General features: G+C 61.9%; 115 protein-coding genes, 2 tRNA genes and 2 pseudogenes (1 of these 119 only partly in view). 60 read left to right on the forward strand and 59 right to left on the reverse strand.

The genetic code is table 11. The features are described from left to right. Positions 1-257: hypothetical protein (locus C5L13_RS29165; protein ID WP_205836875.1), on the forward strand; the 257-nt coding region annotated here is incomplete at its 5' end. A 243-nt stretch (positions 258-500) separates the two neighbouring features. Then, positions 501-2,444 carry a M23 family metallopeptidase gene (locus C5L13_RS22370; protein WP_105385489.1) on the forward strand — a complete coding sequence of 648 codons (1,944 nt, stop codon included), beginning with the start codon at positions 501-503 and terminating at the stop codon, positions 2,442-2,444. Between the two features lie 6 nt (positions 2,445-2,450). Here the strand turns inward: C5L13_RS22370 and C5L13_RS29385 are convergent, their stop codons facing one another. From C5L13_RS29385 to C5L13_RS22390, 5 genes are all read right to left on the reverse strand, one after another. Further along, the gene (locus C5L13_RS29385) at positions 2,451-2,846 is read right to left on the reverse strand and encodes a hypothetical protein (protein WP_245571435.1); all 396 of its coding nucleotides are present in this window, start codon (positions 2,844-2,846) and stop codon (positions 2,451-2,453) included. Further along, entirely contained in the window at positions 2,843-3,340 is a 498-nt protein-coding gene (locus C5L13_RS29390; RefSeq protein WP_245571436.1) for an LD-carboxypeptidase, read from the reverse strand. The genes C5L13_RS29385 and C5L13_RS29390 overlap by 4 nt, the downstream gene beginning before the upstream one ends. Positions 3,341-3,399: 59 nt before the next feature. After that, the gene (clpB, locus tag C5L13_RS22380) at positions 3,400-6,000 is read right to left on the reverse strand and encodes an ATP-dependent chaperone ClpB (RefSeq protein ID WP_105385490.1); all 2,601 of its coding nucleotides are present in this window, start codon (positions 5,998-6,000) and stop codon (positions 3,400-3,402) included. Positions 6,001-6,500: 500 nt separating this feature from the next. After that, positions 6,501-6,974, reverse strand: a complete 474-nt coding sequence (locus tag C5L13_RS22385) for a methyltransferase family protein (RefSeq protein ID WP_105385491.1) — start codon at positions 6,972-6,974, stop codon at positions 6,501-6,503. 21 nt (positions 6,975-6,995) lie between these two features. Further along, positions 6,996-7,889, reverse strand: a complete 894-nt coding sequence (locus C5L13_RS22390; RefSeq protein WP_105385492.1) for an NAD(P)/FAD-dependent oxidoreductase — start codon at positions 7,887-7,889, stop codon at positions 6,996-6,998. 173 nt (positions 7,890-8,062) lie between these two features. Between C5L13_RS22390 and C5L13_RS22400 the strand changes: the two genes are divergently transcribed. Beyond that, entirely contained in the window at positions 8,063-8,737 is a 675-nt protein-coding gene (locus tag C5L13_RS22400; protein WP_407070462.1) for a TetR/AcrR family transcriptional regulator C-terminal domain-containing protein, read from the forward strand. Between the two features lie 246 nt (positions 8,738-8,983). Next, entirely contained in the window at positions 8,984-9,610 is a 627-nt protein-coding gene (locus C5L13_RS22405) for a class I SAM-dependent methyltransferase (RefSeq protein WP_105385493.1), read from the forward strand. Positions 9,611-9,836: 226 nt separating this feature from the next. On the opposite strand, the gene C5L13_RS22410 is transcribed toward C5L13_RS22405, so the two are convergent. Next, positions 9,837-10,205: a DsrE family protein gene (locus tag C5L13_RS22410; protein ID WP_105385494.1), complete on the reverse strand. Its 369-nt coding sequence runs from the start codon at positions 10,203-10,205 to the stop codon at positions 9,837-9,839. Between the two features lie 69 nt (positions 10,206-10,274). Between C5L13_RS22410 and C5L13_RS22415 the strand changes: the two genes are divergently transcribed. Continuing rightward, positions 10,275-11,273 (forward strand): AraC family transcriptional regulator, encoded by a 999-nt coding sequence (locus C5L13_RS22415; RefSeq protein ID WP_105385495.1) that lies wholly within the window; start codon positions 10,275-10,277, stop codon positions 11,271-11,273. Positions 11,274-11,444: 171 nt separating this feature from the next. On the opposite strand, the gene C5L13_RS22420 is transcribed toward C5L13_RS22415, so the two are convergent. The 7 genes from C5L13_RS22420 to C5L13_RS22450 form a co-directional block, all read right to left on the reverse strand. Continuing rightward, positions 11,445-12,254 carry a DUF4167 domain-containing protein gene (locus C5L13_RS22420; protein ID WP_105385496.1) on the reverse strand — a complete coding sequence of 270 codons (810 nt, stop codon included), beginning with the start codon at positions 12,252-12,254 and terminating at the stop codon, positions 11,445-11,447. A 303-nt stretch (positions 12,255-12,557) separates the two neighbouring features. Beyond that, a complete protein-coding gene (gene prmC, locus C5L13_RS22425; RefSeq protein ID WP_105385497.1) occupies positions 12,558-13,421 on the reverse strand; it encodes a peptide chain release factor N(5)-glutamine methyltransferase in 864 nt (287 codons plus the stop codon). After that, positions 13,418-14,500, reverse strand: coding sequence for a peptide chain release factor 1 (gene prfA, locus C5L13_RS22430; RefSeq protein ID WP_105385498.1), 1,083 nt, complete (start codon positions 14,498-14,500; stop codon positions 13,418-13,420). Before prfA ends, prmC begins: the two co-directional genes overlap by 4 nt. Positions 14,501-14,531: 31 nt before the next feature. Continuing rightward, on the reverse strand, positions 14,532-16,799 hold the full coding sequence (gene ptsP / locus C5L13_RS22435; protein WP_105385663.1) for a phosphoenolpyruvate--protein phosphotransferase: 2,268 nt from the start codon (positions 16,797-16,799) through the stop codon (positions 14,532-14,534). 79 nt (positions 16,800-16,878) lie between these two features. Then, the gene (locus tag C5L13_RS22440; protein WP_105385499.1) at positions 16,879-18,153 is read right to left on the reverse strand and encodes an aspartate kinase; all 1,275 of its coding nucleotides are present in this window, start codon (positions 18,151-18,153) and stop codon (positions 16,879-16,881) included. Positions 18,154-18,389: 236 nt separating this feature from the next. After that, positions 18,390-19,247: an SH3 domain-containing protein gene (locus C5L13_RS22445; RefSeq protein ID WP_407070463.1), complete on the reverse strand. Its 858-nt coding sequence runs from the start codon at positions 19,245-19,247 to the stop codon at positions 18,390-18,392. A gap of 138 nt (positions 19,248-19,385) precedes the next feature. Beyond that, positions 19,386-20,441 (reverse strand): LacI family DNA-binding transcriptional regulator, encoded by a 1,056-nt coding sequence (locus C5L13_RS22450; RefSeq protein ID WP_105385501.1) that lies wholly within the window; start codon positions 20,439-20,441, stop codon positions 19,386-19,388. A 146-nt stretch (positions 20,442-20,587) separates the two neighbouring features. On the opposite strand from C5L13_RS22450, the gene bglB reads away from it, so the two are divergent. The 8 genes from bglB to C5L13_RS22490 all read left to right on the forward strand — a co-directional run bounded on the left by bglB (position 20,588) and on the right by C5L13_RS22490 (position 30,153). Next, a complete protein-coding gene (bglB, locus tag C5L13_RS22455) occupies positions 20,588-21,688 on the forward strand; it encodes a beta-galactosidase BglB (protein WP_105385502.1) in 1,101 nt (366 codons plus the stop codon). Then, positions 21,685-22,521 (forward strand): 5-dehydro-4-deoxy-D-glucuronate isomerase, encoded by an 837-nt coding sequence (kduI, locus tag C5L13_RS22460; protein WP_105385503.1) that lies wholly within the window; start codon positions 21,685-21,687, stop codon positions 22,519-22,521. The genes bglB and kduI overlap by 4 nt, the downstream gene beginning before the upstream one ends. 13 nt (positions 22,522-22,534) lie before the next feature. Then, complete coding sequence (locus tag C5L13_RS22465; RefSeq protein WP_105385504.1) at positions 22,535-25,018, forward strand: hypothetical protein; 2,484 nt, start codon at positions 22,535-22,537, stop codon at positions 25,016-25,018. Between the two features lie 50 nt (positions 25,019-25,068). After that, a complete protein-coding gene (locus tag C5L13_RS22470; RefSeq protein ID WP_105385664.1) occupies positions 25,069-26,337 on the forward strand; it encodes an ABC transporter substrate-binding protein in 1,269 nt (422 codons plus the stop codon). 295 nt (positions 26,338-26,632) lie between these two features. Beyond that, entirely contained in the window at positions 26,633-27,649 is a 1,017-nt protein-coding gene (locus C5L13_RS22475; RefSeq protein WP_105385505.1) for a carbohydrate ABC transporter permease, read from the forward strand. Next, positions 27,649-28,701 carry a carbohydrate ABC transporter permease gene (locus C5L13_RS22480; protein ID WP_105385506.1) on the forward strand — a complete coding sequence of 351 codons (1,053 nt, stop codon included), beginning with the start codon at positions 27,649-27,651 and terminating at the stop codon, positions 28,699-28,701. The genes C5L13_RS22475 and C5L13_RS22480 overlap by 1 nt, the downstream gene beginning before the upstream one ends. A 13-nt stretch (positions 28,702-28,714) precedes the next feature. Beyond that, the gene (locus C5L13_RS22485) at positions 28,715-29,797 is read left to right on the forward strand and encodes an ABC transporter ATP-binding protein (protein ID WP_105385507.1); all 1,083 of its coding nucleotides are present in this window, start codon (positions 28,715-28,717) and stop codon (positions 29,795-29,797) included. Between the two features lie 110 nt (positions 29,798-29,907). Further along, positions 29,908-30,153 carry a DUF6719 family protein gene (locus C5L13_RS22490; RefSeq protein WP_245571437.1) on the forward strand — a complete coding sequence of 82 codons (246 nt, stop codon included), beginning with the start codon at positions 29,908-29,910 and terminating at the stop codon, positions 30,151-30,153. Between the two features lie 67 nt (positions 30,154-30,220). Here C5L13_RS22490 and C5L13_RS22495 read toward each other — a convergent pair whose 3' ends face one another. Next, positions 30,221-31,114: an alpha/beta hydrolase family protein gene (locus tag C5L13_RS22495; protein ID WP_105385508.1), complete on the reverse strand. Its 894-nt coding sequence runs from the start codon at positions 31,112-31,114 to the stop codon at positions 30,221-30,223. 531 nt (positions 31,115-31,645) lie between these two features. Here C5L13_RS22495 and C5L13_RS22500 point away from each other — a divergent pair. The 4 genes from C5L13_RS22500 to C5L13_RS22515 all read left to right on the forward strand — a co-directional run bounded on the left by C5L13_RS22500 (position 31,646) and on the right by C5L13_RS22515 (position 33,455). Continuing rightward, on the forward strand, positions 31,646-31,963 hold the full coding sequence (locus tag C5L13_RS22500) for a hypothetical protein (RefSeq protein ID WP_158693508.1): 318 nt from the start codon (positions 31,646-31,648) through the stop codon (positions 31,961-31,963). A gap of 120 nt (positions 31,964-32,083) precedes the next feature. Then, entirely contained in the window at positions 32,084-32,830 is a 747-nt protein-coding gene (gene ubiG / locus C5L13_RS22505; protein ID WP_105385510.1) for a bifunctional 2-polyprenyl-6-hydroxyphenol methylase/3-demethylubiquinol 3-O-methyltransferase UbiG, read from the forward strand. A 59-nt stretch (positions 32,831-32,889) separates the two neighbouring features. Beyond that, entirely contained in the window at positions 32,890-33,159 is a 270-nt protein-coding gene (locus C5L13_RS22510; protein WP_105385511.1) for a ribbon-helix-helix domain-containing protein, read from the forward strand. Then, positions 33,159-33,455 carry a type II toxin-antitoxin system RelE/ParE family toxin gene (locus tag C5L13_RS22515; protein ID WP_105385512.1) on the forward strand — a complete coding sequence of 99 codons (297 nt, stop codon included), beginning with the start codon at positions 33,159-33,161 and terminating at the stop codon, positions 33,453-33,455. The genes C5L13_RS22510 and C5L13_RS22515 overlap by 1 nt, the downstream gene beginning before the upstream one ends. A gap of 24 nt (positions 33,456-33,479) precedes the next feature. On the opposite strand, the gene C5L13_RS22520 is transcribed toward C5L13_RS22515, so the two are convergent. From C5L13_RS22520 to C5L13_RS22540, 5 genes are all read right to left on the reverse strand, one after another. Next, positions 33,480-33,677, reverse strand: a complete 198-nt coding sequence (locus C5L13_RS22520) for a hypothetical protein (protein WP_158693509.1) — start codon at positions 33,675-33,677, stop codon at positions 33,480-33,482. A 61-nt stretch (positions 33,678-33,738) separates the two neighbouring features. Beyond that, on the reverse strand, positions 33,739-34,167 hold the full coding sequence (locus C5L13_RS22525) for a DUF1178 family protein (protein ID WP_105385514.1): 429 nt from the start codon (positions 34,165-34,167) through the stop codon (positions 33,739-33,741). Further along, positions 34,164-35,018, reverse strand: a complete 855-nt coding sequence (locus C5L13_RS22530) for a carbon-nitrogen hydrolase family protein (RefSeq protein ID WP_105385515.1) — start codon at positions 35,016-35,018, stop codon at positions 34,164-34,166. Before C5L13_RS22530 ends, C5L13_RS22525 begins: the two co-directional genes overlap by 4 nt. 10 nt (positions 35,019-35,028) lie before the next feature. Then, positions 35,029-35,286, reverse strand: coding sequence for a glutaredoxin 3 (gene grxC / locus C5L13_RS22535; RefSeq protein ID WP_105385516.1), 258 nt, complete (start codon positions 35,284-35,286; stop codon positions 35,029-35,031). A gap of 70 nt (positions 35,287-35,356) precedes the next feature. Further along, complete coding sequence (locus tag C5L13_RS22540; protein ID WP_105385517.1) at positions 35,357-36,133, reverse strand: ComF family protein; 777 nt, start codon at positions 36,131-36,133, stop codon at positions 35,357-35,359. Between the two features lie 59 nt (positions 36,134-36,192). Here C5L13_RS22540 and C5L13_RS22545 point away from each other — a divergent pair, with 59 nt between their 5' ends. Next, positions 36,193-37,065, forward strand: a complete 873-nt coding sequence (locus tag C5L13_RS22545) for a methyltransferase domain-containing protein (protein ID WP_105385518.1) — start codon at positions 36,193-36,195, stop codon at positions 37,063-37,065. Between the two features lie 5 nt (positions 37,066-37,070). Here the strand turns inward: C5L13_RS22545 and C5L13_RS22550 are convergent, their stop codons facing one another. The 6 genes and pseudogenes from C5L13_RS22550 to C5L13_RS22575 all read right to left on the reverse strand — a co-directional run bounded on the left by C5L13_RS22550 (position 37,071) and on the right by C5L13_RS22575 (position 41,117). Next, positions 37,071-37,244: a Flp family type IVb pilin gene (locus tag C5L13_RS22550; protein ID WP_105385519.1), complete on the reverse strand. Its 174-nt coding sequence runs from the start codon at positions 37,242-37,244 to the stop codon at positions 37,071-37,073. 60 nt (positions 37,245-37,304) lie between these two features. Next, entirely contained in the window at positions 37,305-37,622 is a 318-nt protein-coding gene (locus C5L13_RS22555) for a hypothetical protein (RefSeq protein WP_105385520.1), read from the reverse strand. A 107-nt stretch (positions 37,623-37,729) separates the two neighbouring features. Next, positions 37,730-38,143: an 8-oxo-dGTP diphosphatase MutT gene (gene mutT, locus C5L13_RS22560; protein ID WP_105385521.1), complete on the reverse strand. Its 414-nt coding sequence runs from the start codon at positions 38,141-38,143 to the stop codon at positions 37,730-37,732. Further along, positions 38,140-38,959: pseudogene (locus C5L13_RS22565) on the reverse strand (GNAT family N-acetyltransferase). The gene mutT and the pseudogene C5L13_RS22565 overlap by 4 nt, the downstream one beginning before the upstream one ends. Further along, complete coding sequence (gene argJ / locus C5L13_RS22570; RefSeq protein ID WP_105385523.1) at positions 38,928-40,169, reverse strand: bifunctional glutamate N-acetyltransferase/amino-acid acetyltransferase ArgJ; 1,242 nt, start codon at positions 40,167-40,169, stop codon at positions 38,928-38,930. Before argJ ends, C5L13_RS22565 begins: the two are co-directional and overlap by 32 nt. A 66-nt stretch (positions 40,170-40,235) precedes the next feature. Then, positions 40,236-41,117 (reverse strand): peptidylprolyl isomerase, encoded by an 882-nt coding sequence (locus C5L13_RS22575; protein WP_105385524.1) that lies wholly within the window; start codon positions 41,115-41,117, stop codon positions 40,236-40,238. A 247-nt stretch (positions 41,118-41,364) separates the two neighbouring features. Between C5L13_RS22575 and secA the strand changes: the two genes are divergently transcribed. Next, positions 41,365-44,076, forward strand: a complete 2,712-nt coding sequence (gene secA, locus C5L13_RS22580) for a preprotein translocase subunit SecA (RefSeq protein WP_105385525.1) — start codon at positions 41,365-41,367, stop codon at positions 44,074-44,076. Positions 44,077-44,096: 20 nt separating this feature from the next. Here secA and C5L13_RS22585 read toward each other — a convergent pair whose 3' ends face one another. Continuing rightward, entirely contained in the window at positions 44,097-45,014 is a 918-nt protein-coding gene (locus tag C5L13_RS22585) for a LysR family transcriptional regulator (RefSeq protein WP_105385526.1), read from the reverse strand. A 148-nt stretch (positions 45,015-45,162) separates the two neighbouring features. Here C5L13_RS22585 and C5L13_RS22590 point away from each other — a divergent pair, with 148 nt between their 5' ends. The 3 genes from C5L13_RS22590 (at position 45,163) to C5L13_RS22600 (ending at position 49,414) form a co-directional block, all read left to right on the forward strand. After that, a complete protein-coding gene (locus tag C5L13_RS22590; protein ID WP_105385666.1) occupies positions 45,163-46,608 on the forward strand; it encodes an MFS transporter in 1,446 nt (481 codons plus the stop codon). Between the two features lie 113 nt (positions 46,609-46,721). Further along, positions 46,722-48,134 (forward strand): lipopolysaccharide biosynthesis protein, encoded by a 1,413-nt coding sequence (locus tag C5L13_RS22595; RefSeq protein ID WP_105385527.1) that lies wholly within the window; start codon positions 46,722-46,724, stop codon positions 48,132-48,134. 2 nt (positions 48,135-48,136) lie between these two features. Beyond that, positions 48,137-49,414 carry a GNAT family N-acetyltransferase gene (locus C5L13_RS22600; RefSeq protein WP_105385528.1) on the forward strand — a complete coding sequence of 426 codons (1,278 nt, stop codon included), beginning with the start codon at positions 48,137-48,139 and terminating at the stop codon, positions 49,412-49,414. On the opposite strand, the gene C5L13_RS22605 is transcribed toward C5L13_RS22600, so the two are convergent. After that, positions 49,415-51,049, reverse strand: a complete 1,635-nt coding sequence (locus tag C5L13_RS22605) for an AMP-binding protein (protein WP_105385529.1) — start codon at positions 51,047-51,049, stop codon at positions 49,415-49,417. Between the two features lie 212 nt (positions 51,050-51,261). On the opposite strand from C5L13_RS22605, the gene C5L13_RS22610 reads away from it, so the two are divergent. Next, positions 51,262-51,346: transfer RNA gene (locus C5L13_RS22610), tRNA-Leu, on the forward strand. 163 nt (positions 51,347-51,509) lie between these two features. Beyond that, entirely contained in the window at positions 51,510-52,025 is a 516-nt protein-coding gene (locus tag C5L13_RS22615) for a disulfide bond formation protein B (RefSeq protein WP_105385530.1), read from the forward strand. A 20-nt stretch (positions 52,026-52,045) separates the two neighbouring features. On the opposite strand, the gene C5L13_RS22620 is transcribed toward C5L13_RS22615, so the two are convergent. Next, the gene (locus C5L13_RS22620; RefSeq protein WP_105385531.1) at positions 52,046-52,603 is read right to left on the reverse strand and encodes an HNH endonuclease; all 558 of its coding nucleotides are present in this window, start codon (positions 52,601-52,603) and stop codon (positions 52,046-52,048) included. Between the two features lie 101 nt (positions 52,604-52,704). Further along, positions 52,705-53,346 (reverse strand): DNA-3-methyladenine glycosylase family protein, encoded by a 642-nt coding sequence (locus C5L13_RS22625; protein WP_105385532.1) that lies wholly within the window; start codon positions 53,344-53,346, stop codon positions 52,705-52,707. Positions 53,347-53,378: 32 nt separating this feature from the next. Here C5L13_RS22625 and gluQRS point away from each other — a divergent pair, with 32 nt between their 5' ends. Beyond that, the gene (gene gluQRS / locus C5L13_RS22630) at positions 53,379-54,275 is read left to right on the forward strand and encodes a tRNA glutamyl-Q(34) synthetase GluQRS (RefSeq protein ID WP_105385533.1); all 897 of its coding nucleotides are present in this window, start codon (positions 53,379-53,381) and stop codon (positions 54,273-54,275) included. Here gluQRS and C5L13_RS22635 read toward each other — a convergent pair. Continuing rightward, positions 54,204-55,181 carry a YihY/virulence factor BrkB family protein gene (locus C5L13_RS22635; RefSeq protein ID WP_105385534.1) on the reverse strand — a complete coding sequence of 326 codons (978 nt, stop codon included), beginning with the start codon at positions 55,179-55,181 and terminating at the stop codon, positions 54,204-54,206. The two genes, gluQRS and C5L13_RS22635, sit on opposite strands and share 72 nt — an antisense overlap. A 69-nt stretch (positions 55,182-55,250) precedes the next feature. Here C5L13_RS22635 and C5L13_RS22640 point away from each other — a divergent pair, with 69 nt between their 5' ends. The 7 genes from C5L13_RS22640 (at position 55,251) to C5L13_RS22670 (ending at position 60,611) form a co-directional block, all read left to right on the forward strand. Continuing rightward, positions 55,251-56,084, forward strand: coding sequence for an SDR family oxidoreductase (locus C5L13_RS22640; protein WP_105385535.1), 834 nt, complete (start codon positions 55,251-55,253; stop codon positions 56,082-56,084). 17 nt (positions 56,085-56,101) lie between these two features. Further along, positions 56,102-56,305, forward strand: coding sequence for a twin transmembrane helix small protein (locus tag C5L13_RS22645; protein ID WP_105385536.1), 204 nt, complete (start codon positions 56,102-56,104; stop codon positions 56,303-56,305). Positions 56,306-56,327: 22 nt separating this feature from the next. Continuing rightward, complete coding sequence (locus C5L13_RS22650) at positions 56,328-56,900, forward strand: cob(I)yrinic acid a,c-diamide adenosyltransferase (protein WP_105385537.1); 573 nt, start codon at positions 56,328-56,330, stop codon at positions 56,898-56,900. Between the two features lie 27 nt (positions 56,901-56,927). Continuing rightward, a complete protein-coding gene (locus C5L13_RS22655) occupies positions 56,928-57,692 on the forward strand; it encodes a rhomboid family intramembrane serine protease (protein WP_105385538.1) in 765 nt (254 codons plus the stop codon). A 176-nt stretch (positions 57,693-57,868) separates the two neighbouring features. Then, entirely contained in the window at positions 57,869-58,615 is a 747-nt protein-coding gene (locus C5L13_RS22660) for an electron transfer flavoprotein subunit beta/FixA family protein (protein WP_105385667.1), read from the forward strand. Between the two features lie 24 nt (positions 58,616-58,639). Next, entirely contained in the window at positions 58,640-59,581 is a 942-nt protein-coding gene (locus C5L13_RS22665) for an electron transfer flavoprotein subunit alpha/FixB family protein (protein ID WP_105385539.1), read from the forward strand. 148 nt (positions 59,582-59,729) lie between these two features. Beyond that, positions 59,730-60,611, forward strand: a complete 882-nt coding sequence (locus C5L13_RS22670) for a 3-hydroxybutyryl-CoA dehydrogenase (protein ID WP_105385540.1) — start codon at positions 59,730-59,732, stop codon at positions 60,609-60,611. A 9-nt stretch (positions 60,612-60,620) separates the two neighbouring features. Here the strand turns inward: C5L13_RS22670 and C5L13_RS22675 are convergent, their stop codons facing one another. From C5L13_RS22675 to tlpA, 3 genes are all read right to left on the reverse strand, one after another. Further along, a complete protein-coding gene (locus C5L13_RS22675) occupies positions 60,621-61,019 on the reverse strand; it encodes a type II toxin-antitoxin system VapC family toxin (protein WP_105385541.1) in 399 nt (132 codons plus the stop codon). After that, a complete protein-coding gene (locus C5L13_RS22680; protein ID WP_105385542.1) occupies positions 61,019-61,261 on the reverse strand; it encodes a type II toxin-antitoxin system VapB family antitoxin in 243 nt (80 codons plus the stop codon). Before C5L13_RS22680 ends, C5L13_RS22675 begins: the two co-directional genes overlap by 1 nt. 79 nt (positions 61,262-61,340) lie before the next feature. Then, positions 61,341-62,009 carry a thiol:disulfide interchange protein TlpA gene (gene tlpA / locus C5L13_RS22685; protein ID WP_105385543.1) on the reverse strand — a complete coding sequence of 223 codons (669 nt, stop codon included), beginning with the start codon at positions 62,007-62,009 and terminating at the stop codon, positions 61,341-61,343. A 24-nt stretch (positions 62,010-62,033) separates the two neighbouring features. Between tlpA and argH the strand changes: the two genes are divergently transcribed. The 4 genes from argH (at position 62,034) to C5L13_RS22705 (ending at position 67,858) form a co-directional block, all read left to right on the forward strand. Next, positions 62,034-63,437: an argininosuccinate lyase gene (gene argH, locus C5L13_RS22690; RefSeq protein WP_105385544.1), complete on the forward strand. Its 1,404-nt coding sequence runs from the start codon at positions 62,034-62,036 to the stop codon at positions 63,435-63,437. A gap of 86 nt (positions 63,438-63,523) precedes the next feature. Beyond that, positions 63,524-63,730: an LPS translocon maturation chaperone LptM gene (gene lptM / locus C5L13_RS22695; protein ID WP_105385545.1), complete on the forward strand. Its 207-nt coding sequence runs from the start codon at positions 63,524-63,526 to the stop codon at positions 63,728-63,730. A gap of 12 nt (positions 63,731-63,742) precedes the next feature. Then, complete coding sequence (gene lysA, locus C5L13_RS22700) at positions 63,743-65,011, forward strand: diaminopimelate decarboxylase (protein WP_105385546.1); 1,269 nt, start codon at positions 63,743-63,745, stop codon at positions 65,009-65,011. A 135-nt stretch (positions 65,012-65,146) separates the two neighbouring features. Continuing rightward, a complete protein-coding gene (locus C5L13_RS22705; RefSeq protein ID WP_105385547.1) occupies positions 65,147-67,858 on the forward strand; it encodes a TIGR02302 family protein in 2,712 nt (903 codons plus the stop codon). Between the two features lie 4 nt (positions 67,859-67,862). On the opposite strand, the gene C5L13_RS22710 is transcribed toward C5L13_RS22705, so the two are convergent. The 3 genes from C5L13_RS22710 to C5L13_RS22720 form a co-directional block, all read right to left on the reverse strand. Further along, positions 67,863-68,240, reverse strand: a complete 378-nt coding sequence (locus tag C5L13_RS22710) for a response regulator (protein ID WP_105385548.1) — start codon at positions 68,238-68,240, stop codon at positions 67,863-67,865. Positions 68,241-68,356: 116 nt separating this feature from the next. Then, entirely contained in the window at positions 68,357-68,899 is a 543-nt protein-coding gene (hpt, locus tag C5L13_RS22715) for a hypoxanthine phosphoribosyltransferase (protein WP_105385549.1), read from the reverse strand. A gap of 62 nt (positions 68,900-68,961) precedes the next feature. After that, positions 68,962-69,618, reverse strand: coding sequence for a hypothetical protein (locus C5L13_RS22720; protein WP_205836876.1), 657 nt, complete (start codon positions 69,616-69,618; stop codon positions 68,962-68,964). A 207-nt stretch (positions 69,619-69,825) separates the two neighbouring features. Here C5L13_RS22720 and ftsE point away from each other — a divergent pair, with 207 nt between their 5' ends. The 4 genes from ftsE (at position 69,826) to C5L13_RS22740 (ending at position 73,215) form a co-directional block, all read left to right on the forward strand. Next, a complete protein-coding gene (gene ftsE / locus C5L13_RS22725; RefSeq protein WP_105385550.1) occupies positions 69,826-70,485 on the forward strand; it encodes a cell division ATP-binding protein FtsE in 660 nt (219 codons plus the stop codon). 100 nt (positions 70,486-70,585) lie between these two features. Then, a complete protein-coding gene (locus C5L13_RS22730; protein WP_170117311.1) occupies positions 70,586-71,536 on the forward strand; it encodes a cell division protein FtsX in 951 nt (316 codons plus the stop codon). A gap of 79 nt (positions 71,537-71,615) precedes the next feature. After that, positions 71,616-72,332, forward strand: a complete 717-nt coding sequence (locus tag C5L13_RS22735; protein WP_170117312.1) for a YdcF family protein — start codon at positions 71,616-71,618, stop codon at positions 72,330-72,332. Between the two features lie 91 nt (positions 72,333-72,423). After that, positions 72,424-73,215, forward strand: coding sequence for a lysophospholipid acyltransferase family protein (locus C5L13_RS22740; RefSeq protein ID WP_105385553.1), 792 nt, complete (start codon positions 72,424-72,426; stop codon positions 73,213-73,215). On the opposite strand, the gene C5L13_RS22745 is transcribed toward C5L13_RS22740, so the two are convergent. Further along, positions 73,200-73,748: a gamma-glutamylcyclotransferase gene (locus C5L13_RS22745; protein ID WP_170117308.1), complete on the reverse strand. Its 549-nt coding sequence runs from the start codon at positions 73,746-73,748 to the stop codon at positions 73,200-73,202. The genes C5L13_RS22740 and C5L13_RS22745 overlap by 16 nt on opposite strands. A 54-nt stretch (positions 73,749-73,802) precedes the next feature. Here C5L13_RS22745 and C5L13_RS22750 point away from each other — a divergent pair, with 54 nt between their 5' ends. Continuing rightward, positions 73,803-74,807, forward strand: coding sequence for a DUF2125 domain-containing protein (locus C5L13_RS22750; protein ID WP_105385555.1), 1,005 nt, complete (start codon positions 73,803-73,805; stop codon positions 74,805-74,807). Positions 74,808-74,812: 5 nt separating this feature from the next. Here the strand turns inward: C5L13_RS22750 and C5L13_RS22755 are convergent, their stop codons facing one another. After that, complete coding sequence (locus C5L13_RS22755) at positions 74,813-75,742, reverse strand: prephenate/arogenate dehydrogenase family protein (RefSeq protein ID WP_105385556.1); 930 nt, start codon at positions 75,740-75,742, stop codon at positions 74,813-74,815. Further along, positions 75,739-76,848, reverse strand: coding sequence for a histidinol-phosphate transaminase (gene hisC, locus C5L13_RS22760; RefSeq protein WP_105385557.1), 1,110 nt, complete (start codon positions 76,846-76,848; stop codon positions 75,739-75,741). The genes C5L13_RS22755 and hisC overlap by 4 nt, the downstream gene beginning before the upstream one ends. A 177-nt stretch (positions 76,849-77,025) precedes the next feature. Between hisC and C5L13_RS22765 the strand changes: the two genes are divergently transcribed. Further along, a complete protein-coding gene (locus C5L13_RS22765) occupies positions 77,026-77,454 on the forward strand; it encodes a nuclear transport factor 2 family protein (RefSeq protein ID WP_158693510.1) in 429 nt (142 codons plus the stop codon). A gap of 16 nt (positions 77,455-77,470) precedes the next feature. On the opposite strand, the gene C5L13_RS22770 is transcribed toward C5L13_RS22765, so the two are convergent. After that, entirely contained in the window at positions 77,471-78,211 is a 741-nt protein-coding gene (locus C5L13_RS22770; protein WP_105385559.1) for a class I SAM-dependent methyltransferase, read from the reverse strand. A gap of 82 nt (positions 78,212-78,293) precedes the next feature. Between C5L13_RS22770 and gloB the strand changes: the two genes are divergently transcribed. Together gloB and C5L13_RS22780 are read left to right on the forward strand one after the other, a co-directional pair. Beyond that, entirely contained in the window at positions 78,294-79,064 is a 771-nt protein-coding gene (gloB, locus tag C5L13_RS22775; RefSeq protein ID WP_105385560.1) for a hydroxyacylglutathione hydrolase, read from the forward strand. After that, positions 79,065-79,481, forward strand: a complete 417-nt coding sequence (locus tag C5L13_RS22780; protein ID WP_105385561.1) for a cupin domain-containing protein — start codon at positions 79,065-79,067, stop codon at positions 79,479-79,481. Between the two features lie 7 nt (positions 79,482-79,488). Here C5L13_RS22780 and C5L13_RS22785 read toward each other — a convergent pair whose 3' ends face one another. The 3 genes from C5L13_RS22785 to C5L13_RS22795 are packed head-to-tail and all read right to left on the reverse strand — an operon-like array spanning position 79,489 to position 81,873. Further along, positions 79,489-80,142, reverse strand: coding sequence for a lysoplasmalogenase family protein (locus tag C5L13_RS22785; RefSeq protein WP_105385562.1), 654 nt, complete (start codon positions 80,140-80,142; stop codon positions 79,489-79,491). 35 nt (positions 80,143-80,177) lie between these two features. Then, entirely contained in the window at positions 80,178-81,068 is an 891-nt protein-coding gene (gene yddG / locus C5L13_RS22790; RefSeq protein WP_105385669.1) for an aromatic amino acid exporter YddG, read from the reverse strand. A gap of 31 nt (positions 81,069-81,099) precedes the next feature. Further along, a complete protein-coding gene (locus C5L13_RS22795; protein WP_105385563.1) occupies positions 81,100-81,873 on the reverse strand; it encodes a DUF3108 domain-containing protein in 774 nt (257 codons plus the stop codon). Between the two features lie 249 nt (positions 81,874-82,122). Here C5L13_RS22795 and rpmB point away from each other — a divergent pair, with 249 nt between their 5' ends. Beyond that, entirely contained in the window at positions 82,123-82,413 is a 291-nt protein-coding gene (gene rpmB / locus C5L13_RS22800) for a 50S ribosomal protein L28 (RefSeq protein ID WP_105385564.1), read from the forward strand. Between the two features lie 114 nt (positions 82,414-82,527). After that, entirely contained in the window at positions 82,528-83,166 is a 639-nt protein-coding gene (locus C5L13_RS22805) for a VUT family protein (RefSeq protein WP_105385565.1), read from the forward strand. Between the two features lie 6 nt (positions 83,167-83,172). Here C5L13_RS22805 and C5L13_RS22810 read toward each other — a convergent pair whose 3' ends face one another. The 5 genes from C5L13_RS22810 to C5L13_RS22830 form a co-directional block, all read right to left on the reverse strand. After that, entirely contained in the window at positions 83,173-83,721 is a 549-nt protein-coding gene (locus tag C5L13_RS22810) for an ATP-binding protein (protein ID WP_105385566.1), read from the reverse strand. Positions 83,722-83,794: 73 nt separating this feature from the next. Next, positions 83,795-84,784 (reverse strand): esterase-like activity of phytase family protein, encoded by a 990-nt coding sequence (locus tag C5L13_RS22815; protein ID WP_105385567.1) that lies wholly within the window; start codon positions 84,782-84,784, stop codon positions 83,795-83,797. Positions 84,785-84,792: 8 nt separating this feature from the next. Then, on the reverse strand, positions 84,793-86,691 hold the full coding sequence (cobT, locus tag C5L13_RS22820; RefSeq protein ID WP_105385568.1) for a cobaltochelatase subunit CobT: 1,899 nt from the start codon (positions 86,689-86,691) through the stop codon (positions 84,793-84,795). Between the two features lie 15 nt (positions 86,692-86,706). Beyond that, positions 86,707-87,699 (reverse strand): cobaltochelatase subunit CobS, encoded by a 993-nt coding sequence (gene cobS / locus C5L13_RS22825; RefSeq protein WP_105385569.1) that lies wholly within the window; start codon positions 87,697-87,699, stop codon positions 86,707-86,709. Positions 87,700-87,760: 61 nt separating this feature from the next. Further along, complete coding sequence (locus C5L13_RS22830) at positions 87,761-88,390, reverse strand: J domain-containing protein (RefSeq protein ID WP_105385570.1); 630 nt, start codon at positions 88,388-88,390, stop codon at positions 87,761-87,763. Between the two features lie 103 nt (positions 88,391-88,493). Here C5L13_RS22830 and C5L13_RS22835 point away from each other — a divergent pair, with 103 nt between their 5' ends. Next, the gene (locus tag C5L13_RS22835) at positions 88,494-88,775 is read left to right on the forward strand and encodes a BolA family protein (RefSeq protein WP_105385571.1); all 282 of its coding nucleotides are present in this window, start codon (positions 88,494-88,496) and stop codon (positions 88,773-88,775) included. Positions 88,776-88,834: 59 nt separating this feature from the next. Here C5L13_RS22835 and C5L13_RS22840 read toward each other — a convergent pair. From C5L13_RS22840 to C5L13_RS22850, 3 genes and pseudogenes are all read right to left on the reverse strand, one after another. Then, positions 88,835-89,701, reverse strand: a pseudogene (locus C5L13_RS22840) (HlyC/CorC family transporter); the annotation flags it as partial. 17 nt (positions 89,702-89,718) lie between these two features. Then, entirely contained in the window at positions 89,719-90,861 is a 1,143-nt protein-coding gene (gene aroB / locus C5L13_RS22845; RefSeq protein WP_205836877.1) for a 3-dehydroquinate synthase, read from the reverse strand. Continuing rightward, positions 90,858-91,457 (reverse strand): shikimate kinase, encoded by a 600-nt coding sequence (locus tag C5L13_RS22850; protein ID WP_105385671.1) that lies wholly within the window; start codon positions 91,455-91,457, stop codon positions 90,858-90,860. Before C5L13_RS22850 ends, aroB begins: the two co-directional genes overlap by 4 nt. A 144-nt stretch (positions 91,458-91,601) precedes the next feature. Here C5L13_RS22850 and C5L13_RS22855 point away from each other — a divergent pair, with 144 nt between their 5' ends. From C5L13_RS22855 to C5L13_RS22875, 5 genes are all read left to right on the forward strand, one after another. Further along, positions 91,602-91,760 carry a hypothetical protein gene (locus tag C5L13_RS22855; RefSeq protein ID WP_105385573.1) on the forward strand — a complete coding sequence of 53 codons (159 nt, stop codon included), beginning with the start codon at positions 91,602-91,604 and terminating at the stop codon, positions 91,758-91,760. Positions 91,761-91,772: 12 nt separating this feature from the next. After that, complete coding sequence (gene xerD / locus C5L13_RS22860; protein ID WP_105385574.1) at positions 91,773-92,717, forward strand: site-specific tyrosine recombinase XerD; 945 nt, start codon at positions 91,773-91,775, stop codon at positions 92,715-92,717. 62 nt (positions 92,718-92,779) lie between these two features. Further along, positions 92,780-93,733, forward strand: coding sequence for an acetyl-CoA carboxylase carboxyltransferase subunit alpha (locus tag C5L13_RS22865; protein ID WP_105385575.1), 954 nt, complete (start codon positions 92,780-92,782; stop codon positions 93,731-93,733). A gap of 180 nt (positions 93,734-93,913) precedes the next feature. Then, positions 93,914-95,197 (forward strand): L,D-transpeptidase family protein, encoded by a 1,284-nt coding sequence (locus C5L13_RS22870; RefSeq protein WP_105385672.1) that lies wholly within the window; start codon positions 93,914-93,916, stop codon positions 95,195-95,197. Continuing rightward, on the forward strand, positions 95,194-95,427 hold the full coding sequence (locus C5L13_RS22875; protein WP_105385576.1) for a sulfurtransferase TusA family protein: 234 nt from the start codon (positions 95,194-95,196) through the stop codon (positions 95,425-95,427). The genes C5L13_RS22870 and C5L13_RS22875 overlap by 4 nt, the downstream gene beginning before the upstream one ends. 4 nt (positions 95,428-95,431) lie before the next feature. Here C5L13_RS22875 and C5L13_RS22880 read toward each other — a convergent pair whose 3' ends face one another. Together C5L13_RS22880 and C5L13_RS22885 are read right to left on the reverse strand one after the other, a co-directional pair. After that, positions 95,432-96,580, reverse strand: a complete 1,149-nt coding sequence (locus C5L13_RS22880) for a CobW family GTP-binding protein (protein WP_105385577.1) — start codon at positions 96,578-96,580, stop codon at positions 95,432-95,434. 15 nt (positions 96,581-96,595) lie between these two features. After that, positions 96,596-97,699 (reverse strand): D-alanyl-D-alanine carboxypeptidase family protein, encoded by a 1,104-nt coding sequence (locus C5L13_RS22885; protein WP_105385578.1) that lies wholly within the window; start codon positions 97,697-97,699, stop codon positions 96,596-96,598. A 151-nt stretch (positions 97,700-97,850) separates the two neighbouring features. Here C5L13_RS22885 and C5L13_RS22890 point away from each other — a divergent pair, with 151 nt between their 5' ends. The 3 genes from C5L13_RS22890 (at position 97,851) to C5L13_RS22900 (ending at position 100,111) form a co-directional block, all read left to right on the forward strand. Next, positions 97,851-99,014, forward strand: a complete 1,164-nt coding sequence (locus tag C5L13_RS22890) for a M20 aminoacylase family protein (protein ID WP_105385579.1) — start codon at positions 97,851-97,853, stop codon at positions 99,012-99,014. 54 nt (positions 99,015-99,068) lie between these two features. Then, positions 99,069-99,145 (forward strand) — tRNA-Arg (locus C5L13_RS22895). 180 nt (positions 99,146-99,325) lie between these two features. After that, positions 99,326-100,111 carry a cell wall hydrolase gene (locus C5L13_RS22900; RefSeq protein ID WP_105385673.1) on the forward strand — a complete coding sequence of 262 codons (786 nt, stop codon included), beginning with the start codon at positions 99,326-99,328 and terminating at the stop codon, positions 100,109-100,111. A 25-nt stretch (positions 100,112-100,136) separates the two neighbouring features. Here the strand turns inward: C5L13_RS22900 and C5L13_RS22905 are convergent, their stop codons facing one another. After that, positions 100,137-100,673, reverse strand: coding sequence for a DUF2937 family protein (locus C5L13_RS22905; RefSeq protein WP_105385580.1), 537 nt, complete (start codon positions 100,671-100,673; stop codon positions 100,137-100,139). A 178-nt stretch (positions 100,674-100,851) separates the two neighbouring features. Between C5L13_RS22905 and C5L13_RS22910 the strand changes: the two genes are divergently transcribed. Further along, positions 100,852-101,382 (forward strand): hypothetical protein, encoded by a 531-nt coding sequence (locus C5L13_RS22910; protein WP_158693511.1) that lies wholly within the window; start codon positions 100,852-100,854, stop codon positions 101,380-101,382. Between the two features lie 6 nt (positions 101,383-101,388). Here C5L13_RS22910 and C5L13_RS22915 read toward each other — a convergent pair whose 3' ends face one another. Further along, complete coding sequence (locus C5L13_RS22915) at positions 101,389-102,606, reverse strand: FAD-dependent oxidoreductase (protein ID WP_105385582.1); 1,218 nt, start codon at positions 102,604-102,606, stop codon at positions 101,389-101,391. Positions 102,607-102,740: 134 nt separating this feature from the next. Here C5L13_RS22915 and dxr point away from each other — a divergent pair, with 134 nt between their 5' ends. Beyond that, positions 102,741-103,928 (forward strand): 1-deoxy-D-xylulose-5-phosphate reductoisomerase, encoded by a 1,188-nt coding sequence (gene dxr, locus C5L13_RS22920; protein WP_105385583.1) that lies wholly within the window; start codon positions 102,741-102,743, stop codon positions 103,926-103,928. Between the two features lie 34 nt (positions 103,929-103,962). Here the strand turns inward: dxr and hemA are convergent, their stop codons facing one another. From hemA to C5L13_RS22940, 4 genes are all read right to left on the reverse strand, one after another. After that, on the reverse strand, positions 103,963-105,177 hold the full coding sequence (hemA, locus tag C5L13_RS22925) for a 5-aminolevulinate synthase (protein WP_105385584.1): 1,215 nt from the start codon (positions 105,175-105,177) through the stop codon (positions 103,963-103,965). Between the two features lie 222 nt (positions 105,178-105,399). Beyond that, on the reverse strand, positions 105,400-106,197 hold the full coding sequence (locus C5L13_RS22930) for an FAD binding domain-containing protein (protein ID WP_105385585.1): 798 nt from the start codon (positions 106,195-106,197) through the stop codon (positions 105,400-105,402). A 14-nt stretch (positions 106,198-106,211) separates the two neighbouring features. Further along, positions 106,212-108,557 carry a xanthine dehydrogenase family protein molybdopterin-binding subunit gene (locus C5L13_RS22935; protein ID WP_105385586.1) on the reverse strand — a complete coding sequence of 782 codons (2,346 nt, stop codon included), beginning with the start codon at positions 108,555-108,557 and terminating at the stop codon, positions 106,212-106,214. A 118-nt stretch (positions 108,558-108,675) separates the two neighbouring features. Further along, positions 108,676-109,164 (reverse strand): (2Fe-2S)-binding protein, encoded by a 489-nt coding sequence (locus tag C5L13_RS22940; RefSeq protein WP_105385587.1) that lies wholly within the window; start codon positions 109,162-109,164, stop codon positions 108,676-108,678. Positions 109,165-109,453: 289 nt separating this feature from the next. Here C5L13_RS22940 and C5L13_RS22945 point away from each other — a divergent pair, with 289 nt between their 5' ends. From C5L13_RS22945 to C5L13_RS22955, 3 genes are all read left to right on the forward strand, one after another. Further along, the gene (locus tag C5L13_RS22945) at positions 109,454-109,714 is read left to right on the forward strand and encodes a glycine zipper domain-containing protein (RefSeq protein WP_105385588.1); all 261 of its coding nucleotides are present in this window, start codon (positions 109,454-109,456) and stop codon (positions 109,712-109,714) included. A gap of 182 nt (positions 109,715-109,896) precedes the next feature. Next, a complete protein-coding gene (locus C5L13_RS22950; protein WP_105385589.1) occupies positions 109,897-111,819 on the forward strand; it encodes an autotransporter assembly complex protein TamA in 1,923 nt (640 codons plus the stop codon). Positions 111,820-111,848: 29 nt separating this feature from the next. Then, positions 111,849-112,101 carry the start of a translocation/assembly module TamB domain-containing protein gene (locus C5L13_RS22955; protein WP_105385590.1) on the forward strand. The gene runs 4,238 nt beyond the window's last position, so the window shows 253 of its 4,491 coding nt (coding positions 1-253); it begins with the start codon at positions 111,849-111,851; its stop codon lies off the right edge, out of view.

Here is a 112,101-nt window from a genome sequence, read left to right on the forward strand (position 1 = left end):
ATCCCCCAGAGCCAAACCGTAACCCGGCCCACAATCAGCATTCGCCAATTCTAAAGGATAGCACCAGAACAAAGGACTTCGTCGCCAGCAGCGCCGCCGCCCTCGTCAGTGAGGCGGTTTATAGATCTAAGCCTCTCAGCAAGTCAACACACTTGTTTCGGAATTTTCCAGAAAAATCACAACGCTTTGAATTTACTGGAAAACTTTCCGAATTCGCTGAAAAATCCGGACCATTGTGGAATGTGACGCCTTCGTAAAGCCGGCGGGACAACTACCAAAGAGCAGGCGCGCCCAAATTGCCCCGACAAGATCACAATCTCATGGTTACAGGGTAGTAGATGGGGATTCGCAGGCCGTTTTCAAGCAATGCACGCCTTTGCAACCTGGCCGATTTGACTCTCCTGTTCGAAACGGGCACATGTTTGGCCCAAGGTTCCAAAGGCAGGATGGTTATTCTGCATGCGGTATTAACGAGTATCAGGGAACTGGCTTAAGACGGCATGATCACGGCCCGCAGCATGATCCGCTCACTCGGCAACGAACCGCCGATCCTCGCCGACGGTCGTCGCGCTCCGGATCGCCGCGAGATTTCGCTTCGTTGGCTGTCGGGCACCTTTCTGACCGGGATCACCTCTTCTATATTGATGGGCGTTGCACTGTTTGCCGCCCTCGACGGGCGCCAGCAGCTTGCCATCCCCGCAGAAGCTTCCGCCTCGATCCCGACCAATGATTCCGATAGCGCCTCGCGAGGCAAGCGGCTTCTTGCCGGCAATATCGTCGCCATGCCGACCGACCGGAAGATCCTGGAGGTCTCCACCGTCGCGCACGAGGGAAGCAAGGAGGTCATCCGCCGCCGTCCCTTCGCCCATGTGAAGATGACGCTTGCCGCCAATCACGTGGCGCAGGAGGATTATCCGAACTTCGACCCGCTGACGATCTTCTCCTCCAGCGAAACCCCTCCTCCGCCCGCGGCGCGCGCCGGCACCATCTACGGCTCCAACGTCGAATCCGAAGTCAGCCTTCAGACCATCGCCTTTCCGGTAAAGGGCAGCGCCTATGCCTATGCGCCGACGATGACACTGGAGGAAGTGGAGGAGAACGTCCGCTCCAACGGCTCCGTCCTCACCGACGGCAATACCCAGCTCTCCGCCCTCTATTATGTCGACCCCCAGCGCTTCTCCTCCAAGGACGATGATGGCGGCGTCGACATAACCGCGGGGCTTTCGGCGCGTATCGTCGACGAGAACATATCGGTTTCGGCGCCGGAACCGATCACCTCCCGTACCCGTGAATACGCCGACGACATCATTCCCGTCCGTAAGCCCGAAACCGTGACCCAGGCGATGACCGAGGTCGGCTACCCCGAGGGCAAGGCTCGCGAAATATCCGGTTATCTGCAGTCCCGTCTTGGCGAAGCCGATCTTGGTCCGGGCGACGTGCTGCGCATCGGTGTGATCCAGCAAGGCGACATGGTTCTGGTCGTCCGCGCCAGCCTTTACCGGAAAGGCCGGCATGAAGTGACTGTCGCGCTCGATGACCACGGTCGTTTCGTGAAAGGCGAGGAGCCGCCGATGCTGGACGCGGTCGCCTCTGCCTTCAGCGAGCAGCCGGCGCAGATCGTCACCGGCCGCGAATTGCCGCGCGTCTATGACGGCATCTATCGCGCCGCACTCTCCTACGGCATGAGCAAGGAGATGACGGGCCTGCTGGTGAAACTACTGGCGAGCAATGTCGACCTTCAGGCACAGTTGAAACCGACCGACCGGATCGAAGCCTTCTTCTCCGTCACCGACGAAAAGGGCCAGGCGGGCAAGAATTCCGAACTCCTGTTCGTGGACGCCCATTTCGGCGAAACGTCGACACGCTTTTACCGTTTCCAGAATGCCGATGACAATTCGATCGACTATTTTGACGAAAACGGAAAAAGCATAAGGCAGTTCCTGCTGCGCAATCCGCTTCCGAACGGCCGCATGACCTCCGGCTTCGGCATGCGCGGCCACCCGCTCCTTGGCGGTTATGCCCGTCTCCATACCGGCGTCGACTGGGCGGCCCCCCGCGGAACCCCGATTATCGCTGCGGGCAACGGCGTGGTGGAAAAAGCCGGCTGGGATTCCGGCGGTTACGGCAACCAGACGATCATCCGGCATGCCAACGGGTATGAATCCTCCTACAATCACCAGAGCGCGATCGCCCGGGACATCCGCGAAGGCGCCAAGGTAACCCAGGGCCAGGTGATCGGTTATGTCGGCTCGACGGGCCAATCCACCGGTTCGCATCTGCACTATGAGCTGATCGTCAACGGCACCAAGGTCGACCCGATGAAGGTCCGCCTTCCCGGCGGCAGCTCGCTCAGCGGCAAGGCGCTCGCTCGTTTCGAAGAGGAACGCAAGCGCATCGACGCCCTTCTCAACACCCAGTCGCCGGACGAAGTCGCCAGCCGGTAAATCCGGTCAGTAATCTACGGTGAGCGTGCCGGCATCGGCGTCCAGCGCCGCAAGGCCGCCGACCGGAGTGGTCAGCGCTCTCTTACCATGGCCGAACGGAAGTCCGCCCAGCATGGGAACGCCGAACGGACGCAGATGCTCATCGACGATATCCATGATCGCCTCGGCTTTCTCGCGATTCGATAACGTGAATTGGCCGACGGCTATGCCTGCAATCCCATCGAGGCATCCGGACTTGGTCAGCAGGGTCAAGGTACGATCCGTCAGTCCGAGCATGCAGTCGACAGCTTCGATCAACAGGATCGCCCCTTCTAGCGAGGGAAGCCCCCACCCGCTCATCGTCACCAATGTCTCGAGATTGCCCCCGATCAGACGGCCGCTCACCCGTCCGGATGTCGTCAACTTCGCGCTGACCTCATTCTCGCTCGCCGTGAAGGCGAGCGGTTTATCAGGATATCGGTATTGCGGGGACCGATCCTGCCTTCGTCGCCATAAAGCGCGCCATGCAGTCCGATGAGACCGCATTGCCTCATCAACATCATATGAATGGCGGTGATATCGCTGAATCCCAGAAGTGGTTTCGGATCGCGCAGGACCGCATCGAAATCGATGCCATCCACTATCCTGTAGGAGCCGCGACCGCCGCGTGTAGCAAAAACCGCCCTCACTTGCGGGTCGGACAGTGCCTCGTTGAGATCGGAAAGACGCTGCTCATGGGTGCCGGCATAAAAACCGTGCTCGGCAAAGGCATGGGCGCCGAAATCGACTTCGAAGCCCATCTCCCGCAGGTGGTCTGCCCGCCTCTGGATCAGGTCGCGATCCGGAGTGGTTGCAGGCGATATGAACCTGATCTTGTCACCCGGCTTGATCTTCGCCGGAAAAAGCGGCTCGGCCATGTCGCATCCCCCCTCCATCCCCGGATGGAAAAGGCCGCCCAGAGGCGGCCTTTTATACGTTACGCAGCCTCGCTGACGTCCCGCTTGACGCGGAACAGAAGCCGGTCGGAGCCCGAACTGACCGCGACGGTCGAAGCATCCGGGACCTGGCCGCCGAGGATCTGCTCGGCAAGCGGATCCTGAAGATATTTCTGGATCACCCGCTTCAGCGGCCGTGCGCCATAGACAGGATCGTAACCCTTCTCGGCCAGCCATTCGCGGGCATCCTGGCCAAGATCTATGCCGATCTTGCGTTCGGCAAGCAGATTCAGGAGCCGCTTCATCTGGATATCGACGATCGCCCCCATCTCGCTGCGGCGCAGGCGATGGAAGAGGATGATTTCGTCGACGCGGTTCAGGAATTCCGGCCGGAACGAAGCCTTGACCACGTCCATCACCTGGTCGCGAACGCTGTCGACATCCTCGCCGTCGCGCAGACCGGTCAGATATTCCGCGCCGAGGTTGGAGGTCATGATGATGATCGTGTTCTTGAAGTCGACCGTACGGCCCTGCCCGTCCGTCAGCCGCCCGTCGTCGAGCACCTGCAGGAGAACGTTGAAGACGTCGGGATGGGCTTTCTCGATCTCGTCGAACAGCACCACCTGATAGGGCTTGCGGCGGACCGCTTCCGTCAGAGCACCGCCTTCCTCGTATCCGACATAACCGGGAGGCGCACCGATCAGCCGCGCCACCGAATGCTTCTCCATGTATTCCGACATGTCGAGACGTACCATCGCGGCCTCGTCGTCGAACAGGAAGCGGGCGAGCGACTTCGTCAGCTCCGTCTTACCGACACCCGTCGGACCGAGGAAAATGAACGAACCGATCGGCCGGTTCGGATCCTGTAGACCGGCACGCGAACGGCGAACGGCGCGGGAAACGGCCTGCACGGCATCCCCCTGGCCGACGACGGATTTCGCCAGCTCGTCTTCCATCCGCAGCAGCTTCTCGCGCTCGCCTTCCAGCATCTTGTCGACCGGAATACCCGTCCAGCGGGAGACGACATGGGCAATCGCATCCGGCGTCACGACTTCCTGCACCATGGCGTTCGTCGAACTGTCCTTGGCTTCGGCATCCACGAGGCGCTTTTCGAGATCCGGGATGACGCCGTAGGTCAGCTCCCCGGCGCGCTGGTATTCACCCTTCCGCTGGGCGGTCGCCAGTTCGTTACGGGCTTCGTCCAACTGCCGCTTCAGGTCGGCGGCAAGGCCGAGCTTCTGCTTTTCCGCCTGCCAGCGGGCGGTCAGCGCATCCGCCTGCTCTTCGAGCGAGGTCACTTCGCCTTCCAGACGCTGCAGCCGGTCTGCCGAGGCGCTGTCGGTTTCCTTCTTCAGCGCTTCCCGCTCGATCTTCAGCTGCATGATGCGGCGGTCGAGCTCATCCAATTCCTCGGGTTTGGAATCCACCTGCATGCGCAGCCGCGAGGCGGCTTCGTCCATCAGGTCGATCGCCTTGTCGGGCAGGAAACGGTCGGTGATATAGCGGTTGGAAAGCGTCGCAGCAGCAACGAGCGCCGAATCCGAAATGCGGACCTTGTGATGCTGTTCGTATTTTTCCTTGAGGCCACGCAGGATCGAGATCGTATCCTCGACGGTCGGCTCGTCCACCATCACCGGCTGGAAACGCCGGGCAAGGGCTGCATCCTTTTCCACATGCTTGCGGTATTCATCGAGCGTGGTGGCCCCGACGCAATGCAGTTCGCCGCGGGCAAGTGCAGGCTTCAGGAGGTTGGACGCATCCATCGCGCCCTCGGACTTGCCGGCGCCGACCAGCGTGTGCATCTCGTCGATGAACAGGATGATCTCGCCGTTTTCCGACTGCACTTCGTTGAGCACGCTCTTCAGGCGCTCCTCGAACTCGCCGCGATATTTCGCGCCGGCGATCAGGGCACCCATGTCGAGCGCCATCAGCTTCTTGTCCTTCAGGCTTTCCGGCACGTCGCCGTTGACGATCCTGAGCGCGAGACCCTCGGCGATCGCGGTCTTGCCGACGCCCGGTTCGCCGATGAGCACCGGGTTGTTCTTGGTGCGGCGGGAAAGAACCTGGATAGTGCGGCGGATCTCGTCGTCACGGCCGATGACCGGGTCGAGCTTGCCGTCGCGGGCTTCCGCCGTCAGGTCGCGCGCATATTTCTTCAGCGCCTCGAAACCCTGTTCGGCATTGGCGCTGTCGGCCGTGCGGCCCTTGCGGATATCGTTGATGACCTGGTTGAGACCCTGTGCGGTCACCCCGGCCTTTTTCAGCGTCGCTGATGTGGAAGCCGAGCTCTCGATGATAAGCGCAAGAAGCAGGCGTTCGACAGTCACGAAACTGTCGCCGGCCTTCTTGGCGGCATCCTCGGCGGTCGAAAAAACCTTGGCGAGCGGCTGGGACAGATAGATCTCACCGCTGCCGCCGGAAACCTTCGGCAGTTTGGCGAGGGCCGCGTCATTCCCGATGCGCGCTTCCTTGGCACTGCCGCCCGCGCGCTCGATGAGCGAGGACGCCATGCCCTGATCGTCGTCGAGCAGGACTTTCAGTACGTGTTCGGGCGCGAATTGCTGGTGTCCCGAGGCCAGGGCCTGGGTCTGGGCCGATTGCAGGAAACCGCGCACGCGCTCCGAATATTTCTCGATATTCATTCTCTGACCTCCAGTGATCGACCTGCCCTTTGTAAGGCACAAGCCGATGATCGAGATTGAGCTCCCTCAAAGGCGAGCCCCACCGGCGAAAACCGGCTTCGCTGGAAATATGGTTAGCATTTTTGAGGATTTAAAGGACCCGCAGAAGAGCTTTTGATCCTTCTTTGAGGGAGAGGCGTTGGGCAGCCAAAACGTGGTTGGCAATGACACCTTCGCGTCAAAACAAGACGCCCGCCTTCACTTGAATGACTGACCGATTTGGGGCCGGTGGCGGTCTGTCCACTCTTGGTTACCGCTTCTCGAAAGCAGACATCGGCGTGCGAGGCGTCGACGGCTCATTTTTGGCGGCAAGCGGTGACCCTCGGCCGCCGGGCGTACTGCAGTGTCGGCAGGCCAGTCGGTTTTCCATGACACCGGCCCGCAACCTTCAGAATATGATAGCCCGCAAGGAAGCCGGTGCTGGTTTATCCGAAGCCCCGCAGGCGGCAGCGGCGGAATAGTCAGAGCCAGCGGCGAACCTCGGCCTTGTAGCGGCGGTAGTCCTCGCCGAACTTCGCTTCGAGATAGCGCTCCTCGCGGGCGATCACCTGCGTCTGGATCGCGATCAGCACCAACGGGAGCAAGGCGAGGGCGATCGGCCCGTCGAAGCCGATGGCAAGACCGGCATAGATAAGCGCCATACCGAGATACATGGGATTGCGGGTCCACCGATAAGGACCGGTCGTTGCGATGAGGGTCGTTGGCTGCGACGGCGGAACGTTGGTGCCCAGCCGCCGGAACAGCCCCGCCGCCGCAAGCATCATCGCCGCGCCGGCAACGAACAGCAGCGCGCCCGTCGCGGCCAGCAACCGCCCGTCGATGCCGAAAGAGCGCAGAGTGACGAACCGCTCCGCCGCCAGCCCCAACAGCAGCGCTCCCAGATAGACGACGGGCGGAGGGAAACGTACACCCGCGCTGCCCGGTTCGACGGCCATGCTCATCTCCAATCTGTGCTCTCAAACCAGCATCGACTGCTGGGCGAAGATACCCGCCATCGCGCCTTGCCATGATGCCGTGGTGACCGAGGGGAGCATGGGGTTGGTGAGGTCGCCCGCGGCATAGATGCCGGGCATGCTGGTTTCACGGCGCTCGTCGACCTTGAGGACGATGCCGAGGGGCGTATCGACCGTGGCGAGACCCAGTGATTCATGCAGGCTTGCGGACGGCTTGTTGCGCGGATGCGCGAACAGTATATCGACCGCGACATCGGGTCCGACATCGAGCTTCAGGGTGGGATTGTGGCCCTCATGACGGGTGATTTCAGTGATCCGGCCGTCGACGATGGGTGTGTTGCGACGCTCCAGATCGGCCCGGGTATCGGGCGGAATGTCGTGACCATCGGCGAAGACCGTCAACCTGTCGGTCCAATCGTGGAACAGCCTGACCTGGTTGTGTGACTGCGGGCCGGACCAGACGAGGCCCCAATGTTGGCCTGCGACTTCGAAGCCATCGCAATAGGGACAGGGCACGATGGACGTGCCCCAGCTTTCGGCAAAGCCCGGCACATCGGGCATCTGGTCGGTGATGCCATAGCTCAGGATCAGGCGCCGCGCGCCAAGATTTTCGTCATTGCCAGTGAGGACGGAGAAATTGTCGAGGGCGCCGGAGACGCTGTCGGCCCGGGCATTGACCAGCCTGACCGTGGGGTAACGCGTCAGCTGCTGCCGCGCCTCTGCCAGGATGTCCAGCGGCGGCTTGTGATCGTGGCCGAGCAGACCATGCGAGTGGCCGGCGAAGCGATTGCGCTGCAGGCCGGTATCGAGAACGGTGACCTTGCGGCGGGCACGGCCGAGCTGCAGAGCGGCTGCGAGGCCGGCAAAGCTGCCGCCGATGATGATGACGTCATCCATGGTGATGGGCTCCGTGCTGTGGATGGTGGGAGTTGGGCTGAGCCTGGCGCGCAATATCGTCCAGCGATGCGCATTCGATATCGCTGGGCGGCCAAGGGAAACCTGATTTGGAGGACACGATAAAATCCACTCTTGGAATTTCGGACACTAAGTAGTATCGTAATTCAATAATAATGATACTGTCAAGTACTGGAATTATCGTGACCAAAAATAATCGGGCCCGGCGCGGCCGTCCCGCCAACGAGGCGCTTGGCCAAACGATAATCGACGCCGCGGGCGAACTCTTTGCGGAACTCGGTTTTCAAGCGACGACATTGGACATGGTCGCCCAGCGAGCGAAGGTATCCAAGCTCAGCATCTACAGGCACTTCGAGAACAAGGAGGCGCTGTTCGGCGCGTCCTTTACGGCCCGCTGCCAGCAGTTTGTACCACAGGCCCTCTTTGAAGGAGTCGACGGTTCGGCCGAAGATCAGCTCACCGCTGCGGGGTCATCGCTGCTTCGCACCTTGTTGCGACCGGAGGTCCGCAATGTCGAAGCCATGGTCATGGCCGACACGCCGCTTCAAAAGTCGTTGAGCAAGGTCCATTACGAAGCCGGACCCGCCCACATCATCGCCCAGATCGAGGCCTTGTTGCGTCAGTTGCATGCGAAGGCGGTTCTGAACGTGCCCGATCCTCTCCAGTCCGCCCGCTTGTTTGCCGCGCTTATCAAAGGATCCGATCTCCTGATTATCGCACGCTTCGATCAGGCGAGAGCAGAGGACGAGAACGAAATCGAGTCCTATTGCCGGTCGGCCGTCGCCATGTTCATCGCCGCGCACGGTGGCAGCGACCACGCGGCGGGATAGCTAGGACGAGGCCGCGAAGAGACCGTTAGCCTTCGGGAAGCTGCAACGGCGGTCTGAGTGGCGGAAATGAGGGCGCGTTGCCACCCGCGGCATTGGCGATCGGTCGGTGGTGTCTCTGACCGCATTTCTGCTAAAGCTGGGAGGCAAATCGCCCGCGATGTCACCAACTGCCGAAGTGTGAAGGGCGCAACGGGCTGACGGGCCTCTCGCTCATCAGGCCTATTGTCTTGGAGGAGGAGCGATAGGATGAGCACCGACCTGGATACCGTGCGGTCCTATGATATGGTCGCGGCGGAGTACGCTGCCGAGGCCGCGGCGATGCCCGGATGGGTCGCGACAGAGATCGATGCGTTCGTGTCCGAGCTGGGCGGCGCGGGCAGAGTGCTGGAGATCGGAAGCGGTGGCGGGCGAGACGCGCTTGAGCTTGAGAAGCGGGGCGTTAGCGTCCGGCGCACCGACATTTCAAAGGGTTTCGTCGAACTGCTTCGCGAAAACGGCTTCGAGGCCGACCTGTTGGACCCGCTGACCGAAGACCTGGCCGACCCGCAACGTCCCGGCACGCCGTACGACGGCATCTGGGCCTGTGCCTGCCTGATTCATGTCGCGCGCGAGGATTTCGGCACGGTGCTTGGACGGCTTGCCGAGGCGACCCGGACCGGTGGCCGATTGCACGCCTCGGTTAGGGAGGGCGACGGTGAGGATGTGTCCGCACACGGCAGTGCTGCAACGCCCCGGCGCTACGTCGAAACGTACTGGCGCGAGTCGGCCCTGCGGACCGCACTCACAGACGCCGGCTGGAACGTCAGCGAGGTACGTCAGTGCGTCGGAAAGCCCCATGATCGGTGGCTAAGCGTTCGGGCAAGTCGGGCGTGACGCACACAGAATTGGCGGGAATGGCCGGTTGTGGCGCGACTATGAACTCTAGGTGGTCACCGCAATGCCCGGCTTCCGGGCGATGGCAAAGATCCCCTCTGTGGCCGACATGGGGGCGCAAAGCAGCTGTTGGATGCATTGATCGGGTATATCAGCTTCGGGGCCGGAAGCGGACAAGAAGCCGGGCTTCAGATGTGCCGAACACGCCCGGCCCCTCCTGCCGCCGCTAGAACGAAAGCGTTGCCGCTCCCTCCTTGATCTCGGTATGCATCGCGCTTGCCCCGACAACCACGACGCCTTCGAGAAGGTCGTCCTGATCGTAACCCCGCGACTTTACGCAAGGCGGGCAAGCCCAGATGGTGCCGCCGCGGCTCTGGAAATCCGCGATCGATTGCGCAAGCGGATCGAGCGGCGGTACATGGGTCATCCGCTGGCCGCCCTTTCGCACGAGGTCGATCGCAGCACTGGTCAGGAAAACCGACACCTTGAGCCCGGCGGAGATGCCGCCATTGGCGATCGTGAAAGCGACGGACGAGAGTTCGGAATCGATGCCCCTGGTAACGAGCACCACCAGTTTGTCAGTTGCTGTTTGCATAGTATCCTCCGACAGTTGAGTTGAACGTGTTCACTGTAGGAAGGCGGGCGCCGCCCGTCTTTGGCCGAAATGCGTGAAGCCTTGTCCGAAAATCCTGATCAGGCGCGCGGCGTGGCGCGGGACGACGTGCTGTCGGCACTGCTGTCGACGATCCGTCTTTCGGGATCGCTGCAGTTCTGCTTCATGCCCTCCGGAAACTGGCAGACGGATGCGACACCCTCGATGGCGAGCCTGTCGGGAAAATCCGGCGGCACGGTACCGTTTCACATCGTCGCCGCCGGCCATTGCTGGTTGAAGATGGAGGGCGAGGAGGCCGTGCTGGAGCCGGGCGACGTGCTGGTTTTCCCCTTCGGCACCGGCCATCAGCTGGGCGCCGGGATCGACGGCAGGCTCATCAACCCGACCCGCGAGCTGCCGCCGAAGCCGTGGCGGCAAATTCCGGTTCTTCGGCATGGCGACGACGACCAGGGCGTCAGGCTGCTCTGCGGTTATCTCCAGTGCGACGCGCTGGGCTTTGCACCGCTCAAGCGGGCGCTGCCCAGGCTGATCCACGTGAAGACGCGCGGCGCAAACGACGGCGACTGGCTGCGCGCCACGATCCGGCAGATGGTGGATGAGGTCGACACTCCCCGCGCGGGTGGGATTTCGATGCTGCCGAGGCTCACCGAGATCATCTTCATCGAAATCCTGCGCCACCAGATCATGATGGCGGAGCCGCAAACCACCGGCTGGCTGGCGGCGCTTGCCGACGCGGCGCTATCCCGCTGCCTGTCGCTCATTCATGACGATCCGATGCGCGACTGGTCGCTGGATGAACTGTCGGCCGCCTCCGGCATGTCGCGCAGCGTGCTGGCGGAACGTTTCCAGACGGTCCTCGGCACCTCGCCCATCAGATATGTGCGCGACTGGCGCCTCTATCTGGCGAGCGTGGCACTAGCATCAAGCGGGCGGGCGATCGCCACCATCGCCTATGAAACCGGATATGCGACGGAGGCGGCTTTCAATCGCGCCTTTTCGCGAGCCTTCGGCACACCGCCGGGAAGCTGGCGCGCGATGGCACAAACTTGACGTCCTTATGCCTGCTGGAGAGGGCTGAAGATTCTACCGATCGGCGTCGTTTCGCTCTCTCCGAAGAAGCGAAGGGCTCGGCGCAGCCCCATCGGACGACATCCTCCGAAAACGAAAAAACTCCGGCCCATCGGACCGGAGTTCCTGATATTCCGCCTGTTGAGAGGCGACTTATTCGCCGGCTGCTTCCACCAGTACCGGCGGCACGTCGTCGCTCGAAGCCTCGCCTTCCTCAGCACCTTCACCGCGGCGCGGACGGCGCGGACGGTTGCTGGCGGTGCGGCGGCGGCGCTCGCGCGGAGCGCCCTCGGCCTGGGCCTCTTCCTCGACTGCCACTTCCGCCGGGGTACCTTCGATCACCGGCTGCGGACCGGATCCGTCGTCGATGACGGGAGCGGCCTCGGCTGCCTGGGGAGCAGGACGCTCCTGGCGGCGGTCGCGGCGCTGTTCGCGATCGCGGCGGTTTTCACGCGGCTGCTGGTCGCCGCCCTGGGAATTCTGGCCCTGGGCATTCTGCTCGCGGGGTTCGCGGCGCTGCTGCTGTTGCTGCGGTGCCGCTGCCTCGCTGGCCACCGCAGGCTGCTGGCCGAAACCGGCTTCTTCTGCGTCCATGCCTTCGAAATCGTCCTGGTCGGAGGCATTGCCGTCGCGGTCCTGGAAGTCGCTGCGGTCGTCGCGCTGGAAGCGATCCTGCATCTGCGCCTGGGCGGCTGCGATGATGCGGTTGTAGTGCTCTGCGTGCTGGAGATAGTTCTCGGCCATCACGCGGTCGCCGGAACTCTGTGCATCCCGGGCAAGAGCTGAGTATTTTTCGGCGATATGTTGAGCTGTGCCGCGGATCTTCACGTCTGGGCCGGAGCTGTCATACGTCCGGCTGAGGGGATTGCCGCCCTTCCGGTTGAAGTTGTTACCGCCGCCGCCGCCGTTGTTATTGTTGCTGCCGCGCCCTCGACCGCGTTTGTTTTGCTGTCCTGGCCTCATCTATCGTTCACCAACTCTCTGTCTTCGCTGATAAGGGGCCACGCGGTCTGCCGGTCAAAGGCCGGAGCAAGACTTCGCGTGCCGCGCACAGGACGAACAAAGCGTCCCGCCGCTTGTCTCATTTAAATTAACTGAATCACGCACCGGGAATTGCTCAACCTTCGCAACTCTCCGAAAAGAGCAGGATCAAGGGTTGACCTTAAACCCGAACGAATCGCTGTTCATTCCCAGCCGCCCCAGTGCGTTCCTTGCAAGCTATCCCGCTTCCTGCGTGAATCCAAGCCTTTTCTTTTGCGTTCAAAATCAAAGGTCGTTCCGGGTAAACACGAGAACACGATCGTTGTCACCGTAATCACGCATGGCTTGCGCCAGGGTGAAGCCGGCGGAGCGGAAAATCCCGGTTACCGCTTGCCTCTGATCGAACCCGATCTCGACGCCGATCACGCCATCCTTTTCCAGAAAATCTCCTGCACCCGCAGCAATCGCTCGATAAGCTTCCAGGCCGTCAGGCCCTCCGTCCAATGCCGCTGGGGGATCGAAATCCCGAACTTCCGGTTCCAGTCCGGGGATAACGTCACTGCGTATATAGGGTGGATTTGACACGATTATGTCGAAACTCGCAGTAATTTTGTCGAACCAGTGGCTGCGAACCGTGCCAAACCTTTCCGTCAGCCCCAAACGTGCTGCATTCTCCGTTGCCGTTTTCAATGCATCCTCGGAGATATCGCTGCCCGTTCCATGGGCCTCCCGCACCTCTTTCAGCAATGCCAGGGCGATCGCGCCCGTGCCGGTGCCGAGGTCGAGAATACGTGCCGCGCCTTTCGCTGCGACAATCTGCCTCACATGAGGAAGCAGGCAATCCACCAGGATTTCCGTGTCCGGGCGAGGCTCCAGCGTCTCCTTGGAGATCTTGAGATCCATCCCGTGAAATTCACGTGACCCTAATATGCGGTGCACCGGTTCACGTTTCAACCGTCGCTCGACAGCTTTCTCGATCCGCTCCAGTTCCGCATCCGTCAGAATCCGTTCTCCGCCGGTAAAAACCTCGGTGCTGGTAAGGCCGAGCAATCCTCCGACCAACAGCCTCGATTCGATTGCCGCATCCGCCAGGCCGGCACCGGAAAACCGGTTCTTCGCCTCCGAGACGGCCGCCGCGAGCGTCGTCATCCCTGTTGCTCGCCGAGCTGGGCGAGCTGACCGGCCTGATAATCGGCAATCAGTGCATCGACGACCTCGTCGATCTCGCCCACCATCATCCGGTCGAGCTTGTAGAGCGTCAGGTTGATGCGGTGGTCGGTAACGCGCCCCTGCGGAAAGTTATAGGTGCGGATACGTTCGGAACGGTCGCCGGAGCCGACCTGGCTCTTGCGGTCGGCCGAGCGCTCGCTGTCGGCCCTTTGCCGCTCCATGTCGAAAAGCCGCGACCGCAGCACCTGCATTGCCTTGGCGCGGTTCTGGTGCTGCGACTTTTCCGAGCTGGTGACGACGATGCCGGTCGGCAGGTGGGTAATGCGCACGGCGGAATCTGTCGTATTGACGTGCTGGCCGCCCGCGCCGGACGACCGCATTGTGTCGATGCGGATATCTTCCGCACGGACCTCGATGTCGATCTCTTCCGCCTCCGGCAGCACCGCGACGGTCGCCGCCGAGGTGTGGATGCGGCCCTGCGTTTCCGTGTCCGGCACGCGCTGGACGCGATGAACGCCGGATTCGAACTTCAGTTTGGAGAAAACCCCGCGTCCAGTAACCGTCGCAATGATTTCCCGGTAGCCGCCCGCCTCGCCTTCACTGGCGGAAAGCACTTCCACCTTCCAGCCATGCGCGCCGGCGTAACGCTCGTACATGCGAAACAGGTCGCCGGCAAAAAGGGCCGCTTCGTTGCCGCCGGTGCCGGCCCGGATTTCCAGGATGGCACTCTTCTCGTCCGCCGCATCCTTCGGCAGGAGCAGGATCTGCATGTCCTTTTCGAGCGCCTCGACCCGCGTCTCCGCCTCGGGCAATTCCATTTCCGCGAGTTCGCGCATGTCTCGGTCGGTCGCCTTGTCCGTGAGCATCGCCCGCAGATCGGCCACTTCCGCGACCGTCTTCTCATATTCGCGGATCGTCTTCACCACCGGCTGCAATTCGGAATATTCCGACGCCAGCTTCACATAGACATCGGCAGCCGGGCCTTCCGACATGCGCGCCTCGATCTCGCCGAAACGGCGTTCCAGCTCGCGCATCTTTTCCACAGGAAGCTTCGCCAACCTGATCTACTCCGTATCTTTTATCTGTCCGCTAGATGGGGATGTCGTTCTTCTCGGCGTGCCGGACAAGGAGGTCGCGGATCTTTTCCGAAGACCGCGTATCGTCGAGCGCGGCGTTCAGTTCCTCGGCCAGCTTATCGGCATCGAGGCCGAGCAGCATCGCCTTGACCGGGCCGATCGAGGTGGCGGCCATCGAAACCGAGCGGAAACCGACGCCGATAAGCGCCATGGCCGAAAGCGGCTTGCTCGCCATTTCGCCGCACAATGTCACCGTCGTCTTGTTGCGTTCGCCGGCCCGCGCGATGTCTCTGAGAATGCGCAGGAAAGGTTTTCCGAGATTGTCGAACCGGTCGGAGACGCGCGCATTGCCGCGGTCGGCCGCCATGGTGAACTGGAAGAGGTCGTTCGATCCGACGGAGACGAAATCCACCTCCGCCATCAGTTCGTCGAGCTGCCACATCAGCGCCGGCACTTCGAGCATCGCCCCGAACTGCAGCTTGCGCGGCAGGCTGTGGCCGAATTTCGAAAGATGCTGCACCTCCTTCTGCATCAGGTCGCGCACCGCATGGATTTCCGAAACCTCGGTCACCATCGGCAGCATCATCTTGAGCTCGGCACCCGCCGAAGCCCTGAGCAGGGCTCGCAGCTGCGTGCGCAAAAGCCCGGGGCGATCGAGCGACAGGCGGATCGCCCGCCAGCCAAGCGCCGGGTTTTCCTCTTCATGGGCGCGAAAATAGGAGACGACCTTGTCGCCGCCGATGTCGAGCGTCCGGAAGGTGACGGGCCGCCCCGCCGCCTGTTTCAGGACATTGCGGTAGAAATTCTCCTGCTCCTCCAGCTTCGGCATGGTGGAAGCGATCATGAACTGCAATTCGGTACGGAAGAGGCCGATCCCGTCGGCGCCCGACTCGACGAGCTGCGGCAGATCCACCATCAGGCCGGCGTTCATCTGCAGGCTGATGCGCTTGCCGTCCTTGGTGATCGGCTCGACCGAACGCAGGGCCCGGAACTGCTCCTGCCGGCGGGCCCTCAGCCGGACCTTCTCTTCATAGGCCTTCTGCAGATCGAGCATAGGCCGCAGATGAATCTGACCGTCGTCGCCGTCGATGATGATCGGATCGCCGTTTTCGGCGAGAGCCACCACTCCGGCCCCCTGCCCCACGACCGGAATGCCCATGGCCCGTGCGACGATGACCACATGGCTCGTCACGGCTCCATCTTCGAGCACCAGGCCGCGCAGACGTTCGCGGGGATAATCGAGAAGCTCCGCCGCGCCCATGGCACGCGCCAGAATGATCGCATCGATCGGGAAACCTTCGTCGAAGGCCCGACCCGAAAAGCCGGTCAGCTGCCGCAACAGCCGGTTTGCCAGGTCGTCGAAGTCGTGCATCCGCTCGCGCAGATAAGGATCGGTGAGGCGCATCATCCGCGCCTTGGTATCGCTCTGCACCTTCTCGACGGCGGCCTCCGCCGTCAGTCCGTTGTGGATCGCCTCTTCCATCCGGCGCACCCAGCCCTGGTCGTGGGCAAACATGCGATAGGTTTCCAGAACCTCGCGGTGCTCGCCCTCCTGGGCGACCTCACGGCGCGACAGCATGTCGTCGATGGAGATCCGCAGCGAACCGAGCGCCTCGGCAAGCCGCTGGATTTCCTGGCCGGCATCCTCGTTCAGAAGATTGGTGACGACGATGCGCGGTTCGTGCAGCACCACATGGCCGAGCCCGATGCCTTCGTTATAGCCGTCGGCATTGATCGTCACGGCACGGGTGAGGTCGAGTTCGAGCCCCGGACGGGTAATTTTCTTGAGCTCGCCGGTCGCGATCATCTCGGCGATCACCATCGCCGTGGTTTCGAGCGCCTCGACCTCGTCCTCGCGGTAGTTGCGGCTCGCCTTGTTCTGGACGACGAGTACGCCAAGCGTGCGGCCGGCGCGCAGGATCGGAACGCCGAGGAAGGAGTGGTAGATTTCCTCGCCCGTCTCGGGGAGATAGCGGAAGGCCGGATGCGCCTGGGCATCGGACAGATTGAGCGGCTGGGCGGAGGCGGCGATCGTGCCGACCAGGCCCTGCCCCATCTTCAACTGCGAAAGGTGGACGGCTTCCTTCTTGAGGCCCTCGGTGGCGTAAAGCTCGAGCACACCGTCGGAGCGCAGCACGTAGGCCGAGCAGACTTCGGCCACCATGTTGCTGGCGATCTGCCGGACGATCCGGTCCAGGCGCTCCTGCGGCTCGAGCGGCTCCGCCATCAATTCGCGCAGCCGCTTCAAAAGAACGCGCGGTCCTGCCGACAGGTCTCTCATCGGCATCAATGCTCCCGAACCCAGATCACCCTATCCGGGACGCCGCGCCGGAAAACCGACGCGCGAAACCGGCTCACCCTCAACTCTTATCGAGACCGTAGGCGGAATGCAAAGTCCTAACTGCGAGTTCGGAATAAGCGCCGTCGATAAGAATGGAAATCTTGATTTCCGAGGTGGTGATCGCCTTGATGTTGATGCCTTTTTCGGCAAGTGCCTTGAAAGCGAGCGCGGCGACGCCGGCATGGCTGCGCATGCCGATGCCGATCACCGACACCTTGGCGAGACCTGATTCGGTCTGGACCACGTCGAAGCCGATCTTGCCCTTGTTGTCGTCGAGCACCTTCATGGCCTTCTGCACGTCGCCTGACGGCACGGTAAAGGTCATGTCGGTCTTCGAACCGTCTTCCGATATGTTCTGGACGATCATGTCGACGTTGATATGGGCCTCGGCGAGCGGGCCGAAGATCGCTGCCGAAACGCCCGGCCGGTCGGAAAGCCGGCGGAGCGAAATCTGCGCTTCATCCTTGGCATAGGCGATGCCGGTGACGACTTCCTGTTCCACGATTTCTTCCTCGTCGCAAATCAAAGTACCGGGCGGGTTCAAGAGGTCGCCCATGCCCGGTGCATCGGGATCCTCGAAACTGGAGCGCACGAACGTGCGGACCTTGTGGACCATGGCAAGCTCGACGGAGCGCACCTGCAGCACCTTCGAGCCGAGCGATGCCATTTCCAGCATTTCCTCGAAGGACACCTTCTTCATGCGGCGCGCCTTCGGCTCGATGCGCGGGTCGGTCGTATAGACGCCGTCCACATCGGTATAGATGTCGCAGCGGTCTGCCTTGACCGCAGCCGCGATCGCAACCGCCGACGTATCGGAACCGCCGCGGCCGAGCGTGGCGATCCGGTTGTCGGGCCCAAGCCCCTGGAAGCCGGAGACCACGGCGACCTGTCCCTCGCCCATGCGCTTGATGATGTCGGAGCCGTCGATCTCGAGGATGCGGGCAGCGCCGTGAGCGTTGTCGGTGCGGATCGGGATCTGCCAGCCCTGCCAGGAGCGTGCGTTGATGCCCATCGACTGCAGCGCGATGGCGAGAAGCCCCGACGTCACCTGTTCGCCGGAGGCGACCACCGCGTCGTATTCGCGTGCGTCGTAGAACGGGGAGTTGGCGCCGGTCACCTTAGGTGCGTCCTGCACCCAGCCGACAAGCTCGTTGGTCTTGCCGGACATGGCCGACACGACGACCGCCACCTCGTGGCCTGCCTCGACTTCCCGTTTCACATGGCGCGCGACGTTGTGAATGCGTTCGAGATTGGCGACGGAAGTGCCGCCGAACTTCATGACGATGCGAGCCATACGACAAAAACCACTGTTCCAACCCAGGCTTTCGGAGTGCCCGGGCGTCTGCTTTCGAACCACCTCAAAACCCGGCCGTTCGCGGCAGGATTGTCAAGTTGCGCGGTCTCTTATCGAAAAGGGGAGAAAGGCGCAATGGCCGGAACATGGCCGAACGGTACGCTCTTTGTGAACATCGCCTGTGGCGGACATGAAAAGGGCCACCGGATCGGTGGCCCCTGCCAACAAGCATTAAGTTATTGGCGCGGCGCGCACCCTTCCACGCCCGGGGCGCACCGCAGACTATCACCGCTCGGTTCCGGCGGCGGAGGAGGTCGCCGGTCCTCACCCCGATTGAAACGTGGAGTGAGTGAGCGGTCGTCGTCCTGATCCACCCGAGGCGGCGGCGGGCGCCTTGGCTCGTCCCGGTCGATGCGCGGCGGCGGGCGTCTCGGTTCGTCCCGGTCGACCCGCGGCGGCGGGCGCCGGGGTTCGTCGCGGTCTACGCGTGGCGGGCGGCGATCGTCGCGGTCGCGATCCCAGTTGTCACGGTCGCGGTCCCAGCGCGGCGGACGGCGGTCATCTCTGTCCCAACGCGGCGGATCCCGATCCCAGCGGCGAGGGTCACGGTCCCAACGGGGAGGATCGCGGTCACGGTCGCGGTCCCAGCGCGGCGGCGGAGGCGGGGACGGACGGTCATACGGGTCCCAGGTATAGCGCCGCCAGCGATTGCGATCGCGGTAGAAGTCGCGGTCGCGATAATAACGGCCCCAATAGGTATCGACGTCGAAGGTTATGGTCGGGATGCCGAGCGGACGATAATATTGCGGTCCGACATACACCCGGTTGGAGCGGTAGCTGGCCTGGACATAGGTGCCGGAAACCCAGCCGCGGCCGCCGTAGAACGACACGTCGCACCAGTTCACGTTGCTGAGGCAGCCGTTGATGGTAACCGATTCCCCGGCAGGGATGACGGTTACGGCCGGATAGCCGGTGCTCGGCCCGGATCGCATGTTCACATTTGCGGTGGCAAATCCGCGCACTGCCGCTTCCGCCAGCGTCGGCGCCGCAAACATGGCGCAGAGTGCTGCAACGGATATTAGAATTTTCTTCACGGGCTTCCTCCTGAGAAACCTATTTTTCGCCGGATCAACGATCTGCCGGACGGATTGTCTCGTCACGTTAATGTACGAGACGTGGCCATTGTTCCCGCGCGCCTCTGAACGGCGCATGAATGATCTAGTTTGGTATTGTTAAGCTTTTATCTTCGCCGGCGCCGTCGATTGCCGCTCGACGATATGGCAGGCGAGCTCCACCCGCCGCACGGGGCTCGCGAAGCCGGAAAGCGCGTCGCGCAACAGATCCAGAGCCACGCCGCCGAGTTCCCGCATCGGGATGTGCATGGTCGTCAGCGGCGGGTTCAGGAAAGCCGCCTGCGGCAGGTCGTCCATCCCCATGACGGAAACATCCTGCGGCACCGAATAGCCCATCTGCTGCACCCCCATCATCGCACCGACCGCGAGACTGTCGCCGGCGGCGAGGACCGCCGTGAAGTCGAGGCCTCCGCTACGCAAGCGTTCGCTCACGGCCTGCGCCGCCAGGTCCGGCAGCCAGTCGTCGACGGGCATCACTAGATCGTCGGACCACGGCAGGCCGTGCTGCAGGAACGCGTCATGCCAGCCTTCCCGCCGCCGTTCTATGGTGCGCCGCCCGGGACGCATGAGGAAAAGGATACGCCTGTGCCCCAGGCGGATCAGATAATCCGTCGCCACATGCGCCGCCGATCGGTTGCACGGGGTGACGCTCGAGAGCCACATATAGGGGTCGTCGCCGTTGATGAGCACGACCGGCTTGCCGAAGCCGCGGGTGGCGGCCAGCATTCCCTCGTCGTCGACCGTCAAGAACAGCAGGCCGGCGACGTCAGGATCGGCGCGGGCTTCCTCCAGCACCACCTTCTCTTCCGCCTGATCGGCAACCGCGCGGGTCACGATATCGAGGCCGAGCGCCTGGGCCCGGTCCCTGAGCCCCTCGAGTACGTAAAGCGTGAACTGGTTGCGGACATAATCGATCATCGCCGCGCTCGACGCGGCAAGGATCACCTTTTTCCCCGCAACAGGCGTCGGTATCGTGTAATTCGCGTCCTTGGCGGCCTCCAGGATACGTTCGCGCACATCCGCCCGCACGCCCTTTTCCCCGGCCAGAGCCCTTGAAACCGTGCTCAGCGACACGCCGACCTTTTCGGCTATGTCCTCCAGCCGCACCCTTCTGCTCTTCTTGCCGCGCTTTCCCGCTTTGGGCTTGACCGTCATGACCATTCTCCTCCGTCCTTTGCAAACTGCAAAAAATTTTCAGATTGCGCAATCAATTTTCAGATGTTTTCATAAGATCACCGCTCGGGAGAAGCGGACCTGGAATGTGCGCGCCACCGAAGGCGCTGCAATGGGAGGAATGACTGATGGGCCTTTCAGCCCGGGACATCCGTGAAAAGCTTGATCGCCTTGTGGCCGGTTTCACCGGCCTTCGCCATGAGGGCCGCTTTCACGAACCCAATCTCGACGGCACCGCCGGCGACTACATCTCCTTCGACAGCTGGGAATGGCCGCAAGGCGTCGGCCTCTATGGTCTCATCCGGCTCTGGCTGTTCACCGGCCGCGACGACTTGAAGACGCTCATCGAGAACTGGTATTCCAAGCAGATCGAGGCAGGCCTGCCGTCGCTCAACGTCAACACGACGGCGCCCATGCTCGGCCTGTCGGTCCTTTGGCGCGAAACGAAAGATCCCCGCTGGCAGCCGGTGCTGGATGCCTGGGCAAACCGCGTCATGACGGAGATGGGCCGCACCGAGGAAGGTGCCTTCGAGCATCACGTCTCCGACAAGGTCAACGACGACGAACTCTGGGACGACACGCTTTACATGGTCGCCCTCTTCCTCGCCTCCTATGGCCAGGCGAGCGGCCGGACCGAACTTGTCGATGAAGCTGCAAGGCAGTTCCTCGTCCACACCCGCTATCTCGCCGATCGCAAGTCCGGCCTCTGGTTCCACGGCTGGACCTTCGAAGGCCATCATAATTTCGCTGAGGCCCGCTGGGCGCGCGGTAATGCCTGGATCACCGCCGGCATGCTGGATCTCTTCGACCTCGCGGACATGGCAAAGCCGGTAAAGGACTACCTGCTCGGCGTTTTGGTCGCGCAGGTCAACGCGCTCCTGCCGCTGCAGACCGCTTCGGGCGCTTGGCGCACCCTCTTGGACGATCCTTCGTCCTACGAGGAAATCTCCGCGACCGCCGGTTTCGGCTACGGCCTCCTGAAAGGTTACCGCCTCGGCCTCGGAACGCCCGAGTGGCGGGCCGCCGGCTTGAAAGCCGTCGACGCGGTCCTCGCCAATATCGACGACACGGGTACCGTGCTCAACGTCTCCTACGGCACGCGCATGGGCCATGACCTGCAATTCTACAAGGACATCCCGATCCAGCCGACGGGTTACGGCCAGGCGCTGGCGATCCTCTGCCTCTCCGAGGCTCTTCGCCATGTGGAAGCGGGAGAACAGGCGGCATGACGATGAAAATTCTCTACGGGGCCGGCCCGAACGACATCAAGACCTATGATACGGCGCGGCTGCGGGCCGAATTCCTGATGGAAGACCTTTTCCAGGAAGACAAGGTCAGCTTCACCTATACCCATGTCGACCGCCTGATCCTCGGCGGCGCGGTACCGGTATCGAGCACGCTGACATTTGGCTCCGGCGCGGATATCGGAACCCCCTATCTCCTTTCCGCCCGCGAAATGGGCGTCGCCAATCTCGGCGGCACGGGCGTCGTCTCGGTCGATGGCAAGAGCTTCACGCTCGAAAACCGCGACGTGCTTTATATCGGCCGCGGTGCGCAGCAGATTTCGGTTGCCAGCGCCTCCGCGGACAAGCCTGCCCGTTTTTACATGAACTCGGTGCCGGCAGGTGCCGATATCCCGCACCGCCTCATCAAGCGGGCAGAATCCAAGATGCTGACTTTCGGCGATCCCAAGCGCGCTAATCTGCGGAACCTCAGGATGTATATCCATCCGGAAGTCACGCCGTCCTGCTTGCTTTTGCTTGGAATCACCGACCTTGCCGAAGGCAGCGTCTGGAACACCATGCCGCCCCATCTCCATGAGCGGCGGATGGAAGCCTATTGCTATTTCGATCTGCCGCCCGAAGAGCGGGTCGTCCACCTCATGGGCCGCCCGGAAGAAACGCGCCACCTCCTCGTCAAGAACCTCGACGCGGTGCTTTCTCCGGCATGGTCGATCCACATGGGTGCCGGAACCGGCCCTTACGCCTTCGTCTGGGGCATGACCGGCGAAAACCAGGAATACAACGACGTGGCCCCCGTGGCCCTCAGCGAACTCAGATAATTGCAGGCCCGATATGAATCCTGAAGCGAACTGGATGCGAAAAACCTTGAAGCCGGGCGAAGCCGTCCGCTACTGGCAGCTTGGCCGCACGGCGCAGGAACGGTTCGACGTGCCCGACGCCCCGATGAAGGGCGAGATGGATCCCTTCTTCTTCCTGACCAAGGTGAAGAACTTCATCCCCCACGAATATCCATGCCGCACCATCTTTGCAGAAACCTACCGCGGCAAGCGGCCGGACGTGCGCGGCGAGTTCGAGGCCGCCCGCTGGTGGCTGCCCTTCGGTTCGCCACGTCTCGATCTTTCCGGTTTCTGGTTCCGCCCGACCCGGCTCGCCACCTGGACCCGCACCTATATCGAGGCGGAAACCGCCGGTACGGCGAAGATCCGGCTCGGCACCTGCGGCGGCGCGGTCCTCTGGCTGAACGACCAGGAAATCGGCTGGATGGCGCCCTATAGCCGCAATCTGGAAGCCAAGCAGGAATTCGAGCTGCCGCTGAAAGCCGGTCTCAACGAGATCACCCTCTTCTTTGACGATCTCGCCGAACGCGACGCCCGCTATTTCTATCAGTTCGATTATCTGTCCGGTCCGGCGGCCAGCGTCGCCTTGCCCGTGCCCGTCGCGGGCCACGTCGCCGAGAGCCTTGAAGCGGCGCTCGACGGCATGCATCTCGACCGCCCGCACTATTTCGGCGGCGACATCACCCTTCTGTTCGCGGAAGCGCTGCCGGTCGAGGTCAAAGTCAATGTCGCGGTCGAAGGCGATTTCATGTCGCGCGAGCGTTTTGACTTCGACTTCGTGCTACCGGCCGGCGCCAAGAGCCTCAATGTCGGCCCATCCGAAAAGGCGCCTGCCGATTTCCGTCACCTGCGCGTCACGCTTGATGCCGGCGGCTTCGTCGCCTCCCGTTCGCTCGGTGTCGAGATCTGCCATGCCGAGCGGCAGGGCAAGGCGGCAGCGACGCTGACGGAACGTATCGCCGAGACGCTCGCGGAAGTATCCGAATATTCCGAGCGGGACACGGTTCGCGCCTTCGCCCGTCTCGCAAGCGGCCGCGCCGGCGAAGATACGGATGCGATGATCGAGGAAATCCTGCCGTCGATCGAGGATTGCCACGATTGCGCGGATTTCTCCCTCGTACCCCTCATCTGGTCGCGCACGGCCTGGGGCGGCGATATCAATGAAAAAACCCGTGCCCGTATCGATGCGGCGATCCTCAACTATCGCTTCTGGATGGACGAGCCGGGCAATGACGTTCAGTGGTATTTCTCCGAAAACCACGCCCTGCTTTTCCATACCTCCGCCTATCTTGCCGGTCATCTCCTCCCAGAGGCCACCTTCGTCCGTTCCGGCCGTAAAGGTTCGGAGCAGGCGAAGGTGGGCGCGGAGCGCGTGCGTGCCTGGCTCGATCACTTCGAGCATTGGGAAATGGCGGAATTCAACTCCGCTCCTTACTTCCCGATCGATCTCAAGGGTCTGACGGCGCTCGCGGCGCTGTCGCCGGACAAGGATATCGCCGACCGCGCCAAGGCCGGCATCGTGCGGCTGTGCGAAGTCATCGCCCGTTCGGCCCATCACGGCATGGTCACCGCGGCTCAGGGCCGTTCCTACGAGCATACGCTCTGCGCCGGCCGCTCGCTGGAGCTTTCCGCCGTTGCCCGTCTGCTCTGGGGCAAGGGCTGGTATGGCCGCCGCGTGCATTGCCTGCCGCAGATGGCCGTCTGCCTGCGCGACCACGGTCTGGAAGTGCCCGCGTCCTTTGCGGCGATCGCCGATCATCGCGACGAAAAGCATCAGGAATGGCGCTTTGCCCAGGGCGAGAACTCCTTCGCTGCGCTCTATCACTACAAGGGCGAGCATTTCGCCATGGGCTCGACCGTCCATTACCGTTGGGACGAATGGGGTTATCAGGAAACCGTCCTGCACCTCAGAATCGGCGAAAAGCCCGAGGCGGCGATCTGGATCAACCATCCGGGCGAAACCATCCAGTTCGGCTACGGCCGGCCGTCCTATTGGGGCGGTTGCGGCACCATTCCCCGCGTGCAGCAGTATCGCGGCCTCGCGGTCCTCGAATTCACCACCTACGAGGAACAGCCGGATTTCACCCACGCCTGGTTCCCGAAGGCCGAATTCGACGAAACCAGCGTTTCCGGCACTCTGGCGCTCGCCCGCTCCGATAAGGGCGCTGTCCTTTTGCGGGCCGGTTCCGATCTCGTGCCGACGACCGAAGGCCCGTCAGCCGGCACCGAACTGCGTCAATACGGCCAGAAGACCCGCTGGATCGTCCGCGTCTGCGAGGCCGGCGATCTGGCCTCCGTCGAAAGCCGCTTCGGCGCGCTTGCCGCGACGCGAGAACCCGATGGCACCTTCGTTGTCGAAGACCCGGAATATGGTAGCGTGCGCTTCAAGCCCGACGGCAGCGTGGAAGCCGAAGGCCGCGTGATCGCGCGGGCAGACTATACGGTCAAGGGCGAGGCAAGTCTGCTGAACCCGAGTTGAGAAGAAACCGGACGGGAGGAGGCCCCGTCCATAAAGAGGAGGAAATGAACATGAAAATGAAATCGATTCTGGCGGGCGCAACGCTCGCCCTTCTGATGTCGACGGCGGCGCACGCCGGCGACGTTCGCATCATGTGGTATTCGGATGGCGTCGAAGGCGAAGTCATGAAGGACCTCGTCGGCCGCTTCATGAAGGAAAACCCCGGCATCAACGTCATCCTCGACAACGTGTCCTACGGCGTCGTCAGGGAACAGCTGCCGGTGCAGCTCGAAGCCGGCAACGGGCCTGATATCGCGCGCGTCGCCCAGATCAAGGACAATGCCAGACACTGGCTCGACCTGCGTCCGCTGGTGAAGGACCCCAAATACTGGGACGACAATTTCGGCGCCCAGGCAGACTGGATGCGCCCGGACGGTTCCAAGCAGATCTCCGGCTTCATGACGCAGATCACGCTGACCGGCGGCTTTGCCAACAAGACCCTTTTCGACCAGGCCGGCGTTGAAATCCCGGGCCCGAAGGCGACCTGGGAAGAATGGGCCGCCGCCGCCAAGAAGGTCAAGGAAAGCCAGCAGGTCCCGTTCGCCATGGCGATCGACCGTTCCGGCCACCGCATTACCGCTCCGCTGCTCTCCTACGGAGCGAATTACATCGGCAAGGACGGCAAGCCGGCCCCGCTCGACAAGGGTGCGAAGGATTTCCTGACCAAGTTCGTCGGCTGGAACCAGGACGGCTCCTTCTCCAAGGACGTCTGGGTCTCGGCCGCCGGCAATACCTACCGCGCCGCCGCCGAGGATTTCATCAACGGCCAGCTGCCCTTCTACTATTCCGGTTCCTGGCAGGTCGCCAACCTCGCAACCAAGATCGGCACGAATTTCGACTGGGTCGCGACCGGCAGCCCCTGCGGCCCGGTCACCTGCACCGGCATGCCGGGCGGTGCGGCTCTGGTGGCGATCAAGTACACCAAGAACCCGAAGGAAGTCGCGCAGTTCATGGATTGGTTCGCGCGGGAGGAAATCGTCAAGGAATTCTCCGAGCGCACTCTCTTCCTTCCCGGTCACAAGGCTGTCGTCGCCAAAGGTGGCCTGGACTTCAAGACGGATAATGCTCTTGCCAAAGCCGCTCTGACGAAGTTCGTGGACGCGTCCAAGACCACCTCGGAAACGGCGCTCAAACTGCCCGCTTGGCGCTGGTCCGACACGTTCTATGCCGCGATCGTCACCCGCGTCGGCCAGACGATTGCCGGCGAACTGAAGATCGACGACACCTTCGCGCGTATCGACGCCGATATCGCCCAGAAGGTCAAGGACGCCGGTCAGTGACCAACTGGCGGCGCATTGGCAGGAAAATGGTGCGAGCGAAAGCAGCGGTGCGCCAAGCCGATCTCCCCCCTTGTGGGGGAGATGCCCGGCAGGGCAGAGGGGGGTATGGCTTAGGCACATCGTCAGCCTCCCTGTTTGCCGCACCGCCGCTACCCCCCTCTATCACCTTCGGTGACATCTCCCCCACAAGGGGGGAGATCATCGGGAGTTTGCCGCGCCGCCTCTCATACTCAGATCCCATAGTCCCGACAGCATGCACGTCTGGAAGCGTAACCGTGGGAGGGAGTTCAATCCGATGAGCACAACTACAAACACCTCCCGCCTCGGTTCGCTCCTGATGGCGCCCGTACACTTGTTGATGCGCATCATCGACGTGCCGCTGCGCAGCCTGCAGAAAGCGACCGGCATCAGCGGCATGGCGGCCTTCTTCCTCGCGCCGAACATGCTGATCTTCGGCATCTTCGTGCTCTTGCCGCTCGTCATCAACTTCGTCTATTCGATGACCGGAGGCACGGCTTTCTTCCTCGCCGAACGCAATTTCGTCGGCGCCGAGCAATATTCACGCCTCTTCACCTGCGGCAGCTATCTCGATCCGATGTCCTGCCAGGAGGACGCGTTCTGGACGGCGGTGGGCAACACCTTCTGGTTCGTGATCCTGCAGGTCACGCTGATGATCCTGGTCGCACTCGTTACGGCGCTGATCCTCAACCGCGATCTTGCCGCCCGCTCCTTCTGGCGCGCCGTCTTCTTCTTCCCGGTTCTCCTGTCGCCTGTCGTCGTCGGCCTGATCTGGAAGTGGATCCTGCAGCGCCAGGGCCTTTTGAACTTCGGCCTCTATCAGTTCGGCGTCGAACCCTATACCTGGCTCACCGATCGCAACTGGACCTTTGTCGCAACGATCGGGGTCTCGCTCTGGGCGCATATGGGCTTTTACGCGCTGATCCTGCTCGCCGGCCTGCAGGCGATCCCGAAGGACCTCTATGAAGCCGCCGAGATGGACGGCACCAAGCCGGCGCGCGTCTTCTGGCGCATCACGCTGCCGCTCCTCATGCCCAATCTTCTGGTCGTCGTGGTCCTGGCGCTTATTCGCGCGGTGCAGATCTTCGACGAAGTCTACGTGCTGACCGGCGGCGGTCCGGGCACGAGCACGTTCTACCTGACGCAATATATCTACGAGACCGGCTTTGCCTCGGCGCTCCGCAATCCGGGCCTCGCCGCAGCCGCCTCGATCCTGATGGGCCTCGTGCTCGTCGTCCTGACACTGATCCAGCTTGGCATCGGCCAGCGCGGCGAGAAGAAGGGGAAACGCTAATGGGTGTGGCCTCTCGCTTCATTCTCCGCCGCAAGGGCGGCAAGGGCTGGCACTGGACCGACATCGTCACCTGGCTCTGGCTGGTAGGCGGACTGATCATCATGTTCGGCCCGGCCGTCTGGCTCGTCTTCTCCTCCTTCAAGACGCCTGCCGGTCTCGCCGAGTTCCCACCGTCCATCCTGCCCTATGTCACCCAGCAGGCGACGGTCCAGGGTTACGACAAGCCGCTGCAGCTCTTCGAAGCCAAGCTTCCGGACGGCTCGACGCGGGTGCTCGCGGAAGTCCGCCGCATCGGCATCATGAGCCAGATGGTCGACCCCAAGACGCCGGGCGAGACTATCCGGGTCAACATCAATGATCGCACACCGGTACGCACGCTATCCTTCGCCACGGAGAACTATACCCAGCCCTTCGTGCATTTCAATTTCCTGCGTTACCTCTGGAATTCCGTCTTCGTGACGGTTACCGCCACGCTGATCACCCTCATCGTCAATTCCATGGCCGCCTTCGCGCTGTCAAAATACGAGTTCAGGGGCCGTTCCGTGGCCATGCTGATCATCCTCGCGACCCTCATGGTGCCGCTCTCCGTCATCATGGTGCCGCTCTATTCGATCATCTCGTCGCTCGGCCTGTTCAACAATCTCTGGGGCGTCATCCTGCCGACGGTCGCGACCCCGACCGGCGTCTTCATCCTGCGTCAGTATATGCTAACCATTCCCGACGAACTGATCGATGCAGCACGCATGGACAAGGCGTCGGAATGGCAGATCTACTGGCGCATCGTCCTGCCGCTGACGGCGCCGGCGCTTGCAGTTCTCGCGATCTTCTCGGTCGTCTGGCGCTGGAACGACTTCCTCTGGCCGCTGATCGTGCTGTCCCGCCGCGAGCTCTATACCCTGCAGGTGGGGCTCAGCATCTATTCCGGCGAGTTGAACGTCCAGTGGCACTTCATCCTCGCAATGACCGTCGTGACCATGATCCCGGTCGTGCTGGTCTTCATCTTCCTGCAGCGTTTCATCACCACCGGCATTGCCGGCACCGGCCTGAAGTAAGGAACATCGATCGATGGGCGAAATCAAACTCACCGATATCAAGAAGTCCTTCGGTTCCGTCCATGTCCTGAAGGACATCGACCTCCACATCAAGGACGGCGAGTTCATCGTCTTCGTCGGCCCGTCCGGCTGCGGCAAGTCCACGCTTCTGCGCACCATCGCGGGCCTGGAAAAAGTCACCGGCGGCGAGATCGAGATCGACGGCAAGCGGGTGAACGAGGTCACCGCCGCCGACCGCGGGCTCGCCATGGTCTTCCAGTCCTATGCGCTTTATCCGCATATGAGCGTGCGCCAGAACCTCGCTTTCGGCCTTGAGAATTCCAACATGCCGAAGGCGGAGGTCGCCGAGCGCATTACGGAAGCCGCCCGCATGCTGGAGATAGAACCCTATCTCGAGCGCCGCCCGGGTCAGCTTTCCGGCGGCCAGCGCCAGCGCGTCGCGATCGGCCGCGCCATCGTGCGCCGCCCGACCGCCTTCCTGCTCGATGAACCGCTGTCGAACCTCGATGCGGAACTGCGCGTCTCGACCCGCGCCGAACTCGCCGCCCTCCACGCCCGCATCGGCTCGACGATGATCTACGTCACCCACGATCAGGTGGAGGCGATGACGCTCGCCCACCGCATCGTGGTCATGCGCGCCGGCAAGATCGAGCAGGTCGGCACGCCGCTCGAACTCTACAACACGCCCGCCAACCGCTTCGTGGCGGGCTTCATCGGCGCGCCGCATATGAATTTCCTTTCCGCCGAGGTGGTGGAACAGGAAGCAGGCAAGACGACGCTCCTGATCGGTGGCAGTCACCGCCTGCTGGTGCCGATATCCGGCCAAAAACTCTCCGTCGGCGACAAGCTGACGGTCGGCATCCGTCCGCAGCACATCACGCTGGCGAACGATCCCGGCAGCCTGACGGTCAAGGTCCGCCTCGTCGAGGCGCTCGGCTCCGAAACGGTCATCCATGCGGATCTGAACGGCGAAAAGCTCCTCGCCGTCGTCCCCGGACAGCGGCAGATTTCCCCGGGTGACGAAGCGCATTTCTCCGTCGCCGGCGCTCCGCTGCACCTGTTTGACGGAAACGGCTTGCGGGTCAAAGACAAGTAGTCCGAGAGCACAACCTAACCTTTTGGCCACCTTTCTCCTCCGTAAGGAGAAATGGTCGTCTGATGGGCCGGCAGGTAATGTTGCCGATCGATCAAGCGAGGGAGGTTCGAATGCTCCGTTTAGTCCTGACTTTGTTCCTGGGGACGGTTTTCCTGGGCCCGGTCGTAGAAGTTCCGGCCTATGCCCAGATAAAGACGGTGACCGCACAGCCGACGGTGAAGTCGATGGCGGCGGGCGAGGTCGTTCTTTTCGACGACAAGAAATGCCCCAAGGGTCAGATCATGCGATACACCAAATCGCAGCGGAAAGAGCAGATCAACAAGAAATGCATTCACGTGACCGGCCTCGGAAAATAGAGCATTTCCAGGAAAAGTGTATTACGGTTTTCCGTCCGGAAATGCATAAAAACAAAGGGCCTGAGCCTCACAGATACCCCTTGAAGAAGCTCAGCACCGCCCGACGCATGGCGGGCGTCTCGCGATGCCCGACGCCGGCCTCCGGCAGGAAGACCAGCGCGCCGAGCGCTTCGGCCTTGAGATAGGCTGCCTCCGTCTCCCTGAATGCGATGTCGACCGCCTCCGGCGGCGTCAGCGGATCATCCCAGCCCACGCAGATAAGCTGCGGCCGCGGCGCCACGAGCCCGGCGATCTCTCCGATCGACGTCTCTCCTAATAGTCCCGGCACCGTCAGGTAATGCCCGTGACGGTTATGCGCGCCGGTCCTGACGAGCGTGGCGAAGTCCGCATAACAGCAAAGATGCGCCGCCGCTTTCACGCGGAGATCAATCGCCGCCAGGAAATAGGCGAGCGTTGCACCCATGGAAATCCCCGTCGCGCCGATCCGCGCCGGATCGACCTCCGGCCGGGCCGCGAGCCAGGAAAGCGCCGCCGCCTGTTCGGACACCATCTGGCCGAACAGCGTCTTGCCGTGCCAGAGCGCGGCCTTGGCTGCCGCGTCCTCGCCGACGTCCGCCCTCTCGCCGAAGGTCGGCATGTCGATGCAGAGCGTCACATAGCCTTCCCGCGCCAGTGCCGGCCCCGGTGCATCGAGGAGCGCCGCCCGGCCGTCGATCAGTTCGGAGGCGCCGATATCGAAGCGACCGCCATGTGCATGGGCGTAGAGGATTGCCGGTCTCCGAGTGGCGCCTTCTTCGGCTGGGCGTGTCAGGAAGCCCCGCACCGGTACCCCATCGGGGAGCTGGAACTGGAGGCGCTCGAGAACATAGCCGTGATGATTTTCGACGCGGCTCCCCGTCAAGGTCAGCCCGAGATCCTCGAAAGCGAGCAGTTCCTTCAGCCGCGCAACCGTGATTGCCATTCTTACCCCCACCCTTGTCGGGGGACGATTTTCCTCCACCCCCGCCCAGTTTTCAAAGGCATAGACGAAATCTCATCCTCCCGCATCCTCGCTCTCAATCGCGGCGCATAGAATTCTCGCGTCCCGCTTCGGCTACACCGGCCTGCATTACCGGCGAGGCGGGACCGGTGCCCTGACGAGCTGCCGTCGATGCAGGCGGATCGTCGGGGGCTGCGCAGAAAATGGTCTCCCTCTCGCCTGAAAAGGCGGGGCGTGCGTGTGTCGCACACAGGATTGGACCGGCGACTGGTTCTTGCCGAAAGCTCGGATCTTTCGCAGCGTCCGGCGGTTTCCGCCGCGAGCGCTGCCCTGGGAAAGGTGCCGGTATCCGCGCAGAGGGACCGAAGTTGCGCAGAAAAACACACCGAACGGGACACGTCGCGTGTCACCTATAAAAATTCAATACGAGGCACCCGACGTGTCCCGGCCGAAAACAGAAAAAACTGCACCGCACCAAGGGACGACTCTGCCCACACGGCAATGAGAGGAATGATGATGAAGGCCGACGACCTCAAACGCTATGAGCTGTCCCGGGAGCAGCACCATGAAAACCTGCACCGCACAATCGCGACCTATGCGGAGTTGCCCCATATCCTCTGCCGCGTTCGTAAGTGTCGTCGGGACGGCAACTGTGTCGGACCGATGATCGAGAGCCGCCACATGGAGGGTTCCGTCCGGGCTCAGCAGGCGCTCGGGATGTCCGGCAATGCTTGCTCGCGTCTCCCGGCCTGCATTGCGGATGCTTCGGACGAACACTATGCGGTCTACAGGGCTTGTGTCGAGAAGATGCCCGACGGCGTTGTGTCCTGATCCCGGGAGCCGCAAACCAGGCAACGGAAAAGCCGATCCTGGCCGATCCTGCGTCGACCTGCCTCTTGACTTCCAACCCCTATCATCCGACTTCAGACGGTGAAACGAAGGGATGAAACCATGACCGAAGCCGTCCGCAGCACCATCGATCAGAGCGAAGTCGACCGGTTCTCCGCCATGGCCGCCGAGTGGTGGGATCCGACCGGCAAGTTCAAGCCCCTTCACAAGTTCAACCCCGTACGGCTCACCTATATCCGCGACCGCGTCTGCGAGAATTTCGGCCGCGATCCGAGGAGCCATCTGCCTCTCTCCGGCCTGCGCTTCCTCGATATCGGCTGCGGCGGCGGTCTTCTGTCGGAACCGATCGCCCGCATGGGTGCGACCGTCGTCGGCGCCGATCCCTCGGAGAAGAATATCGGTATCGCCTCCACCCATGCCGCCGAAACAGGCACCTCGGTAGACTACCGCGCCGTTACCGCCGAACAGCTGGCGGAGGCCGGCGAGACCTTCGATGTGGTGCTCAACATGGAAGTGGTGGAGCATGTCGCTGACGTCGATTTCTTCATGACCACTTGCGCAAAGATGGTGCGGCCCGGCGGGCTGATGTTCGTCGCCACCATCAACCGCACCTTGAAGGCCGGCGCGCTCGCGATCTTCGCAGCCGAAAACATCCTTCGCTGGCTGCCGCGCGGAACCCATCAATACGAAAAACTGGTCCGTCCGGAAGAGCTGGAAAAGCCGTTGTCCGCGAGCGGCATGGAAATCATCCACCGCACCGGCGTCTTCTTCCACCCGCTCCAGGACCGCTGGAACCTCTCCCCCGACATGGACGTCAACTACATGCTGCTGGCAAAGCGCGAGGGGTGATCGGCTTTCGCGGCGGATGCGGTTATGATGGGTTAGCGCTCGTTCGCCCGGAGAAACCGATGACTGAATCCGTGAAAGTGACCGTTACGCTGGATGCGGATACTCAGGACTTTATCCGCGACAAGGTAGAGCATGGTTCGTTCGCGTCCACGAGCGATTACATTGAGACCGTTATCCAGCAAAATAAGGACCGCGAGCGCGCTCGCCAGCGCCTGGATGCAGAACTGCAGAAGGGCCTTGATGACGTAAGAGCAGGCCGTGTTCTGCCAATCGAGGAAGCTTTCGCGGAAGTACGTCAGAGGCTGGGCATTACCAAAAGCTCTCGATAATGAGAGTTACATTTACCCGAGAAGCGATCGAAGATTTGGTCGGGATAGGCGAACATATCTATCCGTCGAATCCCACTCGCGCGGACAGCTTCGTCACGGAATTGGAAACCCGATGTCTCCAGCTGGCCGAAATGCACCTGGCCTTTCTCAAGTCTCACCCGGATAGTGGCGATATTCGTCGCGGGCCCCATGGCAAATACCTCATTTTCTATGAGGTCTCGGATGCCGAAATTTCTATTCTGAGAGTTCTCCACGGCGCTCAAGATTACACGAAAATCCTCTTTCCCGAGGCCTGATCATCCCCACACCTCCCCGCCCTGCTACACTCCCGCCGAAAGCAAATGCGCGAACAGGTCCTTGTGCCGTTCGGCATTCAGCGCGGCGAGTTCGCGCACTCTGGTCCGGTCGATGATGGTCTTTTCATCATCCGGCCCATAGGGTTCTTTGAAAGTGAGGCCTTTCGGGCTCAACCCGCGATCGTGCAGATGCTCGACGCACGGCCAGCCCCGCGCGTCCAAGCAGAAGGCCGGCGACGTTCGCTCCCCAGACGAGGGCCATGCCTCGGCCGCGCGGCTGATGTCAGTTCGCATCCTCCGGCAGCACCGGCAGCGGGGCCACCTCGATGCCTTCGTCCAGAAGGTCCTTGACCTCGCCGAGGCTCGCCTGACCGATGATGCCCCGGGCATCCGCTTCGCCATAATGGATCTTGCGTGCTTCTTCCGGAAACTTCTCGCCCACATCCTCGGCACTGGCCTTGATCGCGGCGACGGCCTCCTTGACCTTGGCGATCATTTCCTGGCGCGCCAGGTCCATGACCATCTCCCGCTTCTCTTCCTTTTTGCGGGCGGTCGAAACCGAGGGTGCCATCAAGGTCTTGGAGATCGATGCGGAATGGCAGGCCGGACAGGTGAGGAACCCGCTTTGCATCTGGCGATCGAATTCCGCACTCGTCGAAAACCAGCCTTCGAACGTGTGGGCATTTTCACAACTCAGGGAATACTTGATCAAGCCGCAACACCTCCGGCCGCATCAGACACGGTGTCGAGCGTGAATTCGCGGGCATTCTTGAGGTTCGGGATTTTTCCACGCGCGGCCTTCACCGCGGCAGTGTCGATTTCGGCAAGCACGATCGCCTCGCCCGTTCCGCCGGCCGAGGCCAGCACCTTGCCCCATGGGTCGACGATCATGGAATGGCCGAATGTCTCGCGGCCGTCCTCATGCACGCCACCTTGAGCGGCGGCGATCACGAATGCGCCGTTCTCGATGGCGCGCGCCCGCAACAGCACTTCCCAATGGGCTTCGCCGGTCTGGCGGGTAAAGGCTGCGGGCACCGTCAGGATTTCCGCGCCGGCCAGCGCCTCCGTCCGGAAAAGCTGCGGAAAACGTACGTCGTAGCAGATCGCAAAACCGAGTTTTGCGAACGGCAGATCGGCGACGCGTGCCTCGGCACCCGGCTCGTAGGCGGAGCTTTCGCGCCAGCTCTCGCCGTTGTCGAGATCGACGTCGAACATGTGGATCTTGTCATAGGTCGCAATCTGCCGGCCGCCGGGGGCAAACAGGAAGGAACGATTGGCGATCTTGCCATCGTTCCTCGCAATCGCGGTCGAACCGATATGCAGATGAATGCCGAGTTCGTGCGCCAGGCTGCGGGCGGTCGAAACGATGATATCGCCCGTCTCGTCACGCAGCGCGGCGCGCATCGCCTGGCGGTCCCGCTGCAGCGCACCGGTCATTTCCGGCGTCTGGATATAAACCGCGCCCTGCGCAGCCGCTTCCCGCACCAGCCGCGCCATATCGGCGGCATTCCTTTCCGGATCGACGCCGGAGCACATCTGGATTGCTGCTGCCTTGAACGCCATCGTCAAATCCTCAAATCGCCAGCATCGGATCCAGCTTGCCTGCACGCTCGAGCGCATGCAGATCGTCGCAGCCGCCGACATGCTCGCCGTTGATGAAGATCTGCGGGAAGGTCGAACGGCCGTTCGACTTGCCGATCATCTCCTCGCGCAATTCCCTGGAATAGGTCGCATCGTGTTCGACGTATTTGATGCCCTTGGACTCGAGCAAAGCCTTTGCGCGAGCGCAGTAGCCGCAATATTCGCGGGTATAGATAGTCACATCTGCCATGGTCGTCTCCGGGCGCAGCCCCATTGGGAGGAAGCCGGGAGGACGGCCGCGCGTGAACTGTCATCTATTGTCATATAGGGGTGGAAATGGCCATTGCAAAGGTCAAAACCGTGACCTCCGCTGCCCCGGCCTTCTTGAGGATACGGGTGGCGGAGGAGACTGTCGCGCCGGTGGTATAGACGTCGTCGACAAGCACCAGCCGCTTGCCGAAGACATCCGCCTCATGGCCCGGCGCGATCGCGAAGGCCGCCCGCACATTGTCCTGCCGGGCCCGGGCCGAAAGCCCGACCTGCCGGCTCGTGCGTTTGATGCGTACCAGCGTCGACGACAGAAATGGCTTGCCGCTGTTCTTTGCCAGATGCCGCCCCAGTTCTGCCGCCTGGTTGAACTTCCTGGAAACAAACCGCGCGCGGTGCAGGGGAACCGGAAGAATTCCATCGCAGTGGTCGACATGGCCTTCCGCCGCCCGCAGCATCCAACCGGCCATCATCGGCGCCAGATCGGTCCGGTCCCGGTATTTCAGCGCGTGTACGAGGTCGCGTGCCGCTCCGTCGAAGATCGCCGCCGACCGCAGCCGGTCGAAGACGGGCGGATCGGCGATCGCCTGGGCCGAAAGCATACCCGGGCCGGGATCATGGGAAAACGGCAGGCCAAGCGCTTCGCAAAAGGGGCGCTCGATGAAGCGTATTTCGCGCCAGCAGGACGGGCAGAAGCCCCCGTGCCGGCCGGTATGGATGCCACAGCCGGGGCAGGCGGGGGGATAGACGAGATCGCCGAGCCGTCGCGTCCACGCCAGAGCGAACGGTGGTACAAAACGAAGAATGCTGGTGCTTGGCTCTGCGGGCATGTCTTGACAATAACGCAGAGAGCGCGCCTTTGCGAAGCAGGAATGTGAGTGCGTTGGACATGGAAATTCTCTTCGACGAACAGCTGGTGAAGGCCAGACGCGAGCGAGCCCTCGCAAACGCCGACCGCAAGGCGGCCTTCCTGCTGGAGATCGCCGGGAGCGAGATGGCAGACCGGCTTGCCGTCGTCGAACGCCTTTTCGAAACCGCCGTCGAGTTGCATGGCGGCATCGGCGCCGCAGCCCGTGATGCCATGGCGACTGGCAAGATCGGCAGCATGCGCCGCGTCGAGACGAGCCCGGCCTTCGCCGGGTCCGGCGAGACCATTGAGGCCGGGCCCTGGGAGGATGTGCCTCTCGAACCGGAATCGGTCAACCTCGTGCTCTCGCCGCTCGCCCTGCACCTCGTCAACGACACGCCGGGGACGCTGATCCGCATCCGTCGCGCCCTGAAGCCGGACGGGCTCTTCCTCGCCGCCATTCCCGGAGCCGGCACGCTTGGCGAACTGCGCGACGTTCTCCTGTCTGCCGAGGCGGAACTGACGGGCGGCGCCAGCCCGCGCGTCGTTCCCTTTGCGGATGTCCGCGATGTCGGGGCGCTTCTGCAGCGCGCAGGCTTCGCATTGCCGGTCGTCGATATCGAGACCTATACCGTCCGCTACGATTCACTTTTCGGGCTGATGCGCGACCTTCGCGCCATGGGCATGACCAACCCGCTCGCGGGCCGTAGCCGTGTGCCGGTAACGAGGGCGTTCTTCGTACGGGCTGCGGAGCTTTACGCCGAGCGTTATTCCGATCCGGACGGCCGCATCCGCGCCACCTTCTCGATCATCTATGCATCGGGCTGGGCGCCGCATGAAAGCCAGCAGCAACCGCTGAAGCCGGGCTCCGCGAAGATGCGGCTGGCCGACGCCCTGCGCAAGGAAACGGAATAAATCCGTCAGTCCATGGCGTTGTTGTAGGTGTCGGCAATTCCGCCGAACAGCGCGTCCATCGCCTCATAGTAGTCGCCCAAGGCAGCAAAAAGGGCCACGGCCAGGATCGAGATCAGCAGGCCGTATTCCACCGCCGTCGCCCCGCCTTCGTCGCGCATGAAGATCCGAAGGAGACGCATGGGCTGTCCTTTTTAAGGAGAAATCGCTGAACTGCCCCCACCCTACGGTGGAATCGTTAATTAGCAGTCATTACCGGAACCGTAGCCCTGCACGATGCAGACCGAGCCCGGCGTTTCCTGCAGCACGCTGCGGCGGATTGTGTAGACCTTCGTGCCCTTTTCGGCAGGCTTGATCGACCCTGTCGTGATCCGGTCGAAATCTTCCTGAACATGCGCCAGCCGCTCGTCGCTGCGGTCTGCCAGCATCGGCGTCACGATCAGTGCAAGCGCAATGGCAGCCGTGCCGAACAGGAGCGCGATATTGAGCACACCGGTCTTGCCGGAGCCATGCGTCGACCGCTGCCGAACCCGCACAGTTTTCCAGAATTCCTCGTCCATGCCTTCGAAGTCTCGTAAACGCGGTTACTTGGTGAGCCCCAAAGGTGCCACAATCGGCTAAACGAACCCTTAACGCAGAATGAATTCGATTCTTCTAATTTTAATGATCAAAGCAGGTCTTGAAGGATCGGTATCAACGGCTCGTCGGCAGGCGGCATGGGGTAATCCCGCAATGCGTTCGGCCGCACCCATTTGATCGCCTGCCCTTCCCTGCCGACCGGAATTCCCTCGTAACGCCGGCAGATATAAAGCGGCATCAGAAGGTGGAAGGTCTCGTAGGTATGGCTGGCGAAGGTGAGCGGTGCCAGGCACGGGATCTTCGTCGTGATGCCAAGCTCTTCGTCGAGTTCGCGCACCAGCGTCTCTTCCGGCGTTTCGCCCGGCTCCACCTTGCCGCCTGGAAATTCCCAAAGGCCTGCCAGAGCCTTGCCCTCGGGACGCTGTGCGAGCAGGATCCGCCCGTCGGTATCGATCAGGGCACAGGCGGCAACCAGCAGGAGCTTGCGAGGAACCTCGTTCATGCCGGTACCTCCCGCCGCCAGTAGCGGTATTCATAGGCCTTGCGGAAGCCGAACCTGCGATAGAGCGCAAGCGCCGGCGCGTTGTCGGCAACGACCTGCAGCCAGGCCGAACGCGCGCCGCTGATGCGTGCCCAGCGCAGTGCCGAGGAGAGAATTTCCGTGCCGATCCCCTCTCGCCGATGTGCTTCAGCGACGGCAAAGGAAATAATCCCGGCCAGATCGTTGTCCTGCACGCAGAGCGCCATCGCGATCGGTCCGTCGATGGCACTCTCTTTGAGGAAGAAGCCCGACGGCGGCTTGATGGCCGAGAGAATTTCCGCCATCGCCGGCTTCAGCACGGCATCCTCGCCGTTGACCGCAAGCGTCGCATCGATGAACCGGCCGACGTCGTGGCTCGGCAGGTAGTCGAGCGTATCGGGCAGTTCCAGTGCCGTAAGATCGACGGTCAGCACGTCGACCGTTTCGAAGGACTGCCACCCTTCGGCCTCGAGGTGGTCGAGCAACAGGGGTGGCGCCAGCGGCGTCTCGCGGACGATAAGAGGCCGGCCATAGCTTTCGAACCGCTTGCGCGCCTTCTGAAGCCGCGTCGCCATGTCCCGATGATCGGAAGGGTCGAGCGGTACGATGCAGTTCAGACGCTTGGAGGGATGGCCGCCGGTGAGCCTCACCTGCCAGCTTCCGTCATAAACGACGGACGCCGCCGGCCAGGCCCGGAAGCCTACGGCTTCGAGGCGTCGCACCAGCGGCAGGTCGCCTTGCGGAGATGATGACTGTATCAATCCTGTCAGCTCCGATAGTCGCCGTTGATGGCGACATATTCCTTGGTCAGATCGCAGGTCCAGACGGTCGCCCTGCCGTTGCCGAGACCGATGTCGACCCTCACCGGGATGTCTTCCTCTTTCATGACCGCCGTGGTGGCGGCTTCCGAATAGGCAGGATCGCGCTCGCCGTCCACGGCCACCCGCACATCGCCGAACCAGATCGCCAGGCGGTCACGGTCGGCCATCTCGCCGGATTTACCGACCGCCATGACGATGCGGCCCCAGTTGGCATCCTCGCCGGCGATCGCCGTCTTGACCAGGGGGGAATTGGCGATCGAAAGCGCAATCTTTTTGGCCGCCGCATCGCTCTCGGCGCCGGTCACGGTGATTTCGACCATCTTGCGGGCGCCCTCGCCGTCGCGCACCACCTGCAGGGCAAGATCCTTGAGCAGATCGTTGAGCGCGGCACGAAAACCTTCGAGGCGGACATCGTCGGCGCTCTCGACACGCGCCTGACCGTCCTCAGCCGCGGCACCGGTCGCAAACAGCATCAGTGTGTCGGAGGTGGAGGTGTCGCTGTCGACGGTGACCGAATTGAAGCTGGGGCCGACTCCGGCCGAGAGCAGCGTCTGAAGCACCGGCGCGGCGATATCCGCATCGGTCGCCACGAAGGACAGCATGGTCGCCATGTCGGGAGCGATCATGCCTGCACCCTTGGCGATACCGTTGATCGTCACCTTCACGCCGCCGATCTCGGCGGTGCGGGTCGCCACCTTCGGATAGGTGTCGGTGGTCATGATCGCCTTGGCTGCCTCGATCCAGAAGTCACCGGACGCCTGGCCGTGCATGTCGCCGAGGACCCCGGCAAACTTCGTGGCATCCAGCGGTTCGCCGATCACGCCGGTCGAGGCGAGATAGACTTGTGTTTCGTCGCAACCCACGGCTTCTGCGGCCGACTTGGCCGTGAGTGCGGTCGCAGCCTTGCCTTTCACGCCGGTAAACGCATTGGCATTGCCGGAATTGACCACCACGGCACGCGCGGCGCCGTGCGGCAGATTGGCGCGGCAGAAATCGACCGGAGCCGAAGGGCATTTGGAACGGGTGAAGACCCCCGCCACGGAAGCCGGCTTGTCGAAAACCATCAGAAGCACGTCGGTGCGGTTCTTGTACTTGATGCCGGCGGCGGCAGTCGCCATGCGCAGACCGCGCAGTGCGGGCATATCTGGATAGGATTTCGGAGCGAGCGGAGAAACGGAAGCGGACATCTAAATAACCTGGCTCAATAAGGAAAGGCCCGGAAAATCCGGGCCTCAGGGTGGCTCTTTGGACGGTTACTGCTGTACAGGAACAGCCGGCGCCTCGCCCGCTTCCCGCATCTTGTTGACGTCGTCGTAGCCCTTCTTGAGGGCTTCATCCACGATCTCGACCTTCTGGTCGGTCTTGGCCTTCTCGATCAGCGCCACATACTTGTCGCGCATGACGAGCTGACGGACCTGATCCTCGACCTGATCGAGACCCGGAGGCGGAGCGTCGCGCTTGTCCTCGAGCTTGATGACATGGAAGCCGAACTGCGACTGAACCGGGGTCTTGGTATAGGCACCCTTTTCGAGAGCGAACGCGGCTTCCTCGAATTCCGGCACCATGCGGCCGCGGCCGAACCAGCCGAGGTCACCACCTTCGTCCTTGTTGGAATCCTGCGACTTTTCCTTGGCGATCGCGGCGAAGTCCTTGCCCTTGTCGAGATCGGCGATCACTGCCTTTGCCTCGTCCTCGGTCTTCACGAGAATGTGGCGGGCATGTATCTCTTCCTGCTTCGGAATGCCCGCGATTTCCTTGTCGTAGCGGGCTTTCACCTCATCTGCGGTGACCGCATCGATGACATGCTTGCGGAAATAGGCATTGTGGAGTTCACGGTCGCCGATATAGGCCATCCGCTTCTTGAAATCTTCGGTATCCTTGACGCCTTCGGCAATCGCGCCGGAGGCCAGAAGCTTGACGTCAATGGCGCCCGAAAGAGCCGCGACCTTCTTCTGCTCATCCGGAAGCTGGGCGAGCTGCGGGTCGAGATTCTGGATTGCGAGGTCGAGCTCCGACTGACGGATTTCCAGGCTGCCCACCTTGGCGACGACGGCGTCGTCCGCCGAAAATGCCGGGGCCTGGGCGAAGATCGCAGCGGCGAGCGCGGCCGTTACGAGGAATTTGTGGCGCAACATCGATTTACCTTTCAATAGGGCGCCGGCTTCAGAACGTCTGAATCCGGCCGGAAAACCTTCACAAACACCGGATTGTGGCCATTCTGTATCGGCCGCCACCGTTGACATAATTCGACCCCCCTCTTATCTGTCACGCAACTTCGCGTCCAGAGAGTTTCCGGGCGTGGCGGGTCATTTTGCCGTCATCAAACGACAACGGCAGCACGGCTCGCCGTCCCGAGAACTGAGATCAGAAAGGACCATTCGTATGGTCAGCCTTGGCGGCATTGCCCGCAAATTGTTCGGTTCAGCAAACGACCGCCGCCTGCGCGGCTACCAGCCGAACATAGACGCCATCAATGCGATCGAAGAAAAGACCAAGGCTCTCTCCGACGGGCAGCTGGCAGCCCAGACCGCGGAGTTCAAGAAACTGCTCGCCGAGGGCAAGACGCTCGACGACATCCTCATCCCGGCCTTCGCCGTCGTGCGCGAAGCGTCCCGCCGCGTCCTCGGCATGCGCCCCTTCGACGTGCAGCTGATGGGCGGCATGATCCTTCACGACGGCGCCATCGCCGAAATGAAGACCGGCGAAGGCAAGACGCTGGTGGCAACCCTGCCCGTCTACCTCAATGCGCTCTCCGGCAAGGGCGTCCACGTGGTGACAGTCAACGACTACCTCGCCCGCCGCGATGCGATGACGATGGGCAAGCTCTACGGCTTCCTCGGCCTGACTACCGGCGTCATCGTCCATGGCTTGAGCGACGAGGAGCGTCACGCAGCCTATGCCTGCGATATCACCTACGCCACCAACAACGAACTCGGCTTCGACTATCTGCGCGACAACATGAAATACGAGCGTAGCCAGATGGTGCAGCGCGGCCACAACTATGCGATCGTCGACGAAGTGGACTCGATCCTGGTCGACGAGGCGCGTACGCCGCTCATCATTTCCGGTCCACTCGACGACCGCTCCGAACTCTACAACACGATCGACGCCTTCATTCCATTGCTCTCGCCGGAAGATTACGAGATCGACGAGAAGCAACGGTCAGCCAACTTCTCGGAAGGCGGCACCGAAAAGCTCGAGAACCTGCTTCGTCAGGCGGGTCTTCTGAAGGGCGAAAGCCTCTATGACGTCGAGAACGTCGCCATCGTTCACCACATCAACAACGCGTTGAAGGCCCACAAGCTCTTTACCCGCGACAAGGACTACATCGTCCGCAACGACGAGATCGTCATCATCGACGAGTTCACGGGCCGCATGATGCCCGGCCGCCGTTATTCGGAAGGCCAGCACCAGGCGCTCGAAGCCAAGGAAAAGGTACAGATCCAGCCGGAGAACCAGACGCTCTCCTCGATCACCTTCCAGAACTATTTCCGCATGTACGGGAAGCTCGCCGGCATGACCGGCACGGCTTCGACGGAAGCGGAGGAATTCGGCAACATCTACAAGCTCGAAGTGGTCGAAGTGCCGACCAACATGCCGATCCAGCGTATCGACGAGGACGACGAGGTCTACCGGAGCTTCGATGAGAAGTTCAAGGCGATCATCGCGGAGATCAAGGATGCCCACGAGCGCGGTCAACCGGTCCTCGTCGGCACCACCTCGATCGAAAAGTCCGAACTGCTGGCAACCATGCTCCGCCAGTCCGGCTTCGAGAACTTCCAGGTTCTGAACGCCCGCTACCATGAACAGGAAGCCTATATCGTCAGCCAGGCCGGCGTGCCGGGTGCGGTGACGATCGCCACCAACATGGCCGGCCGCGGTACCGACATCCAGCTCGGCGGCAATATCGACATGCGTCTCGAGCGGGAACTCGCGGAGATCGAGGACGAAGCGGAGCGCAACGCCAAGGAAGCCGCGATCCGCGAGGAAGTGAAGCATCTCAAGGAAAAGGCGCTCGCCGCCGGCGGTCTCTACGTCATCGCCACCGAACGCCACGAAAGCCGCCGCATCGACAACCAGCTGCGCGGCCGTTCCGGCCGTCAGGGCGACCCCGGCCGCTCGAAATTCTACTTGTCGCTCCAGGACGACCTGATGCGCATCTTCGGCTCCGACCGCATGGAAGGCATGCTGCAGAAGCTCGGTCTGAAGGAAGGCGAGGCGATCGTCCACCCCTGGATCAACAAGGCGCTCGAACGTGCCCAGAAGAAGGTCGAAGCCCGCAACTTCGATATCCGCAAGAACCTTCTGAAATATGACGACGTCACCAACGACCAGCGCAAGGTGATCTTCGAGCAGCGCCTCGAGATGATGGATTCCGAGGACGTTTCGGAAGTGGTCGAAGAGATGCGCACCGAGGTCATCGAGGTTCTCGTCGCCAAGCACATCCCCGAGCGCGCCTATGCCGAACAGTGGAATGCGCCGGGGCTGCGCGAGGATGTGGAACGCCAGCTCAACCTGGATCTTCCGATCGAGGATTGGGTCCAGGAGGAAGGCATCGGCGAGGATGACATCCGCGAGCGCATCACCGAGGCGGCAAACAAGGCTAACGCCGATCGCCGCGAACGCTTCGGCGCCGATATCATGAATTACGTGGAGCGGTCCGTGCTGCTCCAGACGCTCGACCACCTGTGGCGCGAGCATATCGTCAACCTCGACCATCTGCGCTCGGTCATCGGTTTCCGCGGTTATGCCCAGCGCGATCCGCTGCAGGAATACAAGGCCGAGGCCTTCGAACTCTTCCAGGCACTGCTCGCAAACCTGCGCGAGGCGGTAACGGCCCAAATGATGCGCGTCGAACTCGTGCAGAACCCTGAGCCGCCGGCACCACCGCCGGTCTTCGAAGGACATCACATCGACCCGACAACGGGCGAAGACCAGTTCACCGGCCAGGACGGCGAAAACTTCATCGCCGCTGCGCAGGACCGCCATCCGGAAGACCAGTCCACCTGGGGCAAGGTCGGCCGCAACGAAGCCTGCCCCTGTGGCTCGGGCAAGAAATACAAACACTGCCACGGCGCCTTCGAACAGGTCTGAGACTTAAGGTAAGTCGATGCTCAGGCTTCGGCGCGCTCTTCCTGCGCCGAGGCCGCACAGACATCCCGGACGCAGCCGCGCAGCCATCGATGGGCGGGATCGGCATCCATCCGGGGATGCCAGAGCAGCGATACCGTTATCTCCGGCATCGGAACTGGAAGCGGGAAGCTGAACAGCCCCTTCCGCAGGTTGCCGGTGTGGCGATCAGGAACTGTGGCGATCAGGTCCGAGGCTCCCGCCAGGGCCAGCGCAGCGGAAAAGCCGCCGACGACCGTGACGATCTCCCGCCTGGACCCCAGGGCCTCGAGAGCCTCGTCGAACGGGCCTTTGTCGAACCCCCGCCGTGACACCAGCACGTGCCTGCCCGCCGCGTAGCGGGAAAGCGTCATCTCGCCGAGGCTCAGCGGATGGCCGATCCGCACCACGCCGACGAAACGATCGCGGAACAAGGCCTGCACGCGCACCTCCGGACCGGTCGCCTCCCCCACCACGCCCGTTTCCAAATCGACCGTGCCATCACGCAAAGGGTCACTGTCCTTGTCCGGCTTCGGTATGAAACGCAGCTGGACGCCGGGAGCCTGCTCTCCGGCCAATGTAATAAGCCGCGGCCCGAAATTCTCGACGAAGCCGTCGCTGGTGCGCAGCGTGAATGTCCGGACGAACCTCTTGAGATCGAGGCTTTCGGCAGGCCGCAGCACCGCTTCGGCATCCTGCACGAGCTGGCCGACCCGTTCGCGCAGTTCGAGCGCTCGGGGCGTCGGCACCAGGCCGCGCCCGGCTCTGACCAGAAGCGGATCGCCCGTCGTTTCGCGCAGCCGCGCCAGTGCCCGGCTCATGGCGGATGGACTGAGCCGCAGGCGTTTGGCAGCGCGTGCGACGCTGCCTTCGGCAAGCAGCACATCAAGGGTGACAAGCAGGTTGAAATCTGGATGCGACATGCGTCGAGGATAGCATAGAGGTGGCCGCATGACATGGCGTTGAATGCATGAATTTAATGCAAATAATGCGTCTTCCGCCATGTCAGGAAAGCACGTTACGTTTCATTGGGCTGATCGCCGAACGGAGCTTGTGACAATGCAGATCAACATGAAACCAGACCTCGCGGCGACCGCAAGCAGCGGGGAATTGCGTTCGGCCCGCGGCGCACTCGCGGCCATTTCCCTTTCCATGTTGCTCTCCTCGCTCGGAACGAGCATCGCCAATGTCGGCCTCCCGGCCATGGCGTCCTCGTTCGGCGCCTCCTTTCAGGAGGTCCAATGGGTCGTGCTGGCCTACCTCCTCGCCATCACCGTCCTCATCGTCGGTGTCGGGCGGCTCGGCGATATTGTCGGTCGGCGGCGGTTGCTGCTCGTCGGACTTGCGTTATTCATGCTCGCCTCCATCGCCTGCGGCGGTGCGCCGACCCTCGGGATACTTATCGCAGCCCGGACGGCACAGGGCCTTGCAGCGGCCATCATGATGGCGCTCGCCATGGCGGTTGTCGCGGAAATCGTACCGAAGGAAAGAGCCGGGAGCGCCATGGGGTTGCTCGGAACCATGTCGGCAGTGGGCACGGCCCTTGGACCGTCGCTCGGAGGTGTTCTGATCGCGGCAAGCGGATGGCGGGCGATCTTCCTGATCAGCGTCCCGCTCGCGGCGCTCGCCTTTGTTCTCGCCTGTCGATATCTGCCCTCCCCCGGGCCGGCAACGAACCGTCACGACAAGCCACAATTGGACATCCTGGGGACGGCGCTGCTGGCACTGACGCTTTCAGCCTATGCACTTGCCACCACGCTTGGACGCGGCAGCTTCGGCCCTCTGAATGCAGCGCTGCTGGCGGCGGCGATCGTGGGGTTTTGTGTGTTTCTATTCGCCGAAACCAGAACGGCATCGCCCTTGATCCGGCCGGCCATGCTGCGCGATCCGTCGTTGGCCGCCGGCCTTGCCATGAGCACACTCGTCTCGACAGTGATCATGGCCACCCTTGTTGTCGGCCCGTTCTACCTTTCCCGATCGCTCGGGCTCGATGCGGCTCTTGTCGGGCTCGCCATGTCGACCGGACCCGTAGTCTCAGCGCTGACCGGCTGGCCGGCCGGCCGCATGATGGACCGCTTTGGCTCTCCCCGCGCGACGTTTGTCGGCCTCCTGGCAATGATGTCGGGCTCCCTCGCCCTCGCGATGCTGCCGAGGACGTTCGGGATAGGAGCATATGTCACGCCCCTCGCCGTCATGACGGCCGGCTATGCTCTCTTCCAGGCTGCCAACAACACGGCTGTCATGGCGGATATCCAGCCGCATGAGCGAGGCTTGGCTTCGGGCCTGCTGAACCTCTCGCGCAACCTCGGCCTCACCACCGGCGCATCCGTCATGGGCGCCATATTCGCGGTGGCGTCGGGAGCGAGCGATGTGACCGTGGCGTCCGCCGATGCGATTGCCATCGGGATGCACTCCGCTTTCGCCACGGCGGCCGGATTGATCGCCGTCGCACTCGCAGTCGCGGCGGCAAGGCATGCGGCCGCAAGCCGTCCCGCTTCACCCGCAAGAACGCCCTGACTTATCGAATGAAACCGAGCTTTTTAACCATCCGGCGAACCCTTTCTTAACCCTGCTGTGGCAACACTTTCGCAATTGTTCCCCGTCGTCGCTACGAGTATTGCGTGCCCATCATGGCGGTCATCGAAACAGCGGAGAGATTGCTGCCGCCAGGCCTGCGCGCCCGGCTTCATCCGCTGACGCGCAAGCTGGAAACGATCCTCACCGACGACGACGAGACGGCACGCGCCCAGCGCCGGGCGCTGATCGCATTCGTCATCCGCATCTTCAGCGCAGCGATCGCCTTCATCTCGCAGATCATCCTTGCCCGCCTGATGGGCGAGTTCGAATACGGCATCTTCGCCTTCGTCTGGGTTGTCGTCGTGCTCGCCGGCAACCTCTCCTGCCTAGGCTTCCACACCTCCGTGATCCGTTTCCTGCACCAGCACAAGGCCCGCGGCGAAGTGGAAACCGTACGCGGCCTCAATCTGGCCGTCCGTCTGGTGGCCTTCGCCTCGGCGAGCTTCATCGGCGCCGTCGGCCTCGTTTTTCTGCAGGTCTTTGACGACCGGCTCGAGGCCTATTACCTGGTGCCGATCTCGCTTGCCTTCTTCACCATGCCGATGATCGCGCTCGGAGACGTGCTGGACGGCACGGCGCGTTCGAACGGCTGGACGGTGACGGCGCTGAGCCCCACCTATCTGATCCGGCCGACCCTGATCCTCGTCTTCATGCTGGCTGCACTCTGGTTCGGCGCTCCGCGCACCGCCGTGACCGCCATGGAAGCGGCTCTTGCCGCAACCTATGTGACGACACTCCTGCAGCTTCTGCGCCTGACCCTCCGCCTGCGCCACCTCTACGGGATCGGTCCCAGGCGTTTCGAAATGGGCGCCTGGTTCCGCTATTCGCTGCCGCTCTTTCTGGTGGACGGCATCGGTTTCCTCCTGACCAATGCGGACGTCGTGGTCGTCGGCCTCTATCTGCCGCCTGACCAGGTGGGCATCTACTACGCGGCCGCCAAGACGATCGTGCTCGTCCAGTTCGTCTATTTCTCCATCAAGGCCGCCGCCGGCCCCCGTTTCTCGGCCATCATGGCGGAGAAGGACATGACGGCGCTCGCAGCCTTTGCCGGGCAGATGGCTCGCTGGAGTTTCTGGCCGTCACTTGCCGTCGGTCTCTTGGCGCTTGCGGCCGGCGAGCTGCTGCTCTCGCTCTTCGGCAGCGCCTTCACCGCCGGTTACTGGCTGATGGCGATCCTCTTTGCCGGCATCCTCGCCAAATCGATGATCGGGCCTGGCGAGGTGCTGCTCAGCATGGCGGGACACCAGAACCTCTGCGTCCTGCTCTATGCCGTCACCCTTACGGCCAGCATCGGCCTCAACATCGCTCTCATTCCCCATTTCGGCCTTGTCGGCGCCGCGACCGCAACGGCATCGGCAATGATGATCGAGGCGGTGTTGCTGCATATCGCGGTACGTCGCACCCTCGGCATCGTGCTCTTCGCCTTTGCCGAGCCCATGCCCTCCGTTCCTTCAAAGGCTTCCTGACCATGGCTCAACCACCGATCAGCGGCGAATTCGAGGGCAATGGCGGCGGGCATTTTCCGCCTATCCAGCGGTTCCGCACCGAGCGCCCGGACGCCGACGCGCGGCTGCCGATAGGGCGGTCGGGCCGCGAACTCTGCCTCTATCCGGCAGCCTTCGGCTACGATCTCCAGGAGGAGCTGGAATTCCTCTCCAATCGGGCCATGGAGCCCAATATCTTCTTCTCGGCAAGATTGCTGGCGCCCGCCATGCCTCGTGTCGAGGACAAGCAGGTCCGCCTGGCGCTGATCCGCGATGAAAGCGGGGCGCGCAGCCGCCTCAGACTGCTGATGCCCTTCACCATCGAAAAACCCGGCTTCTCGATGGGGGCATCGATCATCCGCACCTGGGCCAATCCCTTCGGCCCGCTCGGCACTCCGCTCGTCGATGCCGAAGATGCCGCCGAAACGATCGACAATCTCTTCGAGGCGCTGACCCTCCGGGAGGCACGGCTTCCCGGCGTGCTGGTGTTGCCGGACGTACGCCTCAATGGCCATTTCGCTCAGCTTGCCAAGGCCGTCGCGATCGGCCGCAACCTGCCGGTGGCGGTCACCGATCCGTTCCGGCGGCCGATGCTGGAGAGCCTGCTCGATGGCGAGGCCTATCTGAAACACGCGGTATCTCCGCATCATTTCCGTGAGATGCGCCGCGTCTGGCGCAATCTCGCAGCCCGCGGCACCCTTGCCTATTCGGTCGCCCGTCAGCCGGAGGAGGTCCGGCTGCGGATGGAGGAATTCCTGCTGCTCGAGGCGAAAGGCTGGAAGGGTCGCCGACGCTCCGCCCTCATCAATGACCGCTTCCGCTCGGCTTTTGCCCGCGAGGCGATCACCAATCTTGCCGAAGTCGATGCGGTGCGCATCCACACGGTCGATTTCGACGGCCGCGCCATCGCCTCGCTCGTCGTCTTCCTCATGGCTGGCGAAGCCTATACCTGGAAAACGGCCTACGACGAGAATCTCTCCTCCTATTCGCCCGGCAAGCTTCTGATGATGAAGCTGACGGAATGGCATCTGGAAGACGCCAACATCACCCGCACCGACAGCTGCGCCGTGCCTGATCATCCGATCATGAGCCGCTTTTGGGAGGAGCGTGAGGAGATGGGTACGCTGGTGATCGGGCTCAACCAGAACGGCGACCGCGACGTGCGCCAGGTGGCAGCGCAGCTCCACCTTTACCGCAACACCCGCAACATGGCCCGCATCCTCAGGGAAAAGATCCTGTCGATCGCCGGCCGCTCGGAATAATCACTCCGCGGCCGCTTTTTCACGAAGCAGACGGCGGATGACCTTGCCGCTGGTGGTCAGTGGAATCTCGTCCACAAAGGCGACCTCGCGCGGATATTCGTGCATGGAAAGCCGCGTCTTCACCCATTCGCGGATCTCAGCCGCCAGTTCTGGGCTCGGATCGTAGCCGGGTGCGACGACGATATAGGCCTTGACGATTTCCGTGCGGATCGGATCCGGCTTGCCGACGACCGCCGCCAGACGAACGGCGGGGTGCCCGCCCAGACAGTCCTCGATCTCGCTCGGGCCGATGCGGTAGCCGGAGGAGGTGATGATGTCGTCGTCGCGGCCGATGAACTCCACATACCCGTCCTCGTCCCGGCGGCCAAGATCGCCCGTCGCCAGCCAGTCCCCGACGAACTTGGATTGCGTCGCCGCCTCGTCGTTCCAATAGCCGAGGAACATCACCGGGTCCGGCCGGCGGATGGCGATCTGTCCAGTCTGCCCTGCGGAACGCTCGATACCCTTTTCATCGATGACGCCGACGATATGTCCCGGCACCGGGCGCCCGATCGCACCGCCGCGCGACACTCCGAGATGGGCGGCCGAGGAGAGAACGAAATTGCATTCGGTCTGACCGTAGAACTCGTTGACGGTGAGCCCGATCGCCGATTTGGCCCAGTCGTAGGTCTCCCGGCCAAGCGCCTCGCCGGCCGAAGCGATCGTGCGCAGCTTCAGATCGTATTTCGCCCGCGGTCTCTCGACCGCCTTCAGAAGACGCAGAGCGGTCGGCGGGATGAAGGCATTGCGGACATCCATCTCCGCCATGATCCGGAAAGCCATGTCGGCGTCGAATTTCTGGGCCGGCGAGGAGACGACGGGAATGCCGAGCATCAGCGCCGGCATCAGCACGTTGAGGAGGCCCCCTGCCCAGGCCCAGTCGGACGGCGTCCAGATCCGGTCGCCCGCCTGCGGCGCAAATTCATGCGCCAGCTGAAAACCGGGAATATGACCGGCCAGCACCCGATGTCCGTGGAGCGCCGCCTTCGGCGGTCCCGTCGTACCGGAGGTGAAGATCATCAGCGCCGGATCGTCAGGACCGGTCGCCGCAACTTCAAAAACCGGCGGGTGGGCCGAGATCAGTCCATCGAGCGAAACCAGTCCAGCCTGCGGCGCGACGTCCGGCGTCACGACGACATGCTTCAGATCCGGCAGCCGTTCGCGCAGTTCAACAAGGCGCGAAAGGCCGAAAGCGTTGGTGACGACCGCCGTCGTACCGGACACCCTCAGACGATATTCGAGTGCCTCGGCGCCGAAGAGCAGGGCAAGCGGCAGCGCGATCGCGCCCATCTTGTAGATCGCCACATGTGCGATCACCGTCTCGAAGCTCTGCGGCAGGAGAAGCGCGATGCGGTCGCCGGCTTTCAGGCCGAGCGAAACGAAAGCGTTGGCAAGCGAGGCAGAGCGCGCCGAAAGTTCGCCATAGGTCAGAGAAAGATGCGCGCCATCGGGGTTGAAATGCTGCAGGCAGATGCGGTCCGGGTGTTTCGCCGCCCAGTCATCGCTGACCACCTCGCCCATGTTGAACCTTGGCGGGATGTCCCAGGCGAAATTGCGATAGATCTCCTCATAGGAGGCGCCGGCAGGCAGTTTCATGTGCAGTGCTTCTCATTTTGCTGCACCAGCTAACATCTTCGAAGTTTGAAATACAAGAGGGGCCACAAGCGGCCAGACGCAGGCTTCGCAGGCAAACCGGCGTCGCGCCATCTCGCCGGGAGACGGAAATGGAAAATCCCAGCCATCCAATAGGCACTTCAATCTTGCAAGACGCCACAGCCTCGTGATAGAGCGCTTGCCACTACCGAAGTGCCCCGTTGGCGGAATTGGTAGACGCGCCTGACTCAAAATCAGGTTCCGAGAGGAGTGCTGGTTCGATTCCGGCACGGGGCACCATTTTACAAGAGATGTCATTCGACCCGCTCGAAAAGACACTCACCACAAATCCTCCGCAAACTCACGAAAAAGTGCCGGACGAGGGACATTTTGTCTCCTCTGGGATCATTTACAGCGCGGCTGCATCTGCTCTAAGTGAGCCAATACCAGTGAGGAAAAGTGCATGGCGCTGACAGCTTCCACCCCCCGATCCCATGCCAGAATGGGCTACGCCATTGCCGTTACCTTGGGCATGGCGGCAACTGTCGGAGGCGCGCTCGCCTTCCAGTATATCGGCGGCTATATCCCGTGCGCGCTCTGCCTGCTGCAGCGCGATCCCTATTACTACGGCATTCCGGTCGGCATTCTCGGGATCGCCGCTTCCGCCGCCGGTCTTCCTGCCTGGATCACCCGCGCAACCCTCCTTGTCATCGGCATCATGATGCTGGTCGGCGCCAGCATGGGGGTCTATCACTCGGGCGTCGAATGGGCGTTCTGGGAGGGGCCTGCCAGTTGCGGCGGCGGGGCTGGTGTCACCACCAATGCCGGCAGCCTGCTTTCGGATCTGAATACGGTCCACGGCCCCTCCTGTACGGAAGCCGCACTTCGCGTGCTCGGCCTGTCATTCGCCGGCTGGAACGTCATTGCCAGCGTGGTTTTGGCGGGGATCGCATTTCTGGGTGCGAAAAAGGCCGCCTGAGGCGGCCTTGACGACTGAGATCAGGGCTGCAGTTCCGTATCCCAGTAGAGATAGTCCATCCAGCTTTCGTGCAGGTAGTTCGGCGGGAAAAGCCTGCCGTTGTTATGCAGATCCTGTACCGTCGGCTGATAGGGCTTCTGATGCGGGAACATGCCGGCCTGCTTCGGCAGCTTGCTGCCCTTCCTGAGATTGCAAGGAGAACACGCGGCCACCACGTTTTCCCAGGTCGTTTCACCGCCGTGGGCGCGGGGGACGACATGGTCGAAGGTCAGGTCGTCGTTTTCACCGCAATACTGGCACTCGAACTTGTCGCGCAGGAAGACGTTGAACCGCGTGAAGGCGGGGTTGCGGGTCGGCTGAATATAAGTTTTCAGGCTGACGACGCTCGGCAATTTCATGGAGAAGCTGGGAGAGCAGACCGAATGGTCGTATTCCGCGATGATATTGACCCGGTCGAGGAAAACCGCCTTGATCGCGTCCTGCCAGGACCACAGCGACAAGGGATAATAACTCAGCGGCCGGTAGTCAGCGTTCAACACGAGCGCCGGCAGGGCCTGCGGGGAGACTGCAATCGTCAAGTGACGCTCCTACCCGATTCGGCATCTGTACTTTCTATATTAGGTCCGTTGTTACAGGATTGTGAAGCCCAATAAATGCAGTGAGATACTTTGCCCCAGCTTCACGCAAGCGGGGCGACCTCGCGACGCATCCGGGCGGCATAATAGGCCCAGAAAAGCCGTGCCGCGACGGATCGCCACGGCCGCCAGACTTCCGCCAACGCGGCGAGATTTTTCGCCTGAGGCCGCGCCTCCAGCCCCAGAGCATGCCGGACTGCCGCCTGCAGGGCCACGTCGCCGGACGGAAAGATATCCGGATGCCCGCCGCAGAACATCAGATAGACTTCCGCCGTCCACGGACCGATGCCGGGAAGCGCTGTCATCGTCCGGATGGCCTCGACCGTTTCGAGCTCGCAGATCGATTCCAGATCAAAGCGTCCTTGCGAAATTGCTGTGGACAGATTGAGAAGAGTCGCTGCCTTCGCTCGCGAGAGGCCGAATGTGGCGACGACGGCTGGATCAAGCGCCGCATAGCCCGCGGCGGTGACCGGCCCGAGGGCGGTGATTCGCCTCCAGATCGCCTCCGCGCTCGCCCGCGAGACCATCTGCGACACGATGATCGAGGCGAGGCCGGCGAAACCCGGATCGTTGAGCCTGAGCGGCACCGGCCCGGCGGCTTCGGCAATTGCCACAAGCCGCGGGTCGAGCTCGACCAGCGCCTCCAGTCCCGCCTGGATATCCGAATGGCTACGGATGATCCGCACGACCTGCCTCCCATGGCTGTTTCACAAAAAGCATGGCAGAAGAAACCATGTCCGCCTTCTTCTCTGATAAACCGGTCTATCGGTTCGCGCCAAGCCCGAACGGGCTGCTTCATCTCGGCCATGCACTCTCCGCCCTCCTCAACCACGACATGGCAAGGACGGCGAATGGGCGGTTTCTGCTGCGCATCGAAGATATCGACCTCGCCCGCTGCACGCCGGAATTCGAGCAGGCGATCTATCGCGACCTTGCCTGGCTGGGGCTCGACTGGGAAAGACCGGTGCGGCGGCAATCGGAGCATTTCGGCACCTATCACGCCGCACTCGACCGGTTGACGGAGATGGGTCTCGTCTATCCGGCCTTCATGACCCGCGGCGACGTAAAGGCGGCGGTGGCGGCCTATGAGGCAGACGGAAATGTCTGGCCGCGGGATCCGGACGGCTCGCCGATCTATCCCGAGGACGACCGGCATCGAAGCGAGACGGAACGCCAACAGTTGATCGCCAGGGGCTTGCGGCACGCCCACCGGCTGGACATGCGCAAAGCACTTGACCTCGTCGGCCATCCGCTGGCCTGGACTGAAACCGGCGACGGCGGGCGCGGGCAGATTCCCGCCGATCCGGCGGCCTGGGGCGATGTCATCCTGTCCCGTTCGGATGCACCGTCGAGTTACCACCTCTCGGTAACGGTGGACGATGCCGCACAAGGGATAACGCATGTGGTGCGCGGGCTGGATCTCTTCGAGGCGACCGCGGTGCACCGGCTGCTGCAGGAACTCCTGGACTTGCCCGAGCCGCTCTACCATCACCATCGCGTTGTCTTGGGGAAGGACGGCAGGAAGCTGGCGAAAAGCGAGGGATCAACGGGACTTGCGGCCCTTCGCGACCAAGGCCTCCTGCCCGGGGACATCCGCCGGATGGTTGGCCTTTGAGGCCTCATCCTCCTCGCGCCGGCGCCGCTCTTTCTGAAGCCGCGACACCACCGAATATACCCGGTACTTCATCAGTGCCGCGTTGAGTTCCGCGCCCAGCATGAAGATCACCGCCACCATATAGAGAAAGACCAGCACGATCATGATCGAGGCCAGCCCTGCATAGGTCGCGGCGTAATTGGCAAAGGTCGAGAGATAGGCCGCGAAACCCAGGCCGAAGCCGGTCCAGAGGACGATCGTCAGCGTGACGCCCGGCAGGACGTCGACGATGCGCCGGCCCCCGGCGGGCAACCATTTATGCGAAAGCAGAAGCCCGCTCATCAACACCAGCGCAGTGCCGTAAAGACCCCAATTGGCGGCCGTCGTCAGGTCGCTGATCAGCCAGGGAAATCGCGTCTCGGCAAAGCGCATCGCGACCGGAACGGCGACCAGCACGATGCTGATCAGGGCAAAGATGATGACCGCGACGATCACATAACCAAGGCTCGCGAGCCGCGTCACGTACCATGCCCGCGTTTCGGACACCCGGTAGGCGCGGTTGAGGGAAATACGCAACGCCTCCACCCCGTTGGAGGCAAAATAGGCTGCAGCCAATACGGAAACCGTAAGCAGGCCTCCCCGCGGCATGGTGAGAACACGCTGGATTTCGGAGGCGATCGGCGCGGCGATATCCGCCGGCCATGTATCGAACAGAAGATGCACGGCCGTATCGGAAAAGCCGCCGGCACCGAGAAAGCCCGCAAGAGCGGTCCCGAAGATCAGGAAGGGAAAGAGCGCCAGCAGACCCGAGAGCGCCACATGGCTTGCCATCGCCCAACCATCATCCTCGTTGAAGTGACAATAGGCGTCCCAAAGTACCTTGTAGGCCAGCCTGTACCACCGGAAGGGGCGGTTTTCCTCGGACAATGGCAACTCCGTTGTGACTTGGTGCGAAATATGGGAGGAACCCTTCCTGTTGTACAGGGACGAGATCACATGAATGAGAAAAGAACGATCATCATCACCGGCTGTTCCTCCGGTATCGGCGCGCACTGCGCCCGCGCCCTGAAAGCGGATGGCTGGAGGGTTTTCGCGACTGTACGCAAGCAAGCCGATCTCGCCGCGCTGGAAGCCGACGGCATCGAAGCACTGGTAATGGACTATACGAAGCCCGAGACCATAGCCGCTCTGGTCCAGACCGTGCGGGAGCGCACCGGTGGCCGGATCGACGCGCTGTTTAACAACGGCGCCTATGGACAGCCGGGAGCCGTGGAGGACCTTTCCACCGACGTGCTGCGCGAACAGTTCGAGACCAACTTCTTCGGCTGGCACGAATTGACGCGACTGCTGATCCCGATCATGCGCGCTCAGGGGCATGGCCGCATCGTCAACTGCTCCTCGATCCTCGGCCTCTTACCCTATCGCTATCGCGGCGCCTATACGGCTTCCAAATATGCCATCGAAGGCTTGACGATCACCCTGCGGATGGAGCTGCAGGGCAGCGGCATCGAAGTGAGCCTTATCGAGCCGGGGCCGATCACTTCGCGCTTCACCGCCAATGCGCTGATCAAATTCAACGAGCACATCGATCAGCAAGGGTCGGTGCATGCGGATCAATACAAGCGCCAGCTCAAACGTCTGGACGGGAGGGGGCAGATCAGCCGTCACAAGCTTGGTCCGGAAGCGGTCTATCAAGTCCTGGCGCATGCCTTGACCGCACCTCGTCCCCGACCCCATTATCTGGTAACGAAGCCCGCCAAGCAGGGCGCCTTCCTGAAAAGAATACTGCCGGCCGCGCTTTTTTATAAGCTCATGCGCCGGCTCGACTGAACGAAAGCAATCGGAAAATGTCCAGTTTCACCACTCTGCTTACCCTGATCGTCATGGGGCTCGTCGTGCTCGTCCTGATCCGCGGGCTGTTCAACATGCTGAAGGGGACGGATGCCAACAAATCCAACAAGCTGATGCAGTTGCGCGTCCTCTTGCAGGCGGTCGCGATCCTTCTCATCATGCTCACGCTCTGGATCACCGGCGGCGGACGCCCGAGCTGATTCCGGCGAACCGAGGGAACGGATGGTAAAGCTCAACAAGATATACACCCGCACCGGCGACAAGGGCACCACCGCCCTGGTCTCGGGTCCACGGCGGGAAAAATACGATCAGAGGGTGGAGGCCTACGGCACGGTCGACGAAACGAATTCCACCATCGGAATGGCGCGGCTCCACACGTCAGACCTGCCGGAGCTGGATGCGATGCTCTTCCGCATTCAGAACGACCTGTTCGACCTCGGCGCCGATCTCGCGACCCCCGACACGGGGGAAAAGCTGGATTACGAGCCGCTCCGCATCATCGAAGCCCAGTCGACCCGGCTTGAGAATGAGATCGATGCGCTGAATGCCCACATCGCCCCCCTCACCTCCTTCGTTTTGCCGGGAGGATCCCCCGCCGCCGCCTATCTGCACCTTGCGCGTACCGTGGCGCGCCGCGCGGAGCGGCTGATGGTCGAGCTTTCCCGGCAGGAGCCGGTTGGAACCGCGGCCCTGAAATACATCAACCGGCTTTCCGATTTCCTGTTCGTGGCGGCGCGCTCAGCCAACGACGGCGGCAAATCCGACGTGCTTTGGGTTCCGGGGAAAAACCGGTAGAACGGTAGCGGGGTAGGAGGGTCACCAATGTTCATCCCGCTGCACGACGCCGTCGAACTCAAATATATCCGCGTCCAGTACGTCACGATCGGCCTTATCGCTCTCGACGTTCTGGTCTGGTTGTTCACCACGCTCACAAGCCCGGATGTCGCGGAGCACACTTCCCTCGGCCTCGGCTTCATTCCGGCCGTGATCTTCGGTTACGCCGTGCTCGACCCCTCGCTCGCCATCGTGCCGGATGATGCGACCTTCATCACCTACTCCTTCCTGCACCTCGACTTCTGGCACCTCGCCTCCAACATGCTGTTCCTCTGGGTGTTCGGCGACAATGTCGAGGATGCGCTGGGGCACATCAAATTCCTGATCTTCTACCTGATCTGCGCCGCGGCCGGTGCCGCACTTCACGGGTTTGTCGGTCCTTCCTCGGAAGGGCCTCTGATCGGCGCATCCGGCGCGATTTCCGGCGTCGTCGCAGCCTATTTCCTCCTGCACCCGCGGGTGCGGGTCTGGGTGCTGGTGCTCTTCCGTATTCCGCTGCCGCTGCCCGCATTCATCCCGCTGACACTCTGGATCGTTCAGCAATTCGCCATGCTGGCACTCGATCTCGACGGCATGGTCTCCTGGGGCGCCCATGTCGGCGGGATCATCGCCGGGGGCATTCTGGTCATTTTCATGCGCCGCAAGGGCGTGCCGCTCTTCGACCGCACCATCGTAACGCCGAAAGCCGTGCGGACCGAGCCTGCCGCCAACGCCGCAATTGCTGTGGCCGAACCCGGCAGCAACCCGCGCTGACGGCGGGGCTTGACATTGACGTGCACGTAAACGTAATTTTCGCCGCGCAAAAACACTGCGGATGGCGAGACGACGTTGTATTCGAGAAAAAAATGCGTATCGATGTCGCCCACTGACAAATGAGGGAACGGCAAATGTCGCAATTTGCCGGTGAAGACAAGTCGAGGAAGGACCCCATGAAGATCCTGGTGCCTGTTAAGCGAGTGGTTGATTACAACGTGAAGATCCGTGTGAAGGCGGATGGCACGGGTGTCGAGCTTGCGAATGTGAAGATGTCGATGAACCCGTTCGACGAGATTTCCGTCGAAGAAGCGCTGCGTCTGAAGGAAGCGGGCAAGGCCGACGAGGTGGTGGTCGTGTCGATCGGGCCTGCCAAGGCGGAAGAGACGCTCCGGACCGCGCTTGCCATGGGGGCCGACCGGGCGATCCTGGTCGAGACGGACGACCTCGTGGAACCGCTCGCCGTCGCCAAGATCCTGAAGGGTATCGCAGACGCCGAACAGCCCGGACTGATCATCGTCGGCAAGCAGGCGATCGACGACGATAGCAACCAGACCGGCCAGATGCTGGCGGCGCTGCTCGGTTCGGCGCAGGCGACCTTCGCCTCGAAGATCGAGATCGGGGACGGTTCGGCAAAGGTGACCCGCGAAGTCGACGGCGGCCTGCAGACGATCGAGATCAAGCTTCCGGCGGTGGTGACCACCGACCTGCGCTTGAACGAGCCGCGCTATGCCTCGTTGCCGAACATCATGAAGGCGAAGAAGAAGCCGCTCGACAAGAAGAGCCCGGCCGATTTCGGTGTTTCCACCGCACCCCGCCTGAAGGTCCTGAAGACCGAAGAGCCGGGTGGCCGTAAGGCCGGCGTCAAGGTGAAGTCGGTCGAGGAGCTGGTCGCCAGCTTGAAGACCGCCGGCGTGCTCTAAGCGTAGGACAAGGATTTTACGACAATGGCTATTCTTCTTCTCGCAGAACACGACAACAACAACCTCAACGACCAGACCGCCAAGGCGCTGACGGCGGCGTCCCAGATCGCCAGGGATCAGGGAAGCGACGTGCATGTGCTGGTCGCCGGCTCCGGTGCCGGGGCTGCGGCCGAGCAGGCCTCCAGGCTTGCCGGGGTTTCCAAAGTGCTGCTCGCCGACGATGCGAACCTTGCCAACAATCTCGCCGAACCGCTGGCCGACCTGATCGTCTCGCTGGCCGGCTCCTATGACACGCTCATCGCTCCGGCCACGGCTTCCGCCAAGAACGTCATGCCGCGGGTCGCGGCCCTGCTCGACGTCGCCCAGGTCTCGGAAATCATCGAGGTGATCTCCGCCGACACCTTCAAGCGGCCGATCTATGCCGGCAATGCGCTCCAGACGGTGCAGGCGACCGACGCCAAAAAGGTCGTCACGGTGCGCACCGCCTCCTTCCAGGCGGCCGGTGACGGCGGTTCGGCGTCGGTCGAGACCGTTTCCGCCGCTGCCAACCCGGGGGTCTCGTCCTTCGTGTCGGACGCTCTGTCGTCGTCGGAACGTCCGGAACTGACCTCCGCCAAGATCATCATTTCCGGCGGCCGGGCGCTCGGCTCGGCGGAAAAGTTCAAGGAGGTCATCCTGCCGGTGGCCGACAAGCTGGGGGCCGCCGTCGGCGCCTCCCGCGCCGCCGTCGATGCCGGTTATGCCCCGAACGACTGGCAGGTCGGCCAGACCGGCAAGGTGGTCGCGCCCGACCTCTATATCGCGGCCGGCATTTCCGGTGCCATCCAGCATCTCGCCGGCATGAAGGATTCGAAGGTCATCGTCGCCATCAACAAGGACGAGGAGGCACCGATCTTCCAGGTCGCCGACTACGGCCTCGTCGGAGACCTCTTCGAAATCCTCCCAAAGCTCGAAAAGGCGCTTTAAAGTTTTGTTCATTTCGCAAGCGCGAAAAATGCTGGCAAAACGGCAAGCAGCGGAATAACAATCTGCCGGACTGTATCCACACAGTCCGGCATTTCTATAAGATGGGCGCAGCGCAGCGCCTCGGGAGCGAAACCCAGGGAAACCAACAATGAGTTCGGTCATGAAGAATATCGGCATCATCGGAGCGGGCCAGATGGGCTGCGGCATAGCCCATGTCTCGGCTCTCGCCGGTTACAAGGTGCAGATGTACGACCTTTCCCCGGACCGGATCGAGGCTGCGCTTGCCACGATCAACGGCAATCTTGCCCGCCAGGTCGGCCATGGCAAATTGACCGATGACGAACGCAAGGCCGCGCTTTCCCTCATCTCCGGCTCGGCTGACCTGAACGACCTCGCGCCGATGGACATGGTGATCGAGGCCGCGACTGAGGATGAGAGCGTCAAGCGCAAGATCTATGCCCAGGTCTGTCCGGTCCTGAAGCAGGAAGCCCTGCTCGCCACCAATACGTCTTCGCTCTCGATCACCCGGCTCGCTTCCGCCACCGACCGGCCGGAACGTTTCATGGGTATCCATTTCATGAACCCGGTGCCGGTGATGAAACTCGTTGAACTGGTGCGCGGCATCGCGACCGACGAGCCGACCTTCCGGGCCGCCAAGGAATATGTCGCGACGCTCGACAAGACCGTGACGGTCGCCGAGGATTTCCCCGCGTTCATCGTCAACCGCATCCTGCTGCCGATGATCAACGAGGCGATCTACACGCTCTATGAAGGCGTCGGTTCGGTCGAGGCGATCGACACCGCCATGAAGCTTGGCGCCAACCATCCGATGGGCCCGCTCCAGCTGGCCGACTTCATCGGCCTCGACACCTGCCTTTCGATCATGCAGGTGCTGCACGACGGTCTTGCCGACAGCAAATATCGCCCCTGCCCGCTTCTCGTCAAATACGTCGAAGCCGGCTGGCTCGGCCGCAAATCCGGCCGCGGCTTCTACGATTATCGCGGCGAAGTCCCGGTTCCGACGCGGTGACGCTACTCGTCACATGGTAGTGATGTCCGTCCTGGAAAAGTCGTTTCCTTTGAAGAGCAAAGGGATACGATGAACCTTGGCGCATGCGTAAGACATACAATCGGCAAGATTGAGTTGAGCCGGATGTCCGCGCCCCTTGCCATAGTCCGCGAAAGCTTGGACAGCTACAGTGGCAATGACACCGTCGATCGGCAAAACAGTGATGTCTGCCTCGGCCAATAGAGCCCTTACGCGGGTTTCGACCACCACGGGGTCGAGATCAAGCATCGTCGCCAGCCGCATGGATGCTTCGAGGATAACCAGCCCGGATGTGAAGCAACTCGGTGTTTCGGCAATGCGTTCGGCGTAAATAGCTGCATCAGTCTCATCCGCCAGAAGCGCAACAATCACCGACGTATCGATGAACATCAGGAATGGCCCCACATCGCATCGATCTCGGCCTTGGTCACCGCCCGCCCCTGTGCCCCTGCCTGTGCCCGGAGATCGGCCGCTATCCTCGCAATTCTGTCGGCGAGTTTCGTCTTGGCGTTCTCTCTGCGTAATTCCTCTTCAAGGGCCTGAATGACCGCCACCGTCATGGTTACCTGACGTTTTTCCGCCAGCTCCTGCGCCAGCTCGCGGGCGCGCGCGTCTCGTATCTGCAAGGTCATGGCTTACGCTCCATCATCCGCAAACAGTATCATTACAGGAAACGAGTGTCATCCATACATCGCGCATGGACGTTGAGCGTCAGGATCCCTTCGCGGCTGTAATAAGAGCCTTGGCATCCGGGCTATCCCAGGCGGCGGGGCCGTTCATGGCAGAGATCAGGCAGCCCTTTTTGTCCATCACCAGCGTGACCGGCAGGCCGAAGGCAAGTCCTTCCTTCTTCAGGCTATTGAAGACGCCCATCGAACTGTCGCGGTAATAGCCAAGCTTGTCGATGCCGTATTCTGCGAGAAACGCCTTGGGTTTCTCGTCCGTGCCGGTGTCGATGTTGACCGCCACCACTTCGAAGTCGGACCCGCCCATTTCCTTCTGGAGAACGTTCAGCGCCGGCATCTCCTCGCGACAGGGGCCGCACCAGGTAGCCCAGAGATTGAGAAGCACGGTCTTGCCGGCGAAATCGGCCGTCTTCAAGTCTTGTCCCTCCGGTCCCTTGAAGGAAAGAGCGAGCGGCCGCGGCGGCTGGGCGGCCACCATCGCCGCGACCTGGCCCTTGGAAAACTTCGAGACCGACTTCACCTTCTCGACCGCGCCCTCGCAAGCTCCGGAGGGCTGAGCGAGGAGAACGTCCTCGCCATTGCCAGACCCCACATTCGTCACGTATACCGCCACGGCGCCGGCGATGATCCCCGCGACGGCGGCAAACAGGATCAATCGGACGGAAGGAAGGCCGAAAGGTCTTTTGGTCGTCATCAACTACTCCAGGACTTTTGCATCATGGCCGACGGTACGAACGACGCGACATCTTCCAACCAGATGTGGGGCGGGCGCTTCGCCTCCGGGCCGGATGCGATCATGGAGGAGATAAATGCCTCGATCGGTTTCGACAAGAAGCTCTATGCCCAGGATATCCGCGGCTCTATAGCGCATGCGACCATGCTGGCGGAGAAAGGCATCATTTCGGGCGAAGATAAAGACAAGATCTTGTCTGGCCTAAACACGATCCTGTCAGAGATCGAAAGCGGGCAATTCGAATTTTCGAGACAGCTCGAAGACATTCACATGAATATCGAGGCGCGGCTTGCCGTGCTGATCGGGCCCGCCGCCGGACGTCTGCACACCGCCCGCTCCCGCAACGATCAGGTGGCGCTCGATTTCCGTCTCTGGGTCAAGGAAGAACTCGCCAAGACCGAGCGCATGCTGACCGCGCTGATCACTGCTTTCCTCGATCGCGCCGAAGAACATGCCGACACCGTGATGCCGGGCTTCACGCATCTCCAGACCGCCCAGCCGGTGACCTTCGGCCATCATTGCATGGCCTATGTGGAAATGTTCGGCCGTGACCGCGCCCGCGTGCGGCACGCGATCGACCATCTCGACGAAAGCCCGATCGGCGCCGCGGCACTGGCAGGAACCCCTTACCCGATCGACCGCCACATGACGGCAAAGGCGCTCGGTTTCCGCGAACCGACCCGCAATTCGATCGACACCGTCTCCGACCGCGACTTCGCGCTGGAGTTTTTGTCGGTCGCGGCAATCTGCGCCGTGCACCTGTCGCGGCTTGCCGAAGAGATCGTCATCTGGTCGACGCCGCAATTCGGCTTCGTGCGCCTGTCGGACGCCTTTTCGACCGGCTCCTCGATCATGCCTCAGAAGAAGAACCCGGACGCGGCGGAACTGGTGCGCGCCAAGACCGGCCGCATCAACGGCTCGCTGGTGGCGCTGCTCACCGTCATGAAGGGCCTTCCGCTCGCCTATTCCAAGGACATGCAGGAAGACAAAGAACAGGTCTTCGATTGCGCCGAAAACCTGGAACTGGCGATTGCGGCCATGACCGGCATGGTGCGCGACATGACGGTGCGCGCCGACAAGATGCGCGCCGCCGCAGGCGCGGGCTATTCCACCGCGACCGACCTTGCCGACTGGCTGGTGCGGGAAGTCGGCCTGCCCTTCCGCGACGCTCACCATGTAACCGGTCGCGCGGTGGCATTGGCCGAACAGAAGGGTTGCGACCTTTCCGAGCTTTCGCTCGCCGAACTCCAGGAGATCAATGCCGCGATCACCGACAAGGTTTTCAACGTGCTTTCGGTCGACGCCTCGGTCGCCAGCCGCCAGAGTTTTGGCGGCACTGCGCCGTCGGAAGTCAGGAAACAGATCGCCTGGTGGCGCGCTAGAAACTGAAGACGAATTGTTCCCGGAAATGACTGCACAAGGGCGCGGAACTTCGCTATGAAGGTTCCGCAGCCGTGCCGGATATAGGTGTGAGAATGTCGAAATCCCTGGTAAATATCGCCCGCATCACCTTTGTGCTGAGCCTCGCCGGCGTCGTGGCTGCCGGCTGCGGCCGCAAGGGCGACCTCGACCGCCCGAGCACGCCGGTGGAGCAGCAGAACATCCGTAAGCCGGGCAAACCGGGAGAACGAAAACCCGAACCTGTAGCCGAAAAGCCTTTCGTTCTGGACCCGCTTCTGTAATCGAGCACTGACGTGAACCATTTTCATTACATCGACGGCGTGTTGCACGCCGAGAACGTGCCGATCCCGGAAATCGCCAAGGCCGTGGGCACCCCCTTCTACGTCTATTCGACGGCAACGCTGGAGCGACACTACAAGGTCTTCTCCCAGGCTTTCGCCGACGTGGATGCGATGGTCTGTTACGCCATGAAGGCGAATTCCAACCAGGCGGTGCTGAAGACGCTCGGCCGGTTGGGCGCCGGCGTCGACGTGGTTTCCGGCGGCGAGCTTCGCCGGGCGCTGGCGGCGGGCATTCCCGCAAGCCGCATCATGTTCTCCGGTGTGGGAAAGACCGCGCATGAGATGGACCTTGCGCTTCAGGCCGGCATCTATTGCTTCAACGTCGAATCCGAGCCGGAACTGGAGGTGCTCAACCTCCGCGCCCAAAAAATGGGAAAGAAGGCGCATGTCTCCTTCCGCATCAATCCCGATGTGGACGCGGGCACCCACGCCAAGATTTCGACCGGCAAGAAAGAGAACAAGTTCGGTATCTCCTACGAACGCGCCCGTGACGTTTATGCCCATGCGGCGACGCTTGATGGCATCGAGGTGACCGGCATCGACATGCATATCGGCAGCCAGATCACCGAGCTGCAGCCCTTCGAGGAAGCCTTCCGACTGCTGCGCGAGCTTGTCGACACGCTGCGCTCCGACGGCCACCGCATCGATCATGTCGATATCGGCGGCGGCCTGGGTATTCCCTACAAGGACGACAACAACCCGCCGCCGCTGCCCGACGCCTATGCGGAAACGGTAAAGCGGCAACTCCGCTCGCTCGAATGCAGGATCGTCACGGAACCCGGCCGGCTGATCGTCGGCAATGCGGGTATCCTGGTGACCGAGGTCATCTACGTCAAGGATAGCGACGAGAAGAGCTTCGTCATCGTCGACGGCGCGATGAACGACCTCATCCGCCCGACGCTCTATGACGCCTATCACATGGTCCGCCCGATCGTCGTACCCGCGACCGATGCGCCGCGGATCAAGGCCGACGTGGTCGGTCCGGTCTGCGAGACGGGCGACTATCTGGCGCTCGACCGAGAGATGGCGGCACCGAAGCCGGGCGATCTGATCGCGGTCGCTTCGGCCGGCGCATACGGCGCCGTCCAGGCGGGCACCTACAACACCCGCCTGCTGGTGCCGGAAGTGCTGGTGAAGGGCAGCGATTTCCATATCGTGCGCCCGCGCGGCAGCTACGAGGATCTGATTGGCCTCGATTCCGTGCCAGCATGGCTTGCCTGAGCCCTTGACGCCGCGTTCACTTTTGCGGGAAAGGCCGGAAAATATAGGAGCGAAAACCCCCTTGCCCTCGTCTTCGCCACAAAGACTGCTATCCTGAAGCTTGATTTGCGCCGCCACGACCTGGAGACGGACCGCATGAGCCTCATCCGCAAAGGTGCCTTCGAGTCGCATCCCGAGCTTGCGCGTCGCGTTGCGCTGAAACGGTCGTTTGCGCGGATCGTCCTGTTTTTCGAGCGGATTTTGCCACTTCTGCTGGCGCCCCTGGGGATTGCCGCACTCTTTCTTTCCGCCGCATGGTTCGGCATCTTCCGCATTGCGCCCGATTGGCTGCGATGGGTATTGGTCGGCGGCTTTGCCCTTGCCTTTGTGTATTCCATTCTTCCACTCGGCCGGCTGCGCTGGCCGGCGGCCGAAGATGCCGATCGGCTGCTCGAAGACCGCAACAATCTTCCTCACCAGCCGGTCGCCGTGCAGGAAGACGAGCCTGCCTTCGAAACACCTTTCGCCCGCGCGCTCTGGAAGGAACACCAGCTCCGCATGGCGAGACGCATCGCGGAACTCGATGCCGGTCTGCCGCAACCCGATATTGCCAAGCACGATCGGCTTGCCCTTCGCGCAATTCCGGCGCTCGTTTTCGTGATCGCGCTCGGTTATTCGTTTTCGAACGGCGGCGGCTCGCCTGTCGATGCCTTCCGCCCGGCGCCGCCTGCTCCCAGCATCAATCCGGATCTGCGCATCGATGCGTGGCTGACGCCACCGTCCTATACGGGCCGTGCTCCGGTTTTCCTGACGGGGCAACAGGCGACGGCCAAGGCAGCCGCGGTATCCATACCCGAAAACTCTGCGCTCACGGTGCGCGTGACCGGCGGCGAAGGCGGCGAAGCCGTGGTCTTCGCGCCAAAGACGGGCGAAGACGCGGTGACTTTGATTACCGAGGAAGCCAAGAAGGCAGCGGAAAAGGCGGCGCAGCAGCCTGCGCAGACTGCGGAACAAACGGCGCAGGCACCTCAGACAGCAGCAGCGCCGCAGCAGGCCGACCAGCCGTTGCCGCCCCGCACATACACGCTCAATGTCGCTGAAAGCGGCAGCCTTACGGTGAACGGCCAGATCTGGGCTTTCGATGTCGTTCCGGACCGGGCGCCGGAAATCGCCTTCGACGGCCAGCCGCGGCGGTCCGTCAACGGCGCGCTTGAAATCGGCTTCACCGGCAAGGATGACTACGGCATCCGCGAAGCGCATGCACTGATCGAGCCGGTCGAGGATCGTGATCCGGGCGCCACTCCGCTCTATCCGCCGCCGGAATACAGGCTGGATATGCCGCGCCAGAACGGCCGGGAAGTCAAAGGCCTCACAAGCCGCAATCTTGTCGAACATCCGCTTGCGGGCAAGCGCGTAAAGATCACGCTGGTCGCCAAGGATGGCGCCGGCCAGACCGGACACAGCCCCGCCCACGAGATGGTGCTGCCGTCCCGTGGCTTTTCCGAACCGCTCGCCGCCGCCGTTGCGGAGGAGCGTCAGGTTTTTGCGCTCGACACTCGCCAGATGCCGCGCGCCATCGCGCTCAACGAAGCTCTGGCGATCCGTCCCGACGAAACCATTCCGAACCTCGGCCACTTCCTGCTGATCCGCTCTGCGCTCGAGCGCATGAAACTTTCCCGAACCGAAGAGCAGCTGAAGGACACCGCCGATTATCTCTGGGAAATCGCCCTCGGCATCGAGGACGGCGATCTCTCGCTTGCCGAGCGCCGTTTGCGGGATGCGCAGCGCAATCTGGCTGAAGCTTTGGAAAACAAGGCTTCCGACCAGGAGATTGCCCGCCTGATGCAGGAGCTGCGCGAAGCCATGCAGCAGTTCATGAACGAGCTGGCGCAGCGGATGCAGAACGCCCCGCAGGCGCCGAACAACATGCAGGCCCAGAACGTCATTCGCCAGCGCGACCTGCAGAACATGATGGACCAGATCGAAAACCTCGCCCGGTCCGGCAATCGCGATGCTGCGCAGCAGATGCTCAACGAACTGCAGCGCATGATGAACAACCTCCAGGCCGGGCGGATGCAGCGCGGCCAGCAGGGACAGCAACAGAACAGCCAGATGCGCCAGCAGATCGACAAGCTCGGCGAGATCATGCAGGAACAGCAACGGCTGATGGATCAGACCTTCAAGCTGGACCAGGCGCTGCGCGACCGCATGCAGCGCGGCGATCCGAATGAACGGCCCTACGAGCAGAACCAGCAGGGTCAGCAGCAGCAGGGCCAACAACAGCAAGGTCAGCAGGGGCAACAAGGACAACAGGGCCAGCAGAACACCGACCAGATGACCGCCGAACAGCTCCGCGAAGCATTGAAGAACCTGCGCGCCCAGCAGGAAGGTCTCGGCAAAAAGCTCGAAGAACTGCAGAAAGGCCTGAAGGGACTTGGCATGCAGCCCGGTCAGGGCTTTGGTGATGCGCAGCGTGAAATGGGCAATGCCGGCAAGGCGCTGGGCGAAGGCCAGGGCGAGCAGGCCGTGGAAGGCCAGGGCAATGCGCTCAACGCGCTGCGCCAGGGCGCGCAGAACATGATGCAGCAGATGATGCAGGCCATGCAGCAGCAGGGTCAAGGCCAGGGCCAGGGCCGCGAAGGCCCCGGGGAAGGCATGTCTTCGCAGGGAGGCCAGAACGGCCGTGATCCCCTGGGCAGACCCCGCGCCACGTCAGGACCGGACTTTGGCGATCAGGTGAAGGTGCCCGAGGAGATCGACGTGCAGCGTGCACGGGAAATCCTCGAAGCCATCCGCGAAAAACTCGGCAACGCGCTGTCGGGCGAGGCCGAGCGGCAATATCTGGAACGTCTGCTCGATATCCGCTGATCGATCAGGCGGCGCGTGGATTTTCCTCTGAGAGCGCCATGGCGACCGCCTTGCGGATATCCGGCAGCGCGAACGGCTTCTGCACCACGTCGACAATCTTGGCCGCCAGGTCGTCGGCGCGTTCACGCTGTTCGGCATAACCCGTCATCAGAAGGATCTTGAGCCCCGGGAATTGTTCGGAAGCCTGGTGGGCGAGTTCGATGCCGTCCATGACCGGCATACGGATATCGGAAAGAAGCAGATCGAACGGGCCCTGGCTGAGCTTTTCGAGACCTTCTGCGCCGTCGCCGGCCTCGTGCGTCTCATGGCCGTCAAGGCGGAGTGCGCGTGCAACGAAGCTGCGAAGCGAATCCTCATCCTCGGTAATCAGGATTTTTGCCATAGCGATCATCGCTCCCTGTCTGTTTCATATCGGGAGCAAATCATCAGAGTTTTCTTGTCGAGGAGTAAACGCCGGCCCGCGGGAGGCCGGCATGGTTAACACCTTGACACCGCCGATCAGGCGTCTCCGGTGACGACGCCGACGAAGGGGAGCTCGCGGAAGGCATAGGCCACGTCCATGCCGTAGCCGACGACGAAGTAATCGGGGCATTCGAAACCGACGTAGTCCGCCTCAAGCTGCTCCTTCCGCTTTACGTGCTTGTCGAGCAGCACGGCGACCGAAACATGGCGAGCCCCACGCTCGTAGAGGATTTCCTTCGCGAATTTCAGCGTACGGCCGGATTCGAGGATATCGTCGATCAGGAGCACGTCGCGGTCCTTCACGTCGCTGTCGATGTCCTTGACGATGCGCACGCCCTGGGAAACGGTTCCGGTGCCGTAGCTCGAAAGGGTAATGAACTCCACCTCCGGCGCAAGGCCGGTATCATGCAGGGCGCGCAACAAATCGGCAGCGAAGATGAACGAGCCCTTGAGGATGGCGATGACGAGCAGATCCTTGGTCGGGCCGGCGGCGATATCTGCAGCCATCGCTCGGTTGCGTTCGGCTATCTGCTCTGCGGTAAAAAGCGGCTCAATGGTTTTGCCGCGCACGACGGGCATGAGGTTCTCCTGCGTGTCCGTAAAAATGTGCGATAGCACAGTCGGCAGCAGAAGAGGAAGACTTAGGCGCCCCCGTCGGCCAGTGAAAGCCGCAAGTCCGGCAGTTTTCCACCGGGATGGGGCACCCGCGCGGAAAACCCGCGGCTGCGGCCGCCGGCAATCGCAAAGGATGGCGGCGAAATCAACGTGCTCGCAACCACCTCCTGGCCGGACAACAGGTCGGCGCGGATGGACGGCATGGCAACGCTGTCGCCGCTGCGGTTTTCGACGATGCCGTTGATCAGCAGGATACGCATGCCGTTGGCATCCTGGGGCGTCATCGTCACATGCGTGATGTCCAGCGAAGTCCCGGCTTCCGCCGCGGCCGAACCACTGAAGAGGAACGAAAACCCGCCTGCAAAACTGAAAACCGCAACAAAAACGACCGCAACCACCGCAGCGAAGAAATCTGCAGAAAGCCGCATCAGCGCACGCTCGCCGCTCGCAACGATCCGCTCGATGATCGCTGGCTCCGGGCGGGAGAAAGAAGGCGCATGATGGTTGTCGTTGTGGGAGCGTGGCTTTGCCGCGCGTCGGGCAGCATTGCCGACGGTGACGAACTGAGCGTCGACCACCTCACCGCGCGGATGCGCCACACGCCCATTCCGGCCGATCGGCTCCGGCGGCAGGATGTCCATTCGGATGACGGTTTTGCCCTGCTGGCTGCGAAACGTGCTCATAGGGGGCCTCTTCGGCCCGTTATCCCCGGTGTTGAGGACGGCGGGCATTGAAACGAATCCCGCCTAGTCGTAAATTCAAATGGTTAATGCTTCGCAAATGCGGCCTGAAATTAGCCCTTTTCCGCGCGCGATTTACCGTTCGTTTACTCGGATCGTTAAAGAGATAACGGCACCGGAAAGTCTTGAAGAGTAAGGACTGGTCATCCGTTGATCCATTTCGAAAATGTCGGCCTGCGCTACGGGATGGGCCCGGAGATCCTCCGGGATATGACCTTCGACATCCCGAAGCGATCGTTCCAGTTCCTGACGGGACCGTCGGGGGCCGGGAAGACGACGCTGTTGCGCCTGCTTTTCATGTCGCTGCACCCGACCCGCGGCATTATCCGCATGTTCGGCCGGGACCTGTCTCAGATACCGCGCAGCGAGCTGCCGATGCTGCGCAGGCGCGTCGGGATAGTATTCCAGGATTTCCGGTTGCTCGAACATCTCACGACTTACGAGAACGTCGCGCTGCCGCTGCGTGTGCGCGGCAAGGAGGAAAGCTCCTACCGCAACGACGTCATCGAGCTCCTGAAATGGGTCGGGCTCGGCGAGCGCATCAATGTGCTGCCGCCGGTGCTCTCCGGCGGCGAAAAGCAGCGTGCCGCGATCGCCCGGGCACTGATGGACCGGCCTGAAATCCTCCTTGCGGACGAACCCACCGGCAACGTCGACCCGCCGATGGCACGACGGCTCCTCAACCTGTTTCTCGAACTCAACCGGCTCGGCACCGCGGTGGTGATCGCCACCCACGATCTGGCCCTGATGGACCAGGTGGATGCGCGCCGGATGATCCTCACCGAAGGGCGGCTTGACCTTTATGAATGAGCTGAGCCGCCCGGAAGCGGCACGCGCCGCAAAAAGCAAGAAACGCGCGACCGAGCAGCAAGCGCCGCAGCAGCCCCAGCAGACGCCGCGGCGTGCTGAAATGCGCGTCAGGCCCACGGCACCAATCCTCCCGCCATCCAACATTCAGGGCAATGCGCTGATGGTGGTGATCGCCATCATGGCTTTCCTTGCCTGCCTGACGCTCGGCGCGGTGAGCATGGTGAGAGCCACGGCGGCGAGCTGGCAGAGCCAGATCTCCCGCGAGATCACCATCCAGATCAAGCCCGAAGAAGGGCTGGACATGGACGCGGCGCTGAAGAAGGCAAGGGATCTGGCACTTACCTTCGTCGGCACCCGCGAAGGCACGATCATGGACGATGGCGCCACTGCACGACTTCTGGAACCCTGGCTCGGTGCGGGCCTGAACCTCGACGATCTGCCCGTGCCGCGGCTCGTCATCATCACCATCGACGAGCAAAATCCGCCGGATTTCGCAGCCATGCGTGATCTCCTGAAGACGGAGATACCCCAGGCGTTTCTGGACGATCACAGGACCTGGGTGGATCGGCTGGTCTCCATGGCCCATACGACAGTGCTGATCGGAACCGGCATTCTGGTGCTCGTCTTCACGGCGATGATCCTCACTGTGATCTTCGCCACACGCGGGGCGCTTTCCGGCAACCGGCATATCGTTGAAGTGCTGCATTTCGTCGGCGCGGAAAGTTCCTTCGTGGCGAGCGAATTCCAGAAGCATTTTCTGAAGATCAGCATCAAGGGTTCGGCCGCAGGCGGCGCCCTCGCAGCGGCCCTCTTCGCGCTCGCCAACATATGGCAGGCCAACTCGCTGGCGACGCCGGAAAGCGATCAGGCGATGGCGCTGTTCGGCACCTTCACCATCGGCATCACCGGCTATGCCGGTATCTTCGCCACCATGATCGTGATCGCGCTGCTGACGACGCTGACGGCCCGGTTTACGGTGATGCGCACGATCGACGAGATCGATCTCATCCGCTCCGACCCGGCTCGTTCCGACGGATTACCCGCTTCTTGAAGCCGCCATCGTCCCCCTATAGTGTGGCACTGTTCTCGCCACGAATCTCCGGCTATGGACAGTGATGACACCGGCCCAGATGACACCCGACGATGGAGCAGGGCGCAAGCCGCGGCGTCTGGCCGGCGGCTTGTTTTCACGCAAGAGCCGGCTGCGCTGGCTTGCGCGGCGCGTCATCATGACCTGCGTTCTGATCATCGGCCTGCTTTTCGGCGGCTTCCTGTGGTTTGCCGATTCGGTGGCGTCGCTGAGGACGCCTGACGGCGTCAAAGCCGACGCCATCGTCGTGCTGACCGGCGGCTATCTCCGCGTCGAACAGGCGCTCGGCCTCCTGCGCGACGGTGCCGGCAAACGGCTTCTGATCTCAGGAGCGCATCCCTCCACGACACCAACCCAGATACGCAAGGTCACGCAGGCGTCGCCGGATCTTTTCTCCTGCTGCGTCGATATTGGCTACGATGCGATCGACACGATCGGCAACGCCAACGAGATCACCCGCTGGATCCACGATCACGGCTACAAGTCGGTTCTGGTGGTCACCAACAATTACCACATGCTGCGCAGCCTCCATGAACTGCGCCGCGCCGATCCGGTGACCGAATTCATTGCCTATCCGGTGATCAATTCCGACCTCACCCGCAAGGCCTGGTTCACCGAGCCGGACGTGCTGCGCACTATGCTTTCCGAATATGGCAAGGTCGTCCTGTCAACCATGCGTGACTGGATGGGCATCGAGCGCGGAACGGGCCTTCGTACCGAAGATGCCCCGAAAACTGCGGGCACCCCGAAATCCTGACAATCCGGAGCGCCCGGCCAGTTGGCACAATGCGCTTTTTTCAAGAGCCGATCTCGTGTAGGCAACGTGCGTCTAGAAGGAAGTCGTCTGTATGCTGCTTTTGCGCTCGGTTCTTTTCAACACCGCCTTTTATACCAACATCATCGTGCGAATGATCGTGCTGAGCCCGATCTACTTCCTGTTGCCGCGCAAGGCGGCCTATCGCATTCCCAAGGCCTGGGCTGCTTCCAACAACTGGCTGATGGCGAAGATCGTCGGCGCCACCTTCGAAATCGAGGGCATGGAAAATATCCCCGAAGGAGGCTGCATCTTTGCGCCCAAACATCAGTCCGCCTGGGACACGTTCGCGCTGCTGCCCTACCAGCGAGATCCGGTCTATATCCTCAAGCGGGAGCTGATGTGGATTCCGCTGTTCGGCTGGTATGTGGCCAAGCAGAGGATGATCCCGGTCAATCGCGGCGCCCGCGGCAAGGTCATGGTGGATGTCATGGTCCGCACCAAGGAAGAAATGGATGCGGGCCGGCAACTCATCATCTATCCGGAAGGAACCCGCCGGGCACCGGGCGCCGAGCCGCAATACCGCTACGGCATCGCCCGCATCTATCGCGACATCCAGGTTCCGGTCGTGCCGGTCGTCGCCCATTGGGGCCTGTTCTGGGGCCGCCGCAAGCTCGTCAAATATCCCGGCCACCTCAAGGTCCGCATCCTGCCGCCGATCGCGCCCGGCATGGACCCGGACGCCTTCTACGCAAAGCTCATCGAAACGATGGAGCGGGAAAGCGACAAGCTGCTGATCGAGACCATCGAGGCCAACCCGCACCTGCCGCTCCCGCCGACGGCCGCCAAACGCCTTGCCGAACTGAAGGCTCAGTCCGCCGCCTGAAGCCCCGCCGCGACGGAGGCGCCGACGCCTTCGAGCCAGAGGTCCCGGATGCCCATCTCCTTGAGGTGTTCGAGCGTATTGAAGACATAGGCATCGTTCGGTCCCGACTGGCCGACGGAGCCCTGGACGATTTCCGCGGCATGCTCGATGCCGAGGGCGCCGGCATACTGGACATGATCGCGGTCCACGACATAGCCAACGGCCTTCACCTGCCGCTGGTTTGCGAGCGAAACCGGCAGGATTCTTTCCTTGTAAACATTGGTGACGAGCTCGCGCCGACGCAGATAATCCAGCACGTCTTCACGGTTGTCGCCGCTGACGCGAAAAGCCACGCCCCGGCATGAACCGCCACGATCAAGACCGAGCACAAGGCCGGGTTTTTCGGGCGTGCCGCGATGCACATGGGACCAGACGCAAAGGGAGCGGCGAAAGCCGAAAGCACGTGCATCGGTGCGCTCCTCGAACGGGAAACCCGGATTCCACATGAGAGAACCGTAGCCAAACACCCAAAATTCGTCCATATCCCCCGCCACACCAAATCAACCGAAGCGTTCTGCACCAAATTTCCAGCACCATTGGAGAACATCATGGCAGCGTCAAGCCGATCCGGCGTCAGCGGAAAATTGTGGCTACTCGCCTGCATTGTGGTGGTGGCAATCGCCCTCTACACCGCCGGCTGGTTCTATGCCGCCTCGGTGCTCAAGGAGCAGACCCTGGCTTTGCTGGGTAGCCAGCGGGACAAGGGAGTTTCCGCCGAATGCAGTGAAGCCGACTATCGCGGCTACCCCTTCCGCATCGGCTTGTTCTGCTCCAAGGTTTCCGTAGACGACCAGGTGAACGGGATTTCAGCCACTTTCGGCGCGCTGCGCTCCGCGGCCCAGGTCTACAACCCCGGCCATATCGTCTGGGAACTCGATTCGCCCGTCGAGATCCGCACCGGCCACGGCCTTTCCGTATCCACAAGTTGGGAAAACTTCCAGTCGAGCCTCGTGACCAGGCTTAGGGGCGTTGAGCGTGCCTCAACGGTGATCGAAAATTCCAAGACCAGCGTCGTCTCTTCCGCAACCGGCCAGGCCGTCGATATCAGTGCGGCGCATACGGAAATCCACCTCCGCCAGAACGGCAGTGATCTCGATGCGGCGATCACCCTGGAAAACACCGACACTACGATGAAGGACATGCCGCAGATCTTGCCGAGCCTGACTGCGAATGCCGATGTGACGCTGGTCGGCCGCGCCGGCATGATCGATGGCAGCGACCCGAACGGGGTGGTGCTCTACGACACCGAGGGAGAATTGCGCAGCTTCTCCGCCGATCTGGGTCAGGGGCGGGTGATCACGATCTCCGGTCCCTTTTCGTTCGATGAACGCGGTTATCTGTCGGGAAAGCTGAAATTCAGGATCGAACAAGTCGACGGATGGCGCAACAGCCTCACCGAGGCGTTTCCTGACATAGCGCCCATGCTGGACACCGCCGCCAACATGCTTTCCGCGCTCGGCGGCGGCCGCAGCGCTTCGCTGGACCTCACCATCAACAGAGGCAAGGTCTTTGCCGGCGGCTTTATCCCGATCGGCGAAATTCCGCCGATCTGAATTGGCTATTTCTTCTGGTCGAGTGCGTGGCGCCCAAAATCCGGCGCGTCCACGTCCTGACCGGCCTGGACGATCGAACGGCGGATGGCGCGGGTGCGGGTGAAGAGCTCGAACAGCTTGTCACCCTCTCCCCAGCGGATGGCCCGCTGCAGATAAGCGAGGTCCTCTGAAAACCGCGCCAGCATTTCCAGGATCGCGTCTTTGTTGTGCAGGCAGACGTCGCGCCACATGGTGGGATCGGAGGCCGCCAGACGCGTAAAATCGCGGAAGCCGGAGGCGGAATACTTGATCACTTCCGATTCCGTAACCGTCTCGAGATCATCAGCCGTCCCGACGATATTATAGGCAATGATATGCGGCAGGTGCGAGACGATCGCCAGCACCTTGTCGTGATGCTGCGCATCCATCTCGTCGATCAGCGAGCCGAGCGCCATCCAGAACGCCTTGAGCTTGTCGAGCGCCGCCTGGTCCGTTCCCGGCAACGGCGTAAAGATGCACCAGCGGTCACGAAAGAGGCCCGTAAAACCCGCATCCGGACCGGACTTTTCGGTACCGGCGAGCGGATGACCGGGGATAAAGTGCACGTTTTCCGGCATATGCGGTGCCATCTGCGCAATGACGGAGGCCTTGGTCGAACCCACATCGGTAACGATGGCGCCCGGTTTGAGATTGCCGGCGATCTGCTTTGCAACCTCTTCCGACGCACCGACAGGCACGGAGACGATCACCAGGTCGGCATCCCGTACCGCTTCCGCCGCAGATGCGGTATAGCGGTTGCCGAGTTCAAGCTCTTCAGCCCGCCGCAACGTCTCGGCGCTTCGGCTCGATATGACCACTTCGCCTGCAAGACTGAGCTCCCGGACGTCGCGTGCGATCGACGATCCGATGAGGCCGATGCCGATCAGCGCGATCCGGTCGAAATGCGGCGTGCTCATGCGCTTTTGCCCATAAATTCACCGAGCGTTTCGATGACGCCGCGATTGGCTTCTTCCGAGCCGACCGTCATGCGCAGGGCGTTCGGGAAGCCATACCCTTTCACCGCGCGGAGAATGTAGCCGCGGCTCGTCAGGAAGGCGTCGGCGTCGGTGGCGCGCTTGCCGTCGATGTCAGGGAAATGGATCAGCACGAAATTAGCGACCGAGGGAGTCACCGTCAGGCCAAGCGCTTCGAGGGCATGCGTCAGCTTGCCGAGCCACAGCAGATTGTGCTCGACAGCCTGTTCGACGAAAGCCTGGTCACGGATCGCCGCCGCACCGGCGGCGATGGCCGGCGCATTCATGTTGAACGGGCCACGAACGCGGTTCAACGCGTCGAGAATGCCGGCAGGACCATACATCCAGCCGATACGCAGCGCCGCAAGACCGTAGACCTTCGAGAAGGTGCGGGTCATGACGACGTTGCGGTTCGAAGATACCAGTTCGAGGCCGGCTTCGTAGTCGTTCTTCCGCACGTATTCGGCATAGGCGGCGTCGAGCACCAGGATGACATGCTTCGGCAGGCTGGCATGCAGTCGGCGGATGTCGGCGACCGGGACATAGGTGCCGGTAGGATTGCCCGGATTGGCGATGAAGACCATTTTGGTCTTGTCAGTCACGGCGGCGAGGATCGCGTCGACATCGACGGCGCAGTCCTTCTCCTTGACGACCACGGGCGTTGCGCCCGCTCCCATGATCTGGATCTTGTAGACGAGGAAGCCGTGCTCGGTGATGATCGCCTCGTCGCCGGCGCCGAGATAGACGTGACAAAGCAGGCCGAGAAGCTCGTCCGAGCCGTTACCGCACATGATGTTCGCGACATTGAGGCCGTGTACCAAAGCAATCGCTTCGCGCAGCGCCAGCGCCTGACCGTCCGGATAGAGTTCGAGATTGCCGGCGGCCTGTCTGAAAGCTTCGATGGCCTTCGGGCTCGGGCCCAGGGGGGTCTCGTTGGAAGAGAGCTTGAAGACCCGAGCGACACCCGGAGCATGTTCCTTGCCGGGCACATAGGCGGCGATATCCAGAATGCCTGGACGCGGAACGGGCTCATTGGTGGCGATGTTCATCGGATCAACCTTTTCGGAATGCCTTTTTGGCGGGTGATCCAGTGGCATTAAAGCCGAAAACGGCCTTTGTCGAGAGATGCCGGTTTCTGCCACCCATTCGATTTCTTGATGTCCGGTTGTCGGAAATGCCGCCGGCCATACGTCTTTGAGAAGACCGAAACATCAAGGAGCAAAAACATGAGCGTTGGAGATCATGACGATATCAGGGTGTTGCTGGACAATTGGGCGCAGGCCCTGCGTGACAAGGACGCCGATGCGATCATCGCCTGCGAGTCCCCCAGCATCCGCGCATTCTCGCTTGCTCCGCCTCTGGAAACGATCGGGCACGACAGAGCCGGTTTGCAGGCATGGCTGGACACCTGGGAAGGCGGCCTGGAGTTCGAGATCCGGAATACCGATCTTCGCCTCGGAGGCGACATTGCATGGTGCAGCGCGCTTGCGCGCCTCGCCGGCAGAAAGATCGGCACGGGAGAAAGCGGCCTCTGGTTTCGCCTGACCGTCACCTTCGCCCGCGAGGACGGCCGCTGGAAGATCGCCCATACGCACGAATCCGTGCCCTTCTCGATGGAGGGACAGCCGCTTGCGCTTTTCGACCTGAAGCCGTGAAGCCCAAAGGCAGGACTTAACGCGTTCGCGTTGTCGGCACGCCTCTAGGGGCTAGCACAGGAACGAAGACGCGGCGGGAAGCGCGGGCTGCGACCGGCAGGCCCTGATAGAGGCGCTTTTGCGCTTCCAATACGATGACCCCGGAAAAGACCGGCCAGAAGCGCCGACCCATGCGCTCGAAGACCTGGCGCAGCCGCAGCACCGCACGAATCTTGGACGGCGGAAAGAACAGCGCCTCGGCGCTCGCTCCCGGCGTGAAATTCGTCTCGCGCAGCAGCGAGGTGAGCTGGCCCCTCGAATAGGGCCTGCCCGACCCGAACGGCGTATGCTCCATGCGCGCCCAGACCCCACGCCGATTGGGGACAACGATGACGAGCCGCCCCCCCGGCGCCAATATGCGCCAGACCTCCTTCAGCGTCTCCCGCGGATTTTCGGCAAATTCCAGCGAATGCACCATAAGCACGCGGTCGATCGACGAGTCCGGCAAAGGCAGTTCTTCGTCGAAAACCAGTGCCGTCGACGACAGTTCGCCGACCGGCCAATTCACCGCACCCTGCCCCGCCGGCATGAAGGCGAAGGTCCGCTCCGTATCGGCGCGGAAGCGATCGAGATAGGGGACTGCATAGCCGAGGCCGACCAACCGTTCCTCCGGCAGGCGCGCCCAAAGCGAAGCAAGCGCCATCACGATCGACTGTTCGGCGAAGCGGCCGAGCAGCGAATGATAGAATTCGCGAAGATCCACGATGTCGACGGACAAAATGCTGACCTATGATGGTTGGACTTCGGTTGAGCAGTCTCTACATTGTTGCGCAAAGAGATTTGAGCAATAGGGGCAATGTATGAAACCACTGGAACTCGAAGTTTTTTCATGCCGAAGCGATAATTACGGCGTCCTGGTTCATGATCCGGAAAGCGGCCTCACGGCTTCGATCGACGCGCCCGAGGAAAAACCCGTTCTCGACGCCGCAACCCGCCGCGGCTGGAAAATCACGCATATCTTCACGACCCATCACCACACCGACCATGTGGAAGCAAATCTGGCGTTGAAGGAGAGATTCGGGCTCGAGATCATCGGCCCCTTCAATGAGGCGGTCGCGATCCCCGGTCTCGACAAGACGATGGCGGACGGCGACGAATTTAAGTTCGGTGAGCATCTGGTGCGGGTCTTCGAAACACCGGGCCATACGGCCGGCCACATCTGCTACCATTTCCCGGACGACAAGATCCTCTTTGCAGCCGACACGCTGTTTGCACTCGGTTGCGGCCGGCTGCTGGAGCGTCCCGCTGCCGACATGTGGCATTCGCTGCAGAAGCTTGCCGTCCTGCCGGACGAGACCGCCATCTATTTCGGCCATGAATACACGCTCACCAACGCCAAGTTCGCCTTGACCATCGATCCCGACAACCCCCGTCTGCGCACCCGGGCCAAGGAGATCGAAGAACGGCGGGCGGCGGGCAAATTCACGATCCCGACGATGATGGGCCTGGAAAAGGAGACCAATCCCTTCCTGCGCGCCGCCGATCCGGCCATCCGCAGAAATCTGCTGATGGAAGGGAAGTCCAACGAAGAGGTCTTTGCCGAAATCCGCAAGCGCAAGGACAACTTCTAAGTGGGAGCCGCAGAGATCATCGAAGCGCTCGGCATGCAGCGGCATCCGGAGGGCGGTTGGTACGTGGAAACCTTCCGGGATTCCAGCGGCGGCGCTCGCGGTCATTCGACGGCGATCTACTATCTGCTTCAGGCAGGCGAACGGTCCCATTGGCACCGGGTGCGGGATGCCGCCGAGATCTGGCACTTCTATGCGGGCGATCCGTTGCTCCTTCGGATCTCGGATGGAATGAGCGTACAGACGGTCACGCTTGGCATCGAATTGGGTAAAGGCGAACGGCCGCAGGCAGTCGTGCCCGCGGATGCGTGGCAGGCGGCGGAGCCGCTCGGCAGCTTCACGCTCGTCGGCTGCACCGTCGCGCCCGGTTTCGAGTTCTCGAGCTTCGAGATGGCCGCGCCCGGTTGGGAGCCGGGCTGAAGCATCCCTAAAAACCCGGCAACCCGGCAAAAGCGAAGGTAAAAACGGACTGGGCCGTATAGTAGGTGGCCCAGATAAAGCGCTTCAGCCTCTTCATTACAGGATCGTGCCGCTTCAGCAGGAATTTTTGGATTGCGAGCCCCGCATCCGACATGACGAAAAGCGCGGCTCCCACAGACGGAAGGATGGGCTTCACGGCCAGTGCGGAAAGCGCCATCGCGACTATGGCCGCCGCGTAGACGACGACAGGTGCGACGAGAGGCCCGGCAGGTCGCCAAAGCAGGAGGAGCAACATCGCCGTAAGAACCACGAAGAACCAGGCGGCCGCATAACGCCATGCGCTTGCGGTGATCAGCGAAGGTTCGATCGAGGGCCAGAAGAGCGCGACCAAGGCAAGATGCGCGACAAGGAAGGCTGCAAGACCGGCAAGAAAGGGCGACCGGCCGTCATAGGCGAGGCAGGCGTCGCCCAGCGCAGCGAGGGCCAGCGCGGCCACAAGGAGCAGCGGCCCGCCGGCCGACAGGGCATACACCGCCAGCAGTGCCACCGGCAATGTCTTCAACGCGGTGCGAAAATGACCTGCCGGCCTCTCCAGCCAACGGAAATAGAAGAGTGCGGACGCCACGGAAGCGGCAAGCACAACAGACAAAAAGATGGACATCTCTCCCCCCAACGCCCCCGAATCTCCGGGGACGCCTATTCAGCAATAGCCTCCCCGCCGGCCGGCTTCGGCCGCAACATGTCGCGTGCCGCGAGCACCGCTCCGCCTGTGATCAGCAGGCAGGCGACCAGGATGCGCCAGTCGGGCGCCGCAAAACCGGATGCGACGAGGATCAGTGTCGATAGAAGCGGTGCCGCATAGCTCGCCGCTCCGATGATCTGGATGTCGCCGTTCTTCACACCGTAATCCCAGGCGTAGAAGGCCGCGCCGACCGGTAGCAGGCCGAGGCCGACGATCGCTGCCCATTCGCCGATATCGGCAGGCCAGACCGTCGTCTCGATTGCCAGATGGCAGATCAGCGACAGGGCGGACGTCGCGAGGCAGAAGCCCGTCACCACATCCGTCGATACGCGATCGAAGCGCCGCGTCAGCAGCGAATAGCCGGACCAGGCGAACGCGCAAAGGAAAGCCGCCCCATAACCAAGGGTATAGGCGCCATCGAAGGAGAGGCCGTTGCGGGAGACGATGGTTATCGTGCCAAGAAGCCCGGAAATCGCGCCGGCCAGGTGATACCAGCGCAGCCTTTCTCCCGGCAGCAAAGCCGAACCGACGACGATGAAGAGCGGCCAGAGATAGGCGATCAGGCCAGCCTCGACGGCCGGCGCGTTCCTGAGTGCGGTAAAATAGAGAAAGTGATAGCCGAAGAGCCCGCCGATTCCGGTGATCCAGACCTTGGGCGATTGCCGGAGCAGCCGGATACGCTGGGGCCGAAAGATGAAGAGGACGATACCGGGCAAACTACCGATGGCGAAGGTGACGGCGGAGAGTTGGAAAGGCGGCATCTTGCCGGACGCAGCCGTCATCAGGGCCAGAAGCGACCACATAAGGATCGCCGTGAAGCCGATCAGTGTTCCCCGGATTTTCACCCCTGCCCCCTCGACGCCGTTGGGCGTCACCTCAACCGCCGTATTTCACGGCCGTCACATAGACCTGCCCCATCCGCGTGGGAATGCGGGCATAGACGGGAGCATATACATTCGCGGACTGTGCCTTGGCAAACCAGATTTCCATCGGCGTCTTCTTCAGATACTCGATATCGCTGCGTCCGCGCCGGAAGCCGGATTTGGGCACATAGCGGATGGAGCAGACGATCGCCTCGCCGGTGAACCCCCGGGTCGAAAAGGGTTTGGTGCCCTTCAGCGTCAGAACGAGATCCATGCGCGACTCGCCGTCATAGATTGGCAGGCGGCTCGGGCAGACCTTGGAATTGGCGGGAAAGATGAGACCGCTCAAGGGATCGAGCACGGATCGAAGGTCGCTGTCCGTCACCGGGATCCAGTTTTTCGGATTGCGTTTCGGCTCCGGCTTGACCGTCGTCTCGGTCACGTCGCCGTTGCGGTATGCCACGTCATAGACGCGGGTGCGCTTGCCGGCACTGTAGACCAGGTTGTAACGATCCGCCTGCAGCTTGTTGTCCAGCATGCGTCCGTTCACGCTGGTCTCGGCGGAAATTCGGCTGATGATGTCGACGATTCCCGCCGATTTGAATGTCCCGGTGATCCTGTAGGCGCTGTCATCGAATTCGCTGGCAAAGGAAGCCCTGGCAATCGGCAAAATGCCCAGCTTGATGTCATATTCGCTGACATGCCGAATTTCGGCCGAGCCGAGCGAGGCGGTTCCAAATCCGAAGATGAGAATGGATGCGCTGACGAAACGGCCTAGAAGGATCATGACTTGCCCTGAACGACGAGGACGCCGAAAGCGCCGCCCCGCGCACATATAGACTGGCCATAGTGGCAAGAAAATAGCGGCCTGAAGCAGGCGCCCATGGAATCTCTTGAGTAGGGGGCAAGGTTTTGGCTTGACTGGACGGGCCTCACTGACTATAGAACCGCAACTTTCCAATCAGGACCAATTGGATCGGCGCGCCGGGCATTGTCCGGAAGTACCATCCGATTGCAGAAGAACAAAGGTGTATCCATGTCTCGTGTGTGCGAACTGACCGGCAAGGGCGTTCAGACCGGCAACAACGTAAGCCACGCCAACAACAAGACCCGCCGCCGGTTCCTGCCGAACCTTTGCCAGGTCACGTTGATCTCCGACGCTCTCGGCCAGCGCTTCCGCCTGCGCGTTTCTGCGCACGCCCTGCGTTCGGTCGAACATCGTGGCGGCCTTGACGCCTTCCTGCTCAAGTCCGACGAAACCGACCTGTCGATGCGCGCTCGTCTGCTGCGCCGCCAGATCGCCAAGAAGACTGCCGAAGCCGCTTAATAGCTTCGCCATCTCATCATCCGGCTTGAGGAAGGCTTGAACGGGTAGAACCGTACAGGCCTTTTCTCTTGTCTTCACATCCCTCCAACTGGTGGCATCACCCAGGATAAAAAAATGCTGAGCTCCCGCTATACCCTTATCTATGCCCTGCTCATGGCGGCCGTTGTCGTTGCCTCCAATTTCCTCGTCCAGTTTCCCGTCATGGGAACGTTGTGGGGCATCGCACTCGGCGATCTCCTGACCTGGGGCGCTTTCATCTATCCCGTCGCATTCCTGGTCACCGATCTGGCCAACCGGCAGTTCGGCCCGGCTGTTGCACGCCGCGTCGTGCTGGTCGGCTTCGTCGTCGGCGTGACGCTTTCCTTCCTGGCGGCCCCTTCGCGAATCGCCATCGCTTCGGGCACCGCCTTCCTGATCGGCCAGCTTCTCGACATCTCTGTCTTCAACGAGCTCCGCCGCCAGACCTGGTGGCGTGCGCCGCTGGCAGGCTCCCTCCTCGGCTCCGCCCTCGATACCTTGCTGTTCTTCTCGCTGGCCTTCGCTCCGATCTTCGCCTTCATCGGTCCGAACGAGGATTTTGCGATCTCCGCGGCTCCGATCCTCGGCGCCTTCGCAACCGAAGCTCCGCGGTGGATTTCCTGGGCACTTGGCGACCTCGTCGTCAAGATCCTGGTCGGCGTGGTGTTGCTGCTGCCCTATGGTGCGTTGATGAACACCCTGAAGCCCATGCCGCAGGTTGCCCCCGCCCGCTGACGAAAGCTAGCGATCGACAACGGCCGGGTGACCGGTGACGCGAACAACAAGCTCATCGAGCGGCCGCGACGAATCCAGTCGCAGAACGGGCGCGGCTTGCGTCGCCAACCATGCCTCATGGGCAGCGAGGCTGCGGCGTTCCGGTCCGCCGGTGTCGTAGCTTTCCGCCCATTCCAGGAACTCCCGGCTTTTCTCGGCCATGTCGCCGCCGGGCAGGATGCGATTGCCGTAGCGGGCTTCTTCCCGCCGCCTGATCCGTTCCATGCGAAGCACGGGATCGATCGTCAGGAAGACGATCAGATCGTAAAGCGGCTCGATCGGCGTCGCCCATTTCAGGCCCGAGCCGGACAGAACCCATCCTTCGTCCGGCGTCGCCTGCTCCCGCAGCATGGCGACACGCTCCGCGACGTCTCTCGGGGTAGTGAAGGGCGGATCGGTCGACAGCCAGAAGAAGTGGTCGGTGTCCAGATGCGGAACCCCGAGCCTTCCGGCCAGCGCCGCCCCGAGCGATGTCGTGCCCGAGCCGGACGCTCCCATGACGTGAATATGGGCCATCGTTGCCTCCTCCCCCTTCTCGCAAGCGCCAGAGGCCTTATCGAAATCATGTGACAGCTATTTAGGCCACCCCTCAGGGAAGCAGCCGGAATTCCAGCATCACGTTGCGCTGCAGGATGTTGCCGTTGTCGTCGGACACGATGACGAGATGCGGTTTTCCGTCCGGCCCGGAGATCACATCGAGCCCCTCCATGTTGTCGATCGCATAGCCCATATCGGCCTCGATCAGCGTCTCGCCATCGACCACGGCACCCGGACGGATGGCTTCCGCCTTGATCCGGCGAATGCGCATGCCGAGGCCGCCGAGATAACTGAAGCGGCGCTCGAGCAGCAGGAAATCGCCGTTGGGAAGAAACGCCCCGTCCGTCGCGTCGTAGGGATCATGACGAACAACCTTGAAGACACCTTTCAGCGGCCCCTCCAGGACTGCCGCGAAAAGGTTGCCTTGGTCATCGAGACTGTGCTCCGTAACGACTACCAGCGAGCCCTTCAGCGGGCCGGCCTCCGGCGACGCCGCCACGGTTTCCATGCCAGCGTTCATCCGGAATTCCCGGCGAGGAATGGGATTGTCGAGCGTCGTCAGCGGTCCGGATTGTTCGAAGCCGGGATCCGGATAGACATCGACGCGATGCAGTTGCTCGAAGCCGACGGCCGCCTGCCCTTTCCGAAGGGCCAGCCCCTCGGCATCCGAATTGTATTTGGAGCCGACACGACCGCCGCGGATGAGGATCGGGTTGATCGAGAGATCCGCCAGCCCGGAAAGGCGTCCTGATGCATCGCGCTCGATCCGGCCGGTCAGCCACTCACCCGTATCGAGTACGGAAACGAAGTTTCTTCCGTCCGGGCGAAACCGGATCGCCGACAAGGATTGCAGCCGTCCGTCCGACGAAGAGAACTGAATGCCCCCGAGGAACTCCAGGGAACCGAACCGCGTCTCCTTCGAGCCCGCCTTGAATTGGGTAATCGCTCGAGCAGTGATGGGCACGGTTTCAGTCGCCGGCGCAACCGGTGACGCCAGGATGCCATAAATGCCGAGGCAAAGGGCGAAGCGCGCAAGCTTCAAAGGAGACCTCAGCTTGCCCGACGCATACGGCCGGCAGGCTTGCCGCCCTTTTCCGCAAACAGTTCGGCAAGCTGCTCGGTCATCGCGCCGGCAAGTTCGTCCGCGTCCACGATCGTCACGGCCTTGCGGTAATACCGGGTCACATCGTGGCCGATACCGATCGCCAAGAGTTCCACCGGCGAACGGGTCTCGATCTGCTCGATGACCGCCCGCAGGTGCCGTTCGAGATAATTGCCCGGATTGACCGACAGCGTCGAATCATCGACCGGCGCGCCGTCGGAGATCATCATCAGAATCTTGCGCTGCTCCGGACGATGGATCAGGCGCTGGTGCGCCCACATCAGAGCTTCGCCGTCGATATTCTCCTTGAGCAGTCCCTCACGCATCATCAGACCGAGATTGCGGCGGGAGCGGCGCCAGGGCGCATCGGCGGATTTGTAGACGATGTGGCGAAGGTCGTTGAGGCGGCCGGGCGTGGCGGGCTTTCCGCTCGCCAGCCATTTTTCACGCGACTGCCCGCCCTTCCAGGCCTTCGTGGTGAAGCCGAGGATTTCCACCTTGACGCCGCAGCGTTCCAGCGTCCGGGCAAGAATGTCCGCGCAAGTGGCAGCGACCGTGATCGGCCGGCCGCGCATCGAGCCCGAATTGTCGATGACGAGCGAAACGACCGTGTCGCGGAACTGCGTGTCGCGCTCCTTCTTGAAGGAAAGCGGCTGCATCGGATCTATGATCAGGCGCACGAGACGCGCCGGGTCGAGATAACCTTCTTCCAGGTCGAAATCCCAGGAACGGTTCTGCTGCGCCATCAAACGGCGCTGCAGGCGGTTTGCAAGCCGGCCGACCGCGCCCTGCAGATGAGCGAGCTGTTTGTCGAGGAAGGCGCGCAGGCGATCGAGTTCGGACTCGTCGCATAGCTCCTCGGCCGTGACCTCTTCATCGAACTCCTGGGTGAAGATCTTGTAATCGACCTTCTCGTTGAAATCGTCGAACGGGCTGTTGGGCCGGCGCGTTTCGCCAGGGGTCTCGGAATGCTCATCGCTATCTTCCGACATATCCTCGTCGGACATTTCGGCGCCGTCCATCTCGCCGTCGTCGAGCTCCTCGTCGGCTGCCTCGCTCTGGTCGGCAGGCGCGGCATCCGAGCCTGCCTCTTCCTCGACCTCTTCGTTCTCGGTCTCGCCGCTGCGGGGCTGGTCCTCCTCGCTCGGATTCTCCATTTCCTCCGGCTCGGTGTCCTCGTCCGCAAACTCCTCCGCCATCTGCATGGAGGTGAGCATGTGACGCACGAGCTTGGCGAAGGCCTGCTGGTCTTCGATGACGTCCCGGAGGTTGTCGAGATCGCCAGCCGCCTTGTCCTCGATGAAAGGCCGCCAGAGATCGAGCACCTTGCCGGCGCTGGCGGGAGGCTTGATGCCCGTCAGCTTTTCGCGCACCAGCATGGCGATAGCCTCACCGACGGGTGCATCTTCCTGACGTTCGACGCCGGAGAAATTCGCCTTGGCGTATTTTTCCGTCTGCATGGCGCTCAGATTGGCGGCGACGCCGGCCATCCTGATGGCGCCGATGGATTCCACCCTCGCCTGCTCCACCGCGTCGAACACCACGCGCGCATCGGCACCCTGGGGCGCCATGTTGGCATGGACGTTCGTGTCGTGGCACGCAAGCCGGAGCGCCATGGAATCGCCAAGGCCGCGGGTCACCGCCAGCTCGTGCGCCGTTGGCCGCTTGGAGATTTCCGGCAGGCGAATGCGCTCGCCGGCAATGCCCGGACGCTCGTTAGCGAACGAAACCTCAACCTCGCTGTCACCAGCGATCGAGCGCACGCAGCCGGTAATCGCCCGGCGCAACGGCTCCGTATCGACCGGACCGCCGGGCTTGGCTTTCGAATTGTCTCCGCGACCTGCCATGACGTTTTTCCGCGCTTACGCTCCAAGAACGATGTTGGCGGCGCTTTCCTTCAGTTCGATGCCGAAGGCGCGCTGGTACTGCTCGGCCACCAGCGTACGCTCAAGCTCGTCGCACTTGTTGAGGAAGGTGATGCGGAAGGCAAATGCCAGGTCGCCGAAAATCTCGGCATTTTCCGCCCAGGTGATAACCGTGCGCGGGCTCATGACGGTCGAGAGATCGCCGTTAATGAAGGCCGAGCGGGTAAGGTCGGCCACGCGCACCATCTTGGAGACGGTTTCGCGGCCCTCGGCCGTCGCGCCGAAGCTCTTCACCTTGGCGGCAACGATATCGACTTCCTTCTCGTGCGGCAGATAGTTCAGCGTGGTCACGATCGACCAGCGGTCCATCTGCGCCTGGTTGATCTGCTGCGTGCCGTGATAGAGGCCGGTCGTATCGCCGAGGCCGACCGTGTTGGCGGTCGCGAAGATACGGAATGCCGGGTGAGGACGGATGACCCGGCTCTGGTCGAGCAGAGTCAGGCGGCCGGAAGATTCCAGGACGCGCTGAATGACGAACATCACGTCCGGGCGGCCCGCATCGTATTCGTCGAAGACGAGCGCGACATTGTGCTGGTAGGCCCAGGGCAGGATACCGTCCTTGAATTCGGTGACCTGCTTGCCGTCCTTCAGGACGATCGCGTCCTTGCCGACGAGGTCGATACGGCTGACATGGCTGTCGAGGTTGACGCGCACGCACGGCCAGTTGAGGCGGGCTGCAACCTGCTCGATATGGGTCGACTTGCCGGTTCCGTGAAAGCCGGACACCATGACGCGTCGGTTATGCGCAAAGCCTGCGAGAATAGCGAGGGTCGTGTCGCGGTCGAAAAGATAGTCGGGGTCGAGATCCGGAACGTATGGATCGCCGTTGCTGTATGCCGGAACCCTGAGATCGGTATCGATGCCGAAGGCTTCCCGAACCGAAACGGTGGTATCGGGAAGGTTGGAAATGTCTAGATCAATCTTACTCATCATCTCTCCAAGGCGCGAGCCGCCGCCCGGCCGTCGTCCTCACTGCCATAATTTTTACGGCTTAGCAGAAACCCGCCTGCTTCAACAACTGATATGCTTGAATAACGGCGCGAAAACGTTCCTCAGAACCGCGGTCTCCGCCGTTTGCATCCGGGTGGTGCTTCTTGACCAGTTCCTTGTAGCGGCTCTTGATCTCGCTGCCCGTGGCATTGGCGGCCAGGCCCATCGTATCGAAAGCCTTCGCCTCGAGAGTCTTGAGCTTGCGCCCCTGCGTCTGGAAGCGCGATCCACCCCCGGTGCGGGCCTGAGATACGAAGCCGAAGGGGTCCTTGAACCGCTGCTGCGCGCCCGGAGCCCCCGAGCGGGCCGTGGTATGCAGCGGCGCATCCTTGGCAGCCTTGTTGACGCCGACGGTCCAGGTGGGACGGTGGCCGGTGATCGCTTCTTTCTGGTAACGCGCGATCTCCGTGTCCGAGAGGCCGGAGAAATAATTGTAGCCTTTGTTGTATTCCTTGACATGCTCAAAGCAGAACAGGAAGAACTGGCCCTCGGCATTGCGGCCCACGGGTGCGCGATGGACGCCGGGCTTGTCGCAGCCGTCCCATTGACAGGTTGGAGCCTGGACAGGCGCTTCCTGCTCCCTGTTCCGGCGCGTCCGGATACGGTCAAAATATTTGGAGTCGAGTTTCATAAGGCCCTCATTATGGGGTGGCGGACAGGGCGCGACAAGAATTGACAAAGCGCTTTCTTACTGGTTTGTGGGATGCCCCTCTTGCATTGCAACGGAGCCAGATATGTCCGCCCGAGACCGCATCGAAGCCACGCTTGCTGAACATCTCGAACCGGAACGGCTGTTCGTCATCGACGAAAGCCAGCAGCACGCCGGTCATCAGCCGAGTTTCACGGGAGCGGAGGGGACCCACATGCGTGTCCGCATCGTCTCGGGGAAATTTTCAGGAATGAGCCGGATCGACCGGCACCGGATGGTCAATGCGCTTCTGAAGCCGGAACTCGACGCTGGCCTGCACGCCCTCGCGGTAGAGACGGCGGCACCCGGCGAACCGACACGGTGGTGATGGGGCTTAGATAGGAGCGGACGCCCCCCGCGGGCAAGGGACGCCGAGCGGTGGGAAGTCTACTCCGCCGGCAGCGTCGCATCTTCCGCCGGACGGACGCGCAGCCGGGTGATCCGGTTCTTCTCCCGCTTCATGACGATGAACCGTTTGCCGTAGAAGGTGAACGCCTGCCGCTCTTCCGGAATAAGTTTCGATTCATGAATGACGAGGCCGGCGATCGTCGTCGCCTCGGTGTCGGGCAAGCTCCAGTCGAGCGCGCGATTCAAGTCGCGGATCGGCACCGAACCGTCGACCACGATGGAACCGTCCGCCTCCTGGCGCACGCCCTGGATCTCGATATCGTGCTCGTCGGCGATATCGCCGACGATCTCCTCGAGAATATCCTCCAGGGTAACGATGCCCTGCACCTCACCGTATTCGTCGACGACGACAGCAAAATGCACCTTGCGGCGCAGGAAAGCGTTCAACTGATCCTTGAGGCTCGTGCTGTCCGGCACGAACCATGGCTTCTGGGCGATTTTGACTATTTCAATGCTTTCCGGCTGCACGTTCTGGTCTGCAAGAGCGCGGAGCAGGTCCTTGGCATGGATGACGCCGATGATATTCTCGGTCGAATTCCGCCAGACAGGCATGCGGGTATAGGGGCTTTCGAGCACCGTGCGCACCACGACTTCCGGCGGGTCGTCCGCATTGATCGCGCGCATCGCAGTACGGTGCTTCATGACATCCGAGACCTCGAGTTCTTCGAGTTCGAAGAGGCCGCTCAGACGGTCGCGGTCCTGCCGGTCGAAATTGCGGTCGCGATGCATCGCGTCGAGCGTCGCATGAAGATCGTCATGGCTGGAGAGCGTAAGAGTTTCCTGCGAGAGAGAAACGCCGAACGAACGAAGAAGCCCGCGGATCACCGCGTTGACAGCGCGCGAAAGCAGGCTTCCCTTGGATGTCATTTCGGCCGCTTTTCCTCCAGAAAACCGAGAACCTCGGAAGACGGCACGTCGTCAGCGACGAATGACTGGCCAATCCCGCGCGTCAGAATGAAGGTGAGCTTGCCGCTCTTGACCTTCTTGTCCTGCGTGATCGCCTCCAGAAGCCTCTCGGTCGGCGGCAATTCGCCGGGAATGTCATTCATCGAAGTCGGCAATCCGACGGCCTTCAGGTGCGCTGCGACGCGCTGGGCATCGTCCGGGCTCGCGAGATTGAGCCGTGCGGAGAACTGGTGCGCCAGAACCATGCCGATCGCCACGCCCTCGCCATGCACGAGCCGGCTGCTGTCATAGTCGGTTGCCGCTTCCAATGCATGCCCGAAGGTGTGACCGAGATTGAGAAGGGCACGCCTGCCGTTCTCGCGCTCGTCTTCCACGACCACGTCGGCCTTTGCCTGGCAACTCACGGCAATCGCTTCGATCCGCTCCGCGCCGCCGTCGAAGACGTGCTTCCAGTTCTTCTCGAGCCAGACGAAGAAATCAGGCTTGTCGATCAGCCCGTATTTGGCGACTTCCGCATAACCAGCGCGGAATTCCCGCACCGAAAGCGAATCGAGTGCGGCCGTATCGGCAAGGACGAGGTCGGGCTGGTGGAAAACGCCGAGCAGGTTCTTGCCGTGGCGGGTGTTGACGCCGGTCTTCCCCCCTACGGACGAATCGACCTGCGCCAGAAGCGTGGTCGGGATCTGCACGAAGCGCACGCCCCGCCGCACGATGCCCGCGGCGAAGCCGGCGAGATCGCCGATCACGCCGCCGCCGAGCGCAATCACCGCATCGTTTCGTTCGATCCGCGCCGAAAGCACCATGTCGGTAACTGTCGCAAGGTGCTCCAGGCTCTTGGTCTTTTCCCCCGCCGGCAATGTCAGCGATACCGCCTCGATGCCATCCGTCTGCAGGCTGTCCATCAGCGCTTCCAGATAAAGCGGCGCGACGTGTTCGTCGGTGATGATCGCAGCTTTCCGTCCCCTAAGCCGGGACGTGATCTCGCCGCCGGCGCGGCCAATCAGCCCGGGTCCGATCAGGATATCGTAGGCACGTTCGCCGAGCGGCACGTGCACAACGCGCTCCAGCGGGCGGTCTGGAGATCGGGACGACATATTCATTGCAATTCACCTTCACTGGCACGATTGCCGATGGCAACGATGGCGGCCAGCACCGCGTTGGCCATCACATCCTTGCGGACATTCTCCGACCGGACGGTCAGATCCGCCTCGGCATAGATCGGATATCGCTGGTTCATCAAATTCTCGAGCGTCTGCTTCGGGTTCTCGGTCTTGAGCAACGGTCGATGGTCGCGTTTGTTCACCCGTTCCCACAGGATATCGAGATCGGCTTCCAGCCAGACCGAGATACCGCCCGCCTTGATCTGTCGGCGGGTATTCTCATTGATGAAGGCGCCGCCGCCGGTGGAGACGACGCGTGGGCCATTCCTCAGGAGGCGCTCGATGACGCGCGTTTCCAATGCGCGGAACTCCACCTCCCCATAGGCCGCGAAGAGCTCGCTGATCGTCATGCGCGAAACCTTCTCGATCTCCGCATCGGTATCGATGAACGGGATCGACAGGCTCTGCGCCACCAGCCGGCCGATCACCGATTTTCCGGCGCCCATAAGGCCGACGAAAATCAGATTGCGCGAGCCGAGCACGGCGCGCGCCTGTTCGCTGAGTGTCGGGTCGGCGGAGGTAGCAACTTCAGTCATCATCGTAGTCCGTTTGAAAAACGGTATCGACAAATGCTTGGGCAGCGTCAAGTCATCGCCACCAAAGACGATGGAGGATTGTTTGTTCTTGCGGTTCCTTAAACCTTTATCGATATATTGCGTCGCAATGTCACGGAGTTCCCGATGCCCACCCTTTTCCGCTTCCTGTTCGTGCTGGCCGTGATTGCGGGCATCGTCTATGGAAGCATGGTGGCCCTCGTGACATTGGTTGAACCGCGCGAACGCGACGTCACGGTGCGCATCCCTTCGGAGCGGCTGAATCCGACCCCCGCGCAGAAGTAGCGAAAGACAGCGATGGCCGACCTTTCCCGCGCCCATATCGAAGCCTTTCTGGAAATGATGAGTGCCGAGAGGGGTGCGGCGGGCAATACGTTAGCGTCATACGAACGCGATCTCGAAGACCTCCATTCCTTCCTGGCTTCGATCGGGACTTCGCCGCTGGCCGCCGCCAGCAATAACCTTTCGGCCTATCTGACCCACCTCAGCAAACACGGTTTTGCCGCATCCTCCCAGGCAAGGCGGCTCTCCGCCATGCGGCAGTTCTACAAGTTCCTTTATGGGGAGGGACTGCGGGGCGATGATCCGACGGCAATCCTCGACGCGCCCAAGAAGGGCCGGACGCTGCCGAAGACTATGAGCGAGGACGAGGTAACGCGGCTGCTCGAGCTTGCGGCCAGGGAGGCCGGCGAACCCGAACCCGAACAGCTCGCACGCGTCAGAATGCTGGCGCTGCTCGAACTTCTCTACGCCACCGGCATGCGCGTCAGCGAACTCGTATCGCTGCCGGTAAAGGTCCTCGATCAGGAAGGCAGGTTCTTGATCATCAGGGGAAAAGGCAACAAGGAGCGTCTGGTCCCGCTCTCCCGCTCCGCCATCGCCGCCCTCAAGACCTATAGCGGCTTTCGACAGGCCGCGCTCGCCAAGACCGGCAACAGTCCCTGGCTTTTCCCTTCCGCAGGCAAGGAGGGCTATCTGCCGCGGCAAGTTTTCGCCCGCGATCTCAAGGCGCTTGCCGCGCGGGCGGGACTTAGAGCCGCCGCAATCTCTCCGCATGTGATGCGCCACGCCTTTGCCAGCCATCTTTTGCAGAACGGGGCGGACCTTCGCGTGGTACAGGAACTGCTTGGACATTCAGACATTTCCACCACGCAGATCTACACACATGTATTGGAAGAACGGCTGCGCGAACTGGTCGAAACGCATCACCCTCTTGCAAAACAGGCCAAAAACCGGGATTAGAGGCGCCAAACCGAAAGTGGGAACCCTCTTGTTCCCGAGATAACAACCGGAAACCGGATCTCATGCAGACCTATCTCGATTTCGAAAAGCCAATCTCGGACCTCGAGGGCAAGATCCACGAGCTCAAAAAGCTTGCCTCGGAAGACGAGAGCATCGACACGTCCGAAGAGATCGGCAGGCTCGAAAGCCGGGTCCGGGAAGCGACCAGAGAAATCTACGCCAAGCTTGGCGCCTGGGAAAAAACACAGGTCGCGCGCCATCCGCAGCGTCCCCACTTCCTGGACTACTCCACCAAGCTGTTTACGGACTTCACGCCGCTTGCTGGCGATCGCAATTTCGGCGAGGACGCCGCCATCCAATCCGGCCTTGCCCGCTTCAACGGCATGCCGGTGGCCGTCATCGGCCAGGAAAAGGGCCACGATACCAAGACGCGCCTCAAGCACAATTTCGGCAGCCCCCGCCCGGAAGGTTATCGCAAGGCGATCCGCGTCATGGAAATGGCCGACCGTTTCGGCCTGCCCGTGATCACGCTGGTGGATACCGCCGGTGCCTATCCGGGGGTCGGCGCAGAAGAACGTGGCCAGGCGGAAGCAATCGCCCGCTCGACGGAGATGTGCCTTGCCGTCAAGGTCCCCATGATTTCCATCGTCATCGGCGAGGGCGGCTCCGGCGGAGCGATCGCGATCGCCACCGGCAACCGCGTCTACATGCTCGAGCATGCCATCTATTCGGTCATTTCCCCGGAAGGTGCTGCCTCCATTCTCTGGCGTGATTCGACCCGCGCCCGCGAGGCGGCGACGAACATGAAGATCACCGCCGAAGACCTGAAGGGACTGGGCATCATCGACGAGATCATCCCCGAACCTCTCGGCGGCGCCCATCGCGAGCCCGACACGGTGATCGCCGCGACCGGCAAGGTGATCGCTTCGGCGCTTCAGGACATGAGCAACCTTTCGGGCGAAGAATTGAGGGCCGCACGCCGGCAGAAATTCCTCGATATCGGCCGCAACCTCTGATCCGTCGACGTTTGTCGCCGACGCAGCCAAATTTAGCCATATTGCTGATAACAGTGAAACTGGGACGGTTTCTCTAGACAGGCGGATCGAAGCGGTTAAGAAGATGTAAAGCTTACCGCTTTATTGATCATAGCCAGTACCGAACCCGGTCAACGTTCCAAGTTCATGTGGTCCGTCTCGATGCGCCTGAAACACATCGCTCTCGCCCTTCTCGTCGCGACTGCCCTTACGGGCTGCAATGATACTCTCGATTCCGCAAGTATTGACCTCAAGAGCGTCAAGAACAAGGTCGAGCAGCCTCTGCCTTCCCGCATCGTTGCGGAAATGCAGAAGAAGAACATGCCGCGCACTTCGCCGATCATGATCCGCATCTTCAAGGAAGAAGGGGTGCTGGAGGTCTGGAAGGCGAAGGCCGACAATCGCTTCGACGTGATCGCCAGCTATCAGATCTGCGCCTGGTCCGGGAAGCTCGGTCCGAAAGTCAAGGAAGGCGATCGTCAGGCGCCCGAAGGTTTCTACAACCTGACGCCGGCGCACCTGAACCCGAACTCGAAATATTACCTCGCCATCAACACCGGATTTCCGAACCGCTACGACCAGGCAAACGGTCGCAGTGGCTCGGACCTGATGATCCACGGCGCCTGTTCGTCGTCCGGCTGCTATTCCATGACCGACGAGCAGGTTCTGGAAATCTACGCATTTGCCCGCGATGCGTTCAAGGGCGGCCAGACCTCGGTGCAGCTTCAGGCCTTCCCGTTCCGGATGACGGCGGAGAACATGGTGCGTCACCGCGACAATCCGAATTACGATTTCTGGAAGATGGTGAAGGCAGGCTACGACAATTTCGAAGTCACCAAGCGCCCGCCGGACGTCGCCGTCTGCGAAAAGAAATATGTGTTCAACCAGCAGCTCGATGGTAGCGGCAAGTTCGGCCCGGCTACCGCGGCCTGCCCGCCGATGTCCACACCGCCGGCACTTGCAAGCGCGTTGACATCCTACGGCAAGACCTACGAGGTAGCCTACCAGAAAGCCGTCGACAAATTCGAGGGCAAGGTCTGGTACGAACCGACCGAAGCCGAACGCAAGGCGGTGGTTGCCACCAAGCGCAAGGGCCGCGAACTGGCTTACGCGCCGACCGGCACCTCGCTCGAAGCCGGCAAGCTGATGAGCGAAGCAGAATTCAAGGAAATGATGGAAAAGAGGATGGCGGCGGCACAGCCGAAGCCTGCCAATACCGTGCTTGCTTCCGCCGCTCCTTCGCCGCGCGCTGCGACTGCTGCCGAACGCATGAAGCAGGATCGCCTGCCGGGCGACAATGCACCGGCCTCCACTGCGATCGTCGCTTCTGCTCAAGGCACGACGACCACGGTTCCGATTCCCGCACAGAACCCGCTTGCCTATGCGGCTCCGCCGATCACCGAAGAGAAGAAGAAGCCGTTCTGGAAGTTCTGGAGCAAGGAGTGAGTGTGGCGACCGAAGGCCTCTATGATTTGAGAGGCCTGAAGTGTCCCCTGCCCGTGCTGAAGACGCGGCGCCGGCTCAAGGGAATGCACAGCGGCGCCGAACTCATGATCGAGACCACGGACCCGCTGGCCGCGATCGACATCCCGCATTTCTGCAGCCAGGAAGGCCACCAGATCATCCTATCGGAAAAGACCGAAACCGGTCATCGCTTCCTGATCCGCAAGGGCTGACGCCCTACATGCGCAGGCCCGGCACGGCGAGCGGATTGTCTTCCAGCGCCGCACGGTCGGGGCGGTCGACACGCGGCTGGCCGGTGAAGGCGGCGAAGAGATCCGAGACGAAAGCCTCCGGCAACCCCTGCGTAATCAGCACCATCCGGGTGCGCCGGTCGGATCCCTCCGGCCATTTCGCCAGACGCTGTGGCGGGTGGAAAACGCTCTGCACTCCATGCAGCACGAGCGGCCGGTCCAGATTGTCAGACAGCGCCACGACCGCCTTCATCCGCAGCAATTTCTCCCCGTGCGCCGAACGCAGAAGGTCGGTGAACATCTCGATCGCCATCGGATCGATCGGCTTGTCGTGAACGATCGAAAACGAGCGGATGTCGTCACCGTGGCGGTTTACATCGTGGTGATGATGGTGATGACCGTGCCCTTGATGATCATCGTGATGGTGATCATGATGGCCGTCTGCGTGGCTGTCATTCGCCAGTTCGTCGCGCAGCCAGCGATCCACGTCGGCGATCTTCGTTGCCGGGTCGTAGAGGCCGTTCTCGAGGATCGCCGCCACGCCGGCTCCTTCGCTGTCGCCATCCATCATCGGCGCGCGCGGATTAAGCGTAGCCAGACGCGCCCTGAGAGCGCCGATCTGCGTCGCATCCGCCATGGAAAGTTTCGAAATGACCAGCCTATCCGCCACTGCGGCCTGCTTCACCGCCTCCGGATGACGGTCCAGCGTCGAAAGTCCGTTCACTGCATCGACCAGCGTCACGACGCCGTCGAGCTCGAAGTTCTGTGCTATGACCGGGTTGCCCATCACCGACTGCATGACCGGCGCCGGATCGGCAAGGCCGGTCGTCTCGATCACCACCCGGCGGATCGGCTTCAAACGGCCCGTCTGGATGCCGTCCATCATATATGCAAGCGTATCGACGAGTTCCCCCCGGACCGTGCAGCAGAGGCAACCGTTGGAAAGCTCCACCAGTGCGTCGCCAGACGCTTCGACGAGGAAATTGTCGATGCCGACCTCGCCGAATTCATTGATGATGACGGCCGTATCGCTGGTGCTCGGGTCCTTGAGGATGCGATTGAGAAGCGTCGACTTTCCGGCACCGAGAAAGCCGGTGAGGATGGAAACCGGGATTCGGTTGTGGATAGAAGACATGATCTATTCCAATGCTCAGAAAGTCGGGCGCGGCTGCGGGATCGGCACGTTCGCGATCTCGTTCGTGCCTGCGGTCGCGGCGACTGGCTCGCTCCCGGGAATAAGCCCTGCGAAGCTGTAGACCGGCGGCCGAGTCATCTCGTGGATATAAGGCGAATGCATTACCGTCCGGCCGGCGTCGTCGCGGTTCTCGCTGCGCACCTTGGCGGCCTTCGGGTTGCAGATCTCGGCGCTGACATCGTTGACCGCCGCCGTGTTGCCATAGGGGGCAAGCGACGAGAGCGGCACGCCGTCGGCGGACGAGGCCATGAGCCCTTGCTGCAGGAGGTTGGCAGAATCATCCGCACGCCCCGCGAGGCTGTCGGATCCGAGGACCACGGAGACCACCGTGCGGCCGTCGCGGGTCGCAGACGAGACCTGGTTGAAACCCGAGGCGCAGATGAAGCCGGTCTTCATGCCGTCGGCACCGTCGAACCGCCCGATCAGGGTATTGTAGTTCGGATAGTCCTTCTTGCCGGTGCTGATCCCTTCCAGGGAGAAATAGCCCTGATACTCCGGGAACTCGCGCTTCAGCTGAAGCGCCAGCACGGCAAGGTCGCGCGCGGTGGTATATTGCCCTTTGCCGGGCAAGCCGTGGGGATTGATGAAGCGGGTCGAGTTCATGCCGAGACGCGTCGCTTCGCTGTTCATCAGAGCGACGAACTGATCGACCGAACCGCCGACCGTTTCCGCAACCGAGACGGCGATGTCATTGGCCGATTTCACGAGCAGGATCTTGAGCGCGCTATCCATCGTGAGCTTGGAGCCGGGCTTGAAGTACATCTTGCTCGCCGGCTGGTCCGCAGCCTTCTTGCTCATGACAACAGGCGTATCCAGCGCGAGCTTTCCGCTCTTCAGCGCCTTGAAGGTGACATAGGCCGTCATCAGCTTGGTCAGCGATGCCGGATACCATTTCCGGAACGCGTCCTCATGGGCGATCACGCGGCCGGTGCGGACATCGACCACCATCTTCGGATTGGCCGCCGCACTGCCGGCAGAGGCAAGAAGGCCGAAGGCCACCACAGTTGAGATCGTCCGGGTGGAAAACCCGGAGCGGATGCGAGAAATCGGCAAGATCATCCCTCGTTCGAAACAGCTTAACGAGTGTGGCGCATATGCGGCCTATGTGGCCAAGCAATGGCAAAGAACATGGATTGCGTCAATCAGGATGGGCACTATCTTCGGGGGAGGACGATTCATATCCGCGTGAGTAACGAGAACAGGATACATTATGCCAATTTTGAACCGGGCCGCCGAACTTCAGGGCGAAGTCAGCGAGTGGCGACGATATCTTCACGAAAATCCTGAAATCCTTTACGAAGTCGAAAATACGGCGTCCTTCGTTGCCGCGAAACTGAAGGCATTCGGCGTCGACGAGATTGCGACGGGGATCGGACGTACCGGCGTCGTCGGCATCATCCGCGGCAAGGGCACCGAGGGCCGTACGATCGGACTGCGCGCCGACATGGATGCCCTGCCTCTTACCGAGCTGACCGACAGGCCATGGGCTTCGAAGGCTGCCGGCAAGATGCATGCCTGCGGCCACGACGGCCACATCTCCATGCTGCTCGGTGCGGCGAAATACCTCGCCGAGACCCGCAATTTCAACGGCACCGTCGCCTTGATCTTCCAGCCCGCCGAGGAAGGCGGCGCCGGCGCGCTGGCGATGATCGAGGATGGCATGATGGAACGCTTCGGCATCGAAGAAGTCTACGGAATGCACAACATGCCGGGCATTCCGCTCGGCCAGTTCGCTATCCGCAAGGGCGGCATCATGGCCGCTCCGGACCGCTTTACCATCACGATCAGCGGCCGAGGCGGCCACGCGGCCCAGCCTCACCGGACCGTCGACCCGATCTTCATCGGTTCGCAGCTCGTCGGCAGCCTGCAGGCAATTGCGGCGCGCAATGCCGACCCGGTCCGTTCGGTCGTCATTTCGGTGACCCGCTTCGACGCCGGCACGACCCACAACATCATTCCGGACCAGGCGACGCTGTGGGGCACGGTACGGACGCTCAGCGAAGAGATGCGTGATCTGGCCGAGACGCGAATCCGACAGATCGTCGATGGCATCGTCAGCGCTCATGGCGCGGAAGCGGTGATCGAATATGAGCGCAGGTGTCCCGTGACCGTCAACCACGACCAGGAAACCGAACATGCGATCCGGGTGGCGACCGAGGTGGTGGGAGCGTCCAACGTGGACGCGAATGTCGACCCGAGCATGGCGGGCGAAGATTTTGCCTTCATGCTGAAAAGCCGGCCGGGCGCCTTCATCTTCATCGGCAACGGAGATACGGCAGCACTCCACAACCCACGTTACGACTTCGACGACGAAGCGATCTCTTATGGCATTTCCTATTGGGTTCGGCTGGTCGAGCAGAGGCTGACGGAATGAGCAAGACAAAAGGCTTGGCTTAGCGCCTCACCTTTTGTATGGATTTCCTCACGTGGTCCCATAGCTCAGCAGGATAGAGCGCAGGATTCCTAATCCTGAGGCCGATGGTTCGAATCCATCTGGGATCACCATTTCATCACAATCGCCCATGCGATTCCGCGTTCCGCACCTCTCCGCTCATCACACCTTCCATAAGCGCAAGGATTTATTACCCTTTTCGGGGCCTATAGATTTGTCTTGATCGGACGCGGCGTTTGGGGCAAATCTTTCACGCCGAAATGATTTGTGAACATTCTATGGCGGGGACGCTCATGGCGGCTATTGAATACTCCCTTTTTCGAAGGGCGGTTTTCCTTACCGGGATCCTTCTTCTGGCGGGTTGCACCTCGTCCCAGACCACCTCGGCCATCAAGAGCGAGGGGGTCAAGACGTCCGCTCCCATTGGCAACATCCCGAAGAAACAGCTGTACAACTACACGGCGTCGGACCGCGAGTGCCTGAAACGCGCCATGTATTTCGAATCGAAGCGGTCGAGCCGGGACGGTTTGATGGCCGTCGGCACGGTGGTGATGAACCGGATGACGTCCGGAGCCTACCCCGGCACGATCTGCGGCGTCGTCGGCCAGGAACGGCAGTTCGCGCCGGGTGTGATGACGCGACCACTGAAAGAACAGGCGGCGGTCGAGCTGGATGAAGCCGCTGACGCCATCCTTCGGGGCGAGCGCAATCCTCAGGTGAAAGAGGCCATGTTCTTTCATCGCGCGGGTCTGAGATTTCCCTACGACAATATGCACTACGTCACCGTCGCCGGTGGCAACGCCTTCTACGAGAAACGCGGCGATGACGGCGAGCTGCAGACCCCCGCACCCAAGCCGGCGGATGAATATATCCTGAGCTTTGCGCCTCATCTTTCCACATCGCCGGCGCTTATGGCCGTCAACGACGTCCAGCAGGCGAGCGTTGTGGCAGAAGCGGACGATCTCCCGCTGCCGCTGCAGGCTCCCGTGCCGCTTCAGCGACCGCAGCTTGCCAGCCTTTCGAGCAGCCAAATGGTCATGGCGCCGCAAGTGTGGTCCCTTCCCGCGACACGGCGGTGATTCCGCGACCTTTCGCGCGATTAAGTCAAACCACCGCAGCCGGCCCTTGCGAAATCCGCTTCGGTCGCACCAACCGCACCGTGCCGCGACACATCGCACCGAACAGAGCTGCAATCAGCCAGCCGCAGAACAATCCCCCGCCAGCCCAGATCAAGCCTGCGAAGTCCACTGGCACCGCCGGCACAAAATCGCGCCAGGCATTGGCGAAGGTGGTGGAATCCGGGTGTCGTATAACCACCAGAGGCCTTCTGAGCGGCGCCGCGAGCAGAAGTTCCTGCCGCTGCTCTTCCAGCATCTCATAACGCGCGAAAGTACGGCGCATAGCTTCACCCTGACGCCGCAGGAATGTCTCCGGCGAAGCGGAATAGATGTTGAGCGCCGTTTGGCGATCCAGGCCGCTGTGATTGGCCTGGGCGTCGAACTCGGAAATCAGGATCTTGAGTTCGTCCAGCGCTCCTCCGATCCGTTGCCTATATTGCTGCGCGAATTCCGGCGCCTGCGAAAGGAAGATGCCGCCGAGGAGCGCCATCGCCATCGTAAACATTCTTCCGAGCATCAACATGATGGACCTCAAACCTCGCTTTCGTCTCAACGGGACACAGGTTGAAAGGTTGCTTTCGTGCCTGTGGACATCCTCCGCAGCCCGCCAGCCTCGGATTGCATGGAAGGTTAACCGATCATAAAAATCCTGCTGCCGCATGTGGGGTAGCGGCGAATTACTCGAGGGGCTTTCAATCAAAATGAAACTGCGTTTTTCCCGCGTGGCCGCACTGGGGGTGCTGGCCGTCATCGTAGCCGGTTGCACGACGACCGAAGAGGCCAACAAGGCGATCCAATCCAGGTGGATAGGTCAGCCGGTTGACTCCTTCTTCACCTACTACGGCCCACCCGTCTCTTCCTTTCCGCTGAACGACGGCGGAACGATCTATACCTGGGTCGGCGGTGAGACGACCCGCTATGTCCCGGCCCAATACCAGACGCCACAACCGGTCAACCAGGATGCCAACCGGGTTACGCGCACGACGACCGAGACGCACAGGAGGGCTGACGGAAGCACCGTCACGACCACCAAGAGCTCGTCCTTCGGCATTTCGGCTCAACCGGTCGCGCCACAGATGATATCGCCGGCCCGCACGGAAGACCTCTTCTGCGAATTGCAGATCACGACGGGTCCGGACAAGTCGATCCGCATGCTGCGCGCGACGAACGATACGGATGGCGAAGGCTTCAGCTTCTCACGCTGCGCCGAGGTCATGGGCGTCAAGAAGTAGGCTCTATCAGCGCGGCCGGACGTGTTCCATCCGAAAGCCGAGCCCGATCAGCCGGCCGGCAAGATGAGCGAGTACCGGCCAGCGCGCAATGCCGCGGATGAAGGCGGGCGGGCCTTGGCGTTTCTGCTCGACCGCCTGATCGCTGCGCCGGCTGCTGCGCATCATCAGCTGCAGTTTTTGCGTCGCCTTGGTGGGGAAGCTGCGGCGCTTCTCGACCGCCGCCAGATCTCCATCGGAAAGGCGGCCGTTGCGAAGCGGCTCGGACAGGATATTGGCGGCAGCGACCGCGTCCTGGATGGCCAGGTTGACGCCGACACCGCCGATCGGCGACATGGCATGAGCTGCATCGCCGATGCAGAGAAGGCCGGGACGCCACCACTGTTTCAGTCGATCGATCCGCACCGTAAGCAGGCTCGTGTCGTCGAAACTGCCGATTTCCCGCATTCGATCGGCCGGCAGCGGCGACACGTCGACCACCATCTGGCGGAAGGTCTCGAGCCCTCTCTCGCGGATTTCTGCAAAAGTGCCGCGGCGGATGACATATCCGCACTGCCAATAATCGCCGCGGTCGATCAGCACAAAACCCTGGCGCGGGCCGGCATGCCCCATTACCTCGTTCGGATCGCCCGGCTGCTTGGAAAGTTTCATCCAGATCACTTCGCTCGGCACGCCGAAATTCTCGACGGCAAGCCCGGCCTTTTCCCGCACCACTGAATTGCGGCCGTCCGCGCCGACGACCAGCTTCGAATGAATGTCGAACTTGCCTTCCGGCGTCTCGACTTCCAGGCCGACGACTTTGCCTCGCTCTTCCAGAAGATCCGTCACCTTCGCCTGCATGATCAGTCGGAAGTTCGGGAAGTGCTGCGCCTGGGCAGCCACGAAATTCAGGAAATCCCATTGCGGCATGAAGGCGATGAAGCGGTTCCTGACCGGCAGTCGGGAAAAATCGGCAATGGTGACCGTGAGTCCGCCCATTTCGGCGGAAAGCCTCGGCGCCCGCCTATGCGGGAGTTTCAGGAATTCCTCGATTATACCGAGCTCGTGCATGATCTCCAGCGTCGAGGGGTGGATGGTGTCGCCCCGGAAGTCGCGGAGAAAATCTGCGTGCTTTTCAACGACCGTGACGTCCACGCCGGCGCGCGCCAGAAGGAAACCCAGCATCAGTCCCGCAGGCCCTGCACCCGCAATGACGCATGCCGTCTGAATGTCTCGCATCTGGTTCATCGCCTTGTTTCGCCCGTGGACGTGGAAAGGATCAAGCTGCACTTGGTCGCAGCCGGACTTGAAATCAAGCCCGCTCTTGTGAGCCGCGACTTTCGCTTGTAGACCAGCGGCAGCTTCGTGAAACAGGAAAGATCATGGCCGAAACCGGCAAACGTCGCATCAGCATCCTCGGCTCTACCGGCTCGATCGGCGTCAACACGCTCGATGTGGTAAACCAGCTCGGCGGGCGCGACGCTTTTGAGGTCGTGGCCATTACCGGCAACGCCAATATCCAGCTTCTGGCCGAGCAGGCAAAAAGCTGCGGCGCAAAGCTTGCCGTGACGGCCGACGAAACACACTATGCTGCGCTGAAGGATGCGCTGGCCGGCAGCGGTATCGAGACTGCCGCGGGCCGGGAGGCTTTGATCGATGCCGGCGCACGCGATTCGGACTGGGTCATGGCCGCAATCGTCGGCACCGCCGGTCTTGCCCCGACGCTTGAGGCGGCAAAACGCGGCGCCGATATCGCTCTCGCCAACAAGGAATGTCTCGTCTCGGCCGGCGAGCTCTTCGTCAAGGCTGTAGCCGAGGGCGGCGGCCGGCTGATCCCGGTCGACAGCGAGCATAGCGCGATCTTCCAATCGCTGGAGGATGACCAGCACCATGCCGTCGAGCGCATCGTGTTGACGGCGTCCGGCGGCCCGTTCCGCACCTGGACGCGTGAACAGATGGCGGGCGTGACGGCCGAAGTTGCCCGCGCACATCCCAATTGGTCGATGGGCCTGAAAATCTCGATCGGCAGCGCCTCGATGTTCAACAAGGCGCTCGAGATGATCGAGGCGAAACATCTGTTCAACCTTCGCCCCGACCAGATCGAAGTGATCATCCATCCGCAGTCGGTAATCCACTCGATGGTGGGCTACACGGACGGCTCGGTACTCGCACAACTCGGCTGCCCCGACATGCGCACCGCGATTGGTTACGCCCTGACCTATCCCAACCGGCCGAGGCTGGATGTCGAGCGTCTGGACTTCGCCAAGCTGGCGCGGCTGGACTTCGAGGCTCCCGATGAGGTGAGGTTCCCGGCCTTGAGGCTTGCGCGGACGGCATTGGAGCGTGGCGGCGTCCAGGGAGCGGTGATGAACGCGGCGGAGGAAATCGCCTTCCACGCCTTCTGCGCGGGACGTATCGGTTTCCTGAGCATGGCCGACGTTGCCGAACAGGTGATGGATGCGATGGAGAACCATGGCGCGGCAAGCTCCATGGACGAGGTCTTTGCAGCCGACGACGCGGCGAGGCGCGGGGCCGGCGAAATCATCGCCCGAATGGAAATGGCCGCATAAGCGGCCATTTGTTCATCCAGGCTTTCAAATCGGGTCAGGCGACGTGGCGGGCCAGCGCACAGCGCGACCAGAGTTGGTGCAGCGAGCCCACCAGATGATCGATATCGGCGTCCGAATGCAGCGGAGTGGGCGTGATGCGCAGGCGTTCGGTCTTGCGCGGCACCGTCGGATAATTGATCGGCTGGACGTAGATGTCGCAGGTGTCGAGCAGGATATCCGAGATCCATTTGCACTTCGCAGCATCGCCGACCATGACCGGTACGATATGGCTCGGGTTGTGCATGTGCGGGATACCGCGCTGGTCGAGCAGCGTGCGCAGCTTGCGGACCCGGTCCTGATGGCGGACCCGTTCGAACGGGCTTGCCTTGAGATGCCGGATGGAGGCCAGCGCACCGGCTGCCAGCGTCGGCGGAAGCGCCGTCGTGAAGATGAAGCCGGAGGCAAAGGACCGGATGAAGTCGCAGAGCGCAGCCGATGCGGCGATATAACCGCCCATCACGCCGAACGCCTTGCCGAGCGTGCCTTCGATGACCGTCAGGCGATCCATCAAACCTTCGCGTTCGGCAATGCCACCGCCACGTGGGCCATACATGCCGACCGCATGCACCTCGTCGAGATAGGTCATCGCGCCGTATTTGTCGGCGAGATCGCAGATCTCCTTGATGGGGGAGATATCGCCGTCCATCGAGTAGACGGATTCGAAAGCGATCAGCTTCGGCGCATTGGGATCGGCGGCCGCCAGCTTGGCTTCGAGATCGTTGAGGTCATTGTGCTTCCAGATGACCCGTTCGCACTTGGCGTGACGGATGCCCTCGATCATCGAAGCATGGTTCAGCGCATCGGAAAAAATGATAAGACCCGGGATCTTCTGGCCCAGCGTGCCGAGCGTTGCCCAGTTCGACATATAGCCGGAATTGAAGATCAGGCCGGCTTCCTTGCCATGCAGGTCGGCAAGCTCCTGTTCGAGAAGAACATGGTAGTGGGTCGTGCCAGAGATATTCCGGGTGCCTCCCGCACCCGCGCCACAGTGATCGATCGCCTCTTTCATCGCTTCGATCACGGCTGGATGCTGGCCCATGCCGAGATAGTCGTTGGAACACCAGACCGTAACTTCGCGTGGTCCGGCGGGAGTGTGACGCGTCGCGCGCGGGAAATTACCGCGATGCCGTTCGAGATCGGCGAACACGCGGTATCGTCCTTCCGTATGAAGGCCGTCCAGCTCGCTCTTGAAAAATGCCTCGAAATCCATGTCTCACTCCAGAACCTGCCTTGGTTTTGATTTCAGCCGCGCTTTTCGTCAACCCCGCGAAACGCGAATAAAACCCACCTGCGGCAAAAAGGCTCGCTTTTTTGAATTATTCCAATGAAAACCTAAGCCATATCGAAAATGTGATAATTGATCCACGTCAAGTAACGAGGAGAAGAGCGGAATTGCCTCTTCTCCTCGTCCATTTTCTCGCCTCGATTCGCCTCAGCCGGCTGCAGCGACGGCCCGCTTTGCCATGACTTTCACGAGGTTTGCCCGGTATTCCGCATTCGCATGCAGATCCGACAGGAGACTGGACGGATCGACGGAAACGTTCGCCAATGCGTCGGCCGACCAGCTGGAAGTCAGCGCCTGTTCGAAACCCGGATGGCGAAATACCCCGTCCGAACCTGCGCCGGTGACCGCCACGCGCACGCCTGAAACCGTCTTCGCGACGAACACGCCGGTCATCGCAAACCGCGAGGCCGGGTTGTTGAACTTGGCATAACCCGCCTTTTCCGGAGCTTCGAATGTCACGGCGGTCACCATCTCTTCTTCCTCCAACGCCGTCTCGAAGAGGCCGACGAAGAAGTCGTCGGCGGAGATCGAGCGGCGGTCGGTGACGATGGTGGCGCCGAGCCCAAGCAGACCGGCCGGATAGTCAGCAGCCGGATCGTTGTTGGCAATCGAGCCGCCGATCGTCCCCATCTGGCGAACATGCGGATCGCCGATATGGCTGGCGAGATCGCAAATCGCAGGGCATAGCGCCCGAAGTTCCCGTGAAGCGGCGACATCCGCGTGCGGCGTCGCGGCCCCGATCTTCACCCGGCGGCCTTCGATTGAAATCCCGCGGAGCGCCGGTATGTGCCGAAGGTCGACCAGATCGCTCGGCGCGGCGAGGCGCTGCTTCATGGTCGAGATCAGCGTCATGCCGCCGGAAAGGTATTTGCCTTCCTCATGAGCGGATCGAAGCTGGACGGCTTCTTCCACGGAAGAGGCGCGATGATAGCTGGTTGCATACATATCTCTCTTCCTCCTCAGTGAGCCGCGTGGATAGCCTGCCAGACCTTCATCGAGGTGGCGGGCATCGTAAGCCTGTTGGTACCGATCGCATCCGTGATCGCGTTGATCAGGGCCGGCGGGGAGCCGATTGCACCGGCCTCGCCGCAGCCCTTGATGCCGAGCGGATTGCTGGGGCATGGCGTGTTCTGGTGCGACAGTTTGAACGACGGCAGGTCGTCGGCCCGCGGCATGGCGTAGTCCATGAAACTCGCCGTCAGGAGCTGGCCGTTCTCGTCGTAATGGACGGCCTCGAGCAGCGCCTGGCCGATCCCCTGCGCCAGCCCGCCATGCACCTGTCCCTCGACGATCAGCGGATTGATGATGTTGCCGAAGTCGTCCGCCGCCACGAACTGGATGATATCCGTTTCGCCGGTTTCCGGATCCACTTCCACCTCCGCAATGTAGCAGCCGGCCGGGAAGGTGAAGTTGGACGGATCGTAGAAGGCCGTCTCCTTCAATCCCGGCTCCATGCCGGATGGCAGATTGTGTGCGGTATAGGAGGCGAGCGCCACCTGGAACCACGGCACCGCCTTGTCGGTGCCTGCGACCTTCAGTTCGCCGTTCTCGATGACGATATCCTCCTCGGACGCCTCCATCAGATGCGCGGCGATCTTCTTCGCCTTCGCCTCGACCTTGTCGAGCGCCTTGACGATCGCCGACATGCCGACCGCGCCGGAGCGCGAGCCATAGGTGCCCATGCCCATCTGCACCTTGTCCGTGTCTCCATGGACAATGTTGATGCTCTCGATCGGCACGCCGAGACGACCGGCCACAAGCTGCGCGAAGGTCGTCTCATGGCCCTGGCCGTGGCTGTGCGACCCTGTCAGCACCTCGATGGTGCCGACGGCGTTAACCCGCACTTCCGCCGATTCCCAGAGACCCACGCCGGCCCCGAGCGAACCGACCGCAGCCGACGGGGCGATGCCGCAAGCCTCGATATAGCAGCTCATGCCGATGCCGCGTTTCTTGCCGCGCGCTTCGGAGCCGGACCGCCGCGCGGCGAACCCATTCCAGTCGGCCGCCTGCATGGCCGCATCGAGCGAGGCTTCATAATTGCCCGCGTCGTAGTTCATGATGACGGGCGTCTGGTAGGGGAAGGAGCGGATGAAGTTCTTCCGCCGGAGCTCGGCCGGCGACAGACCGAGTTCGCGCGCCGCCGTTTCGATGGTGCGCTCGAGCAGATACGTGGCTTCGGGACGGCCCGCACCACGATAAGCGTCCACCGGCACGGTATTGGTGTAGACGGTGCGCACATTGGCGTGGATCGTCGGGATCGCGTACTGACCCGACAGCAGCGTCGCATAGAGATAGGTCGGAACGGCCGATGAGAAGAGCGACATATAGGCGCCGAGATTGGCGATGGTATCGACCTTCAGCGCGGTGATCCGGTGATCCGCATCGAAAGCCATCCTGACCTTGGAGATATGGTCACGGCCATGGGCATCGGTCAGGAAGGCCTCGGTGCGGTCGGAGGTCCATTTTACCGGCACGTTTGTCTTCTTGGACGCCCAGAGACAGACGATTTCTTCCGGATAGATGTAAATCTTGGAGCCGAAGCCGCCGCCGACATCCGGTGCGATGACGCGCAGCTTGTTTTCCGGAGCGACATTGTAAAAGGCACTCATCACCAGGCGCGCCACATGCGGATTCTGACTGGTGGTGTAGCAGGTATAGTGGTCCTCGGCCGAATCGTAGATGCCGAGTGTCGCGCGGGGCTCCATCGGGTTCGGCGAAAGGCGGTTGTTGACGATGTCGATCTCGGTCACATGCGCAGCCGAAGCGATTGCCCTGTCTGCGGCATCGGGATCGCCGATCTGCCAGTCGAAGATCAGATTGCCTGGCGCTTCGGGATGAAGTTGAGGCGCGCCTGCCCGCATGGCGGCGGTAACGTCCGCCACCGCAGGCAGAACTTCGTAGTCGATGACGACGGCCTCGGCCGCATCCCTCGCCTCGCCGGAGGTGTCCGCCACCACGATCGCAATGGCATCGCCCACATAACGCACCGTATCGACGGCCAGCGGGCGCCACGCGCCCATCTTCATCGGTGACCCGTCCTTCGAATGGATCATCCAGCCGCAGATGAGATTGCCGATGCCGTCGGCCTGGAGCTCCTTGCCGTCGAGCACATCAATGACCCCGGGCATGGATTTCGCAGCACTGAGGTCGATGTTCACGATCTTGGCATGCGCGTGCGGGCTGCGAACGAAATACGCATATTTCATTCCCGGAACAGTCATATCGTCCGTATAGCGGCCCTTGCCGGTCAGGAAGCGCTTGTCCTCCTTGCGGGTAACACGTGCTCCGATTCCTTCAACACCCATTTTCATCTCCTCCAGAAATGAATGAATAGCGAATTAGCAACTTGTCGCGTGAAGGAGTGCGAACGGCGCTGCCCCTGAAGAAGCAGGAAGCCGCGATCGCCACCCCGATCTGCCGTAGTTATTCCGCGGCTTGTCGACCCGATGCCATTTCGGCATCGGCGGCCAGAATGGCCTTGACGATGTTGTGGTAGCCGGTGCACCGACAGATATTGCCGTCGAGCTCGGTCCGGACCTTCTCTTCCGTCAGGCTGCCGCCGTGACGATTTATCATGTCGACCGCGGTCATCACCATGCCGGGCGTGCAAAAACCGCACTGCAGCCCATGATGTTCCTTGAACGCCGCCTGTACCGGGTGCAATTCGCCTTGACTGGCGAGACCTTCGATCGTTGTGATCGCGGAGCCGGAAGCCTGCACGGCCAGGATGGAACAGCTTTTGACTGAGCGGCCATCCATATGGATGACGCAAGCACCGCACTGGGTCGTGTCGCATCCCACATGCGTTCCGGTCAAACCAAGCTTTTCGCGGATGAAATGCACGAGCAGCGTGCGGTCTTCGCACTCGCCGCTCATCGTGCGGCCATTCACGGTCAGCGTCACTTTCGTCATCGATTTCCTCCTCGCATCCCTCCCGGACACGCACATCATCATTTGCTCTTTTGGCGAGAGGATCAACTGCTACTTTCCACGGGATCGGCAATTATTTGATCGCGGATTTCGCAAGATGACACCGGGTAAGCACCAGCGAAGCAACGAAAAAATCGGGAACCCGAACAAGCACCGGTATGGACTCCTGCGCGCCCCGGTTTATTGTTCCCACCGACGGCTGCCGGAGATTGATCGGCCCAGATGCCGCAAGCCTGCCGACAGCCGGACCATAGGAAACAAGGAGGAAGTCATGAAAAAGGCCATGGTGCTTTTGATGGTGGGCATCTCGCTCGCAAGCTGCACTGCCACCGAACAAGGAGCCGGCATCGGGGCCGCATCCGGGGCGGTAATCGGCGGCCTCGCGACCGGCAACGTACGTGGCGCTGCTGTCGGGGCCGCAATCGGCGGCGTTTCAGGCGCGCTCATCGGTTCGGTCGCCGAACAACCGGGTCAGTGCTACTACCGCGACCGGTATGGCCGACGCTATATCGATAGCTGCCCGCGCCGCTAATGAACCAGCGCCCGCAGAAGGCAAGGCTGTGGCCCCGGAGCAATTTCCGGGGCTTATTCTTTCATGAAATCATCGCGAAAGGCAGACAAGGGGTACCCCGTCTCCACTTTTGCGGTTAGATAGGTTTCTTTGTTGGAGGCTATGATGGCCTCCGGCCGGGGAAGCGACAGTTAAATTTGCGTATGCGGAACAACGGCACTGGGCGGATAAAAGACCCGAGGGTGAAAGCAGCAGGCATCGTCGTGCTAGCGGCCGCCCTCCTGTTCTATCCGCCACTTGCCAGCAACGCATACGCATTCAAGATTTTCGGTATAACGCTCTTTGGCGACAACGAGGATACGGTCGAAGTCATCGATCCCGTTCGTTACGACGTGACGCTCCAGACCGGGGACGCCGACAAGGACCTCAAGGGGCGGCTTGAAAGCGCTGCCTCGCTCGTCACGGATGAGAAACAGCCGGTTTCGGGCGATCTGGGCGTCGTCATCAAGGCGCGCGAGGATCGCAAACGCCTGATTGCAGTGCTCTTCGAAGAGGCCCGCTACGGCGGCATCGTGCAGATTTCCGTCGCCGGCACCGATATCGATCGTTTGCCTCCCAACCCCACCTTTGATCACTCCGCACCGGTTCCCGTCACGGTGAGTATCGTTCCCGGCCCTGTATTCAAACTCGGATCGGTCCGCTTCGAGGGCGATGCCGCAGGCCGCGATCCAGAACAATACGATCTTGTTCCGGGCGGAGAAGCCGGCTCGCGCCTTGTCCTCAGAGCCGGTGAGCGGCTTCTTGTGGACCTGAAAGACGAAGGGCGCCCGCTCGCCAAACTCACCGAGCGCAAGGTAACGGCCGACCACAGGACAAACACGATAGACGTGGTGATGGGCGCCGTCGGCGGACCTGTCGCCCCTTTTGGCGAAGTCGCCGTCAAGGGATCGAGAACCGTCGATGCCGCCTTCATCAGCCGCTATTCACGGCTCGACAAGGGTGAACGTTACTCGCCAGAACAGTTGAAAAAGGCTTCCGAGCGGCTGCGCGAGCTCGGCGTCTTTTCGAGCGTGACCATCCGCGAAGCCGACGCGTTGGCGCCGGACGGTTCACTGCCGCTGACCATCGAAATCTCCGAGGGCAAGCACCGCTATTTTGGCTTCGGCGCCGAATATTCCTCGATCGACGGCGCAGGCCTTGAAGGTTACTGGGGGCATCGCAACCTGTTCGGCGAAGCGGAATCGCTGCGCATCGAGGGGTCTGTCTCCGGAATCGGCGCAACGACCGACGTCAGCACTTTCAACTATTCGGCCGGCATCATCTTCACCAAACCCGGCGCTTTCGTGCCGGAAGCCACTTTTGAATCCCGCCTGGAAGCCAAGAGCGAGACGCCCGATGTCTACGAGGCGCAATCTGTCATCTATTCGGCCACCATCGCCTACGAACTCAACAAGACGGACAAGCTGACCGGCGGTGGCGAGGTGGCCTGGATCAATACCGACGACGCCTTTGGCAAGAACCAGTATGTCACCCTCAGCGTCCCGCTCGGCTTTGAACGCGACACTCGCGACAACAAGCTCGATCCGACTGAAGGCTATCACGCCACGCTGGCGGCGAAGCCCAGCTACGAAGTTCTGGACGGAACCATCTTCTCCTCCTTCGAAGGTTCTATCTCCGGTTATCTGGGCTTCGGGGAAGAGGACGGCATCGTGCTTGCGGGGCGCCTGGCCGCCGGAACGCTTGTCGGCGGAGACGGTCTTGAAACTATTCCCGCGACACGCAGATTCTTCGCCGGAGGCGGAGGATCGGTGCGCGGCTATGCCTATCGGGAAATCTCGCCCTACAACGGCGCCGGCGAGGCAACCGGCGGGCGATCTTATGCACTTGGATCTTTCGAAGTGAGGGTAAAAGTGTCAGAGAAGGTAGGCATCGTACCTTTTATCGACGTCGGCACGGTTTCGACCGGAATCGTGCCTGATTTTTCTGATATCCGTGCTGGTGCAGGGATCGGCGTAAGATATGCCACGCCTTTCGGGTCGCTTCGGTTGGACGTTGCAGTTCCCCTGCAACGATATGACGGCGGCAGCCAATACGGTATCTATGCAGGCATCGGACAGGCATTCTGAGAGGCTCTTTGAAAGGTGAAGTTGCGGGCATGACGCTGATGGTTCGCCTGTTGAAATGGATCTTGAAGGCTGCGCTTGGCGCGGTCGCGATCCTGTTCGTCATGGCCTTGGGCGTCGTCCTGTTTGTTGCATTGACCCCGATGGGCGGACGTGTGGCAGCCGACCGCATTTCCTCGATCGTCTCCACCCCTGACCGGGAGATCACTTTTTCCCGGCCGGAGGGTCTGCTTACGGGCAATTTGCGGCTCGATACGATCACGCTTTCGGATGATGCCGGCCCCT

This window comes from Neorhizobium alkalisoli, assembly GCF_002968635.1.
Taxonomy (GTDB): Bacteria; Pseudomonadota; Alphaproteobacteria; order Rhizobiales; family Rhizobiaceae; genus Neorhizobium; species Neorhizobium alkalisoli.

Coding starts and splice junctions, on each gene's coding strand:
- C5L13_RS22735 (WP_170117312.1), top strand. CDS start 71,616: ATGACACCCGACGATGGAGCAGGGCGCAAGCCGCGGCGTCTGGCCGGC.
- dxr (WP_105385583.1), top strand. CDS start 102,741: ATGGCCGAAACCGGCAAACGTCGCATCAGCATCCTCGGCTCTACCGGC.
- C5L13_RS22740 (WP_105385553.1), top strand. CDS start 72,424: ATGCTGCTTTTGCGCTCGGTTCTTTTCAACACCGCCTTTTATACCAAC.
- C5L13_RS22420 (WP_105385496.1), bottom strand. CDS start 12,254: ATGAGGCCAGGACAGCAAAACAAACGCGGTCGAGGGCGCGGCAGCAAC.
- C5L13_RS22855 (WP_105385573.1), top strand. CDS start 91,602: ATGCCCACCCTTTTCCGCTTCCTGTTCGTGCTGGCCGTGATTGCGGGC.
- C5L13_RS22490 (WP_245571437.1), top strand. CDS start 29,908: ATGCTCCGTTTAGTCCTGACTTTGTTCCTGGGGACGGTTTTCCTGGGC.
- C5L13_RS22905 (WP_105385580.1), bottom strand. CDS start 100,673: ATGTTGATGCTCGGAAGAATGTTTACGATGGCGATGGCGCTCCTCGGC.
- C5L13_RS22390 (WP_105385492.1), bottom strand. CDS start 7,889: ATGGATGACGTCATCATCATCGGCGGCAGCTTTGCCGGCCTCGCAGCC.
- C5L13_RS22500 (WP_158693508.1), top strand. CDS start 31,646: ATGATGAAGGCCGACGACCTCAAACGCTATGAGCTGTCCCGGGAGCAG.
- gloB (WP_105385560.1), top strand. CDS start 78,294: ATGAAACCACTGGAACTCGAAGTTTTTTCATGCCGAAGCGATAATTAC.
- C5L13_RS22650 (WP_105385537.1), top strand. CDS start 56,328: ATGGTAAAGCTCAACAAGATATACACCCGCACCGGCGACAAGGGCACC.
- C5L13_RS22640 (WP_105385535.1), top strand. CDS start 55,251: ATGAATGAGAAAAGAACGATCATCATCACCGGCTGTTCCTCCGGTATC.
- cobT (WP_105385568.1), bottom strand. CDS start 86,691: ATGGCAGGTCGCGGAGACAATTCGAAAGCCAAGCCCGGCGGTCCGGTC.
- C5L13_RS22645 (WP_105385536.1), top strand. CDS start 56,102: ATGTCCAGTTTCACCACTCTGCTTACCCTGATCGTCATGGGGCTCGTC.
- C5L13_RS22670 (WP_105385540.1), top strand. CDS start 59,730: ATGAGTTCGGTCATGAAGAATATCGGCATCATCGGAGCGGGCCAGATG.
- C5L13_RS22880 (WP_105385577.1), bottom strand. CDS start 96,580: ATGTCTTCTATCCACAACCGAATCCCGGTTTCCATCCTCACCGGCTTT.
- mutT (WP_105385521.1), bottom strand. CDS start 38,143: ATGAACGAGGTTCCTCGCAAGCTCCTGCTGGTTGCCGCCTGTGCCCTG.
- C5L13_RS22545 (WP_105385518.1), top strand. CDS start 36,193: ATGGAAATTCTCTTCGACGAACAGCTGGTGAAGGCCAGACGCGAGCGA.
- C5L13_RS22470 (WP_105385664.1), top strand. CDS start 25,069: ATGAAAATGAAATCGATTCTGGCGGGCGCAACGCTCGCCCTTCTGATG.
- C5L13_RS22810 (WP_105385566.1), bottom strand. CDS start 83,721: ATGGCCCATATTCACGTCATGGGAGCGTCCGGCTCGGGCACGACATCG.
- ptsP (WP_105385663.1), bottom strand. CDS start 16,799: ATGAGAGACCTGTCGGCAGGACCGCGCGTTCTTTTGAAGCGGCTGCGC.
- C5L13_RS22950 (WP_105385589.1), top strand. CDS start 109,897: ATGCGGAACAACGGCACTGGGCGGATAAAAGACCCGAGGGTGAAAGCA.
- C5L13_RS22665 (WP_105385539.1), top strand. CDS start 58,640: ATGGCTATTCTTCTTCTCGCAGAACACGACAACAACAACCTCAACGAC.
- bglB (WP_105385502.1), top strand. CDS start 20,588: ATGGGCCTTTCAGCCCGGGACATCCGTGAAAAGCTTGATCGCCTTGTG.
- clpB (WP_105385490.1), bottom strand. CDS start 6,000: ATGAATATCGAGAAATATTCGGAGCGCGTGCGCGGTTTCCTGCAATCG.
- C5L13_RS22530 (WP_105385515.1), bottom strand. CDS start 35,018: ATGGCGTTCAAGGCAGCAGCAATCCAGATGTGCTCCGGCGTCGATCCG.
- C5L13_RS22910 (WP_158693511.1), top strand. CDS start 100,852: ATGAAACTGCGTTTTTCCCGCGTGGCCGCACTGGGGGTGCTGGCCGTC.
- C5L13_RS22475 (WP_105385505.1), top strand. CDS start 26,633: ATGAGCACAACTACAAACACCTCCCGCCTCGGTTCGCTCCTGATGGCG.
- C5L13_RS22555 (WP_105385520.1), bottom strand. CDS start 37,622: ATGGACGAGGAATTCTGGAAAACTGTGCGGGTTCGGCAGCGGTCGACG.
- C5L13_RS22945 (WP_105385588.1), top strand. CDS start 109,454: ATGAAAAAGGCCATGGTGCTTTTGATGGTGGGCATCTCGCTCGCAAGC.
- C5L13_RS22710 (WP_105385548.1), bottom strand. CDS start 68,240: ATGGCAAAAATCCTGATTACCGAGGATGAGGATTCGCTTCGCAGCTTC.
- C5L13_RS22440 (WP_105385499.1), bottom strand. CDS start 18,153: ATGGCTCGCATCGTCATGAAGTTCGGCGGCACTTCCGTCGCCAATCTC.
- C5L13_RS22510 (WP_105385511.1), top strand. CDS start 32,890: ATGACTGAATCCGTGAAAGTGACCGTTACGCTGGATGCGGATACTCAG.
- aroB (WP_205836877.1), bottom strand. CDS start 90,861: ATGAATATGTCGTCCCGATCTCCAGACCGCCCGCTGGAGCGCGTTGTG.
- C5L13_RS22750 (WP_105385555.1), top strand. CDS start 73,803: ATGGCAGCGTCAAGCCGATCCGGCGTCAGCGGAAAATTGTGGCTACTC.
- C5L13_RS22465 (WP_105385504.1), top strand. CDS start 22,535: ATGAATCCTGAAGCGAACTGGATGCGAAAAACCTTGAAGCCGGGCGAA.
- C5L13_RS22720 (WP_205836876.1), bottom strand. CDS start 69,618: ATGAGCACGTTTCGCAGCCAGCAGGGCAAAACCGTCATCCGAATGGAC.
- C5L13_RS22870 (WP_105385672.1), top strand. CDS start 93,914: ATGCGCCTGAAACACATCGCTCTCGCCCTTCTCGTCGCGACTGCCCTT.
- argH (WP_105385544.1), top strand. CDS start 62,034: ATGGCCGACGGTACGAACGACGCGACATCTTCCAACCAGATGTGGGGC.
- cobS (WP_105385569.1), bottom strand. CDS start 87,699: ATGAGTAAGATTGATCTAGACATTTCCAACCTTCCCGATACCACCGTT.
- C5L13_RS22370 (WP_105385489.1), top strand. CDS start 501: ATGATCACGGCCCGCAGCATGATCCGCTCACTCGGCAACGAACCGCCG.
- C5L13_RS22705 (WP_105385547.1), top strand. CDS start 65,147: ATGAGCCTCATCCGCAAAGGTGCCTTCGAGTCGCATCCCGAGCTTGCG.
- grxC (WP_105385516.1), bottom strand. CDS start 35,286: ATGGCAGATGTGACTATCTATACCCGCGAATATTGCGGCTACTGCGCT.
- C5L13_RS22605 (WP_105385529.1), bottom strand. CDS start 51,049: ATGAAACTGCCTGCCGGCGCCTCCTATGAGGAGATCTATCGCAATTTC.
- xerD (WP_105385574.1), top strand. CDS start 91,773: ATGGCCGACCTTTCCCGCGCCCATATCGAAGCCTTTCTGGAAATGATG.
- C5L13_RS22795 (WP_105385563.1), bottom strand. CDS start 81,873: ATGATCCTTCTAGGCCGTTTCGTCAGCGCATCCATTCTCATCTTCGGA.
- tlpA (WP_105385543.1), bottom strand. CDS start 62,009: ATGACGACCAAAAGACCTTTCGGCCTTCCTTCCGTCCGATTGATCCTG.
- kduI (WP_105385503.1), top strand. CDS start 21,685: ATGACGATGAAAATTCTCTACGGGGCCGGCCCGAACGACATCAAGACC.
- C5L13_RS22540 (WP_105385517.1), bottom strand. CDS start 36,133: ATGCCCGCAGAGCCAAGCACCAGCATTCTTCGTTTTGTACCACCGTTC.
- C5L13_RS22885 (WP_105385578.1), bottom strand. CDS start 97,699: ATGATCTTGCCGATTTCTCGCATCCGCTCCGGGTTTTCCACCCGGACG.
- C5L13_RS22450 (WP_105385501.1), bottom strand. CDS start 20,441: ATGACGGTCAAGCCCAAAGCGGGAAAGCGCGGCAAGAAGAGCAGAAGG.
- prmC (WP_105385497.1), bottom strand. CDS start 13,421: ATGACGACGCTCGCGGCGGCCGTCTCGGAGGCGAAGAACCGGTTTTCC.
- hpt (WP_105385549.1), bottom strand. CDS start 68,899: ATGCCCGTCGTGCGCGGCAAAACCATTGAGCCGCTTTTTACCGCAGAG.
- gluQRS (WP_105385533.1), top strand. CDS start 53,379: ATGGCAGAAGAAACCATGTCCGCCTTCTTCTCTGATAAACCGGTCTAT.
- C5L13_RS22930 (WP_105385585.1), bottom strand. CDS start 106,197: ATGTATGCAACCAGCTATCATCGCGCCTCTTCCGTGGAAGAAGCCGTC.
- C5L13_RS22850 (WP_105385671.1), bottom strand. CDS start 91,457: ATGACTGAAGTTGCTACCTCCGCCGACCCGACACTCAGCGAACAGGCG.
- C5L13_RS22935 (WP_105385586.1), bottom strand. CDS start 108,557: ATGGGTGTTGAAGGAATCGGAGCACGTGTTACCCGCAAGGAGGACAAG.
- C5L13_RS22615 (WP_105385530.1), top strand. CDS start 51,510: ATGGCGCTGACAGCTTCCACCCCCCGATCCCATGCCAGAATGGGCTAC.
- C5L13_RS29390 (WP_245571436.1), bottom strand. CDS start 3,340: ATGGCCGAGCCGCTTTTTCCGGCGAAGATCAAGCCGGGTGACAAGATC.
- C5L13_RS22660 (WP_105385667.1), top strand. CDS start 57,869: ATGAAGATCCTGGTGCCTGTTAAGCGAGTGGTTGATTACAACGTGAAG.
- C5L13_RS22585 (WP_105385526.1), bottom strand. CDS start 45,014: ATGTCGCATCCAGATTTCAACCTGCTTGTCACCCTTGATGTGCTGCTT.
- hemA (WP_105385584.1), bottom strand. CDS start 105,177: ATGGATTTCGAGGCATTTTTCAAGAGCGAGCTGGACGGCCTTCATACG.
- C5L13_RS22515 (WP_105385512.1), top strand. CDS start 33,159: ATGAGAGTTACATTTACCCGAGAAGCGATCGAAGATTTGGTCGGGATA.
- C5L13_RS22405 (WP_105385493.1), top strand. CDS start 8,984: ATGAGCACCGACCTGGATACCGTGCGGTCCTATGATATGGTCGCGGCG.
- C5L13_RS22765 (WP_158693510.1), top strand. CDS start 77,026: ATGAGCGTTGGAGATCATGACGATATCAGGGTGTTGCTGGACAATTGG.
- ubiG (WP_105385510.1), top strand. CDS start 32,084: ATGACCGAAGCCGTCCGCAGCACCATCGATCAGAGCGAAGTCGACCGG.
- C5L13_RS22385 (WP_105385491.1), bottom strand. CDS start 6,974: ATGGCCGTCGAACCGGGCAGCGCGGGTGTACGTTTCCCTCCGCCCGTC.
- C5L13_RS22675 (WP_105385541.1), bottom strand. CDS start 61,019: ATGTTCATCGATACGTCGGTGATTGTTGCGCTTCTGGCGGATGAGACT.
- C5L13_RS22730 (WP_170117311.1), top strand. CDS start 70,586: ATGCGCGTCAGGCCCACGGCACCAATCCTCCCGCCATCCAACATTCAG.
- C5L13_RS22835 (WP_105385571.1), top strand. CDS start 88,494: ATGTCCGCCCGAGACCGCATCGAAGCCACGCTTGCTGAACATCTCGAA.
- C5L13_RS22495 (WP_105385508.1), bottom strand. CDS start 31,114: ATGGCAATCACGGTTGCGCGGCTGAAGGAACTGCTCGCTTTCGAGGAT.
- argJ (WP_105385523.1), bottom strand. CDS start 40,169: ATGTCCGCTTCCGTTTCTCCGCTCGCTCCGAAATCCTATCCAGATATG.
- C5L13_RS22480 (WP_105385506.1), top strand. CDS start 27,649: ATGGGTGTGGCCTCTCGCTTCATTCTCCGCCGCAAGGGCGGCAAGGGC.
- lptM (WP_105385545.1), top strand. CDS start 63,524: ATGTCGAAATCCCTGGTAAATATCGCCCGCATCACCTTTGTGCTGAGC.
- C5L13_RS22830 (WP_105385570.1), bottom strand. CDS start 88,390: ATGAAACTCGACTCCAAATATTTTGACCGTATCCGGACGCGCCGGAAC.
- C5L13_RS22890 (WP_105385579.1), top strand. CDS start 97,851: ATGCCAATTTTGAACCGGGCCGCCGAACTTCAGGGCGAAGTCAGCGAG.
- C5L13_RS22415 (WP_105385495.1), top strand. CDS start 10,275: ATGCGTGAAGCCTTGTCCGAAAATCCTGATCAGGCGCGCGGCGTGGCG.
- rpmB (WP_105385564.1), top strand. CDS start 82,123: ATGTCTCGTGTGTGCGAACTGACCGGCAAGGGCGTTCAGACCGGCAAC.
- C5L13_RS22600 (WP_105385528.1), top strand. CDS start 48,137: ATGGCTCAACCACCGATCAGCGGCGAATTCGAGGGCAATGGCGGCGGG.
- C5L13_RS22785 (WP_105385562.1), bottom strand. CDS start 80,142: ATGTCCATCTTTTTGTCTGTTGTGCTTGCCGCTTCCGTGGCGTCCGCA.
- secA (WP_105385525.1), top strand. CDS start 41,365: ATGGTCAGCCTTGGCGGCATTGCCCGCAAATTGTTCGGTTCAGCAAAC.
- C5L13_RS22900 (WP_105385673.1), top strand. CDS start 99,326: ATGGCGGCTATTGAATACTCCCTTTTTCGAAGGGCGGTTTTCCTTACC.
- C5L13_RS22410 (WP_105385494.1), bottom strand. CDS start 10,205: ATGCAAACAGCAACTGACAAACTGGTGGTGCTCGTTACCAGGGGCATC.
- C5L13_RS22755 (WP_105385556.1), bottom strand. CDS start 75,742: ATGAGCACGCCGCATTTCGACCGGATCGCGCTGATCGGCATCGGCCTC.
- C5L13_RS22590 (WP_105385666.1), top strand. CDS start 45,163: ATGAAACCAGACCTCGCGGCGACCGCAAGCAGCGGGGAATTGCGTTCG.
- C5L13_RS22805 (WP_105385565.1), top strand. CDS start 82,528: ATGCTGAGCTCCCGCTATACCCTTATCTATGCCCTGCTCATGGCGGCC.
- C5L13_RS22655 (WP_105385538.1), top strand. CDS start 56,928: ATGTTCATCCCGCTGCACGACGCCGTCGAACTCAAATATATCCGCGTC.
- C5L13_RS22865 (WP_105385575.1), top strand. CDS start 92,780: ATGCAGACCTATCTCGATTTCGAAAAGCCAATCTCGGACCTCGAGGGC.
- C5L13_RS22595 (WP_105385527.1), top strand. CDS start 46,722: ATGGCGGTCATCGAAACAGCGGAGAGATTGCTGCCGCCAGGCCTGCGC.
- C5L13_RS22915 (WP_105385582.1), bottom strand. CDS start 102,606: ATGAACCAGATGCGAGACATTCAGACGGCATGCGTCATTGCGGGTGCA.
- C5L13_RS22550 (WP_105385519.1), bottom strand. CDS start 37,244: ATGCGTCTCCTTCGGATCTTCATGCGCGACGAAGGCGGGGCGACGGCG.
- C5L13_RS22575 (WP_105385524.1), bottom strand. CDS start 41,117: ATGTTGCGCCACAAATTCCTCGTAACGGCCGCGCTCGCCGCTGCGATC.
- hisC (WP_105385557.1), bottom strand. CDS start 76,848: ATGAACATCGCCACCAATGAGCCCGTTCCGCGTCCAGGCATTCTGGAT.
- C5L13_RS22485 (WP_105385507.1), top strand. CDS start 28,715: ATGGGCGAAATCAAACTCACCGATATCAAGAAGTCCTTCGGTTCCGTC.
- C5L13_RS22680 (WP_105385542.1), bottom strand. CDS start 61,261: ATGACCTTGCAGATACGAGACGCGCGCGCCCGCGAGCTGGCGCAGGAG.
- C5L13_RS22400 (WP_407070462.1), top strand. CDS start 8,063: ATGATACTGTCAAGTACTGGAATTATCGTGACCAAAAATAATCGGGCC.
- C5L13_RS22940 (WP_105385587.1), bottom strand. CDS start 109,164: ATGACGAAAGTGACGCTGACCGTGAATGGCCGCACGATGAGCGGCGAG.